This window comes from Thalassobaculum sp. (assembly GCF_040219215.1).
Lineage (GTDB): Bacteria > Pseudomonadota > Alphaproteobacteria > Thalassobaculales > Thalassobaculaceae > Thalassobaculum_A.
Genome location: NZ_JAVJSX010000025.1, coordinates 1 through 114019, shown reverse-complemented (window position 1 = coordinate 114019; position 114019 = coordinate 1). Strand labels below are relative to the sequence as shown.

104 protein-coding genes and 1 other RNA gene (1 of these 105 cut by a window edge) are annotated in these 114019 nt (G+C 64.7%); 67 read left to right on the top strand and 38 right to left on the bottom strand.

Annotated elements, in window-relative coordinates; translation table 11 throughout:
* A protein-coding gene (locus tag RIC54_RS18380) for an acyl-CoA dehydrogenase family protein (protein WP_350096296.1) crosses the window boundary here: on the bottom strand, positions 1–607 show its start. The gene continues 1118 nt to the left of window position 1, outside the view; only the first 607 of its 1725 coding nucleotides appear in the window; the start codon lies at positions 605–607; its stop codon lies beyond the left edge, outside the window.
* 244 nt (positions 608–851) lie between these two features.
* Between RIC54_RS18380 and RIC54_RS18375 the strand changes: the two genes are divergently transcribed.
* Complete coding sequence (locus RIC54_RS18375) at positions 852–2228, top strand: sensor histidine kinase (protein WP_350151295.1); 1377 nt, start codon at positions 852–854, stop codon at positions 2226–2228.
* Between the two features lie 102 nt (positions 2229–2330).
* Positions 2331–3332, top strand: coding sequence for an acrylyl-CoA reductase family protein (locus RIC54_RS18370; RefSeq protein WP_350096292.1), 1002 nt, complete (start codon positions 2331–2333; stop codon positions 3330–3332).
* 20 nt (positions 3333–3352) lie between these two features.
* Here the strand turns inward: RIC54_RS18370 and RIC54_RS18365 are convergent, their stop codons facing one another.
* A complete protein-coding gene (locus RIC54_RS18365; protein WP_350096290.1) occupies positions 3353–3868 on the bottom strand; it encodes an adenine phosphoribosyltransferase in 516 nt (171 codons plus the stop codon).
* 174 nt (positions 3869–4042) lie between these two features.
* Here RIC54_RS18365 and RIC54_RS18360 point away from each other — a divergent pair, with 174 nt between their 5' ends.
* The 10 genes from RIC54_RS18360 to RIC54_RS18315 all read left to right on the top strand — a co-directional run bounded on the left by RIC54_RS18360 (position 4043) and on the right by RIC54_RS18315 (position 15183).
* Positions 4043–5182, top strand: a complete 1140-nt coding sequence (locus RIC54_RS18360) for an MlaE family lipid ABC transporter permease subunit (protein ID WP_350096288.1) — start codon at positions 4043–4045, stop codon at positions 5180–5182.
* Between the two features lie 2 nt (positions 5183–5184).
* Entirely contained in the window at positions 5185–5997 is an 813-nt protein-coding gene (locus RIC54_RS18355; RefSeq protein WP_502989704.1) for an ABC transporter ATP-binding protein, read from the top strand.
* 2 nt (positions 5998–5999) lie between these two features.
* Positions 6000–7007, top strand: coding sequence for an MlaD family protein (locus RIC54_RS18350; protein ID WP_350096283.1), 1008 nt, complete (start codon positions 6000–6002; stop codon positions 7005–7007).
* Positions 7007–7645 (top strand): ABC-type transport auxiliary lipoprotein family protein, encoded by a 639-nt coding sequence (locus RIC54_RS18345; RefSeq protein WP_350096281.1) that lies wholly within the window; start codon positions 7007–7009, stop codon positions 7643–7645. Before RIC54_RS18350 ends, RIC54_RS18345 begins: the two co-directional genes overlap by 1 nt.
* A gap of 85 nt (positions 7646–7730) precedes the next feature.
* Entirely contained in the window at positions 7731–9056 is a 1326-nt protein-coding gene (locus RIC54_RS18340) for an aspartate aminotransferase family protein (RefSeq protein ID WP_350096279.1), read from the top strand.
* Positions 9057–9327: 271 nt separating this feature from the next.
* On the top strand, positions 9328–10311 hold the full coding sequence (locus RIC54_RS18335; protein ID WP_350151293.1) for a TAXI family TRAP transporter solute-binding subunit: 984 nt from the start codon (positions 9328–9330) through the stop codon (positions 10309–10311).
* Between the two features lie 93 nt (positions 10312–10404).
* Positions 10405–13035: a TRAP transporter permease gene (locus RIC54_RS18330; protein WP_350096275.1), complete on the top strand. Its 2631-nt coding sequence runs from the start codon at positions 10405–10407 to the stop codon at positions 13033–13035.
* Positions 13036–13061: 26 nt separating this feature from the next.
* On the top strand, positions 13062–13490 hold the full coding sequence (locus RIC54_RS18325) for a universal stress protein (RefSeq protein WP_350096273.1): 429 nt from the start codon (positions 13062–13064) through the stop codon (positions 13488–13490).
* Positions 13491–13580: 90 nt separating this feature from the next.
* Positions 13581–14750, top strand: a complete 1170-nt coding sequence (locus RIC54_RS18320; RefSeq protein WP_350096271.1) for a DUF2336 domain-containing protein — start codon at positions 13581–13583, stop codon at positions 14748–14750.
* Between the two features lie 136 nt (positions 14751–14886).
* Entirely contained in the window at positions 14887–15183 is a 297-nt protein-coding gene (locus RIC54_RS18315) for a hypothetical protein (RefSeq protein WP_350096269.1), read from the top strand.
* 6 nt (positions 15184–15189) lie between these two features.
* Here the strand turns inward: RIC54_RS18315 and RIC54_RS18310 are convergent, their stop codons facing one another.
* From RIC54_RS18310 to ssrA, 4 genes are all read right to left on the bottom strand, one after another.
* Positions 15190–15816, bottom strand: coding sequence for an alpha/beta family hydrolase (locus RIC54_RS18310; protein ID WP_350096267.1), 627 nt, complete (start codon positions 15814–15816; stop codon positions 15190–15192).
* A gap of 8 nt (positions 15817–15824) precedes the next feature.
* Positions 15825–17435: a fumarate hydratase gene (locus RIC54_RS18305; RefSeq protein ID WP_350096265.1), complete on the bottom strand. Its 1611-nt coding sequence runs from the start codon at positions 17433–17435 to the stop codon at positions 15825–15827.
* 50 nt (positions 17436–17485) lie between these two features.
* Positions 17486–17968 carry an SspB family protein gene (locus tag RIC54_RS18300; protein ID WP_350096263.1) on the bottom strand — a complete coding sequence of 161 codons (483 nt, stop codon included), beginning with the start codon at positions 17966–17968 and terminating at the stop codon, positions 17486–17488.
* Positions 17969–18055: 87 nt separating this feature from the next.
* Positions 18056–18414, bottom strand: a transfer-messenger RNA (tmRNA) gene (ssrA, locus tag RIC54_RS18295).
* Positions 18415–18470: 56 nt separating this feature from the next.
* Here ssrA and RIC54_RS18290 point away from each other — a divergent pair.
* Positions 18471–19265, top strand: coding sequence for a thymidylate synthase (locus RIC54_RS18290; RefSeq protein WP_350096261.1), 795 nt, complete (start codon positions 18471–18473; stop codon positions 19263–19265).
* Positions 19266–19280: 15 nt separating this feature from the next.
* On the top strand, positions 19281–20855 hold the full coding sequence (locus RIC54_RS18285; RefSeq protein WP_350096259.1) for a tetratricopeptide repeat protein: 1575 nt from the start codon (positions 19281–19283) through the stop codon (positions 20853–20855).
* 5 nt (positions 20856–20860) lie between these two features.
* Here RIC54_RS18285 and RIC54_RS18280 read toward each other — a convergent pair whose 3' ends face one another.
* Positions 20861–22387, bottom strand: coding sequence for a tetratricopeptide repeat protein (locus RIC54_RS18280; protein ID WP_350096257.1), 1527 nt, complete (start codon positions 22385–22387; stop codon positions 20861–20863).
* Between the two features lie 45 nt (positions 22388–22432).
* Between RIC54_RS18280 and RIC54_RS18275 the strand changes: the two genes are divergently transcribed.
* A complete protein-coding gene (locus tag RIC54_RS18275; RefSeq protein ID WP_350096255.1) occupies positions 22433–22957 on the top strand; it encodes a dihydrofolate reductase in 525 nt (174 codons plus the stop codon).
* 4 nt (positions 22958–22961) lie between these two features.
* Here RIC54_RS18275 and RIC54_RS18270 read toward each other — a convergent pair whose 3' ends face one another.
* Positions 22962–24107, bottom strand: coding sequence for an Mrp/NBP35 family ATP-binding protein (locus tag RIC54_RS18270; RefSeq protein WP_350096253.1), 1146 nt, complete (start codon positions 24105–24107; stop codon positions 22962–22964).
* A gap of 153 nt (positions 24108–24260) precedes the next feature.
* Here RIC54_RS18270 and hflK point away from each other — a divergent pair, with 153 nt between their 5' ends.
* The 4 genes from hflK to RIC54_RS18250 all read left to right on the top strand — a co-directional run bounded on the left by hflK (position 24261) and on the right by RIC54_RS18250 (position 28219).
* A complete protein-coding gene (gene hflK / locus RIC54_RS18265; protein WP_350096251.1) occupies positions 24261–25427 on the top strand; it encodes an FtsH protease activity modulator HflK in 1167 nt (388 codons plus the stop codon).
* Entirely contained in the window at positions 25424–26320 is an 897-nt protein-coding gene (gene hflC, locus RIC54_RS18260; protein ID WP_350096249.1) for a protease modulator HflC, read from the top strand. The genes hflK and hflC overlap by 4 nt, the downstream gene beginning before the upstream one ends.
* A 17-nt stretch (positions 26321–26337) precedes the next feature.
* Positions 26338–26523: a DUF2065 family protein gene (locus tag RIC54_RS18255; RefSeq protein WP_350096247.1), complete on the top strand. Its 186-nt coding sequence runs from the start codon at positions 26338–26340 to the stop codon at positions 26521–26523.
* 169 nt (positions 26524–26692) lie between these two features.
* Positions 26693–28219, top strand: coding sequence for a DegQ family serine endoprotease (locus RIC54_RS18250; protein ID WP_350096245.1), 1527 nt, complete (start codon positions 26693–26695; stop codon positions 28217–28219).
* Between the two features lie 117 nt (positions 28220–28336).
* Here RIC54_RS18250 and serB read toward each other — a convergent pair whose 3' ends face one another.
* The gene (gene serB / locus RIC54_RS18245) at positions 28337–29239 is read right to left on the bottom strand and encodes a phosphoserine phosphatase SerB (protein ID WP_350096243.1); all 903 of its coding nucleotides are present in this window, start codon (positions 29237–29239) and stop codon (positions 28337–28339) included.
* A gap of 31 nt (positions 29240–29270) precedes the next feature.
* On the opposite strand from serB, the gene miaA reads away from it, so the two are divergent.
* The 10 genes from miaA (at position 29271) to RIC54_RS18195 (ending at position 41489) form a co-directional block, all read left to right on the top strand.
* Complete coding sequence (gene miaA / locus RIC54_RS18240; protein WP_350096241.1) at positions 29271–30227, top strand: tRNA (adenosine(37)-N6)-dimethylallyltransferase MiaA; 957 nt, start codon at positions 29271–29273, stop codon at positions 30225–30227.
* 161 nt (positions 30228–30388) lie between these two features.
* Complete coding sequence (locus tag RIC54_RS18235) at positions 30389–32134, top strand: acetolactate synthase 3 large subunit (RefSeq protein WP_350096239.1); 1746 nt, start codon at positions 30389–30391, stop codon at positions 32132–32134.
* A gap of 118 nt (positions 32135–32252) precedes the next feature.
* Complete coding sequence (gene ilvN / locus RIC54_RS18230) at positions 32253–32813, top strand: acetolactate synthase small subunit (RefSeq protein WP_350151329.1); 561 nt, start codon at positions 32253–32255, stop codon at positions 32811–32813.
* Positions 32814–32925: 112 nt separating this feature from the next.
* Positions 32926–33945 carry a ketol-acid reductoisomerase gene (ilvC, locus tag RIC54_RS18225; protein ID WP_350096237.1) on the top strand — a complete coding sequence of 340 codons (1020 nt, stop codon included), beginning with the start codon at positions 32926–32928 and terminating at the stop codon, positions 33943–33945.
* Positions 33946–34296: 351 nt separating this feature from the next.
* Positions 34297–35340: a rod shape-determining protein gene (locus RIC54_RS18220; RefSeq protein WP_007670511.1), complete on the top strand. Its 1044-nt coding sequence runs from the start codon at positions 34297–34299 to the stop codon at positions 35338–35340.
* 47 nt (positions 35341–35387) lie between these two features.
* A complete protein-coding gene (gene mreC / locus RIC54_RS18215) occupies positions 35388–36314 on the top strand; it encodes a rod shape-determining protein MreC (RefSeq protein WP_350096234.1) in 927 nt (308 codons plus the stop codon).
* Positions 36311–36820: a rod shape-determining protein MreD gene (gene mreD / locus RIC54_RS18210; RefSeq protein WP_350096232.1), complete on the top strand. Its 510-nt coding sequence runs from the start codon at positions 36311–36313 to the stop codon at positions 36818–36820. Before mreC ends, mreD begins: the two co-directional genes overlap by 4 nt.
* A gap of 6 nt (positions 36821–36826) precedes the next feature.
* Entirely contained in the window at positions 36827–38827 is a 2001-nt protein-coding gene (gene mrdA, locus RIC54_RS18205) for a penicillin-binding protein 2 (RefSeq protein ID WP_350096230.1), read from the top strand.
* A gap of 4 nt (positions 38828–38831) precedes the next feature.
* Positions 38832–39989, top strand: a complete 1158-nt coding sequence (gene rodA / locus RIC54_RS18200; RefSeq protein ID WP_350096228.1) for a rod shape-determining protein RodA — start codon at positions 38832–38834, stop codon at positions 39987–39989.
* A 111-nt stretch (positions 39990–40100) separates the two neighbouring features.
* Complete coding sequence (locus tag RIC54_RS18195) at positions 40101–41489, top strand: sensor domain-containing diguanylate cyclase (protein WP_350096226.1); 1389 nt, start codon at positions 40101–40103, stop codon at positions 41487–41489.
* A 12-nt stretch (positions 41490–41501) separates the two neighbouring features.
* Here the strand turns inward: RIC54_RS18195 and RIC54_RS18190 are convergent, their stop codons facing one another.
* The gene (locus RIC54_RS18190) at positions 41502–42536 is read right to left on the bottom strand and encodes a DUF1131 family protein (protein WP_350096224.1); all 1035 of its coding nucleotides are present in this window, start codon (positions 42534–42536) and stop codon (positions 41502–41504) included.
* 211 nt (positions 42537–42747) lie between these two features.
* Between RIC54_RS18190 and RIC54_RS18185 the strand changes: the two genes are divergently transcribed.
* From RIC54_RS18185 to RIC54_RS18140, 10 genes are all read left to right on the top strand, one after another.
* Complete coding sequence (locus RIC54_RS18185) at positions 42748–44028, top strand: MFS transporter (RefSeq protein WP_350096222.1); 1281 nt, start codon at positions 42748–42750, stop codon at positions 44026–44028.
* Between the two features lie 42 nt (positions 44029–44070).
* The gene (locus RIC54_RS18180) at positions 44071–44595 is read left to right on the top strand and encodes a putative pterin-binding protein (RefSeq protein WP_350096220.1); all 525 of its coding nucleotides are present in this window, start codon (positions 44071–44073) and stop codon (positions 44593–44595) included.
* 56 nt (positions 44596–44651) lie between these two features.
* Positions 44652–47351, top strand: a complete 2700-nt coding sequence (locus tag RIC54_RS18175; RefSeq protein WP_350096218.1) for a PAS-domain containing protein — start codon at positions 44652–44654, stop codon at positions 47349–47351.
* A gap of 277 nt (positions 47352–47628) precedes the next feature.
* Positions 47629–48027: a response regulator gene (locus RIC54_RS18170; RefSeq protein ID WP_350096216.1), complete on the top strand. Its 399-nt coding sequence runs from the start codon at positions 47629–47631 to the stop codon at positions 48025–48027.
* Positions 48028–48113: 86 nt separating this feature from the next.
* Positions 48114–48773 carry a GTP cyclohydrolase I gene (gene folE, locus RIC54_RS18165; protein WP_350096214.1) on the top strand — a complete coding sequence of 220 codons (660 nt, stop codon included), beginning with the start codon at positions 48114–48116 and terminating at the stop codon, positions 48771–48773.
* Positions 48774–48781: 8 nt separating this feature from the next.
* The gene (locus RIC54_RS18160) at positions 48782–49396 is read left to right on the top strand and encodes a hypothetical protein (protein WP_350096212.1); all 615 of its coding nucleotides are present in this window, start codon (positions 48782–48784) and stop codon (positions 49394–49396) included.
* Positions 49397–49711: 315 nt separating this feature from the next.
* A complete protein-coding gene (locus tag RIC54_RS18155) occupies positions 49712–49924 on the top strand; it encodes a cold-shock protein (RefSeq protein WP_350097333.1) in 213 nt (70 codons plus the stop codon).
* A 218-nt stretch (positions 49925–50142) separates the two neighbouring features.
* Positions 50143–50283 (top strand): hypothetical protein, encoded by a 141-nt coding sequence (locus RIC54_RS18150; protein WP_350096210.1) that lies wholly within the window; start codon positions 50143–50145, stop codon positions 50281–50283.
* A 130-nt stretch (positions 50284–50413) separates the two neighbouring features.
* Positions 50414–51382, top strand: a complete 969-nt coding sequence (locus RIC54_RS18145) for an ABC transporter substrate-binding protein (RefSeq protein ID WP_350096208.1) — start codon at positions 50414–50416, stop codon at positions 51380–51382.
* Entirely contained in the window at positions 51366–53990 is a 2625-nt protein-coding gene (locus RIC54_RS18140) for a hybrid sensor histidine kinase/response regulator (RefSeq protein ID WP_350096206.1), read from the top strand. Before RIC54_RS18145 ends, RIC54_RS18140 begins: the two co-directional genes overlap by 17 nt.
* Positions 53991–54026: 36 nt before the next feature.
* On the opposite strand, the gene RIC54_RS18135 is transcribed toward RIC54_RS18140, so the two are convergent.
* On the bottom strand, positions 54027–55682 hold the full coding sequence (locus RIC54_RS18135) for a sensor histidine kinase (protein WP_350096204.1): 1656 nt from the start codon (positions 55680–55682) through the stop codon (positions 54027–54029).
* 146 nt (positions 55683–55828) lie between these two features.
* Positions 55829–56902: a helix-turn-helix domain-containing protein gene (locus RIC54_RS18130; protein ID WP_350096202.1), complete on the bottom strand. Its 1074-nt coding sequence runs from the start codon at positions 56900–56902 to the stop codon at positions 55829–55831.
* Between the two features lie 682 nt (positions 56903–57584).
* Between RIC54_RS18130 and goxA the strand changes: the two genes are divergently transcribed.
* From goxA to RIC54_RS18090, 8 genes are all read left to right on the top strand, one after another.
* Complete coding sequence (gene goxA, locus RIC54_RS18125; protein ID WP_350096200.1) at positions 57585–59618, top strand: CTQ-dependent glycine oxidase GoxA; 2034 nt, start codon at positions 57585–57587, stop codon at positions 59616–59618.
* Positions 59588–60775 carry a glycine oxidase maturase GoxB gene (gene goxB, locus RIC54_RS18120; protein ID WP_350096198.1) on the top strand — a complete coding sequence of 396 codons (1188 nt, stop codon included), beginning with the start codon at positions 59588–59590 and terminating at the stop codon, positions 60773–60775. The genes goxA and goxB overlap by 31 nt, the downstream gene beginning before the upstream one ends.
* Positions 60776–60806: 31 nt before the next feature.
* Positions 60807–61277, top strand: coding sequence for a RidA family protein (locus tag RIC54_RS18115; protein ID WP_350096196.1), 471 nt, complete (start codon positions 60807–60809; stop codon positions 61275–61277).
* A 164-nt stretch (positions 61278–61441) separates the two neighbouring features.
* Entirely contained in the window at positions 61442–62770 is a 1329-nt protein-coding gene (locus RIC54_RS18110; protein WP_350096194.1) for an NAD(P)/FAD-dependent oxidoreductase, read from the top strand.
* Complete coding sequence (locus RIC54_RS18105) at positions 62757–63611, top strand: DUF1365 domain-containing protein (protein ID WP_350096192.1); 855 nt, start codon at positions 62757–62759, stop codon at positions 63609–63611. The genes RIC54_RS18110 and RIC54_RS18105 overlap by 14 nt, the downstream gene beginning before the upstream one ends.
* A gap of 5 nt (positions 63612–63616) precedes the next feature.
* The gene (locus RIC54_RS18100; protein ID WP_350096190.1) at positions 63617–64876 is read left to right on the top strand and encodes a class I SAM-dependent methyltransferase; all 1260 of its coding nucleotides are present in this window, start codon (positions 63617–63619) and stop codon (positions 64874–64876) included.
* Positions 64877–64912: 36 nt separating this feature from the next.
* Positions 64913–66256 carry an MFS transporter gene (locus RIC54_RS18095; RefSeq protein WP_350096188.1) on the top strand — a complete coding sequence of 448 codons (1344 nt, stop codon included), beginning with the start codon at positions 64913–64915 and terminating at the stop codon, positions 66254–66256.
* A 3-nt stretch (positions 66257–66259) separates the two neighbouring features.
* Positions 66260–66817 (top strand): DUF3833 domain-containing protein, encoded by a 558-nt coding sequence (locus RIC54_RS18090; protein WP_350096186.1) that lies wholly within the window; start codon positions 66260–66262, stop codon positions 66815–66817.
* On the opposite strand, the gene RIC54_RS18085 is transcribed toward RIC54_RS18090, so the two are convergent.
* The 4 genes from RIC54_RS18085 to RIC54_RS18070 all read right to left on the bottom strand — a co-directional run bounded on the left by RIC54_RS18085 (position 66788) and on the right by RIC54_RS18070 (position 70394).
* Positions 66788–67225, bottom strand: coding sequence for a nuclear transport factor 2 family protein (locus RIC54_RS18085; protein WP_350096184.1), 438 nt, complete (start codon positions 67223–67225; stop codon positions 66788–66790). The two genes, RIC54_RS18090 and RIC54_RS18085, sit on opposite strands and share 30 nt — an antisense overlap.
* The gene (locus tag RIC54_RS18080; RefSeq protein WP_350096182.1) at positions 67222–67974 is read right to left on the bottom strand and encodes an SDR family NAD(P)-dependent oxidoreductase; all 753 of its coding nucleotides are present in this window, start codon (positions 67972–67974) and stop codon (positions 67222–67224) included. Before RIC54_RS18080 ends, RIC54_RS18085 begins: the two co-directional genes overlap by 4 nt.
* A gap of 6 nt (positions 67975–67980) precedes the next feature.
* Complete coding sequence (locus RIC54_RS18075; RefSeq protein WP_350096180.1) at positions 67981–68745, bottom strand: DUF6134 family protein; 765 nt, start codon at positions 68743–68745, stop codon at positions 67981–67983.
* Positions 68746–68834: 89 nt separating this feature from the next.
* Positions 68835–70394: a GMC family oxidoreductase gene (locus tag RIC54_RS18070; RefSeq protein ID WP_350151290.1), complete on the bottom strand. Its 1560-nt coding sequence runs from the start codon at positions 70392–70394 to the stop codon at positions 68835–68837.
* 184 nt (positions 70395–70578) lie between these two features.
* On the opposite strand from RIC54_RS18070, the gene RIC54_RS18065 reads away from it, so the two are divergent.
* Positions 70579–71223: a cysteine hydrolase family protein gene (locus RIC54_RS18065; RefSeq protein ID WP_350096176.1), complete on the top strand. Its 645-nt coding sequence runs from the start codon at positions 70579–70581 to the stop codon at positions 71221–71223.
* Between the two features lie 20 nt (positions 71224–71243).
* Here the strand turns inward: RIC54_RS18065 and RIC54_RS18060 are convergent, their stop codons facing one another.
* Entirely contained in the window at positions 71244–72257 is a 1014-nt protein-coding gene (locus RIC54_RS18060; protein WP_350096174.1) for an aldo/keto reductase, read from the bottom strand.
* Positions 72258–72998: 741 nt separating this feature from the next.
* On the opposite strand from RIC54_RS18060, the gene RIC54_RS18055 reads away from it, so the two are divergent.
* From RIC54_RS18055 to RIC54_RS18045, 3 genes are read left to right on the top strand one after another with little or no spacing between them, the layout of a single operon-like run.
* On the top strand, positions 72999–74945 hold the full coding sequence (locus tag RIC54_RS18055) for a PrkA family serine protein kinase (protein WP_350096172.1): 1947 nt from the start codon (positions 72999–73001) through the stop codon (positions 74943–74945).
* Between the two features lie 23 nt (positions 74946–74968).
* Positions 74969–76255, top strand: coding sequence for a YeaH/YhbH family protein (locus RIC54_RS18050; protein ID WP_350096170.1), 1287 nt, complete (start codon positions 74969–74971; stop codon positions 76253–76255).
* 34 nt (positions 76256–76289) lie between these two features.
* Positions 76290–77807: a SpoVR family protein gene (locus RIC54_RS18045; protein WP_350097331.1), complete on the top strand. Its 1518-nt coding sequence runs from the start codon at positions 76290–76292 to the stop codon at positions 77805–77807.
* Positions 77808–77810: 3 nt separating this feature from the next.
* Here the strand turns inward: RIC54_RS18045 and RIC54_RS18040 are convergent, their stop codons facing one another.
* The 3 genes from RIC54_RS18040 to RIC54_RS18030 are packed head-to-tail and all read right to left on the bottom strand — an operon-like array spanning position 77811 to position 80501.
* Complete coding sequence (locus tag RIC54_RS18040) at positions 77811–78554, bottom strand: ParA family protein (protein WP_350096168.1); 744 nt, start codon at positions 78552–78554, stop codon at positions 77811–77813.
* Positions 78551–80092, bottom strand: coding sequence for a CHAD domain-containing protein (locus RIC54_RS18035; RefSeq protein WP_350096166.1), 1542 nt, complete (start codon positions 80090–80092; stop codon positions 78551–78553). The genes RIC54_RS18040 and RIC54_RS18035 overlap by 4 nt, the downstream gene beginning before the upstream one ends.
* 49 nt (positions 80093–80141) lie before the next feature.
* A complete protein-coding gene (locus RIC54_RS18030; RefSeq protein WP_350096164.1) occupies positions 80142–80501 on the bottom strand; it encodes a hypothetical protein in 360 nt (119 codons plus the stop codon).
* 201 nt (positions 80502–80702) lie between these two features.
* On the opposite strand from RIC54_RS18030, the gene RIC54_RS18025 reads away from it, so the two are divergent.
* The gene (locus tag RIC54_RS18025; protein ID WP_350096162.1) at positions 80703–81656 is read left to right on the top strand and encodes a 3-hydroxyacyl-CoA dehydrogenase NAD-binding domain-containing protein; all 954 of its coding nucleotides are present in this window, start codon (positions 80703–80705) and stop codon (positions 81654–81656) included.
* The gene (locus RIC54_RS18020; RefSeq protein ID WP_350096160.1) at positions 81656–82912 is read left to right on the top strand and encodes an NAD(P)/FAD-dependent oxidoreductase; all 1257 of its coding nucleotides are present in this window, start codon (positions 81656–81658) and stop codon (positions 82910–82912) included. Before RIC54_RS18025 ends, RIC54_RS18020 begins: the two co-directional genes overlap by 1 nt.
* Positions 82913–82915: 3 nt before the next feature.
* On the opposite strand, the gene RIC54_RS18015 is transcribed toward RIC54_RS18020, so the two are convergent.
* The 3 genes from RIC54_RS18015 to RIC54_RS18005 form a co-directional block, all read right to left on the bottom strand.
* Positions 82916–83359 carry a carboxymuconolactone decarboxylase family protein gene (locus RIC54_RS18015; protein WP_350096158.1) on the bottom strand — a complete coding sequence of 148 codons (444 nt, stop codon included), beginning with the start codon at positions 83357–83359 and terminating at the stop codon, positions 82916–82918.
* A gap of 93 nt (positions 83360–83452) precedes the next feature.
* Positions 83453–84355 (bottom strand): RNA polymerase sigma factor SigJ, encoded by a 903-nt coding sequence (gene sigJ, locus RIC54_RS18010; RefSeq protein WP_350096156.1) that lies wholly within the window; start codon positions 84353–84355, stop codon positions 83453–83455.
* A 21-nt stretch (positions 84356–84376) separates the two neighbouring features.
* Positions 84377–85237 carry an N-formylglutamate amidohydrolase gene (locus tag RIC54_RS18005; protein WP_350096154.1) on the bottom strand — a complete coding sequence of 287 codons (861 nt, stop codon included), beginning with the start codon at positions 85235–85237 and terminating at the stop codon, positions 84377–84379.
* Between the two features lie 165 nt (positions 85238–85402).
* Here RIC54_RS18005 and RIC54_RS18000 point away from each other — a divergent pair, with 165 nt between their 5' ends.
* The gene (locus tag RIC54_RS18000) at positions 85403–86902 is read left to right on the top strand and encodes a M81 family metallopeptidase (protein ID WP_350096152.1); all 1500 of its coding nucleotides are present in this window, start codon (positions 85403–85405) and stop codon (positions 86900–86902) included.
* A 61-nt stretch (positions 86903–86963) separates the two neighbouring features.
* On the opposite strand, the gene RIC54_RS17995 is transcribed toward RIC54_RS18000, so the two are convergent.
* Both RIC54_RS17995 and RIC54_RS17990 read right to left on the bottom strand, forming a co-directional pair.
* Positions 86964–87467, bottom strand: coding sequence for a DinB family protein (locus tag RIC54_RS17995; protein ID WP_350096150.1), 504 nt, complete (start codon positions 87465–87467; stop codon positions 86964–86966).
* Complete coding sequence (locus tag RIC54_RS17990) at positions 87464–88570, bottom strand: M14 family metallopeptidase (protein WP_350096148.1); 1107 nt, start codon at positions 88568–88570, stop codon at positions 87464–87466. Before RIC54_RS17990 ends, RIC54_RS17995 begins: the two co-directional genes overlap by 4 nt.
* A 246-nt stretch (positions 88571–88816) precedes the next feature.
* Between RIC54_RS17990 and RIC54_RS17985 the strand changes: the two genes are divergently transcribed.
* The 3 genes from RIC54_RS17985 (at position 88817) to RIC54_RS17975 (ending at position 92281) form a co-directional block, all read left to right on the top strand.
* Positions 88817–90283: a sulfatase family protein gene (locus RIC54_RS17985; protein ID WP_350096146.1), complete on the top strand. Its 1467-nt coding sequence runs from the start codon at positions 88817–88819 to the stop codon at positions 90281–90283.
* A gap of 162 nt (positions 90284–90445) precedes the next feature.
* Positions 90446–90958, top strand: a complete 513-nt coding sequence (locus tag RIC54_RS17980) for a TRAP transporter small permease (RefSeq protein ID WP_350096144.1) — start codon at positions 90446–90448, stop codon at positions 90956–90958.
* 12 nt (positions 90959–90970) lie between these two features.
* The gene (locus RIC54_RS17975; protein ID WP_350096142.1) at positions 90971–92281 is read left to right on the top strand and encodes a TRAP transporter large permease; all 1311 of its coding nucleotides are present in this window, start codon (positions 90971–90973) and stop codon (positions 92279–92281) included.
* On the opposite strand, the gene RIC54_RS17970 is transcribed toward RIC54_RS17975, so the two are convergent.
* Positions 92278–92844, bottom strand: coding sequence for a class I SAM-dependent methyltransferase (locus RIC54_RS17970; protein ID WP_350096140.1), 567 nt, complete (start codon positions 92842–92844; stop codon positions 92278–92280). The two genes, RIC54_RS17975 and RIC54_RS17970, sit on opposite strands and share 4 nt — an antisense overlap.
* 121 nt (positions 92845–92965) lie before the next feature.
* Positions 92966–93739, bottom strand: coding sequence for a ferredoxin--NADP reductase (locus RIC54_RS17965; RefSeq protein ID WP_350151287.1), 774 nt, complete (start codon positions 93737–93739; stop codon positions 92966–92968).
* A 325-nt stretch (positions 93740–94064) separates the two neighbouring features.
* On the opposite strand from RIC54_RS17965, the gene RIC54_RS17960 reads away from it, so the two are divergent.
* Positions 94065–94841, top strand: coding sequence for a pyridoxine 5'-phosphate synthase (locus RIC54_RS17960; RefSeq protein WP_350096136.1), 777 nt, complete (start codon positions 94065–94067; stop codon positions 94839–94841).
* 2 nt (positions 94842–94843) lie between these two features.
* On the opposite strand, the gene RIC54_RS17955 is transcribed toward RIC54_RS17960, so the two are convergent.
* Both RIC54_RS17955 and RIC54_RS17950 read right to left on the bottom strand, forming a co-directional pair.
* Entirely contained in the window at positions 94844–95653 is an 810-nt protein-coding gene (locus RIC54_RS17955) for an enoyl-CoA hydratase-related protein (protein WP_350096134.1), read from the bottom strand.
* 2 nt (positions 95654–95655) lie between these two features.
* Positions 95656–96627: an alpha/beta hydrolase fold domain-containing protein gene (locus tag RIC54_RS17950; protein WP_350096132.1), complete on the bottom strand. Its 972-nt coding sequence runs from the start codon at positions 96625–96627 to the stop codon at positions 95656–95658.
* 223 nt (positions 96628–96850) lie between these two features.
* Here RIC54_RS17950 and RIC54_RS17945 point away from each other — a divergent pair, with 223 nt between their 5' ends.
* The gene (locus RIC54_RS17945) at positions 96851–97663 is read left to right on the top strand and encodes a hypothetical protein (protein WP_350096130.1); all 813 of its coding nucleotides are present in this window, start codon (positions 96851–96853) and stop codon (positions 97661–97663) included.
* A 412-nt stretch (positions 97664–98075) separates the two neighbouring features.
* Here RIC54_RS17945 and RIC54_RS17940 read toward each other — a convergent pair whose 3' ends face one another.
* The 3 genes from RIC54_RS17940 to RIC54_RS17930 form a co-directional block, all read right to left on the bottom strand.
* Complete coding sequence (locus RIC54_RS17940) at positions 98076–98492, bottom strand: hypothetical protein (protein WP_350096128.1); 417 nt, start codon at positions 98490–98492, stop codon at positions 98076–98078.
* 93 nt (positions 98493–98585) lie between these two features.
* A complete protein-coding gene (locus tag RIC54_RS17935; protein ID WP_350096126.1) occupies positions 98586–100145 on the bottom strand; it encodes an alkaline phosphatase family protein in 1560 nt (519 codons plus the stop codon).
* A 94-nt stretch (positions 100146–100239) separates the two neighbouring features.
* The gene (locus RIC54_RS17930) at positions 100240–101214 is read right to left on the bottom strand and encodes a TRAP transporter substrate-binding protein (protein WP_350096124.1); all 975 of its coding nucleotides are present in this window, start codon (positions 101212–101214) and stop codon (positions 100240–100242) included.
* Positions 101215–101380: 166 nt separating this feature from the next.
* Here RIC54_RS17930 and RIC54_RS17925 point away from each other — a divergent pair, with 166 nt between their 5' ends.
* The 5 genes from RIC54_RS17925 (at position 101381) to RIC54_RS17905 (ending at position 106792) form a co-directional block, all read left to right on the top strand.
* Positions 101381–102622, top strand: coding sequence for a M20 family metallo-hydrolase (locus RIC54_RS17925; RefSeq protein ID WP_350151285.1), 1242 nt, complete (start codon positions 101381–101383; stop codon positions 102620–102622).
* The gene (locus RIC54_RS17920) at positions 102619–103416 is read left to right on the top strand and encodes a 2-keto-4-pentenoate hydratase (RefSeq protein WP_350096120.1); all 798 of its coding nucleotides are present in this window, start codon (positions 102619–102621) and stop codon (positions 103414–103416) included. Before RIC54_RS17925 ends, RIC54_RS17920 begins: the two co-directional genes overlap by 4 nt.
* 91 nt (positions 103417–103507) lie before the next feature.
* Positions 103508–104104 (top strand): SIS domain-containing protein, encoded by a 597-nt coding sequence (locus RIC54_RS17915; protein WP_350096118.1) that lies wholly within the window; start codon positions 103508–103510, stop codon positions 104102–104104.
* Positions 104105–104183: 79 nt separating this feature from the next.
* Entirely contained in the window at positions 104184–105212 is a 1029-nt protein-coding gene (locus RIC54_RS17910; RefSeq protein ID WP_350151283.1) for a ligase-associated DNA damage response exonuclease, read from the top strand.
* On the top strand, positions 105209–106792 hold the full coding sequence (locus RIC54_RS17905; RefSeq protein WP_350096114.1) for a cisplatin damage response ATP-dependent DNA ligase: 1584 nt from the start codon (positions 105209–105211) through the stop codon (positions 106790–106792). The genes RIC54_RS17910 and RIC54_RS17905 overlap by 4 nt, the downstream gene beginning before the upstream one ends.
* A gap of 21 nt (positions 106793–106813) precedes the next feature.
* On the opposite strand, the gene RIC54_RS17900 is transcribed toward RIC54_RS17905, so the two are convergent.
* A complete protein-coding gene (locus tag RIC54_RS17900; protein WP_350096112.1) occupies positions 106814–108208 on the bottom strand; it encodes an MFS transporter in 1395 nt (464 codons plus the stop codon).
* Positions 108209–108319: 111 nt separating this feature from the next.
* Between RIC54_RS17900 and RIC54_RS17895 the strand changes: the two genes are divergently transcribed.
* The 3 genes from RIC54_RS17895 (at position 108320) to RIC54_RS17885 (ending at position 110240) form a co-directional block, all read left to right on the top strand.
* The gene (locus RIC54_RS17895; RefSeq protein WP_350096110.1) at positions 108320–108952 is read left to right on the top strand and encodes a helix-turn-helix transcriptional regulator; all 633 of its coding nucleotides are present in this window, start codon (positions 108320–108322) and stop codon (positions 108950–108952) included.
* 17 nt (positions 108953–108969) lie between these two features.
* The gene (locus tag RIC54_RS17890; RefSeq protein WP_350096108.1) at positions 108970–109944 is read left to right on the top strand and encodes an NADPH:quinone oxidoreductase family protein; all 975 of its coding nucleotides are present in this window, start codon (positions 108970–108972) and stop codon (positions 109942–109944) included.
* 137 nt (positions 109945–110081) lie between these two features.
* Positions 110082–110240: a DUF3309 family protein gene (locus tag RIC54_RS17885; RefSeq protein ID WP_350096106.1), complete on the top strand. Its 159-nt coding sequence runs from the start codon at positions 110082–110084 to the stop codon at positions 110238–110240.
* A 16-nt stretch (positions 110241–110256) separates the two neighbouring features.
* On the opposite strand, the gene RIC54_RS17880 is transcribed toward RIC54_RS17885, so the two are convergent.
* The 5 genes from RIC54_RS17880 to RIC54_RS17860 all read right to left on the bottom strand — a co-directional run.
* Positions 110257–110691 carry a GNAT family N-acetyltransferase gene (locus RIC54_RS17880; RefSeq protein WP_350096104.1) on the bottom strand — a complete coding sequence of 145 codons (435 nt, stop codon included), beginning with the start codon at positions 110689–110691 and terminating at the stop codon, positions 110257–110259.
* Positions 110692–110701: 10 nt separating this feature from the next.
* The gene (gene cysC / locus RIC54_RS17875) at positions 110702–112135 is read right to left on the bottom strand and encodes an adenylyl-sulfate kinase (RefSeq protein ID WP_350151281.1); all 1434 of its coding nucleotides are present in this window, start codon (positions 112133–112135) and stop codon (positions 110702–110704) included.
* A gap of 48 nt (positions 112136–112183) precedes the next feature.
* Entirely contained in the window at positions 112184–112609 is a 426-nt protein-coding gene (locus tag RIC54_RS17870; RefSeq protein ID WP_350151279.1) for a GTP-binding protein, read from the bottom strand.
* Between the two features lie 13 nt (positions 112610–112622).
* Positions 112623–113417 carry a sulfate adenylyltransferase subunit CysD gene (gene cysD, locus RIC54_RS17865; RefSeq protein ID WP_350151276.1) on the bottom strand — a complete coding sequence of 265 codons (795 nt, stop codon included), beginning with the start codon at positions 113415–113417 and terminating at the stop codon, positions 112623–112625.
* A 299-nt stretch (positions 113418–113716) separates the two neighbouring features.
* Positions 113717–114019, bottom strand: a 303-nt coding sequence (locus RIC54_RS17860; RefSeq protein WP_350151274.1) for an FAD-dependent oxidoreductase, incomplete at its 5' end; no start/stop codon positions are given.

Here is a 114019-nt window from a genome sequence, read left to right as displayed (position 1 = left end):
CGCCGACGTCGGAGCCGGCGGCCCGCTCCGTCATGAACATCGCCCCCTGGATTTGATGCTCCAGGTCGTCGGCGGTCAGGCCGGGCAGGTAACGCTCGACCAGTGACGGATCGGCGAAGCGGCGGATTGTGCGGGTCAACGCATCGGTCATGCTGATCGGGCACAGCAGACCGAACTCGGCCTGGGCGAACAGGTACTGGATGGCGTACTTCGCGGCGTGCGGTACCGGATGGTTGAGGCCGAGCGCCGGGCGGTGCGACATCGCCGCCATGGCGAGGTCGGCGTAGCCGATACGCTCCATCTCCGTGTAGGCCGGATGCTTCTCGATCCATTGCCGGTCGCGGCCCTGGCGGTCGCGTGGGTGCAGAACCGGTGGGTTCCGGTCGGCACTGTGAGCCAGCTTGTCCAGCCGCCCGCCTATCAGGTCTCCAAGACACTCAAAGGTTGGCCGCAGGGTCGCCAGGTCGGGCGCCGGAACGTACAGGGCCAGCAGTTGTTGGAGTGCCTCGTCGTCTCGGTACGCATTGATCCCGCGGGTATCGGGCTGCCAACCTTCAGGATTGACGGGCGACCGAAGGCCGACCGGGTCGGGTGCGGTTCTGGTCATGGAAAGACTCTCAAATCAATGGATTGGACTGCGGTGCAACCGGCGTAACCAGATCACCAAAGCAGCATGTTCCGCGAGACATCCATAATACAGCAATGATGGAATTACGTACAAATCACATGGAAATTATTGGAAATTAATTATATTTTTAGACGTCCAACATAAGAATGGAACCGTAGTCGATTGGGCAACCGCTAACAGGTTCGACTTTGAGCGGGTTCGCACGGCTCTACGGGGTTCTGAGATGATTAATCGGCCGGTGAGCCGCGTGTTGATCGAAGACAGACAGGCAGCCGAACTGTGCCGCAGACGAGTCACGAGCCTCACCAATATTGTGATCGCGATCGTTTCCTACGTCGCGGTGGTGTCAGCGCTGACGTTCTCGACGGGTGCGTCGTGGGTCCTGGCTGTCGTCGCAATCGTCATGATGCGGTGGATTTCGATCACCGTCCTGGTGCGGCGTGGAGTTTCGAGCAAACTGCAGTTGCAGGCTCACGCGGTGGGGGCCACGGCTAGCGGACTGGCTTGGGGCGCTTTGCCGGCGCTGCTGTGGGGCAGCGGTGGCTTCGTGGAGTTCGCCTTCGCCGGGTTCGTGATTGCAGGCACGACCGCCGGCGGACTGTCGTCGCTCAGCTGGTATCGACCGGCGTATCTCGGATACCTCCTTGGCGCCACGATCCCGTTGGCGGCCGTCTACCTGCTGCAGGGGTCGGTTCTGTTCGTCGCGATGGGAGGGCTGGTTCTGTTCTACGCGGCGGTCCTAACCGCGACGTCGGTTTCCTTTGGCCAGCAGTTGCAGGAGACGCTGCAGCTGCAGAGCACGCTGGAGGACGAGCGTGAAGAACTCAGCAGCGCCCGTGCCGATCTAAGGCTTGCGGCTCGCCATAAATGGCAGACGCTGGCCTATCTCAGCCATCACCTGCGCACCCCGATGAATGCCGTGATCGGCTTCTCGGACCTGATGGCCAGCGAAAGCCTGGGGAAACTCGGGCATCCGAAGTACCGCGACTACGCTGAGGGCATTCAGTTCAGCGGCGTCGAAGCGTTGCGGGCGATCAACGCGATACTTGACGTGGCGGAGATTGAAACCGGCACGATGACTTTGTCGTTTTCGGACGAGGATCTCTGCGCGTTGGTCGCCGAATGCGTTGCCGAACAATCGAGCAATGCGGCCAGTCGGAAGGTGGCACTGCGATGCACGCTTCCCGACGCGCCGGTATTTGTCAGGGGCGACCCGAAGCGGCTTCGCCAGATACTCGATGGCCTGATTTCGAACGCTATTCGTTTCACGCCCAAGACAGGATCCGTGACCGTCAATGTCTCCGCGGATGACAAGGGATGGTGGGCCCTTCGGGTCAGCGACACCGGGATCGGCATGTCCGAAGAGAAGATCAAGGAAGCGTTCATTCCGTTCGTCCGCCTGGACAACCCCTTAACCCAGGAATTCAACGGGATCGGTGTGAGTTTGACGATTGCCCGTCGGCTGACGACGCTGCATGGCGGTGAGTTTCGCCTGGACAGCGATATCGGGCGCGGAACGACCGCAGTCGTTCGGTTGCCGGCACGCGTTGGGCGATCGGCATCGAAACGCCGAGAGATCGAGATGGTGAGCCCGACCTGATCCTGTTCTGGTCATGTGCTCCGGCGGCTTTGCTCGGGTTCGGCGTTGCTCCCAAGGACAGGCGTTGCCATGCTGGACGCGATGCAGTCGAGGGGACGCACGATGACCGATACCTTCAGGGCCTATCTCCTTCGCGAAGATGCCAACCGCAAGGTGACAGGCGCCTTCGAGGATGTTCCGGTGGCAGACCTGCCGGACGGCGATGTCACGGTCCGGGTCGCCTACACCACCGTCAACTACAAGGACGGAATGGTGATGAACGGCATCGGCCGGTTGGTGCGGAACTACCCCCATGTGCCAGGCGTGGATTTCTCCGGCGTGGTCGAGGCGTCGTCCAATACGGCATTCGCGCCCGGTGATGAGGTGGTGCTGACGGGCTGGCGGGTCGGCGAGGTTCGATGGGGTGGTTGCGGGGCGCTGGCGCGGGTGCCGGGCGAATGGCTGGTCAAGTTGCCAAAGGGCCTCACACTGGCGCGCTCAATGGCGCTCGGTACCGCGGGCTTCACGGCCGGACTGGCGGTCGACACGCTTGAGGCAGCCGGGATGAGTCCCGAGCGCGGGGAGGTGCTGGTCACCGGTGCGTCCGGCGGCGTGGGCAGCGTGGCGGTAGCCCTGCTGGCGGCCAAGGGCTACACGGTGGTGGCGTCAACCGGCCGTTCGGAAACCCACGTGTATCTGAAGGAGCTTGGTGCCGCCTCGATCATCGACCGGGCAGAGCTTTCCGAGCAACCGAAGCGGCCGCTGGCCGGGGAACGCTTTCAGGCGGCGATCGATAATGTCGGTGGGTCCACGCTCGCCAACCTGCTGACCCAGGTGGCGTACAACGGCGTCGTCGCAGCCGTCGGGCTGACCGGCGGCAACGAGGTCACGACGACCGTGCTGCCGTTCCTGCTGCGCGGGGTCAGCCTGCTGGGCATCGACTCGGTGATGTGTCCCAGCGAGCGCCGCGAGCGCGTCTGGAAGGCGATTGCCAACACCCTGCCGATGGCAAAGCTGGACGCCATCAGCCACACACATGCTTTCGAGGACCTGCCGGACCTCGGTCGGGCGATCCTCAAGGGTACGGTTCAGGGTCGGGCGGTCGTGAAGGTCGGAGGCGGCTGACAGGCCCCGGCTCGATCCTGTCAGTCGTCGTACTGGATGATGGATTCGAACGGGATGTCCAACTTGTCGCGGCCTTTCAGGAACCTCAGTTCCATGATGCACGCGCCCCCGGTGACGTTGGCCCCGACCTTGCGCAGCAACTGGACCGAGGCGTTCAACGTGCCGCCGGTTGCCAGCAGATCGTCCAGGATCACGACCCGGGCACCAGCCGGGACGGCTGACTCCTGAATCTCCACGGTGTCGGTGCCGTATTCCAGATCGTAGGTGTAGGGCACCGTCGGACCGGGCAGCTTGCCCTTCTTGCGGATCATGATGAAGCCGAGGCCGAGTTCCAGGGCGAGCGGTGCCGCGGTCAGGAACCCACGGCTCTCAATGCCGGCCAGCATGTCGGGTTTGAACGGCCGGATAGCGTCGGCCAGACGCCGGACGGTCTCCTTCCACGCGGCGGGATGCGCCAGCAGGGTGGAGACGTCGTAGAACAGGATCCCCGGTTTCGGGAAATCCGGCACCGACCGGATGTGGTCCTTCAGGTTCATCAAACTCTCCCAGGCGTCCGCTCAGCCGTTCCATGTAGAACAATCCGTCCTCGGGTTCCACCGTCTCGCTTGGATTGCCGTTCTGGTAGAGCAGGGCCGCGACCGGTATCGTACCCGCCGGATCGCAGGGAGAAGTCGGTGGGTTCGGCGACGTTCGGGCACCTTGGAGCAAGCGTGAAGGACCCCACGGTCGTCGACGCTCTGACGATCGAAACTCGAGGCGGCACATTGGTGGTGAGCCTGCGAGGACCCTGGACCTTGCAGACCGTTCTCGCGGTAGACGGGCCGGCCCGCGCGCTGGCCGATCGCCCCGCTGAGGCGGTGACCGTGGATGCAACCTCCGTCAGCCGCCTCGACAGCGCCGGCGCCTGGGTGATCCAGCGCACGGTGGCACAGTTTCGCCGACGTGGTGTTCCAGTCGCGATGGTCGGTCTGGACGAAGGGCTGCAAGCGATCCTCGACAAGGCGGCCGAGTATGACCCATCGGCCGAGGTTGCACCGGCGCCGACTTCGTCGTGGCTCGACTTCCTGGAGCGGCTCGGCCGGCACACGCTCGAAGGCTTGCACACCGGCCGCAACTTGCTGGGATTGCTGGGTGTTGTGGTGGTCGCCGCTGGCCGTATCGTGGGGCGCCCGACAAGGCTGCGCGGCACGGCGGTCGTGGCGCAGATCGAGGCGACCGGTGTGACGGCCCTGCCTATCGTCGGCCTGCTGTGTTTTCTGGTCGGTGTGGTGCTGGCCTACATGGGAGCCCTGCAACTCACCCGTTTCGGTGCGGCGAACCTTACGGTCAACCTGGTCGGAATTTCGGTCCTGCGGGAGATCGGCATCCTGCTGACCGCGATCATCGTGGCCGGTCGATCGGGAAGCGCGTTTGCCGCTCAGATCGGCACCATGAAAGTGAATCAGGAGATCGACGCCCTGGAGACCATGGGCATGTCGGTGATCGACGTTCTGGTGCTTCCCCGGGTGATCGCCTTGATCATCGTGCTGCCGGCGCTGACGGTGTTCGCGGACGTTGCCGGCATCGCCGGCGGCGCGATGGTATGCCTGTTCCAGTTGGACATGTCGGTCGGTCAGTTCCTCGCCCAATTGTCGGCTGGCGTGACCATCTGGAGTTTCGTGACCGGACTGATCAAGGCCCCGGTGTTCGCCCTGGCGATTGCGCTGGTTGGGTGCCACAGCGGCCTGGGCGTGTCCGGCAGCGCCGAAAGCGTGGGGCGCCAGACCACACGAGCGGTGGTGGAGTCGATCTTCCTGGTGATCATCCTGAATGCGATCTTTGCGGTCGCCTTCGCCAAGATTGGGATATGAGCGTGCAGTCCCCCGGTGATCCTCCGAGCGAACCGGCGATCACGGTCCGTGGGTTGATCACCCGCTTCGGGTCGCAGGTTGTGCATGACGGACTGGACCTGACCGTGGAACGCGGGGAGATCCTGGGTGTCGTGGGGGGATCCGGGACCGGCAAGACGGTGTTGCTGCGGACCATCATTGGCTTGCAGCGACCGAACGAGGGCGAGGTCACGCTGCTGGGCGAACCGGTTTCCTGGGACGGATCGAGTACTGCGCGCCTGGCCGGACGCTTCGGAATGCTGTTCCAGGAGGGAGCGCTGTTCAGCGCCCTGACCGTCGGTCAGAACATCGAGGTTCCGATGCGCGAACGCGGCGACATGCCGAGCGTGCTGATGGACGAACTGGCTCGCCTGAAGGTGGGTCTGGTCGGCCTTCCAGCCGATGCATGCGGCAAGTTTCCATCGCAACTGTCCGGCGGCATGAAGAAGCGGGCCGGGTTGGCGCGGGCCCTGGCGCTCGACCCGGAGGTGGTGTTCCTGGACGAACCGACTGCTGGGCTCGATCCGATCGGCGCATCGGCCTTCGACGAACTGATCCTGGATCTCCGCCGGGCCCTTGGTTTGACGGTGGTGATGGTTACCCATGACCTGGACAGCCTGGCCCGTATCTGTGACCGCATTGCCGTACTGGTGAACGGCCGCGTCGTGGTCGGTACGATGGCGGAACTGGTTGGCAATCCGGATCCCTGGATTCAGGAGTACTTCCATGGACCGCGGGCGCGGGCGGCGTTCAAGGCGCCGGCAGCGGCCGGCCGGATTGGAGCTGAGGGAGGCTGACGATGGAGACGCGAGCGGGATACGCGGTGGTCGGCGCCTTCGTTCTGGCGTTGTTCCTGGGCGGCCTGGGCCTGGCGGTCTGGTTCGGCAACGTCCGTCTCGATCAGGATGTGCGCGACTACCTCATCGAGTTCGACGGTTCGGTGGGCGGCCTGTCCGTGGGCAGTCGGGTGCGCTATCACGGCGTCCCAGTCGGCTCGGTAGCTGATATCCGGATCGATCCGGACAACGTCGAGAAAGTGGCCGTGACGGTGGAACTCGATGCCGCCATCCCGATCAAGGCCAACATGTATGCGACGCTGGAATCCCAAGGACTTACCGGCCTCGGATTCATCCAGATCCAGGGCGGGACGCGCGACGCACCGAACCTCCAGGCACCTGAATCCGGAAAGCTTCCGCTGATTCCGTCGCGGGCGTCGCGGCTGGAGAAGGTGTTCCAGTCGGCACCCGAGATTGCTGGCCAGTTGGTGACCCTGATTGCCCGCTTGCAGGGCTTTCTCAGTGACGACAATCAGAAATCGGTCCGCGACATCCTGCACAATCTGGCGACGGTGTCGGCGGTCCTTGCCGAACGCACCGGCGAGATTGAAACGGCGGTCGTCGATGGGGCCGCTGCCGCCACGGAAGTGCGCGCGGCAATGGCTGACATGGCCCCTTTGATCAAGGAACTGCGCGGCAACTTCAAGACGATCACCGAGGAAGTCGCGATCACGTTGTCCGCGGCGCGCGGCACCGTTGCCGGCGTGGACGCCGAGATCGGAAAGCTGAGCGAGCGGCTGGCGTTCACCACCGAGAGGATCGGCGGAACCGCGGCGCAGCTCGAGGCGCTGGTCGGCGAAGCCCGGCCCGGGATGCGGGACTTCTCGAACTCCGGTCTGTACGAACTGACCCAGTTCCTGTTCGAGGCCCGCGAACTCGTCGGCAATCTGGATCGCGTGGTGCGTCAGCTCAATCGCGATCCGTCGCAGTTCCTGTTCGGCAAACGCGAAGGCCAGGTGGAGGCGCAGTGATGGCGAAGGTTCGGTTGGTCCGCGACGTTCTTGTGCGTGCGCTTGCTGCATCGCTGATGGTGGTGGTTGCCGGATGCTCCAACCTGTCGCTGGGTGGGCCGCCGCAACAGCTCTACACCCTCACGCCGAAGAGCACGTTTCCAGACAATCTGCCAACGGTCGACTGGCAGCTTGCCGTCGACCGCCCGTCATCGCCGGCGGGATTGGCAACGACGCGGATCGCCGTGATGCGCGGGGCGCATGCAATCGACTACTACGCCGGGGCCCAGTGGATCGACGATGCGCCGAACATGGTGCAGCGCCTATTGATCGAGACCTTTGAGAACTCGAAAGCCATCGTCGGCGTGGGGCGCGAGTCCGTGTCGCTGCGTTCGGACTTCGTGCTTCGGGTCGAGTTGCGGGAGTTTCAGGCGGAGTACGAGGCTGGAGTCGAGACACCCAAGATCAACGTTCGGATCAACGCCAAGCTGGTCCGCATGCCGCAACGCCGGATCATCGCGTCGACCACCGTGGAGCGGGTGATTGCGGCGCGGGACAACAAGATCCACTCCATCGTCGATACGTTCGACCAGGCCTTGGGCAAGGTGCTTCGCGACATCGTGGTGTGGACCGTCACCCGCCCGGAAACCGAGGGCTAGACGGCGCCCGCAGGCCCTTGACCGTATCGGGTGGCGGGCGTTGACTGCAGCGTACGGACAACCGGATGGCCGGCGGGAGAGTCGCATGACCCACGTATTTCATCGTCAGACCAAAGCCGTTCCGCCGACCGCCAAGCGGGGCGACGGTGTCTACGTGGTCGATGCCGCCGGCAAGCGCTATCTCGACGCGTCGGGCGGTGCCGCCGTGTCGTGCCTCGGCCACAGCGACGTGCGGGTGATCAATGCGGTCAAGGCGCAACTCGACGCAATTCCCTACGCCCATACCGGCTTCTTCACCAACCAGCCGATGGAGCAACTGGCTGACTTCCTGGCCGAAGCCGCCCCGGGCAACCTGGACATGGTGTACTTTGTGTCCGGCGGATCGGAAGGTGTCGAGGCGGCCCTGAAGATGGCGCGCCAGTACTACCTGGAGATCGGTCAGCCGCAGCGGCATCGGATCATTGCGCGCCGCCAGAGCTACCACGGCAACACCCTCGGCGCGCTGGCGATTGGCGGTAATGAGTGGCGGCGCGAACAGTTCCACCCGATGCTGATCGACGCCACCCATGTCGCGCCCTGTTACGAGTACCGGGACCGCCGTGATGACGAAACCGTCGAGGAATACGGGATTCGGGTCGCGGATGAGCTGGATGCGGCGATCCGGGCCGCCGGCCCGGAGACGGTGGCGGCGTTTGTCTGCGAGCCCGTGGTCGGCGCCACCGCCGGTGCGGTTCCGGCGGTGCCGGGTTACCTGAAGCGTGTGCGAGAGATCTGCGACCGCCACGGTGTGTTGCTGATCTTCGACGAAGTCATGTGCGGCATGGGCCGGACCGGCCATCTGTTCGCGTGTCAGGAGGACGGCGTCACCCCGGACCTGTTGGTGATAGCCAAGGGATTGGGAGCCGGCTACCAGCCTATCGGAGCCGTGCTGCTGGATGGCCGAATCTACGCGGCGATCCGGGACGGTTCAGGATTCTTCCAGCACGGTCACACCTACATGGGCCATCCGGCTGCGTGCGCCGCCGGCCTGGCCGTGCAGAAGGTGATCCAGGAAGACAACTTGCTGGAGAACGTCCGAACGCAGGGCGCCGCGCTGCGCCACGCGCTCGAAACCCGGTTCGGGAACAATCCCTATGTCGGGGACATCCGCGGGCGCGGGCTGTTCCTGGGACTGGAACTGGTGGCGGATCGTGGCTCGAAGGAACCTCTTGATCCCGCCCGCAAGGTCAACGCGGCGATCAAGCGGGAAGCCATGGCGCGTGGCTTGATGGTCTACCCCATGGGAGGGACCATTGATGGCCGTCGTGGCGACCATGTTCTGGTCGCGCCACCGTTCATCATCAATCAGGGCCACATTACTGAGATCGTTGAGAAACTGGGCGATTCGATCGATGCGGTGCTGCCCGCCTGACAGACCATTGTAAGAGTCGACCCTAGGCCCTGTATGATAGAAAACCTAGTAGACCAGAGCGATCTTTGGGCGAATCATCCGATCTTCGGAACTGGGCGTAAGTTGACGCAAGCAAGGCGGGATGAGCATAGTAGGTATGGGGATTCCTGGGACAGTGACCCCAGAATGACCGGAGGGCCTGACGGCCCCGGTCGGCAATCCGATGACAGGACCCACGGGATCGGGCCGCATCGGGAAAGAGTGAGAAACGGGAGACTTCGGAGGACTTCATATGAAGCAACTTTTTGCAACGACGTTTGCTGTCGCATTGGGTGCTGCCGCACTCGCCGTTGGTGGTTCCGATGGTGCGTCGGCCGCTGAACAGCGGTTCATCTCGATCGGCACGGGTGGCGTGACGGGCGTTTACTACCCGACCGGCGGCGCGATCTGCCGTTTGGTGAATAAGGACCGCAAGGAACACGGTCTGCGGTGCTCGGTCGAGTCTACCGGTGGTTCCACCTACAACGTGAACACCATCCGGTCGGGCGAGCTTGAGTTCGGCGTCGCGCAGTCCGACGTTCAGTACTACGCCTACACCGGCACCGGCGACTTCGCGAGCGCCGGACCGTTCAAGGAACTCCGCAGCGTGTTCTCCGTGCACGCGGAGCCGGTGACGGTCATCGCCCGCAAGGACGCGAAGATTGTCAATTTCGAGGACCTCAAGGGCAAGCGGGTGAACATCGGCAACGCCGGTTCGGGCACGCGCAGCACCTGGGAAGTCATCGAGAAGGCGATGGGCTGGCAGCGCAGCGACCTGAAGCTGGCCGCCGAGCTGAAGTCGGCGGAAACCGGCCAGGCACTCTGCGACAACAAGATCGACGCCTATTTCTGGCTGGTCGGCCATCCGGCGGCGCTGGTGCAGGAAACCGTCTCGACCTGTGAGGCGAACCTGGTCAACGTGACGGGCCCGGCGTTCGACAAGCTGGTTTCCGAGAACCCGTACTATCGTCACGCGACGATCCCGGGCGGCATGTATCCGGGCAGCCCGTACGACACCAACAGCTTCGGTGTCGGCGCGACGTTCGTCAGCTCGGCCAATGTCCCGGACGATGTGGCTTACGTGGTTGCCAAGGCGGTGATGAGCAACATTGACGACTTCAAGAAACTGCACCCCGCTTTCGCCAATCTGAAGGCGGAAGAGATGGTGAAGGCTGCGTTGTCGGCTCCGCTGCACCCGGGTGCGGCCAAGGCTTACAAGGAACTCGGCCTGATGTGATTGCCGCCGGCCGGAAGCGTCACAGCGACGCTTCCGGCCGGACACATCACTTGAATGGGACTGATTGACTCGAACGAGTGACCGGGGGGCACGATGAGTTCACAGAGCGACGCGACGCGGAACGAGATCGATCTTGAGGATCTCGTCGCATCCAGCGACACCGGCAGCCGGAATCCGGTCGGCCCGGTCGGCGTCTTCCTGGCGGGCTATGCCCTGGTGTGGTCTCTGTTCCAACTCTACATCGCGTCGGACATCCCGTTTTTCCTGACCGACGTTCTCGGCGTGAATCTGGTCTTCAACTCCGACGAAGCACGCTCGGTCCATCTGGCGTTCGCGCTGTCGCTCGCCGCGATGTCCTATCCGCTGTTCAAGCATTCGCCGCGTGACCGTATCCCCTGGTACGACTGGGTGCTTGCGCTGATCGGGATCGCGTCCTGCCTGTACATGATCGTCGAGAAGGAGAGCATCGCGTACCGTGCCGGGCTGCCGACCACGGGCGATCTGATCGCATCGACCTTCGGCCTGTCCGTCCTGATGATCTCCACCTACCGCGCGCTCGGTCTACCGTTGGTGATCGTCGCGTCGGTTTTCCTGATCTACGTATTCTTCGGCGACCAGCCATTCATCCCCGAGGTCATCCAGTGGAAGGGTGCTTCCTACGGGAAGGCCATGTGGCATTTCTGGATGCAAACCGAGGGCGTGTTCGGCGTGGCGCTCGGCGTTTCGGCGTCGATGGTGTTCCTGTTCGTGCTGTTCGGTTCGCTCCTCGATAAGGCCGGGGCCGGCAACTACTTCATCCAGGTTGCGTTCGCGCTGCTCGGCCACCTGCGCGGCGGACCGGCCAAGGCCGCGGTGGTATCCTCCGCCATGACCGGCTTGATCTCCGGCTCGTCGATCGCCAACACGGTGACAACCGGCACTTTCACCATCCCGTTGATGAAGCGCGTCGGCTTTCCCGCCGACAAGGCCGGTGCCGTCGAAGTCGCGTCCTCGGTGAACGGGCAGATCATGCCGCCGGTCATGGGGGCGGCGGCATTCCTGATGGTCGAGTATGTCGGCGTCACTTATCTGGACGTGGTGCGCCACGCTCTGCTGCCGGCATCGATCTCGTACATCGCCCTGCTGTACATCGTGCACCTCGAGGCCCTGAAGTCGGGCATGCAGGGCTTGCCGAAGCCGGGTCCGATCCGGACGGCCTTGCAGAAGCTGATCGGGGTTCTGACCGGGTTCCTGTTCATGGCGATCACCGCCGCGGTGATCTACTACGGGCTCGGCTGGACCAAGGAACTCTTCCCCAACACCACCTTCTCCGCGGTCGTGGTGCTCTTCGTTGCCGTCTACCTGGCATTGGTCTGGGTTGCCGCCCGTAACCCCGACCTCAAGGTTGACGATCCGAACTCGCCGATCGTCGAGTTGCCCGAGGCGGGACCGACCCTCCGGACCGGCCTGTACTATCTGCTGCCGATCGTGGTCCTCGTATGGTCGTTGATGATCGAGCGGCTGTCGCCGGGTCTGTCCGCCTATTGGGCGACGGTGGCGATGATCGCCATCCAGCTTACCCAAGATCCACTGAAGGCGTTCTTTCGGCGAACGGGCAACTATGGCGCCGCGTTTCGTCAAGGGTTCCACAGTGTGCTCGACGGGCTGATCGCGGGTGCTCGGAACATGATCGGGATCGCGGTGGCGACCGGCGCGGCCGGCATCATTGTCGGCACCATCTCGCTGACCGGCGCCCACCAGGTGATGGGTGAGTTCATCGAGTTCCTGTCTGGCGGCAACTTGATGGCGATGTTGGTGCTGGTGGCGATCTTCAGCCTGATTCTGGGTATGGGTCTGCCGACCACGGCGAACTACATCGTGGTGTCGTCACTGATGGCCGGTGTGGTGGTGGAGATCGGGGCCCAGAACGGCCTGATCGTGCCGTTGATCGCGGTCCACCTGTTCGTGTTCTACTTCGGGATCATGGCGGATGTGACGCCTCCGGTCGGCCTGGCATCGTTCGCGGCGGCCGCGATTTCCGGAGCTGATCCGATCAAGACCGGCATGACCGCATTCTACTTCTCGCTGCGCACCGTTGCGCTGCCGTTCCTGTTCATCTTCAACACCGACCTCCTGCTGATCAACGTGACCGTCTTGGAGGCGGTCTACGTGTTCATCGTTGCAACAGTCGCGATGATGCTCTTTGCGGCAGGGACCCAAGGCTACTTCTTTGCCCGCAACCGGTGGTGGGAGGCGGTTGCCCTGCTGCTGATTGCCTTCACCCTGTTCAGACCCGGGTTCTGGCTCGATATGGTCGAAGCACCCTTCCACAAGGAGGACCCGGCAAAGGTCGTCGAGTTCGCACAGATCGAACCGGACGAGGCCAGTATCCGACTCGTGGTCGAAGGGCCGTCGATCAAGTATGGCGACAAGGTGGAGACCATGACCTTCCTGTTGCCGCTTGGAGCGAAGGGGGCCAGCGGCGACGAACGGCTCAAGCAGGCGGACCTGCATGTCGTAATCGAGGACGGCGTCGCCAAGTTGGAGGAGCCGTTCCAACCGACCAGCGTTCCGGGCAGCAAGATGAGAGATTTTGACTTCTACGGCGACAACCCGGTTCGCATCACCGCTATCGAAGTCCCGGTCTCGCGGGTTGCAAAGGAGGTCTTCTATATTCCGGCATTCTTGCTGCTGGGACTGATCATCATGCTGCAGCGGCGACGGACGGACGTGCCCGCATTCTGAGGGTGAACTGGGACGGGGGAACGGTCATGTACGCAGACATCATGCTCGCGGTCGATCTGGTCGATGCCGGCACGCAGATGAAGGCCGTTCGCACCACGGTGTCGCTGGCACAGGCATACGGTGCGCGGGTCCATATCATTACAGTGGTGCCCGACTACGGCATGAGCATGGTCGGTGGGTTCTTTACCAAGGAACATGAGCGCAAGGCGATCGACGAGGCAAACAAGGCGCTGCATGCCTTCGCCGCCACGCATATCCCCAATGACATCAAGCTCCAGCACATCGTTGGACACGGAACGATCTACCGGGAAATCCTGCGGTATGCGAAGGAGACGAAGTGCGATTTGGTCGTGATGTCATCGCATCGCCCCGAGCTTGAAGACTATCTGCTCGGACCGAACGCCGCCCGGGTAATGCGGCATGCCCAATGTTCGGTTATGGTGGTTCGCGATTGATGACGGTGGCGGTTGGCAACGTTTCCTTAATCACCGGTCGTTAGCGTTGTCCGCACCCGGCGTGTGCCCGGGCCACAGGAGGTGTGAGTCATGAGCGGACCAAAGCCCTCGGATCCGAAGTCCGGCGGACTTCCGACAGCTGAACTGGCTGCCCGTCTGGCAAAGGGTGCCACTCCTGATGCCCGGGCAGAGGTGGCGGCAACGGTTGGCAAGGCCCTCGAAGCCGGGACCTTGGGTGCCGGCGAGATGCAACTCGCGACCGATATCGTGCGACGGCTCGCGATCGATGTTGAACGCCAGGTCCGCGAGAGTCTGGCGGCCGCCGTGCGCCGGACCTCGGACCTGCCGCACGACGTGGCAATAGCCTTGGCCCGGGATATCGCAAGCGTGGCCCGGCCGGTGCTGGAGGAGTCCAGCGTCCTGACCGACAGCGACCTGGTCGAACTGATCTCGGCCGATGATGAAGACAAGCAGCTTGCGGTCGCGACGCGACCGACCTTGTCGGAAGCAGTTGCTGATGCGCTGGTTGCCCACGGCACGGAGAACGTGGTCGTGGCCGTGGTGTCCAATCCCGGAGCGGTGCTCGCGGAGCCGACATTGGATCTGGCGCTCGACCGGTTCCCCGACAGCGAGCGGGTTCACGCACCCTTGGTCGCCCGTGACGCCTTGCCGGTCGCCGTCGCCGAGCGGCTGGTGGCGATGGTGTCCGATCGCCTTCAGGGCGAGTTGGTCCGGCGGCATTCGTTGCCGCTCGATCTGGCCACTGATCTCATCCTTGATGGCCGCGAGCGTGCCACTCTTGGCTTGGTCAACGACAGCTCACCCCCAGAACGGGTCGAGGATCTGGTTCGTTCGCTGGCCAACGGCGGCCGGTTGACGTCGTCGATCGTGGTTCGCGCCGCCTGCATTGGCGATGTGACGTTCGTGGAGACGGCCCTGGCCGTTCTGGCAAAGGTTCCGGTCGACAATGCCGGACGGCTGGTCCACGACAGTGGCCGGCGCGGGCTCGAAGCGTTGGCCGACAAGGCCGGAATCGGGCCTCGCGATCGCGTCGTGCTGCGCGCTGCGGTTGAAACAGTCGATGAGACCGAACTGGGCGATGGTCCGACCGATCGTCAACGTTTCGCCGAAACCGTGATTGAACGGGTGTTAACCCGGTTTGACACGGACGAGATGGGCGTCAGCGATGAAGACGTGATGTACTTGATAAAGAAACTGGAAGGGTACGTCGCGGCTCGCCCGGATGCGGCGTCGCTCTAACCAGTGTGTCGGCACTGCCTGACGCGGTCGTTTTTCCAGTCTATTCGTGGTTGTCCAAAGGGACTTCAAAAGCGCGAATCGATGCGTTAAGATTAACATGTCACGTTTTGCAACCGTCGAGCTGGGGAGTCTCGATGTGAGCATTCAATCGATCGATGGCTCTGCCTGGGAAGCATCTGCGTTTTCGATCGCGATGCGGCGGTTGCTTATTCTGGTGGCCGTCATCATGCTGCTCGCCGGTCCGGTTGCGCTCGGCGGTGCTCTGGGCTGGATGTTGACCAATGAGGACGGTCCGGTCCTTGGCGACGACGGCTGGCTGAGGTCGCGACCCGTGATCACGACCAGCAAGATCGGATTTCCCCTGGCTTCGTCGGCCGAGATCGAAGCGGCCGGGCTGAGCGTGGACGAGGCGCGCAAGATCCTTCGACGCTAAGCGTCTTCAGCGACATCGTGATTTCATGAAACGACCGATGGCATGCGTGGCCGTATTGAGCGCGTCGTCATGCGTCTGGCCCGATGCCTTGCGGGGCTTGAGGTCGTGATCGCCATCGTCGATCCAGGTGATCTCGACGGTGGACGACAGCGCATAGCCGGCAACATCCGACGGGTTCCCGAACGGGTCCCGCGTTCCCTGGACGATCAAGGTCGGGACCGTCAATCCACGCAGATGCTCGACCCGGGGCCGCTCGGGTTTGCCGGGCGGATGAAACGGATAGCCGAGGCAGACCAGGCCGTGGACACCGCCTTCCGCCGCCAGCAGTGATGCCATGCGGCCGCCCATCGACTTGCCGCCGATCACCAAGCGCTCTGGAGCACCCAAGCCGGCGACAACTTCCCGCCATGCGCCCAGCAGGACTGGCTGGCGGTCGGGCGGTCGACGCCGCCCGTCGGTCCGGCGGTTGGCCATGTAGGGGAACTCGAAACGCACGACCCGGTGCCCGAACATGACGATCCGTCGGGCGACGTCGGCCATGAAGGGACTATCCATGGGGGCACCGGCGCCGTGGGCCAGCACCAGCGTCATCGGTGCATCCGCCGGCCCGTCGATCAGCAGCCCAGGGACCATGCCTCTAGTCAGATGCCGGCGAAGAAATCATTGCCCTTGTCGTCGACCACGATGAACGCCGGGAACTTCTCGACCTCGATCCGCCAGACCGCTTCCATGCCGAGTTCCGGGAATTCCTGGACCTCGACCTTCTTGATGCAGTTCAGCGCCAGTTTTGCCGCCGCACCGCCGACCGAGCCGAGATAGAAGCCGCCATGCTGCTTGCAGGCTTCGCGAACCATCGGCGACCGATTGCCCTTGGCCAGGGTCACGAAACTGCCACCGGCGGCCATGAAGGGACCGACATAGCTGTCCATGCGTCCGGCCGTGGTCGGACCGAATGAGCCCGACGCGTAGCCCGCCGGGGTCTTGGCGGGGCCGGCGTAATAGATCGGGTGGTTCTTGACGTAGTCCGGAAGCGGCTTTCCGGCGTCGATAAGCTCCTGAAGCTTGGCGTGGGCGATGTCGCGCGCGACGATCATCGGGCCGGTCAGCGACACCCGGGTCTTGATCGGAAACTGCGACAAGGTCCGCCGAATCTCTTCCATCGGCTGGGTGAGGTCGATTTCCACCGCGTCGGCGGTCAGCGCGTTCTCGTCGATGTCCGGCAGGAACCGGGCCGGATCGCTCTCCAGCCGCTCCAGATAGACGCCGTCGCGGGTAATCTTCGCCGTCGCCTGACGGTCGGCCGAGCACGACACGCCAATGCCGATGGGGCAACTGGCGCCGTGGCGCGGCAGGCGGATGACCCGAACGTCATGACAGAAATACTTGCCGCCGAACTGGGCGCCGATGCCCATCTCCCGGGTCATCTGTAGGATCTTCTGCTCCCACTCCAGATCACGGTAGGCGTGCCCGGTTTCTGATCCGGCGGTCGGCAGGCCATCGAGATACCGGGTGGACGCCAGCTTGACGGTCTTCAGGTTGAATTCGGCCGAGGTGCCGCCGATCACGATCGACAGGTGGTAGGGCGGGCACGCTGCCGTGCCGAGGGTACGGATCTTCTCATCCAGGAACTTCGCGAGCGAGTCCGGGTTCAGAACCGCTTTCGTCTGCTGGTACAGGAACGTCTTGTTGGCTGACCCGCCGCCCTTCTGGATGAACAGGAACTTGTAGGCGTCGCCCTTGTCGGCATAGAGCTCGACCTGTGCCGGCAGGTTGGAGGCGGTGTTCTTCTCGGCGAACATATCGAGCGGCGCCAACTGGCTGTAGCGCAGGTTTGTGTTGACGTAGGTGTTGAAGATGCCGCGCGACAACGCCTCCTCATCGTCGAAACCGGTGAACATGTTCTGGCCCTTCTTGCCCATGACGATGGCGGTTCCTGTGTCCTGGCACATCGGCAGCACGCCGCCAGCCGCGATCGACGCGTTCTTCAGCAGGTCATAGGCGACGAAGCGGTCGTTGGCCGACGCGTCGGGATCGTCGAGGATGTTTCGCAGCTGCTGCAGGTGTCCCGGGCGAAGCAGGTGCGAGATATCGCGGAACGCCTGTTCGGCCAGCAAAGTCAACGCTTCGGGCTCAATCGACACGATGTCGCGGCCGCCAAGGGTCGAGACCGACACGTGGTCGCTGGTGAGCTTGCGGTACTCGGTCGTGTCCGGGCCGAGCGGGAACATCTCGGTGAAATCGAACGCCGGCATCGCGTGTCCTCTCTTGGTACTGGCCAGCGGCACGTCGGAGCCGCCCGGCGTCACTTCTTCTTGCGGAAATGGTCGAGCGAGACGACTTCGCCGCTGCCGCCGTCGGCGGGCGCATCGCCGCCGCCATCCGGAGGAGTCGGATCCGGGTCGCTGTCGCTGTCGCCCGAGCCGCTGGCGCTGCCGTCCTGAAACTGCAGGCCGAACTGGACGGACGGATCGGCAAACCCGGTCAGCGCTTCATACGGCACGACCAGACGCTCGCGGATGTCGTTGAAGCTCAACATGACCGAGAACCGCTGGTCCTCGACCTCCAGGTTCCAGTATTGGAACTGAAGGACAATGGTCATTTCGTCGGGGTAGCGCTCGATAAGATAGGAGGGGATCTCCACGCCGGGAGCGCGGGTCTTGAAGGTCAGATAGAAATGGTGGTTCCCGGGGAGGCCGTGATTGAGCGCGCGCCGCAACGCATCGCGCACCACGCCGCGCAGGGCATTCTCGACCATCAGGTCGTACCGAAAGAGATCTTCTGCCATCGGCTCTCATTGGTCAGGGCGTCCCGCCAATGAACACCACCGACCGACGGGCCTCAAGGCAAAACTTTGGAAACGGTCTGGAGAGGAAGTGCGGGCCTTCTGTTGCTAGGCGGCCCGCGAGCCCCACGTTACGACGCTAACCGCAACGGATTGAACAGGGTTCCTTACCGCTTAAGCAGCGGCGCGGAGCTCCCCAGCATAGTTGTCATTCGCAACTATCATATGGCCCGATAACGGTGGTGCCATGCCGAGCGAAAAGACGGCTTTTACCACGCGCGTCGATCCTATTTCGCCCCCGCGAACCCTGGCATCGCCAGGGAGATTTGGTGGAGGCGCCGGGTACTGCCCCCGGGTCCGCAACGCTTATTCTGTCGCCCGTTTATCGCCGTAGTCGACCGTCGCCGACGCCCATACATATAGGCGGTTCGCTGATGGAACGAAAGGGGGGACCGCTTGTTGGGGCGACTCGGTTATCATGGTCCGCTCGCCACGGAGGAACGGCATGCGTCAGTATCTTGATCTCATGGCTCATGTGTTGTCGGACGGTGCGTTGAAGGGTGACCGGACGGGAACCGGCACGCGTAGCGTTTTCGGACACCAGATGCGCTTTGACCTGTCCGAGGGCTTCCCGATGGTCACCACCAAGAAGCTCCATCTGAAGTCGATCGTGCATGAACTGCTTTGGTTTCTGGCCGGTGACACCAACGTGCGGTACCTGCAGGAGCGGGGTGTCCGCATCTGGAACGAATGGGCTCGGCCCGACGGCGATCTCGGCCCGGTCTATGGCAAGCAGTGGCGAAGCTGGGGGGCTCCCGACGGTTCCACCATTGACCAGATATCGGTCCTGCTGGAGCAACTTCGCAACAACCCCAACTCCCGCCGCCTGATCGTTTCAGCGTGGAATGTCGGCGAACTGGACGACATGGCGCTGGCTCCCTGCCATTGCCTGTTCCAGTTCTACGTCGCGGACGGCAAGCTGTCGTGCCAGCTCTACCAGCGCAGCGCCGACATTTTCCTCGGCGTACCTTTCAACATCGCCTCCTACGCGCTGCTCACCCATATGATCGCCCATGTGTCCGGGCTCGGGGTGGGGGATTTCGTTCATACGCTCGGGGACGCACACCTTTATCTGAACCATCTTGAGCAGGCACGGCAGCAACTTCAGCGCGAGCCATTGCCCTTGCCCCGGCTTTGGTTGAATCCTGATGTCAAAGATCTGTTCGGGTTCACGTTCGAGGATGTGCGGATTGATGGTTACGAGGCGCATCCGCATATTGCCGCACCGGTTGCAGTCTGACACGGCGGTCGATTGATGGTTCAACGGCAAGATCCGCTGGCAGAGGGTGATCGGTTGGCCCGTGAAGGCGACCGGGTCGCCGCTGTCGAGGCATACGATGCCGCGGTCGATGGCGCGCCCATCACCGCCCGTGCCCGTGCCGCCGACGTTCTGCTGGAACTGGGCCGGCTGGCCGATGCACTGAAGCGCGCCGAGGCCGCGTGGCGCATCGCGCCCGATGCGCCGGAGGCGCTTCTGCTGATGGGACGGGTGGCCTGGCGGGCGCGCGCCGTTCGCGAGGCGCTCGCGTGCCTGGACCGGATCCCGGAGAGTTCCCCGCTGTGGCCCGAAGCCCAGGCCGAGCGAGCCGAGGCGATGCTGGCCGGCCGGCGGGCCGACGAGGCCTACACCGATGTGCGTCGGGCTCTGAACCGTCGCACCGATTCACCGGCGTTGTGGTTTGCCATGGGGCAGATTCTTATGGCCTTGGAGCGACCCGAGGAAGCGGAGGATGCTTACCGGGAAACGGTTGAGCGGATGCCGTCGTCCGTTCGTGGTCTGGCTGGGTTGGCCGAAGTCTGCCTGCGCCTGGGCCGCCCGGAAGAGGCGGTCGAGGTTAGCGAACGGGCCGTCGAGGCATCGAACGGCAATCCGGTGGCGAGAACGGTGTTGGCTCACGCACTGCTGGCCGTCGGTCGGCACGAGGAAGCTTGGGCGGCATACGAGGCGCGCTTCGATGCCTACGCGCTGGATCACCGGGTCGGGGTGAAGCCTCGAAGCTTCGAGGGCCCGATGTGGGACGGCAGCGCACTCGCGGACTCGTCGGTTCTGGTCTGGGGTGAGGGAACACCCGCCGATGAGGTCTATTTCGCGGCTATGGTCCCATTGGTGACCGCCCAGGGGCCGACCCCGCTGTTGCTGGAGTGCGACCCACGGCTGGTCGAACTGTTCGGTCGCTCGTTTCCTGAAGCCCAGATCGTCGCGCGGGCCACCCCACCGGACCCCGAACTCGTTGGGCGCTTTCTGAACTGGCAAAGCCCGGTCGGTGGATTGCCGCATCGTCTCAAGTCCTATCGGGGCGACTACGCGTCCATTCCAAGAGGGTACCTCAAGGTTGACGCCTCCAAGCGGGAGCGCTGGCGGGCGCGGTGGGCCGAGAGTGACGCAACCCGGGTTATCGGGGTCAATTGGCGGCACCCCGACTCAGACGCTGATCGACGGTCAGTGCCGTTCTCTCCGCTCCTGGATGCGTTGTCGGCGCCCGGCCGGGTGGTGGTGGCGCTTCAACGCGGCATGAATGACGAGGAACGCGCCATCGCGACCGACCGGATCCGGATTGAGCCGGATCCGGATCCGAACGATGTCGACGAGATCGCGGCAAGGGTGGCGGCCTGCGACGTGGTCGTGACGATCGACTCGCTGGTCGGGCATCTGTCAGCAGGCGCCGGTATCGACACTCGTGTCCTTCTGGATGCCGGGGCCGATGCTCGATGGGGGGCGGGACGCGACCGGATTTCCTGGTATCCCAGCGCGCGTCTTTACTGGCAGGACTTGAAAGGCGACTGGACAAGAGCGCTCGGCCGGATGCGCAAGGCGGTCGACGGCGGATGATCCGGTCAGGCCTTGCCGATCAGTTCCCTCAGCACGGCGCCCGCCTGTGCCATTACGTCGGACCAGTCGTCCGGGGCGTCCGGTTCGATCTGGCGAATCGAGCCAAGCCACCCGTCGCGCCCGGCCACCTTTGGAACCCAGTTTCGTTGGCCCAGAATCTCAAGCGTCGGCGTTCCGACCGCGCCTGCGAGTGCTGCGACCGAACTTGAAACACCGACAACCATATCCAATGCGGCATCCAAAGCCGCGGTGCCGTCGAGGTCGTTGCGCTTGTCGAGCGCGTCGACGGGCTGGATGTCGATCCCAAATATTTCTTTGAATACCGCCCGATCGTCACCCGAATCCACATACTGAAGGTCGACAAACCGGATCTCCGGGATGCCCAGAACGGGGCCCCAGGCTTCCAGCGGCGGATAGAAGCGGCGGCGCGTCGCACCTTGATCGCCGCTGCCCCAGACGATGCCAACGGTTGGCCTTGCATCGCCGGACGACCGGAGCCAGTGCCGAAACCCGGTTGTCCGCTCCTCGTCGGGCTTGAGATACCCGGAGGGGGCGATCGATGTTTTCTTGGGGAGCCCGAGGCGCAGAGGCAGGCTGCCTGCTTCGATCCAGGCGACGGGCTGTTCGTCTAGGCCATCCAGCCACCGGTACCGGAAAATCGGCCTGACACCGCTGCGGCGGCGGTCGTACGGGACCACGGTTGCGGTCGGAAGGCCGCGCTTGAGCAACGGAACCAATCGAGCTTCGGCTTCCAGTACGATCGGAACTCCATCGCGCGCGAGCGCCCATGCAGAGGCGGCAAAGCGGATTTCGTCGCCAAGACCCTGCTCGGCCACCACCAGGAGCCGGCCGGAGGGGAGCAGGCCGCCGTCCCATCGCGGCAGTCCCAGCCCCTCGCGGATCGCGGCGGTGGGGTGGTCCGGAACCAATCGGGCCTCGTAGGCGGCCAGACCCTCATTGATCCGGCGTTCCGTGAGCAACGCGAACGCCCTGTTCAACCCGATCCGGGCGTCCGCGGGCGCCAGTTGGTGCGCGTGCTCGGCGGCGGCCAGCGATTCTCGATAGCGGCCAAGCCGGGCGAGCACTTCCGCGCGGTTGGCGTGGGCCTGCGGGAGGTCGGGATGCTCGACGATGATGTGGTCGAACAGCGCCAAAGCATCGATTGGGTTGTCATCGGCCAACAGGGCGGCACCGAGCGCCATCGATGCCGGTAGAAGCTGCGGCGACAGGTTGTGTATGCGGGCCAGGATTCGAGTGGCCGAGCCTGGGTTACCCTTGGCGACCAGCACGTTGGCAATGCCAACGGCGGCCTCTACCTCGTTTGGTTGGCGGTCGAGCACGGCGCGGTAGGCGCGTTCGGCTTCGTCGAGCAGGCCGGCGGATCGGGCGACTGCGCCAAGGGCGTAGAGCACCGAGATATCGTCGGGCGACGAGCGCGACAAGGCGTCGAGTTGTTCGATCGCGGCTTCGGCCTGCCCCTCGGCCGCCAGACGGCGAGCCCGGTCGATCTCCGGTCGGTGTTCAGCGCTCATCCCCAGACCTTGCCGCACCCGCCGAGCCGGTGCCAGTGTGTCGGCATGAGCACGAACACGACGCCCCTCCCGCCGATCGTTCTGGTCGCCGCCCTGGCCCGCAATCGCGTAATCGGCAGCGCCGGAGCAATGCCGTGGCACCTTCCTGCCGATATGCGGCGCTTCAAGGCCATTACACTCGGCAAGCCGATGATCATGGGCCGGAAGACCTTCGACTCGATCGGCCGGCCGTTGCCGGGGCGTCGGATCATCGTGGTGACCCGCGATCGGGGATGGGCGGCCGACGGTACCGAATCCGCGCCTTCGCTGGCGGCGGCGATTGAAATGGCCAGAAATGATGAACCTGACGAGATCGTGATCGGCGGCGGCGGCGAGATCTACGCGCAGGCGTTACCACTGGCCGACCGGCTGCGGTTGACCTGGGTTGCTTGCGAGCCGGCTGGCGATGCTTGGTTCCCGGCTTTCGATGCAGCTCAGTGGTCGGAGACCGCGCGCGAACACCATCCGGTGGATGATGGACGGCCGGCGTTCGATTTTGTCGACTACGATCGTATCCGCGCGAGCGGTTGAGCGGTCACTCGAACGAGATCTTGGGCGGCTGCCGCCGGGTGTCGCCGAGTCGCTTGGCCACGTCCCGCCAGACCGCGTCCGCGACTGCGGCAAACGCTAGGCTGTGCGGGCTTTCCGGCTCGGCAGCGACGATCGGCGTTCCGGAATCGCCGGCGACCCGGATCGACAGGTGCAACGGGATCTCGCCTAGGAACGGCACGCCCAGGCGCTCAGCTTCCTGGCGGGCGCCGCCGTGCCCGAAGATCTCGCTGCGCTCACCGCAATGCGGGCACAGGAAATAGCTCATGTTCTCGACGATCCCGAGCACAGGTACGTCGACCCGTCGGAACATGTTGAGGCCTTTGCGGGCGTCCAGAAGGGCAATGTCCTGCGGCGTCGACACGATTACCGACCCGGTGAGCGGCACTCGCTGCGCCATGGTCAGCTGGGCGTCGCCGGTGCCGGGAGGCATGTCGACCACCAGGATGTCGAGTTCGCCCCATTCAACGTCGCGAAGCATCTGTTCCAGCGCGCTCATCACCATCGGTCCGCGCCAGATCGTCGGGGTATCCTCAGCGACCATGAAGCCGATCGACATGCATTTGATCCCGTGGTTCACCAGCGGAATCAGTGTCTTGCCATCCTTGGACTGGGGCTTGCCGGTGATGGCCATCATGCGGGGCAGGGAAGGGCCGTAGACGTCGGCGTCGAGCAGTCCGACCCGGAGTCCCTGTGCCGACAACGCCAGCGCAAGGTTGGTCGCCACCGTCGACTTGCCGACCCCGCCCTTGCCGGACGCGACCGCGACGATCGAACGGATGCCTTCGACATTGACCTTGGACGGTCCGGCTCCCTGGCCGCCGTGGGCATGGCGATGGCCTTGAGGGGCCGGCGCGGGCGCACGGGTCTGCCCGGCACCCTGGCGGTGCGCGGTCAAGACGGCGGTCGCGGACGTCACCCCGTCGAGGGCCAGAACGGCGGCCTCGGCGGCCTTACGCAACCCTTCGAGTTGCGGGCCGCGCGCCGGATCGACTTCCAGCGCAAAGCCGATATTTCCATCCTTGATGACCACGCCGGAGACGGCAGCCAATGCGGGAAGCCGACCGGCACCACCAGGGTCGGCAACTTCGGCCAGTGCCTGACGGACAGCTTCCTCTGAAACGCTTGCCATTCTTGAAATCCCCACGATTCCGACGATATCCCCGTCCACGACGGGGCATGAACCCCGAACAGCGGGGACATAGAGCCTCGGGCTCGGCTTTGCAACGCACGGCGCGCATGCTAAGCCGCCCGGTGGGTTGGGTGAGGAAGAAAGGAATTCGCAATGCCGTGGAGCGATCAAGGCGGTGGCGGTCAGGGACCCTGGGGAGGCGGAGGGTCCGGTGGCGGCCGAGGCAACTCGCCTTGGGGACGTCCCGGCGGTGGACCGAATCCGAAGGATATCGAGGAGATGCTGCGGCGCAGCCAGCAGCGTTTCCGGGGCATGTTCCCAGGCGGATTCGGCGGCCCGAAGCTCGTCATTCTCGGAATTGCTGTACTGCTTGGTGTTTGGCTGTTCAGCGGCTTGTACCGTGTCCAGCCGAACCAGCAGGGTGTTCCGTTGGTGTTCGGCAAGTTCAGCGGCATTCCGACGGAACCGGGCTTGCATTGGAACTGGCCGTCGCCGCTCGGCGACGTCTACCTGCCGAACGTGACGCTGGAAAATCGTATCGAGATCGGGTTCCGCTCGACCGGCGACGGTGCCGCCCGAACCCTGTCGTCCAGCCGCGACGTGCCGGAAGAAAGCCAGATGATCACCGGCGACGAAAATCTGGTGGACATCGATTTCGTGGTGTTCTGGCGGATCTCCGATGCGGCGAAGTATCTCTTCACGCTGCGCGAACCCGATCAGACAGTGAAGGTCGCCGCGGAAGCGGTGATGCGCGACATCATCGGCGGGACGCGAATTCAGGATGCACTGACCGATCGCCGTGGCCCGATCGAAAGCGACGCCCAGATCCAGCTGCAGCGGCTGGTGGATGAATATGGCGCCGGCATCGAGATTCGGCAGGTCCAACTGCTGGAGGTCGACCCTCCGGGACAGGTGATCGACGCCTTCAACGAAGTCAGCCGCGCCAAGCAGGATCTTGAGCGGATGAAGAACGAGGCCGAGGCCTACCGCAACGACGTGGTGCCGCGGGCTCGTGGCGAAGGCGCCCAGATCGTCGAGCAGGCCGACGCCTACCGGCAGGAGGTCGTGAACCGGGCGCAGGGTGACAGCAACCGCTTCGACTCGGTGTACCAAGCCTATACGCAGTCGAAGGACATCACCACGCAGCGCATCTATCTGGAGACTCTGGAAGAAGTGCTGAAGAACGTGAACAAGGTGATCATCGACGACAACGCCGGCGGCAGCGGCGTGGTGCCATACCTGCCGCTCCCCGAGATCCAGAAGCGATTGAACAGGCCTGGCGCCGGTAACGGGCGTCCGCAGCAGGGGGGCACCCAATGAACCGTACGCTCGCCATTCTCGGTGTCATTGTCATCGTGCTCGGCTTCGTCGCCGTCAACGGGCTGTTCGTGGTCTCCCAGACCCAGCAGGTGCTGGTCGTGCGATTCGGTGAACCGCGCCGGCAGATCCAGGACCCGGGCCTGAACGTCAAGATCCCGTTCATCGAGGATGCGGTCTACTACGAACGCCGCGCCCTGGACGTCGACCCGCCGAAGCAGCAGGTCATCCTGTCGGACCAGAAGCGTCTCGACGTGGACAGCTATGCCCGATACCGGATCATCGACCCGCTGCAGTTCTTCCGGGCGGTCCGTACCGAGCGCGAAGCCCGTGCCCGGTTGTCGGCAATCATCAATTCGTCACTGCGCCGAGTGCTCGGCAACCAGACCCTGTTCAACGTGTTGTCCGACAAGCGGGTCGGGATCATGGCCGACATGAAGGCGGAGGTTAACGGATCCGCGGAACGGCTGGGCATCGAGATCATCGAGGTTCGGATCCGGCGGGCGGACTACCCTGACGCCACCCGCGAGAACATCTACAACCGGATGAAGTCGGAGCGGGAACGGGAAGCCAAGGAGTTCCGCGCCCAGGGTTTCGAGCAGGCCCAGAAGATCCGGGCCGATGCCGACAAGCAACGTGTCGTGATCGTCGCCGAGTCGCAGAAGCAGGCAGAGACCTTGCGCGGTAAGGGCGACGGCGAGGCGATCAAGATCTACGCTGACGCTTTCGGCAAGGATCCGGAGTTCTTCTCGTTCTACCGCTCGATGCAGGCCTATCGGACGGCGATCACCGACAGCGACACCACCACCATGGTGCTGTCACCGAACAGTGACTTCTTCCGGTACTTCAATTCGATGTCCGGTATATCGGCACAGGAGAAGGCTCCGGCGAACTGACCGGGAGGGCGCCGCCGATGCAGGATCTGTTGACGGCGCTTGCCCTGGTTCTGGTGATCGAAGGGGTTCTGTACTCGGCGATCCCGGCCGCGATGCGACGGGCGCTGGAAACGGCGATGGAACTGCCGGATTCGACCCTGCGCGGGGCCGGGTTGGTGGCGGCGGCAATCGGTGTCGTGGCGGTCTGGCTGATTCGTGGATAGCGGTCTGCCAAATCGCCGCCGCAATCTGAGGGCAATGACTAGGCTGTGATCAAAAGGGGTATCCGACGCATCGACGTTGACTGACGTTTGCGGATGCCCACCTGATGTTTGATCCGAGACATGGCGCGCGCAGGCGCGGCTGTAGCGAGTCGAAGAGAGGATGACGCAGATGACCGTTCTGGTGCGACATGCGGCTGAGGGGGAGGGCCACGGATCGATCCTGCGATCTGTGGTACGGCTGGGGATGGCGGCGGTGTTGGCCACGGCATTGGTCGTTCCGGTCGCTGCGCCGGCGGTTGCCAAGGCTCCACCGGAGAGTTTCGCCGACCTTGCCGAACGATTGCTCCCGGCGGTGGTCAACGTAGCGACCACCCAGACGGTGACCGATCGCGGCCCGGCGATGGACATGCCGCAGTTCCCGCCCGGCTCGCCGCTGGAGGATCTCTTCAAGGATTTCTTCGAACGGAACGGCGGCAACAATCGGCCGCAGCAGCCGCGTCGTGCCCAATCGCTCGGATCGGGCTTCATCGTCTCCCCCGACGGTATCGTGGTGACGAACAATCACGTCATCGCCGATGCTGATGAAATTACTGTTCGGCTGCACGATGATGCCGAGTTTCCGGCGAAGCTGCTGGGGACCGATCCGAAGACCGATGTGGCCGTTCTTAAGATCGATACCGGCGGTCGTGCTCTGCCGTTCGTGAAGTTCGGCGACTCCGATGGAATGCGAGTCGGCGATTGGGTGGTTGCCATCGGCAATCCGTTTGGCCTCGGCGGCACGGTGACCGCAGGGATCGTCTCGGCGCGGGGCCGTGATATCGGCCAGGGACCGTATGACGACTTCATTCAGACCGACGCCTCGATCAACCGGGGTAACTCCGGTGGGCCGTTGTTCAATCTCCAGGGCGATGTGATCGGAATCAACACGGCGATTTTCTCGCAGTCCGGCGGGTCGATCGGCATTGGATTCGCGATCTCCTCGAAACTGGCGACCAACGTGGTGACGCAGCTGCGCGAGTTCGGTCGAACCCGCCGTGGTTGGCTGGGTGTCCGTATCCAGCAGGTCACCGACGAAATTGCCGAATCGCTGGGCCTGGACAAGGCGCGCGGCGCGCTGGTCGCCGATGTAACGGCCGACGGCCCGGCCAAGGCGGCCGGCATTCAATCGGGCGACGTGATCCTCAGCTTTGCCGGGCAGGAAGTCTCCGAGATGCGTGAACTGCCGCGGATCGTTGCGGAGACCGAGGTCGGCAAGACGGTCAGCGTCAAGGTTTGGCGCAACGGCAAGCCGGTCGAGTTCTCGGCCAAACTCGGTGAGTTGGAGCAGGCCGAACAGGCCAGCTTGCAGAAAGGCAAGCCGGAGGAGTCTGCCAAGCCGAAAGGCGCCGAAGGACGTGTCGATTCGCTTGGTCTCGGTCTCGCCACGCTGACGCCGCAATTGCGTGCCCAGTATACGATTGGCGAGCAGATCAAGGGCGTCGTGGTCACTCAGGTCGATGAAGCCGGTATCGCAAGCGAGAAGGGTCTGCGACCGGGAGACGTCATCGTTGAAGTTGCACAGAATGAAGTCAGCGCGCCGGAAGACGTCGTCCGCGGCGTGAAAGCCGCGGCGGAAAGCGGTCGCAAGTCGGTTCTACTGCTGATCGACCGGCAGGGCGATTTGCGCTTCTTTGCGCTCCGCATCGATAAGGGCTGATCCCCCCGCCCCCCGTAGGCCCTTTTGCGGAGTGTGAGGCGGCGCCGGTCTTCGGACCGGCGCCGTTCCTCGTTGCGGCTCGGGGTTAGGCTGATCGTTTGAATGCGTTGAGGCCCTTCAGGCACCCTGCCTGATGTCTGACAGACGATAGCCCTGCAGGTAGAGCAGTCCGGTCAGATCGCCGTGATCGATCCGGAAGCCGGCCGCTTCACGAACCGTGGGCTTGGCCCGGAACGCCACACCCAGGCCGGCGGCCTGTAGCATGGCAAGGTCATTGGCGCCGTCGCCGATCGTGACCGCGCCAGCCGGCACGATGCCGGCCATGGCTGTCAATTCGTGAAGCGCGGCAAGCTTCGCCTCGCGGCCCAGGATCGGTGGGATCACACGGCCGGTCAGTGTGCCGTTCAGAACCTCAAGGTGGTTGGCGCGGTCCTCGTCGAAACCCAGCCGCATTCGGATCGCGGCGGTCATCGGCTTGAAGCCGCCCGATACCAGGGCGCAGTACGCTCCATGGGCTTTCATGGTGGCGACGAGGGCTCCGGCACCTGCGGTCACTTCGATCCCATCAAGCACATCGCCAATCGTCGATTCCGCCAAGCCAGCCAGCATGGCGACCCGTTCGGTCAGCGCCGCCTCGAAATCGAGCTCGCCCCGCATGGCCCGCGCCGTGATCTCGGAGATGACATCCTTGAGGCCGGCGTAGGCCGCCAACTCATCCAGCGATTCCGACGTAATGATCGTGGAGTCCATGTCGGCGATCAGCAGGCGCTTGCGGCGCCCGGCGCTCGGCTGGGCGTTGACGTCGATCGGCGAGCCCCCAAGGGCTTCGCGAACAAGCTCAACCGCGACCGCAACATTGGCGCCGTCGAACGGGAGGTCGATCGCGACATCGGGCGCCAGCCAGTCCGCATCGCCGACGGTCGCGCCACCTCGGATCAACGTTTGCGCGGCGGTTGCGGCGTGTTCCGCGGTCAGGCAGCGCGCGGCGGGGCCGGTCGTCAGGGTCAGGACATATTGCATGGTGCCGCCTTATGGCGTAGCCGCTGGCCTCATGTCCAGCAGACCCGACCCAAAGACGGTTCTCGTCATCGCCGGTCCGACCGCGTCGGGCAAGTCGGCGCTGGCGATGCACATGGCCGAGGCGATGGACGGCGTGGTGATCAACGCTGACTCCATGCAGGTCTACCGGGACCTGCGCATCCTGACCGACCGACCGGGCCCGGTCGAGGAGGGGCGGGTGCCCCATCGATTGTTCGGCGTGCTCGATGGCGCCGACCGCGGATCGGCTGCGTGGTGGCGCGACGCGGCGTTGGCCGAGATTAAGGCCGCAACGGAGGGCGGCCGACTGGCGATCGTGTGTGGAGGGACCGGACTGTATCTGCGGGCGCTTCTGGACGGACTTGCAGACATACCGCCGGTGCCTGATGCGGTTGTTCAAGCGGCAGCCGCCCGCTTTGCCGCGATCGGGGGCGATGCGTTCCGGTCGGAGCTTCACGCGCTCGACCCGCTGGCGGCCGATCGCCTGTTCCCCGGCGATGCTCGGCGGCTGCAGCGGGCGTGGGCGGTGGCCACCGGCACCGGCCGCGCGCTGTCGTCCTGGCAGGCCGATGCCGCTCGCCCGCCCGGGGAGATTACATTCCGGACGGTGCTGCTGTTCCCGCCACGCCCGGTCTCCGCCGACGCTGTCGAACAGCGGTTCCGGACCATGGTTGAAACCGGTGCGATCGAGGAGGTGGAGAACCTGCTGGCGCGTGCGCTCGATCCGGCGTTGCCGGTCATGAAGGCGTTGGGTGTACCGCAGATCGCGGCGTTCCTTGACGGCCGCGCTTCATTGGATGAAGCGGTTCGCACATCGGTAACCGCGACCCGGCAGTATGCCAAGCGCCAGCGCACGTGGTTTCGCCATCAGTTCCGTTCTGATTATCGGATCGATGCGAAATTTTCGGAAAGTGCATTCGAAAAAATCTTTCCGAAAATTCGCGAACTTGTGTTGACGCTCGAATGTTGACTGACTAGTTTCCGCCGGCCGGCGCGGGCCAACCCCCGCGCCGCGTCTGTCTTAACCTGATCCGGCCCGCCAATGACGGCACGCCCGATCGCAGCAGAAGGAGCGGAACGGTGGCTCATCCCCGTAGTTCATCCCCCCGTCGCCCCGCGGCGCCTACGACAATGTCGGGCGCAGCGATCATTCTCAAGGCGTTGCAGGATCAGGGTGTAGAGGTCGTATTCGGCTATCCCGGCGGGGCGGTATTGCCGATCTACGACGAACTCTTCAAGACCAACGCTGTACGCCACATTCTGGTTCGGCACGAGCAGGCGGCGGTTCATGCAGCCGAGGGCTATGCCCGGTCGACCGGGAAGGTCGGCGTGGTGCTGGTGACATCCGGTCCGGGCGCCACCAATGCGGTCACCGGCCTGACCGACGCGCTGATGGACTCGATCCCGATCGTCTGTCTGACCGGCCAGGTGCCGACCCATCTGATCGGCAACGACGCGTTCCAGGAAGCCGATACCACCGGCATCACCCGTCCCTGCACCAAGCACAACTATCTGGTTAAGGAGCCGGGGCAGCTCGCACGGGTCATGCACGAGGCGTTCTATGTCGCCGCGCACGGCCGCCCGGGTCCGGTGGTGGTGGACCTTCCGAAGGACATCCTGTTCGCCGACTGTCCCTACGTCGAAGCCGACGAAGTCGAACTCAAGAGCTATCGCCCCCAAGTCAAGGGCGACACCAGTGCGGTGGAGCGGGCGGTCGATCTGATCGCCAAGGCGAAGCGGCCGATCTTCTACGGCGGTGGCGGGTTGATCAATTCGGGACCGAAGGCGTCGAAGCTGTTCACCGAGTTCGTCCACAAGACCGGCTATCCGGCGACGTTGACGCTGATGGGACTGGGCGCAATCCCGGCCTCTGATCGGCATTTCCTGGGCATGCTCGGCATGCACGGCACCTACGAAGCCAACTGGGCGATGCACGATTGCGACGTGATGGTGTGCGTCGGCGCGCGGTTCGATGACCGGGTGACCGGCCGCATCTCCGGCTTCGCGCCGAACGCCAAGAAGATCCACATCGATATCGATGCCTCGTCGATCAACAAGAACGTTGCCGTCGACATCCCGATCATTGGTGATGCCGCGACCGTGCTGGAGCAGATGCTGGCGGTGTGGGCCGCCAAGGGCTGCAAGCCCGACGAGGGAGCCCGGGCGAAGTGGTGGAAGCAGATCGACGGCTGGCGTTCCCGCAAGTGCCTGGCCTATCGGCCGAACGACGATGTCATCCTGCCGCAGCACGCCATCCGGCGCCTGTTCGAGAAGACCCAGGGCATGGATTGCTACATCACGACCGAGGTCGGTCAGCACCAGATGTGGGCAGCCCAGTACTTCGGGTTCGATCAGCCGAACCGGTGGATGACCTCAGGTGGCCTTGGCACCATGGGCTACGGGTTGCCTGCGGCCATGGGCGTGCAGATCGCGCACCCGGACGCGCTGGTTGTCGACATCGCCGGCGAGGCCAGCATCCTGATGAACATCCAGGAGCTGTCGACCCTGCGGCAGTACAACCTGCCGGTTAAGGCGTTCATCATCAACAATCAGTGGATGGGAATGGTTCGCCAGTGGCAGGAACTGATCCACGGCGGCCGGTATTCGGAGAGCTACTCGGCTGCGCTGCCGGACTTCGTCAAGGTAGCCGAGGCGTTCGGCGGCGTGGGGCTGCGGGCGACCAAGCCGTCGGAACTGGACGATGTCATCGACGAGATGATTAAGATCAAGCAGCCGGTAATGGTCGATGTCGCGGTAAAGCAGGATGAGAATTGCTTCCCGATGATTCCGTCCGGGGCGGCGCATCACGAGATGATCCTCGGTCCGGAAGACCAGGCGGAACGGCGAACCTCCGAAGAGGGCATGGTACTCGTGTGATCTGGATAGGGTCGGCCCGCGTGGCCGACCGCCGTCCACCATCCTCGTTGTCAGTATTGTTGAGGGCGCGCCCGTTCTGGTGCTGCGCTCCGGGAGAGACAAGGTGAATCCAACCAACATGCCGGTCGAACGGCATACCATCGCCGTGCTTGTGGCCAACGAGCCTGGCGTCCTGGCCCGGGTGATCGGGCTGTTCTCCGGACGCGGCTACAATATCGAGAGCCTGACCGTATCGGAGGTCGACGAGGCGAACGCGCGCTCGCGGATCACCATCGTCACGTCCGGCACGCCGATGGTGATCGAGCAGATCAAGGCCCAGCTGTCCCGTCCGGTGCCGGTCTACGACGTGCATGACCTGACCATGGAGGGCGCGCATGTCAGCCGTGAGCTGGCGCTGGTCAAGATCCACAACACCGGCGAAGACCGGATCGAGGCGTTGCGGATTGCCGACACCTTCCGGGCCCGGGCGATCGACTCGACCCTTCAGAGCTTCGTCTTCGAGTTGACCGGCGACACCGGCAAGATCAACGCGTTCATCGATTTGATGGTGGCGCTCGGCGACGTCGAAGTGTCGCGTACCGGTGTGGTGGCGATCGCCCGCGGCACCGGCCTGGACATGCCGCTGGTGCGCCGCAACGTCACCAAACGCAAGCGCCGGCAGCCGGCGACCGGCGACTGACGCAAACGCCTTTGCACATCCGACTTATCGACCCGCGGGCGTTGACCCGCTAAACCGGCGGCCAACCGGCCGTTACAGAGATCCTAGAATACCAGACCGAGAGGAGAGAAACATGCGCGTGTATTATGACCGCGACGCGGACGTGAACCTGATCAAGACCAAGAAGGTCGTGATCGTCGGCTACGGCAGCCAGGGCCACGCCCACGCCAACAACCTGAAGGACAGCGGCGTCAAGGAGATCGCGGTCGCCCTGAAGAAGGGCTCGCGCTCGGCACCGAAGGCGGAGGCCGCCGGTCTCAAGGTCATGACCCCGGCCGAAGCAGCGGCGTGGGGCGACGTGATCATGATCCTGACCCCGGACGAGTTGCAGGGCGACATCTACGCCCAGGACATCGCGCCGAACATCCGGCCCGGTGCAGCGATCGCGTTCGCCCACGGCTTCAACATCCACTTCAACTTCATCGAAGCCCGCGACGACATCGACGTCTTCATGATCGCGCCAAAGGGTCCGGGCCACACCGTGCGCTCCGAGTATCTGCGCGGCGGCGGCGTGCCATGTCTGGTCGCGGTCGAGCAGAATCCGTCCAGCAATGCGCTGGAGATTGCGCTCAGCTATTCCTCGGCGATCGGTGGCGGTCGGGCCGGCACCATTGAGACGACCTTCAAGGAAGAGTGCGAAACGGACCTGTTCGGTGAGCAGGTCGTCCTGTGCGGCGGCCTGTGCGAACTGATCAAGGCCGGCTACGAGACCCTGGTCGAGGCAGGCTACGCGCCGGAGATGGCGTACTTCGAGTGCCTCCATGAGGTGAAGCTGATCGTCGACCTCATCTATGAGGGTGGCATCGCCAACATGAACTACTCGATCTCCAACACCGCCGAGTATGGCGAGTATGTTTCTGGTCCGCGGATCGTTACGCCGGAAGTGAAGGCGGAGATGAAGCGGGTGCTGGCGGACATCCAGTCGGGCACGTTCGCCCGCAACTGGATGCTGGAGAACCGGGTCAACCAGGCTTCGTTCAAGTCGATGCGCCGCCGCGCGTCGGAGCACTCGATCGAGCAGGTCGGTGAGAAGCTGCGGGCGATGATGCCGTGGATTGCCGCCAACAAGCTGGTCGACAAGGCGAAGAACTAAGACCGGCCGCTTTGCGGTCACTGCTGCTGCGGCGCCGTCGAAAGACGGCGCCGTTTGCATTTCGGGAGAGACCGGCATGCGCGGATCGGACTGCGCCAGTTGTCGCATCCCCGGCAAATCGGTTGACCGGACCCGCCGCTGAGACTATCCGCACCGCACGCACCGTCCGTTGGCGAACGCCCACGGGCCTTAAAAAGTGCGATAGAGGGTGAACCGCCTTTTGTAGATGCCCGCGAATCCTGGTATCTTCGTGTTCGCGGCGCGACGATATGCGCGGCGTCTGACGGTTCCTGGCATACGGACGCACGCGGGCGCGCACCCGGCTCTGAAGCTCTTGCGGGATCGAATTCGATGTTTTTTGCCAATCTGCTCGGAATGCTGTCGGCCGATATGGCCATCGACCTCGGGACCGCGAATACGCTGGTCTACGTCAAGGGACGCGGCATCGTCCTGAACGAACCGTCGGTGGTGGCCATAGCGACGGTACGGGGCAAGAAGCAGGTGCTCGCGGTCGGCGACGAAGCCAAGCAGATGCTCGGTCGCACGCCCGGGAATATACAGGCCATCCGGCCGCTGCGTGACGGGGTCATCGCGGACTTCGAAGTCGCCGAGGAGATGATCAAGCACTTCATCCGGAAGGTGCACAACCGGCGTTCGTTCGCCAGTCCGCAGGTCATCGTGTGCGTGCCTTCCGGTTCGACCGCTGTCGAGCGGCGTGCGATCCAGGAGAGTGCGGAAAGCGCGGGCGCGCGCCGGGTGTTCCTGATCGAGGAGCCGATGGCGGCGGCGATCGGCGCCAACCTGCCGGTAACCGAGCCCACCGGATCGATGGTGGTGGACATCGGCGGCGGCACCACCGAGGTGGCCGTGCTGTCGCTCGGCGGCATCGTCTACTCGCGCTCGGTCCGGGTTGGCGGCGACAAGATGGACGAGGCGATCATCGCCTACATCCGTCGCAACCATAACCTCCTGGTCGGCGAGGGCAGTTCCGAGCGGATCAAGAAGGAGATCGGCTCGGCCTACCCGCCGGAGGACGGCGTCGGCCGGACCATGCAGATCAAGGGCCGCGACCTGATGAACGGTGTGCCCAAGGAAATCATCATCGACCAGTCGCAGATTGCCGACAGCCTGGCCGAGCCGGTCAGTCAGATCGTCGAGGCGGTCAAGGTGGCGCTGGAGCAGACCCCCCCGGAACTCGCCGCCGATATCGTCGACAAGGGCATCGTGTTGACCGGCGGCGGCGCCCTTCTCGGCAACCTCGACTACGTGCTTCGCCACGCAACCGGCCTGCCGGTGATGATTGCCGACGATCCGTTGTCGTGCGTTGCGCTGGGTACCGGACGGTGCCTGGAAGAGATGAAGGTCCTGCGCAACGTGCTGATCGGGGCCTATTGATCCACAGGACGGCCGAGAAACGCCAACGGAGAGGTTGAGCAGCGAGAATGGCACGGCGTCCCGGCTCCTTCATCAGCGTCGCGCAGCCCGTGCGGTCGTTTTGGAGCCGTTTTGCGTTTGCGTTGCTGCTCGCCGGTTCGTTCACCCTCATGCTGCTCGGCAAAGCCGACGTGCTGCTGGTCGAGCGGTTCCGCACCGGGGTGGCAGACCTTGTCGCGCCGGTGCTGGAGGTCCTGTCTCGCCCTGCGGCGAGCGTCGCGGACACGGTCGCCGCGATGCGCCGTCTTCGCGACCTTCGGGTGGAAAACGAACGCCTGCGCGTCGACAACGGGCGGCTGGAGCGATGGCAGCATGTCGCCCGGCGCCTTGAAGCCGAGAACAAGGCTCTCCGGGCGCTGAACAACTTCGTCGCCGAGCCGGGAACCTCGTTCGTTACGGCCCGGGTGATCGCCGACGCCGGCGGGGCGTTCGTGCGCAGCGCCATGATCAGCGCCGGTGCCGACCATGGCGTGCGCCGCGGGCTCGCCGCGGTGACCGGCGAAGGGCTGGTCGGTGGAGTGGTCGACGTCGGCCAGCGGCACGCCCGTGTGTTGCTGATCACCGACCTGAACTCGCAGATACCGGTGATCGTTGAGCGGACACGCGATCCAGCCGTACTGGCCGGTGACAACACGCGACTGCCGCGGCTGGTCTATCTGCCGCAGAACGCCCAGGTACTGGCCGGTGATCGGATCGTCACCTCCGGGCATGGCGGCGTGTTTCCGCCAGGCTTGCCGATCGGAGTGGTGACCTCCATCGTCGAAAGCACGATCAAGATCACGCCCTACGTCGATTGGAACCGGCTGGAGTACGTCCGGCTGGTGGATTACGGGCTGGTTGGTGTGGTCAAGCCGGCTTCCGGGACGCCCCCGTTCTCGCTTATGGGACAGGATCGCGCAGGCCGGGGCTCGGCGCTGAGGCCTGATCCGCAATGAGGATGACGGCCACCCAGCGGGTCGACCTCTGGCTGCGGCATGCTACGCCCATCGCCTTGACCGTGCTGCTGGCCGTCCTCTCGGTCGTGCCGATCGGGGTGCCTGGCTATGCCACTGTCGTTCCGGCCTACACGGCGATGGCGGCCTTTTATTGGGCGGTGTTCCGACCGGACCTGCAGCCCCCGTTCGCGTTGTTTCTGGTGGGTGTGCTGCAGGACATCCTGGCGGCAACCCCGCTTGGCATGACCGCGTTGAGCCTCATGGTTGTCCATGGCCTGGCGCTTTCGCAGCGACGGGCGTTCCTGGGCAAACCGTTTGCGCTGGCTTGGCTTGGTTTTCTGGTCATCCATGGGCTGTCGGCATTCCTGATCTGGTTGCTGGCATCGATGCTGGTCCTTCAGCCGATCGGCCCCGAACCGGCGGTCTTCCAGTACTTGGTCACGGTCACACTGTTCCCGCTTGTGGCTTGGATCTTCGTTCGCATGCACCGCTACGTTGTGCGGTGACCGGCGATGCTGAAGGCGAGTGAGCAGGACAGCCAGAGGATCTTCACCCGTCGCGCGCTGATGCTGGCGACGGGAAAGCTCGGCCTGATCGGCGCCCTCGGCGCCCGCCTTTACTATCTCCAGATCGTCGAGGCCGACCGCTACGCGCTGCTGTCGCGGGACAACCAGTTCAATCTGGAACTCCTGCCGCCGATCCGTGGTCGGATCCTGGACGTGAACGGAGTCGCACTGGCCGACAATCAGGACAACTTCCGCATCGAGATCGTCCGCGAACAGACCGGCGATGTGGCGGCGACCCTGGCCGCGCTGGGATCGATCATCGAAGTGCCGGAATGGGATGTCCGGCGGGTTCTCAAGGACGTCAAGCGCAAGCGCGCCTTTGTTCCGGTAACCGTTCTAGAGAATCTCAGTCGTGATGAGATCGCCCGGGTGGCGGTCAATGCCCCCTATCTGCCGGGGGTTCGTATCGAAGTCGGACGGTCGCGGCGCTATCCGTTCGGCGATATCGCGGTTCATTGCACGGGCTATGTGGCTGCGGTCTCGGAGAACGAACTAACCGGCGATCCGGTTTTGGAACTGCCCGACTTCCGTATCGGTAAGAGCGGTATCGAGAAGGTTCACGACCTGGAAATGCGCGGGACGGCGGGGCAACGCCAGGTCGAAGTCAACGCGCTTGGACGGATCATTCGCAAGCTGCCGGGCGATGAGGGTGAACCGGGCCGTGACGTCAAGTTGAGCATCGATATCAATTTGCAGCGCTACGTGACGGAGCGCCTGTCCCGTGGAAACGCCGAGCGCATTCCTCTGGACGACCCTCGCGCACTGGCCGCTCTGGCTCAAGCGCCCGCGGGGACACCAGTGCGGGGTGACGACTCCAGCGACACGATCCTGGTCGACAAGGATGGGCGCCGGGTGGAGCCGGAGAGCGGCGCGGTGGTGGTGATGGACGTCCACTCGGGGGATTTGCGGGCGCTCGTGTCGGTTCCCGGATACGACCCCAGCCCGTTCAACCACGGGCTTTCCCCGAAGGACTGGGAGAACCTGCTGTCCAACCCGCGCTCGCCGCTGACCAACAAGGCGGTTGCCGGGCAGTACCCGCCGGGGTCGACATTCAAGATGCTGGTCGGTCTGGCCGCGCTTGAGAGTGACTTGGCGAGCGTCGATACCCGGTTCTTCTGCCCGGGCCACCTCGAGCTCGGCGATACCCGCTTTCACTGCTGGAAGAAGCACGGCCACGGCTCGGTGGACATGACCGGCGCCATCGAACAGAGCTGCGACGTGTACTTCTACGAACTCGCCAAGCGGATCGGTATCGATCGGATCGCAACGATGGCCCAGCGCCTTGGTCTCGGTCAGATGCTGGATGTGGATCTTCCCGGTGAACGGCGCGGGTTGATCCCCACCCGGGAATGGAAACTGGCGACCCGCGGCGAGCAGTGGCAGCGGGGGGAGACGTTGATCGCCGCGATCGGACAGGGATTCGTGCTCGCCACCCCGCTCCAACTGGTCACCATGACCGCGCGCATCGTGAACGGGGGCAGGGCGGTGGTCCCGAGGTTGGTGCAGGACTCCAGCGGACAGCGAAAGAGTTTTCCGTCGCTGGGCTTGAGCGCGCGTGATCTTGATGCAATGCGCGACGCGATGAACGCTGTCGTGAACGGCGACCGTGGGACGGCTCGCCGGGTCCGCTCGGGCAAGGACGACCCGGCAATCGGGGGAAAGACCGGCACCTCGCAGGTCAAGCGGATCACGATGGCGCAGCGGGCGGCGGGCATCACCAAGAACGAGGATTTGCCCTGGCGCGACCGCGATCACGCGTTGTTCGTCGGGTTCGGGCCGGTTGAGTCCCCGCGCTTTGCCGTGGCGGTGGTGGTCGAGCACGGCGGGGGCGGGTCTTCGAAAGCGGCGCCGATCGCGGCCGACATTCTGCTTGAGGCGCTGCGGGTGGAACCGGGACCGAGCGGGCCGCTGAGCGAGGCGGCTGACGGTTCGAAACGGCAGGGCTGACGACATGGCTGGAGGCTATCACTTCGAGGGACTGAACCCGCCAGAGATGACCCTGGGGCAGAAGCTGGCGGCCGTGAACTGGCTGCTCGTGCTTCTGATGGGCACGATCGCTTCGATCGGCTTCGCGATGCTGTACTCCGCTGCCAACGGCAGTTTCAGTCCATGGGCCATTCGTCAGGCAATACGCTTCGGCGTCGGGCTGATCGTCATGCTGTCGGTGGCGATGGTCGACGTACGGTTCTGGATGCGCAGCGCCTACCTGATCTATGCCGGCGTCCTGGCCCTGCTGGTGGGCGTCGAAGTGATGGGCGAGATCGGCATGGGCGCGCAGCGCTGGATCGATCTGGGTGTGTTTCAACTGCAGCCCTCAGAGCTCATGAAGATCGCGCTGGTGTTGGCGCTGGCCCGGTACTTTCACGGCTTGACCTGGGATGAGGTCGGCAACCCGGTCAACCTCATCCCGCCGTTGCTGATGATCGCGACGCCGGTCGTTCTGGTGCTGCGACAGCCCGACCTCGGGACCGCATTGATGATCATCATGGGCGCCGGTGCCATGTTCTTCCTGGCCGGAGTTCGGATCTGGAAGTTTCTGACCCTGATCGGCGTGGCGATAGCGACGGTCCCGGTCGCCTGGCAGCTCATGCGTGGCTATCAGCAACAGCGGATATTGACCTTCCTGAATCCGGAGAGCGATCCGCTCGGTTCCGGATACCACATCCTTCAGTCGAAGATCGCGCTGGGGTCGGGCGGGCTGTTCGGCAAGGGTTTTCTGGAAGGCAGCCAGAGCCATCTCAACTTCCTTCCGGAGAAGCAGACCGACTTCATCTTCACCATGTTGGCCGAAGAGTTTGGTCTGGTCGGCGGGCTCGGACTGATTGGCCTGTACGTGCTGGTCGTCGGCTACGGCATCGCGATTGCCATCCGCGCGCGCAGCCAGTTCGGTCGACTGGTGGCGCATGGGGTGACCACGACCCTCTTCCTCTACCTGTTCATCAACGTAGCCATGGTGATGGGACTGATCCCGGTGGTCGGCGTGCCATTGCCTATGATCAGCTACGGCGGCACTGCGATGCTCACCATCATGCTTGGCTTTGGGATGGTGATCGGCGTGTCGGTCCATCGCGACGTACGGATCGGGCGTGCCGGGGTCGAGGAAGACTGACGGATATGTGTTAACCGGATTCAAAGACTTGGCCTCTACACTGTGGGCAATGAACCGCGTTGCGCAGCCGGAAATTGCGGTGATCCCAGCCTTCTGACAGTCAGATGAGGCATGCAGTCCAACCTGAAATCGACGCTTCTCGACGCGCTGCTTGTGGCCAGTCTCGACGGGATTGTGATCCTGGAGCCCGAACTGGCGGACGACGGTGCTCTGGTGGATCTGGTCTTCACTGTCGTGAACGACCGGGCTCAGGAGGTTCTCGACCGCCGGGGACAGCGGGATCTGGTCGGACAGTGGGCGTTGCGGGATTTCTTTGACGGCGACGAGGCCGCGTTCTCGCGATACCGGGGGGTATGGGAGACCGGGGAGGCAGCACGGTTCGAGGTGGACCGTCGTGCCAGCGACCTGGCGACCGTGTTCCGGGTCTCGGCAGTGAAGGCGGACGACATGGTGATCGTCACCTTTGCCGACGTGACCGAACTGATCGAAGCCAGTGAAGCACTGGAACAGCAGCGCGTGGAACTGCTGTATCAGTATGAGGTCCTGGACGCGCAGGCGACTGATCTTGCGCGGATCGCCGAGGACACCGACGCGGCGCGCACAGAGGCGCGCAACGCCGAGCGGTTCGTTGCCGACCTCCTTGAAGCAATCCCGATCCCGGTGTTCTTCCGCAGCCGCGAGAACGGTCGGTACCAGATGGTCAATCAGCGTTATGCGGAGTTGCATGGCTGCAGCCGCGACGATGTCGTCGGGCGGGCGCCTGACGAGTTTCTGCCGCCCGCCATCCTGGCGTCGATCGAGAGTTGGGATCAGGCGCTGTACGCCGGGGAAGAGCCACGACAGGCCTACGAAGATGACATGAGCTTTGCCGGTGTCGGCGACCGTCGCATGATCCTGCACAAGGCGAAGATGTGGGACGCATCCAACCGGCTGATCGGTGTCACCGGGGTAATGGTCGATGTCACGGAGTCGCACAGGCTTCGTCAGGAACTCGAGAAACTGGCGACGACCGACCCGCTGACCGGCCTGAGCAACCGCAGAGCGTTTCTGATGCGAGCCCGGCAGGAGATTGAACGTGCCGTTCGGCACGGTCGTCCGATGTCAGTGGTGATGATCGATGTCGATCATTTCAAGGCGGTCAACGATCGCTACGGGCACGACATCGGCGATCTGGTTCTGCAGAGCGTGGCAGCGACCGTCCAGGGCGGGCTTCGAAACTCCGCCGATGTTGCGGCTCGGTTCGGCGGCGAGGAGTTCGTGCTCCTGCTGCCCGACACGCCGGTCTCAGGGGCCCAGCAGCTTGCCGAGCGGATCCGGGTGGCGTTCGAGCGGGCCGTGGTGGAGACCGAGCAAGGTGCCGTCCGTTTCACCGCCAGTTTCGGTGTGGAGGCCTTTCGCCCGGATGTGGATGCGGCAATTGACACGGTTCTGAAACGCGCAGACGACGCTCTTTACCGCGCCAAGGCTTCGGGTCGAAATCGCGTTCAGTTGGCCGCGTAAACCGCTTTCCGTCTAGAACATGTTGATGGATATGATGCCCGCGCGGTGCTCGGCGCAGCTGTCGGTGATGCAGACGGGAGCGATCCAGATCCGTCCACCCGCCAGGGCGGCGCCGTTGTCGTTGATGAGGATTGCTTGAATGGATTCCGCCCGCACCGCGCTGACAAAGCCTGTGGTCAGGCGACGCGGGTACTCGACTAGAAAGGTGGCAGCGTCGGGGATGGCGACTTGCTCCTGACGCTCGGCGACGAGGTGATGGAGGACGATCGGATATATCACGAGCTGCGATAGGCTGGCTGGGTCATCGACGGATCGCCGAACCTGTTCTGCCAGTCCAGGACCTTCGCCAGGGTCGAAGCCACCGACGTCGACCCAGCGAGGGTCCTCAAGCGGCACCGAACGCCAAACGATCGTCGCGATGCGCCAGCGCGCCAGTTCCTGTGCAGGTGGGAGGGTGTCGTCGGGTCCGGTCCATTGGCCTTCGAACACATACACCAAACGACCTTCAGGAGTCGCCTGGCAGAGGACCCGACCGGTGGCCTCCTCCGTGCCGGGCACGCAAACTGGAGGAGTGCTGCCTCCATACGCCTGCTCGAACCGGGTTCCGATGGCCGGTCCCAGCCGGTTTCGGACCGAGGGACTGTCTATGACTACCGAGTAGATTCGGCCGGTCCAGTCGGGAAACACCAGGGCCAACTGGGCCTGACCATCGGTCACCAAGAGAACGTCAACGGGATCGCCCTCGCTCCATCCGGTCATCGGGGTGACGCGGCAGCCTGGCAGGGCCTGCGCAATGGCGTCGGACTCAAACCGGGTGGTCGTCGTCAGCTCCCCCAACCCGGTCTCGCCGATCTCGAGGGTGCACGCGGCGGCGATGCCTGTGCTGAAGAGGGATGCAGCATAGGCAACAGGCGCAAGACCGAGGGTCCACAATCGATACCACTGCATCCGCATAATATAGCGTAAGCCCCCTTCCGGAATGAGGGTGAAATCTCGGCGATGCAGCCGGCAATCCGCGTGTGCGACGAAGGCCGGATCCGAGACCAATGCCGGTCGCCGCCACCCGAGCCGCTGGCACGACCGTTAAGGATCAGTCGCGAAGGTGGCGCGAACGCGGTACCTTTCGGCCTCAAGGTTCAGAATTTGTTAACTCAAATTTGTCTATTGTTCGTCGTTCGGCCAATCATGGGTGCGGCGATTGGGAACGGCTGGCCACCGAAGGCTCGTCGAGGAAACAGGATTGTCACGCGAGTGCGAAATGTCTGACATAGCCGACAACGAGAACGAGCGATCGCAACCAATGTGGCTCTCGCGGGTCAACATCATGCTGGTCGTGATGATTGCCCTGGCGGTTCTCAGCCAGTTTTTCAGATCATCCAACGGCGTGATCGCGCCGGAGATGATGGCCGAGATGCATGTGGATGCCAGTGCGATCGGACTGTCCTCCGGGGCGTTCTTCGTCATCTTTGCAGTGCTCCAGATTCCGATAGGCGTGCTGTTCGACCGCTACGGCGCCCGCCACGTGGTCTCCTCGATGCTGATCTTTGCGGTCATCGGGTCGTGTCTGTTCGCGGTGGCGCAGTCGATCGGAATGCTCGTTGCCGGGCGCTTCCTGATCGGACTGGGGTTTGCCGGCGGAATGGTCGGTTCGTTGGTCATCCTGTCACGCTGGCACAGCCCGTCCGACTTCATCAGGGCAATGACCATTCTTTTTGCGGCAGCAAACCTGGGCAGCCTGCTGGCAACTTCGCCGCTGGCAGCCGCAACGGACTGGATCGGCTGGCGTTCGACGTTCTTGGTCCTGTCGGCGTTCACCGCGATCATGGCCGTCATCTTCTTCGTGACCGTCCGGGACACCCGGCCGGGGGCTGAGGACAGCGCCGCCCGCCCACAGACGCTGGGAGATTCGATCCGCGGCCTGCGAGATGTCTTCCGGGTTCCGGGCCTCCTTCGAGTGGTGCCGCTGATCGCGCTGGGGTACGCATCGGTCATCACCATCATCGGTCTTTGGGGCGCGCCCTACCTGCACGAGGTTCATAATCTGGAGAGCCTCGAGGGGGGCCATCTTCTCTCGGTCCTGGCGATCGCATTCGTGATCGGGACGTTAGCCTACGGACCGATCCAGCGAAGGGTTTCCGGCTTTCGCCGGGTGGTCGTCGCCGGCAGCGCGGCAACGGGTGGACTGCTGATCGTCCTTGCCCTGTTCGCTGGCACCTCGCTCGTCATTACTGTGCCCTTGTTGGTCGTTATCTGCACCGTGGGTGCCTACAGCGTCGTGCTGATGGGCCACGGGGTGGCGCTTATTCCGTCGACGCTGGTCGGGCGAGGCACCACGACGCTGAACGGCGTGCTGATGGGGGGCACGGCAATCCTTCAGATCGTCAGCGGGCTGATCGTCGAAGCGGCTCAGACCTGGTTCGGGACGCCGGTTGCCGGGTATGCCGCGTTCTTTGCAATTCTCGGTCTGGCAACGCTGGCCGCGACGGTGTTCTACCTTCGCGCCCCTGAGCCAGTGCGTGGTGACCGTAGGCCCGATTGAACGGGTCGTTGACCGACGTACTATCATGAGAGGGAGATCGATATGTCCATGAAGCGCACGTTGTTGGGAATCGCGACCAGCATTGTCGCGGTACTCGCCCTGGTCACCACGACCGCCGCATGGGCTGAGTCGCTGCCGCAGCCCCAGGGCAAGCCGCTGCTGCAGGTATCGGGTCAGATCAAGTCCAAGAATGCCGGTGAAGGCGCGGTTTTCGACCTGGCCATGCTCGAAGGTCTTGGCCGCACCAAGCTCGTGACGTCGACCGCCTGGACCGAAGGCCGTCCGGAGTTCGAGGGCGTTCTGCTCAGCAAGCTGATGGAGCGGCTCGGCGCCTCTGGGGCGACGATGGTCGCGATTGCGCTGAACGACTACAAGGTTGAGATCCCGACCGCGGATTTCGCAAAGTATCCGGTCATCCTTGCTTACCGCATGGATGGCGAACTCCTCCGAATTCGGGACAAGGGACCGCTGTGGATCATCTATCCGCAGGATGATCATCCGGAGCTGAAGAACAAGCAAACCCAGGCCAAATGGGTTTGGCAGGTCAAGGAAGTTCAGTTCAAGTAACGTCCCGGCCGCGGTTTGATACAACAATGCCGATTCTGCTCAGGAGCCTTTCGACCATGATAAGTTTGCGTGAGCTGGCGTGGTTGATGCTGCGATACGGCGTCCTGGTCGTAGGGTTTTGTGCATTCCTTGTCGGTGTCTTCTTCATCTTTCAGGGCTTGATCCAGCAGCGCGAGCTCATCGAGAAAGAAAGCCGCATCAATATCTGGTTCTTGGCGCAGACCGAGATCGAGTTCCTTCGGTTCCAGGATTCGCTCAAGGACTACGAACTAGCGCCGAACCCTGAAACTGCGGAAGTCGCCCGTCAGCGGTTCGAGATCTTCTGGAGCCGGTTGCCTCCGCTGCTGGAAGGGACGCAGACAGCCGAGCTCCGGGCGATCGAAGGCGTCGTTCCGACCGCCAAAGAGATCATCCAGGTCCTGAAGACCGTCGAATCCGAGATGGAGGATCTCCAATCGGTGCCGTTGGATGCTTTGACGAAGGTCAAGCGACAACTCAATACCCTGGGGGGGCCGGTTCACGATCTTGTCCGCCGGGCGCTGCTGTATGAGTCCAATGAGGTCAGCCGCGGTCGGTCTCGCCACAACGAACTTTATCAGCAATTGCTGGGACTGTTCGGCCTGACCCTTGTCATGGGATTGGTCATCTTCTTCATGCTGTTCCGCCAGATCGTCAAGACGCACCGCGCGATCGGCGACAAGGAACGCGCCGCCACTCAGGCGATTACGGCCCGCAACGAGCTCGAGCTGGCAATCAACAGCATTTCGGAAGGATTCATCATCTACGATCAGGATGATCGTGTAGCACTCTTCAACAAGCGCTATGTCGATCTCCATCCGCAACAGGCCGATCTGCTGTGTGTCGGCATAAGCTTCGAAGAGCTGCTGCGGGCGGCTGTGCGCAACGGCGGTGTCACCGTCCGTGAAGGCGGGGTCGACGAATGGGTGGCTTCCATCCTTGAACAGCGGCGGGCTACGGCCGAGACGACCTTTGAGAGCCGCCTGTCCGACGGTCATTGGCTGCGGATCAGCGAGCGGCGAACCAGCGACGGCCGCCTGGTCGGCGTGCATACCGATATCACCGAGCTGAAGAAGCGCGAGAGCCTTGTCGCGCAGAAGTCGGAGCTGCTTCAGACGACACTTGATAATATGAAGCAAGGTATCGCCGTATTCGATGCGGCGGCGAACCTGGTCCTGTTCAACAATCAGTACTTGATGGTCAATCATTATCCGCAGGAGCTTGTGGATAATTCGATTGCCTACCGGGAGTTCGCGACATTCGCAGCACGCAGGGGTGACTTCGGTCCAGGCGAGCCGGAGGCGATCGTCAACTCCCAGGTTGCTGCGATCGAGGAACTGCTTCGCACCCGTTCGGGAAATCTCCGTCAACAGCGGCGGTTGCAGGACGGCCGGGTGGTGGAAACCGTCGTCACGGCCTTGCCGACGGGCGGTTTCGTCAAGACCTATGAAGATGTAACCGAGCGGATCACGTCGGAAGCTGAACGCGTCCGGTTGACCGAAATGTATCACGCGGCCCAGAAGACCCAGGCGCTCGGCACCCTCGCCGGGGGGATCGCCCATGACTTCAACAACATCATCGGCGGTATCATCGGGAACTGCTCGCTGATGATCGAAGACGTGCCGAAGCATGACCCGGCGCACGGTCGGCTTCAGCAGATCCTGGATTCAGGCACTCGGGCCCGCGATCTGGTTCGCCAGATCCTGACCTACAGCCGAAACGCCGAGTCCGAGCGCAAGCCGCTTGATCTCGGTGCGACTGTGACGGACAGCCTCTCCACCCTGAGGTCCCTGATGCCGGGCAACGTGACGTTGCGTGCCCACAATGTTGAGAACTGCTTCATCGAGGGCGACGCCACGCAGATCCACCAGGTCATGCTGAACGTCTGCGTCAACGCGGCCCAGTCGATTGGTGACCGGCGCGGCCGGGTCACGGTCTCGGTGCAGAGCATCGACGTGGTCGGGGCGAAGCCGTCGGAAGGCCGCCGGGACAGGTCCTGGGAAGGCCGGTCGGTGCACGGGCGCGCCGGGACCTTGGTCGACGGTCAGTACGTCAGGCTGACCGTTACCGATACCGGTTGCGGAATTCCCGAGGAGGTCATGCCGCGGATCTTCGAACCGTTCTACACGACCAAGGAGGTGGGTCAGGGAACCGGGCTGGGACTTGCGGCTGTCCATGGAATTGTGCGCAACCACGACGGGGTGGTCGTTATCGAGAGCCTCGCCGAGGTCGGCACCCGGTTCGATTTCTATTTTCCGCAGATTCTTGTCCCACTGACGGCCAGTGCCGGAGAAGCGCCCAAGGAACCGGCGGAGGAGGGGAGCGAGCGGGTGTTGCTGGTCGACGACGACCGGGTGTTGCTCTCCGTGACCCGTGAGATCCTTGAACGCCTGGGCTACATGGTCGAGGCTCACGTCGAGCCCGAGCAGGCCTTGGAATCATTCAACTCGGATCCGAATGCATGGGACTTGGTCATCACCGACCGCTCGATGCCGAAGATGACGGGCGAAGAGCTGGTCATCGCCATGAAGAAGATCCGAGACGACGTTCCAGTGTTGATGTTGAGCGGTTTCGTCTCGATAGAGGACATCGAGCGGTTGACGGCAGCCGGGATCGATTCCGTGATTGGCAAGCCGGTTCTGCCGGATGAACTTGCCGCCTCGGTCCGAACCGTGCTCGGCCGTGCATCGAGTGACACCCGAACGACGGCCGAGCCTGTGCCCGACTTGACCGCCTAGGTGGTGTTTGTTCCACAACAGGGCGCTGCTGGTCCGCGCTGCGATGCAGCGAACCTGGCACCCTTGAGCCGCGGGGTGCGACTGTTTACGCTTCGTCTACCGCGAACTTGGATGATTGAAGTTGGGTGAGGACAGGGAACCGGTTTTGGATGAGTGTCAGACTGGCATCTGGATGACCTATGATCCGCGGCGGCGTCCCCGGTTCAAGGATGTCGGAACTCAATATGCCAAGGGATTGGGACCTGAGCGACGCATCTCCGGATTGCAGGAGTAGGGTATGAAGATCTCTCTCGTCGACGACGACGACAACCTACGCGACGCACTCCTGGAAGTACTTCGAAGGGCCGGGCACGAGGTGCGGGCAGCTTCGAATGGCATCAAGGCGGCGCAGCTGTTGCGCGAGTGGCCCGCAGACCTTGTGGTCTGTGACATGTTGATGCCCGACTCGGAGGGGTTCGAGGTACTTCGGTCGGTCAGGCGCAATACGCCCGATATGAAGTTCATCATGATGTCCGGCGCCAGTGGGGAGCTGTCGCAGTTCCTCAACCAGGCACCTCTCCTTGGGGCTGATGCAATTCTGCAGAAGCCGTTCGCACCGAACGATCTGCTTGAGATGATTGATAGCCTTGCCGCGGGAACAACCGCGTCGCCCTCGTCCTCCAAGACCAATGGATGACCCAGGGTCGGCCATCGGTAATAACCAATTGTTAAACTTCGTCTGCGCTTACTAAGGTGGGGTGAAGTTGTCAGGCGAGGGGATGAATGAACGAGTCCGCGGTATCAGTCTTTCGGAACGGGCGCCTGTCGTCGCATCCGTTGGACGAAGAGGGCACGCCGGACGAGGTTCGTCCTGACGTGAGTTACGACGCACCTGAAGAGGGCGTTCGGGCATTGCTGCGCGCCGTCGGGGAGGATCCCGACCGTGATGGCCTTCGCGATACGCCCGGCCGGGTGGTTCGGGCGTTTGCCGAGTACTGCTCGGGCTATGCGTTGGATCCGGTAGCGTTGCTGCAACGGAAGTTCAGCGAGGTGTCCGGCTACCAGGGCCTGGTCATTCTGACGGACATCGACTTCGTGTCGCATTGCGAGCATCACCTGGCGCCGATCGTCGGAAAAGCCCATATCGCGTACCTGCCGTCGAATGCCGTGGTCGGCATCAGCAAGCTGGCGCGTGTCGTCGACGCCTATGCCCGCCGGTTGCAGATACAGGAGCGGATGACGGCCCAGATCGCACAGTGCATCGAGGAAGGACTGGCACCGCGCGCGGTAGGAGTGGTTGTCGATGCCGAGCACGGCTGCATGACCTTGCGCGGTGTCAACAAGCGCGCCCCACGCCTTCGCACGCAGGCGTTCGCCGGAGAACTCGCTGTGGATTCCCAGATGCAGCAGCGGTTTTTCGACGCGATCGCTGCCCAGCGGTAACCGCCGCAATGTCGGAGGCCGCCAATTCGTTGTGGCCGGGAGAACACGGAGACGACGCCGCGACTTTGATCGCGGCGTTGCGCATTGCGGGGATCGGGGTGGCGGTGCTGAACCGTTCCGGGCATGTCGTGACGGCTGACGAACGGTTCTGGGCGATGCAGGGGGTCGGCGCGGGCTCCACGGGTTCGTCGAAGATCGAGACCGGCCGGACACTCGGCGACATTCTCTCGTCATCTGCAAGCGGTTCGCCGGACTCAAACGGCCGTATCCTGTCCGATGCGTGGCTCGACCTGATCGACGCGATGCCGTCGGACGGCGAGGGCCATAAAGCGGTCAGCCTTGATGATGGCCGGATGTTGGAGCTCGCGGCGATGTCGGCGGCCGACGGATCGATCGTGCTGACGGTTGCCGTTCCAGGCGCGCGGCAGGCGGCTGAGGCCGAACGGCAGGTGCGAAGTCGCGTTGCGCACGATATGAACAATCTTGTCGGCGGGATGCTGGCCAATCTGCATCTCTGCCTCGCTGATTTGCCGAACGACCATCCGGTTCGGAAGCGCCTGGAGGTGGTCAACCAGTCGGCGTTGGAACTGCGATCGAAGGTCCAGAAAGTGGCGTCGTCGTAGGGACCTTCGACTGGTCCAACATCGGGGAATTCGGACCGCAGTTGGTGCCAGCGAGCCAAGTTTCTGATCAGAAGTATCCTGTTCTGCCGTTGATCGACGGGAGAAAAGGCCGCTCGGCGGCAGAAAAATGAAATGCAGGCTTGCAATTTCCTTTGATTAATATCACATCTTCCGGGTCGATGGACGGTCGGACGACTTGGTCTTGAGCCGAAGAGATTCTGCGTCAAGCTGAGAATGCGCTCGCCTGAAAAAATTGCGATTTCGACGGTTCGCGGTTTCGCGAGCAAGCAACTACAGTTTGTGAAAGGGGTTTCCATGGCTACGGGAACCGTTAAGTGGTTCAACGCTCAAAAGGGCTTTGGCTTCATTGAGCCGGATAGCGGCGGCAGCGATGCTTTCGTCCATATCAGCGCTGTTGAGCGTTCTGGCCTGAGCGATCTGCGCGAGGGACAGAAGGTTGACTATGAGCTCGTTTCCGACCGGAAGAGCGGCAAGATGTCGGCCGACAACCTCAAAGTTCTGGACTAATTAAGATATTGGCGGGCTCCGGAGTTCCCGGAGCCCGCCAGTTTCCTGCCTCGCCTCGCTACAGCCGACCCATACCGGGTCGGACCATGGTTCGTGATGTTGCGGCAGGACATCCTTCGGAACGCGCTCGCTGCGCCTTATGTCCCCGCACCTCACGCAGGTTGCGGGTTTTTTGTTTTCACCAATCGGCCGAAACGGTCGGTAAACGGGAGATGGCTATGGCCAAGGGACAGATGCGTGGAAACAAGGAAGTGCGCAAGCCGAAGACCAAGAAGCCGGCGGAATCCGCGACAACGTCATCGTTCACGATGAAGGGAACGACGACGCCTCCGGGCGGGTCGAAGAAGAAGGGCGGTTAGCCGGACGACAACGGCCGCTTCGTAGGTCGTACGGCCCGGCAGCAGCAGGCAGCATGTCCAAGGGATCATTCTTTGCGGAAAATTAACAAAACTTGGTGAATCATGCCGCGAGCAGTCCGGGGAAGCGCATATGCGGCACATCTTGGGTCTTGTCATCGTTGCGTGCGCAGTCGCGTGGGGAGCAAGAGCCTCCGCGTCTGAACTGACGGTCCAACTGGGGTGGGTCCATCACCCGTCGTTTGCCGGCTTCTACATCGCCGAGGACGAGGGGTACTACGCTGCCGAAGGGTTGAACGTAACGTTTGTGCCTGGCGGTCCGGGCGTTGATGCCGCGGGACCGGTCATATCCGGCGGATCCGATATCGGCATGGCGTGGAGCGATGCGGTCCTGCAGCATCGCGCGGCCGGAGCCCCGATCGTCGCACTGGCCGCCATCTACCGTCGGTCGCCGGTCACCTTCTTCTCGCTGCCTGAAGCGAATATCCGGCACCCGCGTGACTTCATCGGTCAGCGTGTCCGTGCGACGCCGGATCTGATCCCGGCTCTGAGCTTTCTGATGGGGCACTTTGGCATTGAGCCGTCGGCCTATCAGGTTCTCCCCCTGCCGTCTGACCCGGAACTCGTCCTGCAGGGCGCTGCCGACGTTTGGGGCGCGTACGTCACCGGTCTGCCGGCCCAGATCGAGGCGCGCGGCCTGACCCTCAACCACATCTATCCGCAGGACTACGGCTTCCGGGCCTATGCGCGGGTCATCTTCGCAACCGAGGAAACCGTTCGGACCCGTCGTGCAGATCTGGTGGGGTTCCTGCGGGCAAGCATGCGCGGATGGCTGAACGCCATTGCCAACCATGCGAACCTCGCCCCCTTCGTGCAACGGCGGACACAAGCGTTCTCGGACGACGAGATCCGCCGGATGTTCGCTGTGATCGTCCCGCTGGTCCATACCGGTCAGGATCAGATCGGCTGGATGACCAGGGACGACTGGCAGACGGCGGCGACGGTTCTCGAGCCGATGAATCCGGCACTCGCCGGCCTCGATGTCGATGCGCTGTTCGACCTCAGCCTGTTGCAGGAGGCCTATGGTGGGTGGCCTCGCTGACCGCCTGTCGCTTCGGGGTTCGATCATTGCCCTGATCATTGCGATCGGTGTGATAGGTCCTCTTGCTGCCGGCTGGGTGCATCACGCTCAACTGGTGTCGCGAGCCCGGGCGGCGGCGGAGCGGACGGTTGCGGCCATCAACGCGGAAAAGGCGTTCCAGGTATCCGCTTCAGTCAACGAAGCGGTGTCGTTCCTCGGCATTATCGAGCAGGACATCGAAGGACATCTCGGTTCGATACAGAAAAGAACCGGCGGTCGCCTGGACGAGGTGTTCGTGCTGGACGGCAGAACCGGTGAAGTGCTGGAGTCGACAGACCGCGCGCAGCTCAACAAGATCCGCAGCGAGGAGACATACTTCGCGGCCGGTCGGCAGGGCCTGTACATCAGCCCGCCGGTGTTCGACCTGTATCGCCGCAAATCGGTACTGACCATCGCGATGCCAGCGCGCCGCAACGGCCAGCTTCTTGTCCTGGGAGCCGTTCTCAGCCCCGTCGGGTTTGCCAAGGTCCTGCAGACCAAGTCCACGGCGTTCCAGAGCGAGGACAGCTACCTGATCAGCCGCGGCAATCTGCTGGTGTCACCGCCTCGGCTCGCAACTGACACCGGGCCCCTGATCGGTGGCGTGCACGAGACGTTCGTCAATCGCTGCATCGCCGGGCAAACCGGGGTGGAGGAAGGAAGCGACTATCGGGGAGCCGCGGTGATTGTCAGCTACCGGTGGATCGAGACACCGGCGGCGTGTCTGGTGACGCAGATTGACGTCGCGGAGTTCGACCAGACGCTGAGCGGGGTCGCAACGTCCACTGCGCTTGTCGCGCTTGTCGTTGTCGGCGGTTCGCTGGTTGCGGCGTTCCTGGTATTTGCGCCGCTGTTCCGGCGCATCTCCAACGCCGTGACGGTTTTTCATTCGCTTACCGACGGAGACACCACGGCACGGCTGGCGCCGAGCGTGTACCGGGAGTTCCAGACCGTCACGCAGGGGTTTGCGCTGATGGTCGAAGCACGCAACCGCGCCGAGCGCGAGCTTATTGCCGCCCGGCTGGATGCGGAAACGGCGAACCGGACCAAGTCGCGGTTCCTGGCGGCAGTCAGCCATGAACTGCGCACCCCGTTGACCGGGGTCCTGGGAATGCTCGACCTGGCGGAACGACGCCGGTCATTGACCGAGGTGCGTCATGACATCGAGGAGGCGCGGACCGCTGGGCGGCATCTCCTGTCCCTGATCAACCAGGTGCTGGATTTCTCGAAGATCGAGGCGAACAAGATCGAGCTGACGGCCAAGCCGTTTGATCCGGAAGCACTGATCCGGAACGCGGCCGGCCTGTTTGAAGCGACGGCGCGTGCCAAAGGGATTGCCATTGAGACGACACGCAACGGCACTCTCCCCGCAGCACTTGTCGGTGACTCCGAGCGCCTTGCCCAGGTCCTGATCAACCTGATTGGCAACGCCGTGAAGTTTACCTCGCAGGGCGGTGTGACGGTTCGGTATGGCGCCGAGCCGTCCGGCGACCGCCGCCATCGGCTGCGGGTCGAGGTGATCGATACCGGGCCGGGAATCTCATCCGAAGGACAGGCACTGCTGTTTCAGGAGTTCTCGCAGATCGATCGCGTGGACGCGTCGAGCGCGAACGGCACCGGACTCGGACTGGCGATCTCAGCGGGGCTGATGAGCCGGATGGGCGGGGAGATCGGGGTCTCATCGGACGGACCCGGTACCGGATCCACGTTCCACATCGACCTGGAACTGGACGAAGGTGAACGTCTGGAGCCGGTCGAGTCGAAGATTGGTCGTCGTCCAACCCGGCCGTTGGCGATCCTGCTGGCCGATGACGTGGCGCTGAACCGCGACATAATCGGCCAGTATCTGCAGGAAGAAGGCCACACCGTCGACACGGTCGGCGATGGTGTGGCGTGCCTGGAGCGGTTGCGATCGGGCACTGGCTACGACGTGGTCCTGATGGACGTGAACATGCCGGTGCTGGACGGTGTCGAGGCGACACGATGGATTCGCGCCGAAGCGACGGCATGGAGCGCCATCCCGATCATCGGTCTGACAGCGGACGCGTTCACCGAGCAGCGTGACGCCTACCGGATGGCCGGAATGACCGACTGCCTGCCCAAGCCAATCGAATGGGAGCAACTGCTGTCGACCCTCGCGTCCGTCGCAAACGGTGCAGACGTCGCCACGGTGGATGTCCAGCCGGAGACCGTGCCGGCAGCCTCTCCCGAAGTTCAGGAACTTGCGGCGATAGAACTGTTCAGCGTGAAGCAGCAGGACGACCTCATGGCGCGGCTTGGTCACGTCCGCACCGTCGAACTGACGCGTGACGTTCTGGCGACGGTCACGGATCAAGCCGACCAGATGGCCAGCGTGATCGATGACCCCCAACGCTTGCGAGCCATTGGCCATGCGGTTCGTGGCGTATCGGCAAATGTCGGCCTGACCCGCGTTGCCTTCGGTGCCGGCTTGATTGAAGCTGCGGCCCGGGATGGACAGGTCGATACCGATCTGATCGGCGCACTCCGGGACGCCGTTGCGGAGACGAGGCATCGCTACACGGCGGTTGCCGAGCAGGTCGCGACCCGGCATCGCGAGAAGATGCATTGACTTTGGTTGTACCGGACGCGGGTCGTCTCGGCGGCGTCAGGCCGACTTCGGCGGGGCAGCCGGCAGCGTGATGCGGACGGTGGTTCCCGAGCCGAGTTCGCTCGCAACCTCGATCTTCCCCTGCATCGCCGTCACCAGACCGTGGCAGATCGAAAGACCCAGGCCGGTTCCTCCGCTCTTCCTCGAATAGCTCGACTCGATCTGAACGAACGGTTCCCAGATCCGCGGCAACTGATCGGGCGGGATGCCGATACCGGTATCGGCTACCTCGATCTGAACAGTCTCATCGTCAGTCGCATGAACCGACACCGCGACCGTGGTGTTCGGCGGATTGTGCTTCTGGGCGTTCGACAGGACATTGATCAGAACCTGCTGGAGGGCCCTGGAATCTGCGAAGGCGGAGGCTTTCTGGGAGAGCGGGGGCAAACGTAATTCGACGCGACGTTCCTCGAAGTTCACCGCCAGATGCCGCACGATGCGATGAACCTCGTCGACAACGTCGAGCGGTGCTGGCTTCAGCTCGTAGTGCCCGTTTTCGATGCGCGACAGATCCAGGATGTCGTTGATGATCGAGAGCAGGAACTGGCCGCTTCGCTCGATATCCGCGATGTAGCCTCGGGCGCGCTTCCAGAGCGGGCTTCCCTCCTCGCTTTCGACCAGCAGCTGGCTGAAGCCGATGATCGCGTTCAACGGTGTGCGCAACTCGTGGCTCATGACCGCCATGAAGCTGGACTTGGCGGTGTTCGCGGCCTCGGCCTGCTGAGCGGCCAGGACGAGTCGGCGATAGAAGTCGTCACGATCCAGCGCGATCCGGTAGCGCATCCAGATCAGAACGCTGATCCCGACGAACAGCATGATCGCGAGGAACACCGTCAACGGCAGGAACGGTGACAGCGTCGGCCATCCGCTTCTTGGCGCAGCCAGCAGCTTCCACTCGCCGTTGACGATTTCGACGGTGAGTTCGATTGGAGCGTGCTGGCGAATGTCGGGGTCGCCCCAGAAAACCTGTGTGTCGGCCGGATCGCCGTTGCGGCCGGTGAGGGCCATCCGATAGTTCGCTTCGAACGCGGGGTAGCCGGCGCGGATCAGCAACTTCTCGAAGTCGACAACCGTGGAGGCGATGCCCCAAAGCGCCCGCTCGCCGGAGGGTCCCGGCCGCCGGCGGATCGGGAACCGCGCAATCAACCCAAGCCCGCCTTGCTTGAGTTCAAGCGGGCCGGCGACAACCGTCCTGTTGTTCTCGATTACCTTCTCAACCGCGACCCACTGATCGGGTGTCTTCCGGTAATCGAGACCGAGTGCCGCCTGATTTCCCTCCAGAGGGTACATGTGGGTGATCACGAGATCGCGGGCCAACGCGAGATTGCGGACGTGATCCGACGCATCCTGCAGCATGTCCTCGGCGATCAGTTCGAACTCATGCTGGGTGATACCGGGACTACTGCGAATGTAGCCGGCCATACCCCGGATCAGTTGCACATCGACGTTCAGGATCTGCTGGAGCTGAACCCGGAGGGTATTCAACTGGTCTGCTGCGGCATTTCGTGCGCTTTGCCGTGCTGCCAGACCGGACATGCTTTCGATCAGGAGGACGAGCAGCAAACACCCGAACGCGGCGATCACGAGCCAGCGCCCCGCGTCCTTGCGTCGTACGCTCGGGTCGGGCACAAGCCGGCCGCCGTTGTCGATCATTCGTTCATGTCTCGCCGCGCTGCGAAAGGTTACTGCTCTTTCGTAGCATAGCGTGCCGACGGTGCTCGCGAATACGTGTGGTAAGTGCGGATCATGCCGGCAGTACGAAACATCATGGAGGCGCGCCGCCGACTGGTTCTAGACAACTAGATGGCCAGGTGCCGCACCCAGTCCTCGTGCCGACGATCCACGCCTGTGTGCTCAACGCGGGCGGCGGCGCCGGTTGCACCCATGCGACGGACATCCTTCGGGGTGAGCCCGTAGCGCCTCCGAAAGGCACGAACGAACGCAGCGTCGTTGGTGTAGCCTGACGCCAAAGCAATGTCGTAAATCGAATGGTGACACGTGGTCGCGTCGGTTAATGCGAGGAGCGCCCGCCGCAGTCGCCGTTCGCGCACGTACTTTGCGATTCCTCCGAACGACTCGAACAGTTCGTAGAGCTTCGAGCGGGACACGCCAACCTCGATGCAGATCGCCTCGACCGACAGGTTGGGATTGATGATGTTCGCCTCGACAAACCGACGTGCCTTGGTGATCTGCGCGAACACGATCCCGGACGCCTGATGCGGACTGTCCGGCGAGATCGCGGCGTTCAGGCAGGCTGCCGCCAAGCCCACGGTCGCCGGGGCGATCTCAACCGCTTGGCGCGCCGTTATCCGGCTCGATAGCTTCTTGAGCGAAATCATGTGGTCGCGCAGCAATTGCACCATCGGCTCGTGCCCCGTGAGGACGCGCAGATGCTGGTCGCCAGCCGATTTCAGCTGATCCTCGAGCATGAGACGCGGAATGAACAGCGAGATGTTTGCAAAATTGTTGGTCTTCGACACCATCGGCTGCGCAAGGTCAAAGACGACCAAGCCATCCTTGGGAAAACTCATTGGCCCACTGTCGGTCTCCCACAACATGTCGCCTTTTTCGTAGAGCTGGATCATGTAGTGATCCATCCCGTCCTTGGCCATCAGCCGCGGAGACCGCTCCCAGCGCTGTTCCAGCGTTTGCGTACGCGCCAGCATGACCGAACCGAACATGTTCGCGTCGATTTCCGCTTGGAAACCATTGCTTCGTACGGTCTTGTTCGCTTCGACCTCGAAAACACACGCGATGCTCTCGCGCCACAGGTCGAAGCGTTCGTGCGTCGGCACGCCGTCTACCCGGAAAACGGCATGGGGAACCGGATCGTCGTCTGGCGTTGGGACTGCAGCACCGTGGTGTTTCGTCATCGCTCCCTACTGTCCCGCCGATCTTCTGAACGACGCTTGATCACCCGTTCATAGCCGCTACGGCAGCAGGTCTCGGCGGTGGTCGCCAAGTCTCACTTCTGGTGAACCTCAATGGTACCAGGATTTTCATCTGCTGGTATCGACTTCCCTAATGTTTGCAATCTCATAGAACCATTCGGCGCATTGGAGCCAAAGACGCTCCAGGTCTCCGACCTGAAACCTTTCAACACAAGGACAGCGTCTGAGTTTCTGGACGAACGGTACTGGTTTTCCAGACGTTCGGCAGGCAGGGTTCGACTTGTTCTTTCATAATGAACACTCGGAGGCCGGTGCGTCCGGTTGCGGACACGGGGAGGGGGAGATGGGATGGACCCTTGATGCCCGCGTTCACGGGTGCATCGAGCGGTGGCGTCGGCGGTGGTCGGCGACTGTCTCGGGCGACCGGAAGCGTGGCGCCGGGGTATCGGCGGTTGCCCCCGGGGAGAGGTTGACCTGCTGTGTTGGTTCTTGTCAGCGGGCTCTCGACGGAATCTCGTCATCGCCAAATTTGGACAGCGCGGCCACGCACGCCGCTGGTGGAGGAGGGGTCGGACACGCACTCGCGGCCGGTGTGGCTTCAGTGCGGCGCATCAGGTTCCGTTCGGCCAGCCTGCAGCAGTGAACGGAAGCTAGGAGGACCAGCATGGACGACAAGAGAGACATCCGCCGCCGCGACTTTCTCGCAGGTCTGGGCCTGGGTGCCGGATTGGCGGGATTGGGGTTCCCTCTGCCTGCAAAAGCGGCGATCGCTTCCTTCTCGTCGGCGATGCCGGCTCCGCCGGGCGCCAAGATCGCGCGGGTGGCCATCTATCCAGCGGTCGGAATCTGCCGGGTCGGCGGGAGTCCGAAGTGGTTCCTCGCTCCTGAACTGCCGGGGGTGCCGCCCAAGCCGGACGGCGGGTTCAAGGACGGAACCGACCGGATCAAGAAGCAAGCGCAACGCTTCCGGATCTATGCGTACGACGATCAGGATCGCGTTGTGGGAGAGGTGACCTCGAAAGAGGCGACGGTGTCCTGGCGCGTGCATGTCGCCAATACGAAGGCGGCTTGGTATGGCTTCAACAATCCTCTGGACAATGGAGCCGTGGCGCCAGGCCTGCCGGGACAGCAGCGCAACAGGTACTTCACGAACCCCGCCGACCGGGAGCGGATGCTGGTGATCGATCCAGGTCCGGTCGAGATCAGCGGCAGCAAGGTCAATTGGGACGGCGATCAAGGCAACTACGCCATGGTCGGCCGGTTCTGGGACAGCACGGACGTCGGGCTGGGCCAGTTGCGCACTGACGATAGCGGTCGTCTCATCGTCGTGCCATCAGACGGCAAATCGGGTTCGCCGCAGAACGCTCCCATCACCAGCTTCGCGGACAATGACGGCTGGTATGACGACTGGTGCGACGGTCCGGTCGATGCGACCGTCACCTTGGCGGATGGGCGGGTGTTGAAGGCGGACGGCGCCTGGGTTGCCTGCGTGGGTCCCAACTTCGCACCGGAAATTCCCCCGATAAGCACGCTGTACGACGTCATCGCGAGCATGCATTGGGAGCAGGGATGGCAGTCGATACCCGACGGCCCGATCTCCTTCCGGAAGCATGTCTATCCGACATTCAGGCGAACGGCGCTCATGGAGTGGGTATCGGCGGCCGCCCACCTGCAGGAGGCCTGGCTCGATACCGGGAGCTTCGCGAGCGAGGACTACATTGCCCGGCTCGCCGATCCGAGCGTGGAGAATGCCGCCCTTCGGCAGGCGGTGTTCGCCAAGTTCCGGAACCCCGACAACCTCGGTGACGAGGCCTACAAGGAAGAGCATCTGAAAATCCCGCTCATGACCGGAGACGGGATCAATCACGACGGCAGCGCGCTGCAATGGTTCCAGTTCCCCAAGCTGCAGTACGAGTTCCTGAAGCGCTGGGCGGCGGGCGACTTCGTGAACGATCTCGCCGACGCCGCGTTGGACGGTGTCGAGGCGCTCGAACAGTTGCCGGTGGCAATGCAGCCGGCAGCGCTGACCGAGGCGGCGCTTGAGCCGTGTTCGGGAGGTGCATTCCACCCGGGTGTCGAGCTTTCCTACTACCTGCGGCTACCGCCGCTCTACCGCCGGTCCGCCGATCCGACGGCAGAGCCTTTCCGGATTGCCCGTGGCGATCGTACGTCGCTGCTCCAGGATGTCGGTCGCATCCTGGACTACACGGCCGCGACCCAGCCGTCGGGCGACAACACCGTTCCGATCGGTCCGCAGATGCCGGGTGACCTGACGCGATGGATGGGGCTGCCATGGCAACCGGATGCCTTCAGCTGCCAGCATGTGGCGATGCAGGACGCATTCCCGATTCCGGTCTGGTGGCCCGCCCTTCTGCCGGTCGATGTGCTGCCCGAGGAGTTCTACAGGCAGCTGATGCGGGACGATCTCTCTGACGAGGCCCGCGTGAAGTTCTTCGAGAACCGGGTGTGGTGGGCTCGGGGCGTGCCCGGCATCGGGTATCACGCCAACGCGAGCTACTGGGACGGCATCACCAACATGATCACCATCTGGCAGGAAATGGGCTTCGTGGTGAAGCGGCCGGGGCCACCGGACGGTGCACGACCTCAAGGCATTCCCCGTGAGGTGTACGTCGAGGTCGACCGGGGCAACGTGGAGATCCGGACGAAATGGCAGCCGCGAATGGGGCAGTTGCCGTGACTGCAGCCAACCCGAGCCGGCTTTCGGCGAAGCCGGTCGTCGTGGCTGGCGCGGGAATCTCTGGTGCGGCGGCGTGCGTCACCCTGGCTCGCCAGGGCCTGAGCGTCGTATGGCTGGCACCGGAGCCGGCAACGCCGTGGAAGCCAGGCGAGAGTCTGGCGGCTGCGGCGGGTCCGCTGCTCGAGAGCTTCGGGGCGGCAGGCATTCTCGACAAGCCGGCCCATCGCCGGATGGAAACCAGTTTCTCGTGCTGGGGCTCCGATGCTCTGCTGGAGCGCAGTGCAATCGCGTCGCGCGGCGGCCTGGGCACTGCAATCGATCGAAGCGCGTTCGAAGCGGATCTCAGAGATCTGGCGGCTGAGGCAGGCTGCAGGATTGTCTGTGCCGAGCTTGCCGATTTCGCCAGATCGGAGAGCGGGTGGGTACTGCGAACCGGCGACGGGCAGGAACTCGATGCCGGGTTCCTGGTTGACGCGACCGGGCGTTCCGCGTTCGTCGGCCGCCGAATGACCACGATGCATCGGCGGGACCAACTGGTGGCCGCAGTCGCATTCCTGCAACAGGTCGAGACGGACGTGGACCCCACCCCGGCCACGGTGATCGAGGCGGTCCAGGATGGCTGGTGGTACGCAAGCCTCCTGGCCAATGGTTCCCTGGCGGTCAACTACTACACGGACCCCGATCTTCTGGCGCGCGGCCTGACCCGGGATGTCGAGGCTTGGAAACGGCTGATCGCTGAGAGCCGCTACATCTCGAGGTGGATCGCAACCGGCGGCTTCGGCGTAGCGCAAGCGCCGCAGCTGGCCAGTGCCGGATCGACCTGGCTGGAGCGGGCCGCCGGTCCGGGCTGGATTGCCGTCGGCGATGCGGCGGCAGCGTTCGACCCGCTGTCCGCACACGGCATGACCACGGCCCTTTGGACCGGGATCGAGGCTGCCAAAGCGATAAGGCGAGTGCGAGATGGAGAGACCGCGGCGCTCGACGCCTATTCCGCGCGCGTGGCGGCGGGTGTCGAGCGGTTCCTGGCGGATCAGATCGGAATCTATGGCCGAGAGGTCCGTTTCAGGAAGAACACATTCTGGAGCCGTCGCGTCGTGCGCAATCCGAACGCCAATGCTGCGGCGTCGAGCGTGGACGAAGACCGCTCGGTCGCCTGATCGAACGCAACCCCACGAAGGAAGCCGAACAATGAAAGTACCGAACGTGTACAGAGGGCTGACGCTATCCGTGCTGGCCCTCCTCGTATCGGCCGCGGGGATGCCGAATGTCGGGCACGCAGACGCGATAAAGGCCCATCCGGATCACAACCTGCCCGGCCTGCCTTACTCAGCCGTGGTGCGCGCGGGCAACACGATCTATGTCTCCGGTGTCCTCGGCCATGTTCCCGGCAAGGCAGAGCTGGTGCCTGGCGGCGTGGGCGCGGAGGCCCGTCAATCGCTCGCATACATCAAGGAGTATGTGGAGCTTGCGGGCGGCTCATTTGAGAACACGGTCAAGTGTATGGTTCTGCTCGCCAATATCGAGGATTTTCCGAAGATGAACGAGGCGTATCGGGAATTCTTTCCGAAGAATCCGCCAGCGCGATCGACGGTGATCGTTCCCGCCTTGCCGCTTGGCGCGGGTGTCGAGATCGAATGCAACGCCATTATCGTCGACTGACCCGGCGGGGTTCGCCTCACCGCCTCGGCAATACGCCGGAACACCCCAGTTGTCATCGACGATCGGGTACGCTTGCCTGAACCGCAGTGATCCTCCGCGTGTAATCTGATCCAATCGGTGTCGGGATGCGTAGAGATCGCTGCAACCCAGGGAGCGACGACCTTATGCGCATTGCCGTCATCGGATCCGGCGTGGCTGGCCTCAGTGCTGCATGGCTGATGCGCACGGTCCACGATGTAACGGTCTTCGAGCAGGACGCTCGACTGGGCGGCCACGCCAATACGGTCGCGCTCGACTATGACGGTGTCCCGGTTTCAGTCGACACCGGCTTCATCGTCTACAACGAGCGGAACTATCCCAACCTCGTGCATCTGTTTGAGCATCTCGGTGTCGCTACCGAAGCGAGCCAGATGACCTTCAGCGTCTCGGCCGATGACGGTCGCCTTGAGTACGAAGGTTCGCTTCGCGGCATGCTGGCCCAGCCCGGCAATCTGATGGACCGACGATACTGGCGCATGATGGCGGACATCATGCGGTTCTTCTCGGGTGCGGCGCGCTTGTTGAAGCAGCCGGGCGAGGGACCAACGCTTGGGGAGTGGTTGACCCGGGAACGGTATGGCGACGGCTTTATTCATGACCATCTGCTGCCGATGGGAGCGGCGATCTGGTCGTGCCCGGTGCAGACCATGCTGGCGTTTCCGGCGAAGTCGTTCATCCGATTCTTTGACAACCACCAGCTTCTCAATCTGGTCGACCGTCCGCAGTGGCGCACCGTCAGCGGTGGTTCCCGGCGGTACGTGGAACGATTGGCCTCGGCACTGTCCGGTCGGATTCGACTGACGGCGCCGGTGCGTCGGGTAACGCCGGGGCCGTCCGGGGTGACGGTCGAGACCGCCGACGGAAGCGCCGAGGTTTTCGATCAGGTTGTGTTCGGCACGCATGGCGATCAGGCGCTGCGGCTGATTGCCGATCCGACGGACGGTGAAAGCCGAATCCTGGGCGCGTTTCGCTATCAGGCGAACACCGCCGTATTGCATCGCGATCCGTCGTTGATGCCGCGCCGACGGGCAGCCTGGGCTGCGTGGAACTATCAGGCCGACCGGTCCGAGCGCAGTGATCGCCGGGTGGCATTGACGTACTGGATGAACCGGCTGCAGAACCTGGATCCGGCCCGCCCTGTGTTCGTGAGCATGAACCCCCTGCGGGAACCAGACCCGGGGCTGGTGTTTGCGCGATTCTCCTATGAGCACCCGGTATTCGATGCGGCGGCGGTGTCGGCCCAGGATGGCCTGCCGTCGATCCAGGGCAGGCGTGGTCTGTGGTTCTGCGGCAGCTACTGCGGCTGGGGTTTTCACGAAGATGGTCTGAAAGCGGCTATTGCCGTCGGACGGTCGTTGGGCGCGGAGCCGCCCTGGCCGTGCGGAGTGCCATCTGCGGATCGACGGTACTGCGTGGCTGGACCGGCCGGCGTGCTCGCCGATGCAGCGGACTGAAGCCGTGGCGTCGCCCGCCTCGGCCCCGGAGCGCCGGTCAGCGCTGTACCCGGGCAGCGTCATGCACACTCGGGTGGGAGTCGTTCGCCACCGGTTCCGATACCGTGTGGCATCCGTTCTCCTGGACCTCGACGAACTGACGGCGATCAATCGGGACCTGTGGCTGTTCTCGGTCGAGCGCGCCAATCTGTTCAGCTTCCGCTTCCGGGACCACGGCCCGCGCGACAGCTCGGATCTCCGCTCCTGGATCGAGGGTGAATTTGCCCGCGCCGGACGGTCGATCGATGGTGGGCGGGTTCTTCTTCTCTGCTTCCCGCGGGTGCTCGGTTACGTATTCAACCCGATTACCATCTACTGGGGCTATCGGGCGGATGGCGCGTTGGCCGGTGTGCTCTATGAGGTCAAGAACACCTTCGGGGACCAGCACTGCTATCTCGTGCCTGTGGACGACGGGCACCGTCCAGGCACGCCGTTGATCCAGACGGTAGACAAGCGGTTCCACGTCTCGCCGTTCCTGCCGATCGAAGGGAGCTATCGCTTCCGGCTCGATGAACCCGGCGAACGTCTGCGGGTCCTGATCCGGTTGATTGGCCCGGACGGTAACGACCGGCTGATCGCCACCCAATCAGGTGAGCGTCGGCCGTTGACCGATTTGCGTCTGCTGGCCAGCCTGTTCACCCATTCCTGGATCACGGTCAAAGTGATGGCGGCGATTCACTGGGAGGCGGTTCGCCTCTGGTGGAAGGGCGCGCTGTTCCACAGGCGGCCGGAACCGCCGGCAGATGCCGTTTCGCTCGGACGCAGCGTGCGCCCGGAGCCGACAAACCCCGGAGCGCTGTAAAGCCGATGACCGTGACAACCAACGAGGACTACGCGCGGGAACGTCATACGGAATCCGATATCCGGTTGGCTGTCCCGCATGCCATGCCCGGGCTGAACCGGTGGACCCGCGCAGCGTTTCGCATGCTGGCCGGGATTGCGGTCGGCCGCCTGACGGTGGTGTTGCCCGACGGCCGGTCGGCGGCCTTCGACAGCGGTACTCCCGGTCCGGACGCCACCGTTCGCCTGCGGGATCTGGGGGCGATCAAGCGGTTTATCCTGGGTGGCGATCTGGCGTTTGCTGAGGCGTACATGGACGGTGCGGTCGAGAGCCCGGATCCGGTGGCGGTGGTTGAGCTGTTCGTGCACAACAAGAACGCGCTGAACCAAGGCAACCCCCAGGGTCTGATCCGGGTGATGGCGCGTCGGATCGTGCACTGGCTGAACGGGAACACCCGCCGCGGCAGTCGCCGCAACATTGCCTACCACTACGATCTCGGGAACGCCTTCTACGCGCGATGGCTGGATCCCTCGATGACCTACTCGGCCGCGCGGTTCGAGGGCAGCCAGCACAGTCTGGAGGCGGCCCAGATCGCGAAATACCGCCGGATGGCCGAGAAGCTGCAGTTGCGGTCCGGGCAGCGGGTGCTGGAGATCGGTTGCGGCTGGGGTGGCTTTGCGGTCTATGCCGCGCAGGAGTTTGGCGTACAGGTGCACGGAATCACCCTGTCGAGCGAGCAGCATGCCTACGCCGTCGAGCGGGCACGCGAGGCCGGCGTGGACGATCGGGTCAGCTTCGAGATTCGCGACTACCGGGATCTTGAAGGCCGCTTCGACGCCATCGCGTCGATCGAGATGTTCGAAGCCGTGGGTCAATCGTTCTGGACGCGGTTCTTTGCCCAGTTGCACGACCGATTGGTCGATGGCGGTCGCGCGGCGTTGCAGGTGATCACCATCAGCGAGGCTGGGTTCGATGAATACCGGGCCAGCCCAGACTTTATCCAGCGCTACATCTTTCCCGGCGGCATGTTGCCGACCCGCCGCCACCTCCGAGAGCTTGGTCAGGCGCGGGGCATGCGCGTCGATGCGGAGGAGGCGTTCGGACTCGACTATGCCCGGACCTTGGCGGAATGGCGGGTCCGGTTCCTGGAAAAATGGCCGGAGATCGAGCCGCTGGGTTTCGACGCGCGGTTCCGCCGGATGTGGGACTACTACCTCGCCTATTGCGAGGGCGGGTTCCGCGGCGGCCACATCGACGTCTGCCAGATCGCCTACGTACGTCCGTAGCGTTTGACCGCGGTCCAGCTTCTGGAGGATGCCTCGATGTCGAGCCGGAGGACCCCGCTCGCGGTTCTGATGGCGTACGGGATGCCTGGTCTGCCGGCGGCAGCGCTCGGTGTGCCGCTCTACATCTTCCTGCCGACATTCTACACCGCCGGACTCGGCCTGCCTCTGGCGGCGGTCGGCACGGCACTGCTGGTCGCGCGTCTTTGGGACGTAGTGACGGACCCGCTGGTCGGGGCGCTGTCGGACCGCACCCACAGCCGGTTCGGTCGTCGCCGGCCCTGGTTGATTGCATCCCTGCCGCTGCTGATGGTGTCGGTATGGATGCTGTTCCGGCCGATCGAGGGTGCCGGCGTCGGCTACCTGACACTGTGGAGCCTCGCGCTCTATCTCGGCTGGACCATGCTGTCGCTGCCGCATGGGGCGTGGGGGGCCGAACTGTCGGACAACTACCACGAACGCTCCCGGATCACCGCCGCGCGCGAGATCGCGGTCGTGATGGGAACCCTGGTCGCTGCCGGGCTGCCGGCGGCGCTGCAGATCGACGGCGACAGCAGGCCAGGCGCGGTCCTGGCCGTCCTGGCGCCGATGCTTGTCGTCGGCCTGCCGGTGGCAGTTCTGATCGCGATCACTGTCGTACCGGACCGTCCAGTGCTGCGGGTGCAGCCGGTGCCGTGGCGACGGGCCGGTGCGTTGCTGGCGGCCAACCGGCCGTTCCGTCGGCTGATCGTGGCCTATCTAGTCAACGGCACGGCAAACGGCCTGCCGGCCACCCTGTTCCTGATGTTCGTCGCCCACGTGCTGGCGGAGCCGGAGATGCAGGGCCCGCTGCTGTTCGCGTACTTCTTCTGCGGCATTGTCGGGGTGCCGGGCTGGCTCGCCCTGGCCCGTCGGATCGGCAAGCACCGGACCTGGTGCTTTGCCATGGCAGTCAACTGCGCCGTGTTCGTCTGGGCGCCGTTGCTGGGCGCCGGCGACGTATGGCCGTTCCTGGTGATCTGCGTTCTGTCCGGGTTGTGCCTGGGGGCGGATCTGGTGCTGCCGAGCGCCATCCAGGCCGACGTGATCGATGTCGACACCGCAGCCGGCGGCGGGCGGCGCACAGGGGTGTATTTCGCGTTCTGGGGGATGGCGACCAAGCTGGCGCTTGCGCTGGCGGTCGGGGTCGCGTTCCCGCTTCTGGAACTGGCCGGGTTCACGGCCGACGGCCTGAACGAGCCCTCGGCCTTGCTGACGCTGGCGCTGCTCTACAGCGCCGTGCCGGTGGTCTTCAAGGTGTTCGCGATCGCCCTGATGTGGCGATTCCCGCTCGATGAGGCGGCGCAGAGCGATCTGAAGCGGCGCATCCAGCGTATTGAGGGGGAAACGGTAACCGAGAGCTGATCCATGCCCCACTGTCTTGCGTATGTCCTGGTATTGTTGCCGCTGCTGGGGGCGTGCCAGTCCATGAAGATCGAGGATTTCAAGGAGACCACGCCACGCCTGATCCTGGAGGACTACTTCGCCGGCCGCACCGTGGGGTGGGGCATCTTCGAAGACCGTTTCGGCAACCTGCGACGCGAGTTCAAGGTCGACATCGCCGGCACCTGGGACGGTAAGACCCTGACCATGGTGGAGGACTTCGTCTACTCCGATGGCGAAACCGACCAGCGTATTTGGCGGGTCGAGAAGGTGGACGATCACCGCTATCGTGGTCGGGCCGATGACGTCATAGGCGTCGCCGAAGGAACCGTAGAAGGCAAGGCGCTCACCTGGACCTACGAAGTGATGCTGGACATCGGCGGAACCGAGCGCAAGGTCCGGTTCACCGACTGGTTGTTCCTGCAGGACGACGAGGTGCTGATCAACCGCGCGTCGGTGACCAAGTTCGGCATCGAACTGGGTACCCTTACCCTGTTCTTCCGAAAGCCGACTTCAGACGCGCGCGGCAAACAGGCGGCGTAGCCAACCGATCAACACACCGGCGATCGGCAGGCGCGCATAGAGCTGGCCGGCTGCATCCCAATGGTCGACGTGCTCGCGAATCCGGCCGGTGGCGGCGTCGAACCGGATCTCGCTCATCCCATCGATGAGAACGGAACGACCGCGCGCGACGGCCGTGAACCGCCAACGGACGTAGCCGGCCCGGGGTGACAACACCCGGTCGATCACGGCAAAGCGCGGCTCCGACACGGCCGCGTACATATGCTGGTACAGCGCGATGAAGCGTTCGATCCCCGCAATGTCGTTGAACGGATCGACGAACCGTACGTCGTCCGTGCACAGCGCTCTGAATTCCTCGAGACGGTCCGGTGTCAGGGTTTCGAACAGCCGGCAGTATGCCTCGAACATGGTGCCGCGCGGGTCGCTCACATCCCGGTCCCCTTGTGCATCAGCCAGAAGTACAGCCGGTCCGGCAGGATGCCCAGGAACTTCAGGATCAACGCGAAGCGCCGCGGAAAGGTGATCTCGAAACTGGCTCCTTGGAGACCGCGGTACAGACGCTCCGCCGCGTCCTCGACCTCCATCAGGAACGGCATCGGGAACGGGTTGCGGTCGGTCAGCGGCGTGCGCACGAACCCGGGGCACACCACCTGCGTGGTGATTCCATGGTGATCCAGGTCGAACTTCAGCGCTTCGGCAAAGTTGATCAGCGCCGCCTTGGTGGCGCCATACCCGGCCGCACTCGGCAGGCCGCGGTAGCCGGCAACGCTGGCCACGATCGCGAGGCGTCCGCCGCCGCGATCGATCAGCGCCGGCAGAACCGCGTCGACACAGTGCACGACGCCCATCAGGTTGATGTCGACGAGGGAGCGGATACCGGAGACGTCAAACGCCTTGGCGACGGTCGGAATGTGCAGGCCGGCCGCCAGTACGACGGTGTCGATGGCGCCCAGGTCGTGTTCGATGGCCTTTGCCGTTGTCCGGCAGGCGGCGTGGTCGGTGACATCCAGCGGGTAGGGGCGGATCGATCCGGCTGTCGGCTCGGCCGCAAGCGCGTTCAAGGCGTCGACGCTTCGGGCACTGGCGGCCACGGTCCAGCCATCGGCCGCCATCCGTCGGGCCAATGCCTGGCCGATCCCACTGCTGGCGCCGGTGATCCAGACGATCCGCTGGGACATGGACTGTTATCCGATCTTGAGCGGGGCACGGCCGTCCCGCAGTGGTGTGGCGAACAGGGCGGCGTCGGCCGGATCAGGGGCCACACGGGTGTATTCGATGAAGCCGCCGCCGATGGTGAAGGTCATCTTCTGCCAGACCCGGTCGGCGTCGTACCAGAAGTCCAGGTCGATATCGCCGCGCATGGCATAGCGGGTGCACGGCGTCGGCCGCCCCAGCGCTTCGATGGTCTCGGAGCCCGCCTTGGTGATGGTGAAATCGAGGATCCGACCAAGCTGACTGTCCAGCATCCGGCTCTGCTCGACGAACCGCGGATGCCAATAGCTGGACGGCAGGATGTCCGCCGGTGCGACGATCCGACCTTGCGTGCCGTCCACCAGAAGTCCGTTCGAGCTTGCGCGGGCGGTTACCTGCTGCGCTTCGCCGTCGTCGTTGGTGACGGTGTCGAGTGCGAACAGGCGGCCATCCCGCCACCGCTCGCGCGAGCGGTGCTCGTAGCGGTACACGGTGATGAACGCGATATCGACCTTGAAGTCGATGTACACCTGGGTGATGTCATCGGTGCCGTCGCTGCCGAACCGCTCCATCACCACGCCGAGCGGCGAGCCTTCGCGGGTCACGGCGAACTTCAGGATCTCGGGATAGGCGCGGGCGAGTCCGGCTCGGGCAGCGGTAGCACGGTGCGGGTCGATTGCCACCGGCAAGCCGCTCAATGCAAATAGGCCGGCGCTGGTGATGCCTTCAAAGAACCGGCGTCGATCGATCTGCTGCATCGTGCTTCTGCCTCTATCCCGGAATGCCCTGGCCGTTCTGGCTGCGCCGCTCACTGCCTCCATGGATACGGGCCCGGTTGCTGGGCGGATCACTCCCGTCGTTTCAGCGCATCGGCCATCTTCTCGGCAATCATCACGGTCGTCAGGTGGGTGTTGGCGCGGACCACCTCCGGCATCACCGAGGCGTCGATCACCCGAAGGCCGGTGCAGCCGATGACCCGGCAGGCCGGATCGACGACCGAGCGCGGGTCGTCCTCCGGACCCATCCGGCAGGTACCGCTGGCGTGCTGGGCATCGGAGCATTCCGACATCATCCAGTCGTCGAGATCGACGCCGGTCAGTTCATCCTCGATCGAGCGTCCGCTGATCCCGTATTCGACGCGGGTGGCGATGCTGTGGACCCCATGCTGCCGACCGACGGCACACAGCCGCCGCACGCCGTCGCGCATCCGCACCAGGTCGCGCTCGTCCGACAGCATCCGTTCCTCGACGACCGGATCCAAATGTGGATCCGACGATGCGATGCGCACGGTTCCCTGGCTGAACGCCTGGTAGACCGAGACGGCAATGCGGCCGCGTGCTAGGTCGCCGTCGGCTTCGGAGCGCAGGTTGCCGGCGATCATGATCATGTCGTTCTCACCGGCATCGGCGAGGCCTGAGGAGTAGCGCAGGCAGCAGTTGGTGTGGCGGTGCATGCGCGTGCCGACCTGCGCTTCCGGCTTCAGGTGCAACAAGACACCGAGGATCGGGTGGTCCAGAAGATTGGCGCCGACCGGTCGGTCGACCACCACCGGAATGCCGAGACTGCGCAGATGGGATGCCGGGCCGATGCCGGAGCGATGCAGGATCGCCGGTGAATGGATCGCCCCTGCCGACAGGATGACTTCGCGGGTCGCCCGCACCGACCGGCGCTCGCCGTCGATCCAGACCGAGACCCCACTGATGTGCGGACGGTTGCCCTCAAGCGCGAGGGTGTCGACCAGGGCGTTGCCGACGATCGTAAGGTTGCCGCGGCCCCGTGCCGGCTCCAGGTAGCCGTCGTTGGTCGAGACCCGGTAGCCGTCGCGGCTGTTGATCGCATAGGGCGAGGCACCGGTGCTGTCCGGAGCGTTGTGGTCCTCGGACCATGGATAGCCGAGGCTTTCGGCCGATGCCTTGAGCGCGCGATCGACGTACCCCCAGTCCCCGACCGGCGCGCGGTATACCGGGATCGGACCGCCCTGTCCGTGATAGGGCGCCTGGCCAAAGTCGACGTCGTCCTCCAGTTTGCGGAAATAGGGCAGCACGTCATCCCAGCCCCACCCGATGCAGCCGAGACCGACCCAGCGTTCGAAGTCGTCCGGGATGCCGCGGATCGCGATCTGACCGTTGATGGTCGAACTGCCGCCGATCGCTCGGCCGCGCCACAGTAGTTTGGGCTCCTGCCGCTCGGTGCGCCGGGCCAGCAGTTTCGGCCATCGGTAGTCGTCGTCGCCGATCGCACGCAGCGGGTTCGGGATGCGGATGTGCTCGGGCGTGTCGGCCGTACGGAAGTCGCGTCCAGCCTCCAGAAGCAGGACTCGCGTAGCCGGGTCCTCGCTCAGTCGCGCCGCCAGAACCGCGCCCGCGGAACCGCCGCCGATGATGACGTAGTCGTAGTCCTGCTGCATGAGGTCGAGCCTTGGAAGTCGATCATACCGGCTGCAACAGGACGACAGCCGGCGAGGGCTGGCAAGCTCGATCGTCATCCCCAATGGGTCAGTTGGCCACTTCATGGAACTCGCCCCCGACCGCTTGCTCTTCCCTCGAAACCCGGATACCGGTCGACGATCCGCTGCGGTCTGGAGGTTCGTTGTGTCTAACCCAGGTGAGCGGTCGGCCAACGCCGCATTGCACCGGAATGTTCCGATCGAACCCCAGGCGACCGCTTTGCTGCTGGTCGATGTGCAGAACCTGGAGATCGCCGAGCCGGAACGGCGCGCGCACCCGGCATTTGTGGCCGATCTGGAGGCGCGGGTGGTGCCGAACATCGCGCGCCTGGTCGCCGCGTGTCGCGGCGCGGGCATAGAAGTGGTCTACACGGTGATCGAGAGCCTTACCTGCGACGGCCGCGACCGCAGCCTGGACCACAAGCTGTCGGGCATTTTCGTGGCGAAAGGGGCGTGGGAGGGCCAGGTGATCGACGCGGTAGCACCGGCCGCCGACGACATCGTCCTGCCGAAGACCTCGTCCGGCGTCTTCAACTCGACCAACATCGACTACCTGTTGCGGAACATGGGCGTCCGGCACCTGATCGTCGTCGGGTTGCTGACTGACCAGTGTGTCGACATGGCGATCCGTGACGCTGCCGATCGCGGCTACTACACGGTATGCGTCGCCGATTGCTGCAGCACCCACACCCGCGATCGCCACGACGCGGCCTTGCGGGCGTTCGGCGGATACTGCCGGACGGTCAATCTCGAGGCGATGCTGGCGGAGATCGCCTCGACAGCCCGTTGACCCCTCAGCCCGTTGCCCCCTCAGGCCGGTGCCGGTGCGTCCAGTCGCAGCAGGCCCTCGGCCTTGAGGTCGCTCCACAGTGCGGCCGGGATCGGGACGTCGAAGGCAGCGACGTTGCGGGCCACCTCGTCGGGGGTGACACCGCCCAGCACCACGGATGCGACGGCTGCGTGGCCTAGTGGAAACCGGGCGGAAGCGACCGCCAGTGGGATGCCATGGGCCCTGCACACCGCCTCGATGCGTCGCGCTCGCTCACGCACCTCCGGCAACGCCGGAACGTAGTTGTACATCGCGCCGTCAACCGGGCCGGTTGCCAGGATCCCGGTGTTGAAGACGCCGCCCATCAGCACCGCGATGCCCTTGTCAGCGGCGAGCGGCAGGAAATCGTCAAGCGCGCCTTGTTCCAGGAGCGTGTAGCGTCCGGCCAGCAGCATGGCGTCGAACTCGCCGGCGCGGGCGAACCGTGCGCACATCGCCGCCTCGTTGACGCCGATGCCGATCGCCCGCAGCACGCCGTCGGCGCGCAGCCGGTCGAGTGCCCGGTAGGCGCCGTTCATCGCTTCGGCAAAGCGTTCATCGACGGCTTCGGCGCCGTGGGTCCATCCGTCGACGTCGTGGATGAGCGCGATCTCGATCCGGTCGGTGCCGAGCCTCAGCATTGAGTGTTCGAGCGAGCGCAGCACCCCATCGTACGAATAGTCGTACTCCGACCGGAACGGCAAACCGCCGACGAAGCGCTTGCTGACCACGGGACCGCGGGCCGGGGACATCAGTCGCCCGACCTTGGTGGACAGCACGACCTTGTCGCGGTCGAGACGGCGCAGGGCGGTGGCGATGCGGGCCTCGGCCAGCCCATTTCCATAGTGAGGCGCCGTGTCGATCAGACTGATGCCGGCGCCGACCGCCGCCATGACGGTCGCCACGGCCGTCTCATCGTCGAGCCGTTGGTAAAGATCACCCAATGGTGCGCTGCCGAAGCCCAATCTGGAAATACGCAGGCCGGAGCGGGGGTGGGAGACTGTCGTGAAGGGCATGGTGTGCTGGTTCCCTGGCGGCGATCGCCGGTGCCGAGAGAGGGCGACGCTCGTTCGAATGGTACGGCCCGAGTCGGCGTTCCGTCGCCTCGAGCCGACGGGCAGGGTACGCCGATGTGGGGCTTGGAACCACCGGGCGTGACAGGTCGTTTCAGGTTTGCGGCCTGTCGGGAGTCGGACCAGCAATGTGACCGCCAACCCGCTGATTTTATGGAGGGACGCCAGAACGCAATTCCGTGAGCGGCTACTGACAAGACGGTGGATCGGCACTATCTGTAACAGGAATTGTCCCGGTCTCGGACGGCTCGCCTCTCGCGACACGATGGCGAATCTGTCATACTCGGGTCACGGAAATACCTTGTTCCAGTGCTAGCAGTGCTTAAGTAATTTTTAAGAACTAAGTTCCAAAATCTAAGAAACTAAACAGCGCCTGAGTTGTTATTGTAGTAGATAAAAGCACGACAAGTGTACTGGTCGTGAAGTGATGAGGTTCGCTTCACGCGCAACGGGGGGAACACCGACGTAAAGGGCGGGTTCCGAATGCCTGGACCAGAGACTGACAGCGACAGCGTGAACGGCCAAGGCACTGCGCCAGCCGGCGTCGCATCGATGACCATAAAGCAAATGCCGGCGTCTCGCCGATCGGACGCCAGAGCGGTTGCGCGGCGCCGGTACGGTTCAGTTCAGCTTCCTTGCCATGTCGCGGCCAACGGCCGCGTATCTGCCACCGTGGAGTGAGGCATGAGCGTCATGAAGGACGTGTTTTCCGAGTACACCGAGACCTATCAGACCCGCAAAGAGTCCGAGATGAGTCTGATGGAGTATCTGGACCTCTGCGGCAGTGACCCGATGGCGTTTGCATCCGCGGCGGAACGGATGGTCGCGGCGATCGGGGACCCGGAAGTCATCGACACGTCGAGGGACGCGCGGCTCGGGCGGATCTTCATGAACCGGACGATCAAGGTTTACCCGGCCTTCCATGACTTCTTCGGGATGGAAGACACCATCGAGCGATTGGTCGGCTACTTCCGGTATGCCGCACAGGGCCTGGAGGAGCGCAAACAGGTCCTCTACCTGCTCGGGCCGGTCGGTGGCGGCAAGTCGTCGTTGGCCGAACGCCTCAAGACCCTCATGGAGCAGCATCCGATCTATGTCTTGAAGGCCGGCGATCAGATCAGCCCGGTTTTTGAGAGCCCTCTCGGTCTGTTCGACCCACAGCGCATGGGCCAGAAACTGCAAGACCGGTTCGGTATTCCGCTTCGCAAGCTGAGCGGGCTGATATCGCCGTGGGCGGTCAAGCGGCTCGACGAGTTCGACGGCGACCTGACCAAGTTCACGGTGGCGAAGGTCTACCCGTCGAAGCTGCGGCAGATCGGCGTGGCCAAGACCGAGCCGGGGGACGACAACAATCAGGACATTTCGACCCTGGTCGGCAAGGTCGACATCCGCAAGCTGGAGTACTTCAGCCAGAACGACCCGGACGCCTACAGCTATTCGGGCGGCCTGAACCGGACGACCCAGGGCATGCTTGAGTTCGTCGAGATGTTCAAGGCGCCGATCAAGGTGCTGCATCCGCTGCTGACGGCGACCCAGGAAAGCAACTACGTCGGCACCGAGAACATCGGTGCGATGCCGTTCCAGGGCATCATCCTGGCCCATTCGAACGAGTCCGAGTGGCAGAGCTTCCGCAACAACCGCAACAACGAGGCGTTCCTCGATCGGGTATCGGTAATCAAGGTCCCGTATTGCCTGCGGGTTCAGGAAGAAGAGAAGATCTACGAGAAGCTGATCAACACCAGCGAGCTTGCGAACGCCGCCTGCGCGCCGGGCACCTTGGAGATGCTGGCGCGTTTCAGCGTGATGACGCGGCTGCGGGAACACGAGAACTCCGACCTGTACGCCAAGATGCGGGTCTACGACGGGGAAAGCCTGAAGGAGACCGACCCCAAGGCGAAATCGATCCTGGAGTACCGCGACGCCGCCGGTGTCGACGAGGGCATGGAGGGTTTGTCCACGCGGTTCGCCTTCAAGGTGCTGTCGAAGACCTTCAACTACGACCCGAAGGAGGTCGGCGCCGATCCGGTGCACCTGATGTACATGCTGGAACAGGCGGTCCGGCACGAACAGTTTCCGGAGGAAGCCGAGCGTCGCTACATCGAGATGATCAAGAGCGAACTTGGTCAGCGCTACGCCGAGTATATCGGTAACGAGATCCAGAAGGCCTATCTGGAATCGTACAACGACTACGGCCAGAACCTGTTCGACCGATACCTCGACTACGCCGATGCCTGGGTCGAGGACCACGACTTCAAGGACCCCGACACCGGCCAACTGATGGACCGCGAGTTGCTGAACCAGGAACTCAGCAAGATCGAGAAGCCGGCCGGCATCGCCAACCCCAAGGACTTCCGCAACGAGGTCGTCAAGTTCGCGTTGCGGGCTCGCGCCCAGAACGCCGGAAAGAACCCGTCCTGGACCTCCTACGAGAAGATCCGCGAGGTGATTGAGCGGCGGATGTTCAGCCAGGTCGAGGATCTGCTGCCGGTCATCAGCTTCGGCACCAAGAAGGAGTCGGAGACTGAGCGCAAGCACGCCGAGTTTGTCGAGCGGATGATCGCGCGCGGCTACACCGAGCGTCAGGTTCGGCGGCTGGTGGAGTGGTACATGCGCGTCAAGCAGGCCGGCTAGGCCGGGGAGGGGCAGTCCGAGCGATGCAGATCATCGACCGGCGCCGGAACTCCCAAGGCAAAAGCCTGGCGAACCGGCAGCGCTTCCTGAGACGGGCAAAACGCCAGGTAACGGAGGCAGTGCGACAGGCATCGGCCGAACGGCGGATCCGCGACGTCGCGGACGGCGAGCAGATCGTCATTCCGACCGATGGACTGAACGAACCGCGGTTCCGGCATGACCCCGACAGCGGCCGCCAGGATGGCGTGGTGCCGGGGAACAAGCAGTTCCAGGAGGGTGACCGCATCCCGCGGCCGTCGAAAGGCGGCGGTCAGGGCGCGGGTCGGGAAGGCAGTCCCGACGGTGAAGGCACGGACGCCTTCGGCTTCGTGCTGTCGCGCGAGGAGTTTCTCGACATCTTCCTGGAGGATCTGGAGCTTCCGGACCTGATGAAGAAGAGCGTCGGTCGCTCCGAGCAGACGACCTCGGAGCGGGCCGGATTCGCGGTGACCGGCGCGCCGACCAACATCAACCTGGTGCGCACCATGCGCAACAGCCTGTCGCGCCGCATCGCCCTGCGCCGGCCCAGCAACGATGAAGTTGCAGCGCTCCGCCAGGAACTCGCCGAGCTTGAGGTGTCTCGTCCTGACAGCGAGGATCTCGACGAACTGCGGGCTCGGCTGGTGCGGTTGGAGAGGCGGACCCGGGAAATACCCTACCTCGACCCCATGGACATCCGCTTCAACCGCTATGAGGCGGTTCCCAAGCCGATCACCCAGGCGGTCATGTTCTGCCTGATGGACGTGTCGGGTTCGATGTCGGAGGCGATGAAGGATCTGGCGAAGCGGTTCTTCATGCTGCTGTACCTGTTCGTCCAACGTCGATACCGGCATGTCGAGATCGTGTTCATCCGGCACACCCACCGCGCCGAGGAAGTGGACGAGGACACGTTCTTCCACAGCCGGGAGACCGGCGGCACGGTGGTGTCGACCGCCTTGATCGAGATGCGGCGGGTGATCGCCGAGCGCTATCCGGTGGCGGAGTGGAACATCTATGCGGCCCAGGCGTCCGATGGCGACAACCTGACGGCCGACGGGGCAGAGGTTGCCGCGGTACTGGCGCGCGACATCCTGCCGATCACCCAGTATTTCGCCTATGTCGAGGTTTCCGGCGGGGTCGGCGAACTGCTTCGGACCGACTCCAATCTGTGGCGGACCTACATCCCGTTCACGGAATCGCACCGGAATTTCGCATCGCGCCGGGTCGGCGACCGCAGCGACATCTATCCCGTGTTCCGAGACCTGTTCACCCCGGAGAAACAGAGTGCCTAAGGTCGCAAAGCCGATAGCGGGCACCCCGCTGTTCATGGAGGCCGACTGGTCCTATGACGCGGTGCGCCGGGCCTACGACGCGATCGAGGAGATCGCCCTGGGCGAACTCGGGCTGGATGTCTACCCGAACCAGATCGAGGTGATCACGGCCGAGCAGATGCTGGACGCCTACGCGTCGATCGGCATGCCGCTGATGTACAATCACTGGTCCTTCGGAAAGCAGTTCGCCTACAACGAACTGCTGTACCGCAAGGGCGCGCGCGGCCTCGCCTACGAGATCGTCATCAACTCAAATCCCTGCATCAGCTACATCATGGAGGACAACTCCATGGCGATGCAGACGCTGGTCATCGCGCACGCCGCCTTCGGGCACAATCACTTTTTCAAGAACAACAATCTGTTCCGGCAGTGGACCGACGCCGACGCCATCCTCGACTACATGCAGTTCGCCAAGTCGTACATCGCCAAGTGCGAGGAACGCCATGGGACGCGTGCGGTCGAGCGATTGCTGGATGCCGCTCACGCGCTGATGGATCACGGAGTGAATCGCTATCAGCGTAAGCGCCGGGTCAGTCCGAAATCGGCCAAGAAGCGGGCCAGCGACCGGCTGCGTCACGAGGAGGAGACCTACGACGACGTCTGGCAGCGCACCATGCCGGGCGACCCCCGCCAGGCGCCGGACGCCGAGGTCGATCCGGAGAATCCGCCGTTGCATGACGCGCTGCCGCTGCCGGAAGAGAACATCCTGTATTTTCTGGAGAAAATGGCACCGAAGCTGGCGCCGTGGCAACGCGAGGTGCTGCGGATCGTGCGCCAGATGGCGCAGTACTTCTACCCGCAGAAGCAGACCAAGGTGATGAACGAAGGGTGTGCTACCTACGTTCACTACCGGATCATGCACCGGCTGCATGAGAAGGGCCTTCTGTCCGACGGCGGGCTGATGGAGTTCCTGCACTCGCACACGTCGGTGATCTTCCAGCCCGATTTCGACGACAAGCGCTATTCCGGCATCAACCCGTATGCCCTGGGTTTCGCGATGATGACCGATATCCAGCGGATCTGCGAACGACCGACCGAGGAGGATTGCGAGTGGTTTCCAGAGATCGCGGGAAACGACGACGCGATGGGAACACTCAGGGCTGCATGGGCAAACTACCGCGACGAGAGCTTCGTGCTGCAATTCCTCAGTCCGAACGTCATACGCCAGATGAGGTTGTTCAAGTTGTCAGGCGGGCAGGATGATCCGGACTATCTGGTCGACGCGATCCACAACGAGCGCGGCTATCACAAGATCCGCAAGACGGTAGCCCGTCGCTACGATGTCGCGCTGCAGGACCCGAACATCCAGGTGGTCGAGGCCGATCTGGAGGGCGATCGGACGCTGACGCTGCGGCACGAGGTGGTCGACGGGAACCTGCTGGAGAAGAACGACGCGGGCGCCGTCCTGCAGCATGTGGCTGATCTGTGGGGCTATCCCGTGTCGCTGGTCGAGTTCGATGGGGCCAGCGACCGCGTCCTGTGCGAGCACGGTCCGGCCGAGCCGCGCGGATGACGGTCAGCCGAGGCGGCTGACAATCTCCGCCCATAGGGCCTCGTACGCTGCCGCGACGGCGGTCCGTGGCGCGAACACACCGAGCGGCGCGCGCTCGGTACCCATGCGTTCAACAACGCTGGCATAGGGGATGTGCGTGGTCAGCGCCTCGACGTGATCGTCGGGGAACCGATCGACGATATCGCGGTGCATGGTCTTGCGCCGGTCGACCATCGAGAAGAACGGCAGGAGCATCAGGTTGGCCAGCTTCTCCTCGGCCCGGAACATCTGGAGCTGCTCATAGGTGCGCAGTGACAGCGTGGTCGGAATCAGCGGCACGATCAGCGCGTCGGCGGCGTGGAACACCGCTTCGGAGACCAGCGACACGCTGGGCGGACAGTCGAGCAGGATGAAATCGTACTCGCCCGCAAGCGGTTTCAGGAGCTTGGCGAGCCGTTTTTTGGACTTCTTCTCGGCGTCCAGCAGCAGGTCGAGGTTCCGGAAGGAAAAGTCGGCCGGCACGAGATCGATGCCGTCGTGGTCGGTGCCCTTGATCAGGTCGTCAAGATCGCGCTTGCCCGATACCAGGCCCTTGCCGCCGCCTTTCACCTTCGGCTTGATCCGGAAATAGAAGGTCGCGGCCCCTTGCGGGTCGAGGTCGATGACCAGCACCCGAGCGCCGGTCCGGGCCGCGGCGAAAGCGAGATTGACGGCCGATGCGGTCTTTCCGACACCACCCTTTATGTTGTAGCTCGCCAGTACCTTCATTCGGGGGCTCCGATGCCGGATCGGGTGAGGGCGGTCAGCCGTTTGCCGAAGCGCGGCTTTGCGACCGGAGCGAACACCTCGGCGAAACGGGCCCGTGCCTCGGCCCGATGGATTTCGAGGTCCTCGGCCTGCGCACCGATCGCCATCAACGTCGCCGGGCCGGCGGTCCCGGAATCGCCCATGACCTGACCGAACCTGCGCAACGCAGCGGCCTGAACCTCCATGTCCTGGACATCGCCGAGCACCTGCTGGAGTTGCCGCAGCGTCCGCAACAGCGCGCGGACACGCCGGGCCGGATAGACATCGCGCACGATCTCGATGACGTAGCGCAGCTTCTTCATGGTCTTGCGCAGCGCATGCAGTGCTTCGGCCGGCGTCTCGGGGGTGATGCCGGTGCCTTCCTGCAGTGCGCGACGGTAAAGCTTCAGGATCCGCCGACCAGCCAGGACGCCGACCGGCCGTCGCAGGATCTCGAAACGCGTCCAGGTGGCCTCGCTGCCGGACAGGGCGCGGCGCCACCGGGCCAGGGCCGAGGCCAACCGGCGCGTGGCCAGGGTCCGGGTCAGGGCAGCATGGGCCTTCGCGCGTTCATCCATCAGGAATCGGCCGAACGGTTCAAGCGCTGCAGCGTCGCCGGCCGAAGCCTGCCGTCGGTGGGCGCGCCAGGCCAGGATGTGCACGTCGAGGTCGCGGGTCGGACCGGTGACGCGCCCCAGCCAGGCGAAGGTCTCGCGGGCATGGTCGAGGCGAGCGTCGGGTTCCGGCGTGCGCAGCAGCGACAGGATCGACCGGGTGCGCCGGATGGCCACCCGCAACTCGTGCAGTTCCTCGCAGTCGATGTCGGCGATCACGCCGACGCGGCGACGCTCGATAACGTCGAGCAAGGCGAGCAAGACGACACGCAGGGCCGGACCCGCCGCTTCGCGGGCATCGGTCACCGACGGCTCGTCGCTTTCGTCGGACTGTGCGTGCAGGGCTTCGGCCAGCGCGGTCAGCGCGTCGGGGCCCGACGGCGACCATCCGAAGCGCGTTGCGATCCGCTTGGCGATCTTCTCACTGTCGCGGCGATAGCCTTTCAGCGGCTCGACCCGGACGCCGCTGCGCTGCTCGCCAGCGCCTTCGGTGACAGCCGTTTGGGCAACCAATCGGCACCGGACCTTGCCGTCACGGTCCCGCAGCGCGGCCCCGTCTTCCGTCACGGTGATCCATGGGCCCGGTATCAGGCTGCGGATCCAGATCACCGGTTCCAGCGTGCGGCGCAACGGCCCCTCGGGTAGTTCATCGGCGAGGCGCGGCGGCGGGTGGGGGATCTGGGCCTGTGCCCGCACCTTTCCAGTCCCGTTGACGAGCCGCCAAGTATCGGCCGGCGCATCGGCGATCGGCTCGACTTCCAGCCGCCAGCCACGGGCGGCGAGGCGCCGGTCGATCGTGTCAAGCAGGCGCAGCCGCCGGTTCGCCGGCTCGAAGGCGTCCGCGTCGAGCGTTCCACGCACGGCGTCGGCAATGGCGGTGAGGGGGGTGATGACAGTTGGTTCCAAGGCGCTTGATCACGTCCCGATGGCGTCGGTTGGGGGTCCCGATCGTGCGTCAGGTCTGAGCCATCCGCTCCGGCCAAACAGCGGACCATACCCGACGGGCCCGATCCAGCAGCCCCGAGGGCGACCAGATACCCGGAATCCGGCGCTCGATCCACCGCAGTCGCTGCTCGCACCTCCGGGCAAGCCGTGGATTGAACGGTCTGGCCTCCAACTCGCAGCGAAGCAGCGCTTGCATCTCCAGCAAGGCGGCGGCGCTGGCCCCGCGTCGCTCAGGCCGGCACAGCGCGCGCTCAACGGCGTGGAGCCGGCGCTCGAGTTCCAGAATCGGCACCAAGCTGCGGCGCGCGGCGACGTTGTCTATCACCAGCAGCAGGGGAGGGGTGGCGGTGTTCGTGGCGGGGTTGCCCATGGGTGCACATTCTCCAGACCATGAATGAAATCTAGGCGCACCGTGTGCGCATATCAAGATGAAATGACGCACTGTGTGCGCATGGATCTAAGCCTTCACCAACGTTGCTCACTTCCAGCAATGCGTTTGCCCGAACGGCATTCCCTTGACGCGCCGGCGGTGCTGATATGGCCGGCAACGGATAGACGCGGGGGAAGACGCATGACGGCCTACAAGACCTATGACGCGGTGAAGCGCATCGCGGTCCTGGGGTGCGGGACCATCGGTGCGGGCTGGGCTGCCTATTTTCTGGCACGCGGCTACGACGTGGCCGCCTGGGACCCTGCGGCGGGCTGGCAGGATCGGTTGAGGGCGTTCATCGACAACGCGCGGCCACAACTCCAGGCGGTCGGCACCGCGACCGGCCGTGAGGGGAAACTGGAGACGCTCGATACACCGGAGGCGGCGGTCTCCGGCGCGGACTTCGTGCAGGAGAACGCGACCGAGCGGGCAGGCATCAAAGCCGATCTGTACCGTCGGATCGACGGTGCCCTCGGTGGCGATGCCATCCTGGCGACATCCACGTCGGGATTGATCCTGTCCGATCTGGTCGAGGGAGTTGCCTCGGCGCCGCGCTTCGTGGTCGGACATCCGTTCAACCCGCCGCACCTGATCCCGTTGGTCGAGATCGTTTCCAGCAAGGTCACCGACCCGGCGGCGGCGGAGTGGGCCTACGGCTTCTACGCCCATATCGGCAAGCATCCGATCGTGGTGAAGAAGGAGGTTCCGGGGCATCTGGCCAACCGACTGCAGGCGGCGCTGTGGCGCGAGGCGTTCAACGCCGTCATCGACGACCTGGCCAGTGTCGAGGACATCAACGCCGCGATCTCCCAGGGACCCGGTCTGCGCTACGCACTGATGGGACCGCACATGATCTTCAACCTGACCGGCGGCAAGGGTGGCATCCGCGCCTCGCTGGAGCAGTTCGGGCCGGCGATGGAGTCCTGGTGGACGACGATGCAGGCAACGCCCAGCTTCGATGACAACCTGAAGTCCAAGCTGATCGCCGGAATCGAGGAGGAGATGGGAAACCGCACGATCGAGGACCTGGAGAACGAGCGTGATACCCGACTGATCCTGCTTCTGAAGATGCTTCGCGAGACGAAAGGCGCCTGATGGACTCCCCCGTTCAACCCAAGAAGATCGTCGTCGTCGGTGCCGGAATCGTCGGCGTGGCAACCGGCCTGCACCTCCAGCGCGAGGGCCACTCGGTCACGCTGATTGACCCGACCCCGCCCGGCCGCGGCACGTCGTTCGGCAACGCCGGTTCGATTGCCGTCGGCAGCGTGTACCCGACCGGCTCTCCCGGGAACTGGAAGCAGGTCCCGAAGATGCTGACCGACCCGATGTCGCCGCTGAAGATCAAGTTGTCCTACCTGCCGAAGGCGGCGCCCTGGTTCCTGCGGTTCCTGGAGGCCAGCCGGACCAGCCGGGTGGAGGAGATCTCCAAGCACCTGTGGGCGCTGTCGAAGGATGCGATGAACTCGCACCGACGCCTGATCGAGGTTGCCAAGGCGCATGACATCGTGCGGCCGGTCGGCTGGCTCAAGGTCTATTCGAGCCAGCAGAGCCTCGATAGGACCAAGCACGAGCGCGAGGTCATGGCGCGGCGTGGCGTGACGTTTGACGTGCTGAACGCCGACGAACTGCGCCAGCTTGAGCCAGGGTTGTCGCCGAAGTTCACCCACGGCTATCACCAGCCGGAGAACGGGTTCGTCAGCCAGCCGGTGAAGCTGACCGAGGCATACTTCGCAAAGTTCCAGGAACTGGGCGGACGCTGGGTGGCGGAGAAGGTCCGGCGTTTCGCGGTCGGGCCGAACGGCGTGGAGAAGGTCGTCACCGACCTCGGCATGCACGCCTGCGACGCGGTCGCGATCTGCGCCGGCGCGCGCAGCCACGAGATCGTCGCCATGCTGGGCCGCCGGTTCCCGCTGGACACCGAGCGCGGCTACCATCTGAACCTGGATGTGCAGGAAGGGCCGGAGCTGCGGCGCCCGACGGTGATCGGCGACCATGGTTTCGTGCTGGCACCGATGCAGGACGGCCTGCGGCTGACCAGCGGCGCCGAGTTCGCGGGGGTCGACGCCCCGCCGGACTTCCGGCGGATCTACCGGATGCTGGAACTGGCCAAGGAGGCGCTGCCGGGCCTGAAAGCCGACGTGACGCGGGAATGGCTCGGCTTCCGGCCGTCGACCCCGGACAGCGTGCCGGTCATCGGCCGTTCGCCGGACCACTCCAACGTCTATTTCGGCTTCGGACACGGTCACATCGGGCTGACCCTGGCGGCACGGACCGGCGAGTTGATCACCGACCTCGTCGCCGGCCGCACGCCGGACATCGACATGGCGCCGTACCGGGCGGAGCGCTATTGAACGTCAGTCGACCGGATGCACGGACCGGAAACCGACGCACAGCCGGTTCCAGACGTTGATCAGACCGATTGCGACCGACAGCTTGACCATCTCGTCCGGCGAGAACTGGGCGCGAAGCAGGTCGTAGTCCTCGTCCGGGGCGCGGGTCTCGGCGATGCGGGTCAGAGCCTCCGTCCAGGCCAGCGCGGCACGCTCACGGTCGGTGAACAGCGGTGATTCTCGCCAAGCGACCAGCAGATGCAGGCGCTGATCGCTCTCGCCGGCCTTTCGGGCGTCCTTGACGTGCATGTCGATGCAATAGGCGCAGCCGTTGATCTGTGACGCGCGGGTCTTCACGAGTTCGATCAGCGAGTGTTCGATTCCGCATCGGCTGACATAGGCGCCGAGGTTGACGACGGCCTTGTAGGCGTCCTGGTCGACTTCGTGCAGGTTCAAGCGGGGATGCATGGTGTCGTCCTGCCGTCAGGTGGGAATACAGAGGCAGCGCATTTGCGCGGCTCGATCCCATGACGTGGCGACGCTTCGACCTGTGACAGCCGATCAGAGATTTTTTGACTCGGACGAGTTCGTGGCGGAGATGCCGACAAGCTTGTCGGGGTTCATCATCTGGTAGAGCGCAACGATCCGGCCGTCGACTACGTCGATTGACGTGGTGGCGTACGTCTCCGCGCCGACCCATGTAACCAGCGCGGACGCCCCGTTGATCGTGAGTATCCGTTGGGACGGTGTGTCGACGAATTTGCCTGCAACGCTCACGAACAGCCGGGCGATCTTGGATGCTCCGCGGATCGGTTTCAGTGCTGCCCAGTCCTTGCCGCCGCCATCCGAGATCAACGTCGCATCCGGGGAAAGCAAATCGAGAACCCTCTGCTCGTCCCTGGCTGTAACGGCCTCCATGAAGCGGGCCAGGAGGGCTTGGCGTTCAGCGTCGGATGATGCGACGCGCGGTTTGCCAGCCCGGACGCGTTCCCGGGCGCGGTGGACCATCTGCCGACAGGCGGCTTCCGACAGGTTCAGGGTGACCGCGATCTCCGGATAGCCGATCTCGAACACGTCGCGCAGCAGGAACGCGGCGCGCTCGTCCGGTGACAGCCGCTCAAGGAGCAGCAGGAAGGCGACCGAGAGGTCGTCGGCTTGGTCCTGCCGGGCGTCCGGGCGGGTCACGGATGGCGGAGGGTCGTCCAGCCAAGGTTCCGGCAGCCAGGGACCGACATACGCGTCACGTTCCGCCTTGACGGCGCGGAGCCGGTCAATGCAGAGGCGTGAGACGACCGTCGTCAGCCATGCCAATGGCTCACGGATGACCGTTTCGTCGGTCCCGTGCCACCGCAGATAGGCATCCTGCAGGACTTCGTCGGCGTCCGCGACCGATCCAAGCATTCTATAGGCAAGGCCGCGCAGCCGAGGCCGGTGGCGTTCGAACTCGCCGACCGAACCCGTCATGTCGATCCTCCATCGATCAGTTCATCCTGCAGCGTCGCGCGCGAAGCTCTCCAGGGCGGCGATCATCCGGGTGACCGCAGCCTGGGTGGCGCCGAACCGCTCTGAGCGGGTCAGGGTGGTCTCGTCCATGTAGACGCCGCGGTTCACTTCGATCTGCAGGGCTTCGCGGCCCGCGGCCGGATGGGCGTAGCGTCGGATCAGTTCGACGCCCTTGAACTTGTCGTTGAGCGAGACCGAGTAGCCGGAGGCCCGCAGCGTCTCGACCACGACCTCCGTGAACGCTGGCGAGGCGGTCGTGCCGTCGCGGGTGCCGACGATGAAGTCGGCGCGCCGCTCGCCCTGGTCGCCCCAGCGCGGGTCGCCGAACTCAGGCATGGAATGGCAATCGACGTGGAACACCTTGCCAAACCGCGCATGGGTTTCGTCGAGCGCAGACTTGAGGGCCGAGTGGTACGGCCGCCAGTACGTCTCGATGCGGTTGCGCACCTCGGCGATGGACAGCGTGCGGTCGTAGATCGGGGTCTGCCCGTCGATCACCTTCCAGACCAGCGACGCGCCACGCGCGGTCTTTTCCGTCAGGTCGACCGGATCAGGCCAGCCGGACTCGATCATCGACAGGTCCAGGTCACGCTCGCTGCGATTGGGATCGATATAGGCGCGCCGGAACAATGCTTCGATCAGGATGGCGCCGTGGTCCGGGGCGGCACCAAACAGTTCCTCCACGAACCAGTCGGCCACCCTTTCGCAGTGCTCGAGCGGTATCGCCGGCCGGAAGTCTGCCGGGAACAGCAGGCCGGTGTGCGGACTGTCGAATACCAGCGGCGAGGGCGGTCCCTTGGGGTCGGTCCGGCGCAGTACGCTAGGCACTTCGAGGCGAGCCATACGATATCACTCCTGCGGGGTGGACCGCGCTGGTTCTATCGTCCCGCGCGGCACCCGGCAACCGGGGCTGGGGCGAGCTGTCAGGTCGATCGACCCCTCAGAACCGTTGACGAGCGTCGGGTTCGGCCGTCTGAATGTGGGGCATCCCACAAGTGAGAGTGTGTCATGGCTCCGCGCGTCCTGATCGGCCAGTTCATGCATGAAACCAACACCTTCAGCAGCCAGCCCACCGGCTACGACGCGTTTGAGCGGGTGTTGCTGCACGAAGGTCCGGCCATGGTTACGGCGCTGCGAGGGACCAACAGCGAAACCGCCGGGTTCCTGGCTGTTGCCGACGCGCAGGGATGGGAAGTCGTTCCGTCGCTCGCCGCGATCGCCACACCTGCAGGGCCGGTGACAAGGGATGCGTGGGACCGGTTGGGCCTCGCGATCGCCCGGACTGCCGCGGAGAAGGGACCGTTCGACGGGGTGCTGCTGGCCCTGCACGGCGCCATGGTCACCGAACTCGATGACGATGCCGAGGGGGCGTTGCTGGAGGCCGTCCGGGCCGCGGTCGGTCCGGACGTGCCCATCGGCATGACCCTCGACCTGCACGCCAATGTCTCGGACCGGATGGCGGCGCTGTCCAATGTGATATGCCCTTACCGAACCTACCCGCATATCGACATGGCCGAGGTTGGCGAACGCTGTGCGACGCTGATCGGCGACGCGATGGCTGGCCGAACCAGACCGCGAACCGTGATTGCCCGTCGTGCGTTGGCAGAGGGCTTCGACCAGGGCCGCACCGATGCCGGGCCGATGCTGGAGGCACTGGCCCGGGCGCAGGCGGCCGAAGCCAAACCGGGCATTCTGACGACGTCGGTCTGCGCCGGGTTCTCCAGCTCCGACATCGCCTTCATGGGGCCAAGCGTGGCGGTGAGCTACGACGCGGGCGTCGACGGTGCGGAAGCGGCGGCACGCGGTATCGCTGAAGAGCTCATGGACTTCTGCTGGGCGACCCGCGAGTACGAAGGCAACATCTACCTGACGCCGGACCAGGCAGCGGCAGAGGCGAAGGCGCACGAGACAGGTGCGGTCCGTCCGCTGGTGGTCGCCGACTATGCGGACAATCCCGGCGGCGGTGCCTATGGCGACGCCACCGAATTGCTGCGGGCGATGCTCGACGCCAGACTGGATAACGCCTGTTTCGGGGCGATGGTCGATGGGGAGGCGGCGGCGGCGCTGCACGCGGCGGGCAAGGGCGCGACGGTCACATTGGCGGTCGGCGGCAAGGTCGACCCCCGGTTTGGCGGCCACCCGCTGACCCTGACCGGCGTGGTCGAGCGGTTGACCGACGGCAAGTTCGTGTGCGACGGCCCGATGTGGCGCGGCATTGCCAAGTCGTTCGGCAAGACCGGGGTGCTGCGGGTCGGTGGCGTTCGAATCCTGATCGTCACCAACGGCATGCAGATCACCGACGTCCAGCAGTTCCGGCATGCCGGCATCGACCCGACGGCGATGGCAACCATCGGCCTGAAGTCGATGCAGCACTTCCGCGCGGCCTACCAACCGCTCGCCGATAAGGTCCTGGTGTGTGATACGGGCGCGCTGTGCTCGCCGGACGTCCGCAAGCGTCCGTTCAAGAGGCTGCGCCGCCCGATCTGGCCGCTCGACCCGGTGGCGTGAGGCGCGGCAGATCTAGCCGTACCAGGCGGTGTCGTGACGAAGAGAGCGGTGCGTGCCCGCGTCACATCGGCCGCAGCACCCGGTGCAGGTCGAGCGACGGTGGTGGCACGTCGGTCTGGCTCAGCAGGCCGTGGACCTGGCCGCGATGGTGGGTCTGGTGGTTGAAGAAATGCGGCAACAGGATCGCGGCCGGGTCGTCGCTCGCGACTCCCGCGTTGTTCACGTAGCGAATCGACGAGGCCAGGAACGCATCGTCGACCCGCTGGTCCATGAACGCCTCGATGCGGGCATCCATTGCCTCACGGGCTGTCCGAAGGTCCGCGAAAGCCTCGTGCAACACCGCGTCGAGGTTCGTCGACGGATGCGTGCCGCCCTCAAAGCGGGTCATCCAGATCCTGTCGCCGAGCAGCAGGTGGTTCAGCGTGCCGTGGATCGAGCCGAAGAACGCGGCCCTGGGCCGTCGGTACTCGGCGTCCGACAGACCGGCGACCGCGTCGTACAGGAGGCGGTTGGCGCGGGTGTTGTACCGCGCCATCTGCCGCCAGTGATCGGTCGAGGCACTCATCCGAAGCGCTCCAGCCCCTCCAGGGTCTGGCGGATCACCTGACGGGAGCGGAACAGAACCATCTCCTTCCAGGCATCGGTCGCCGGATAGTAGTGCCACTTGATCGCCTGCTTGATTGCCTGGGCGTTGTCGGAACTCCAGTCGAAACTGCCCTGGTTGTGCAGCCAGTGATCGGCGCGCAACGCGCGGCGGCTGCGCTCCTGGTTGTAGGTGCCGTATTCCAGGGCGACGTAGGTATAGCGGTCGCCCATCAGCGGCTGCCAGAACCTGCCCTGCGTCCCATTCAACGGAATCGAGAAGGACGCGCCCTCGGCCGGCAGGCCCGTGGAGTCCTCGTACATCGACAGGACCCGGTCGAGCGCGACGCTGCCGCGCTTGTGACCGCAGATCGGCTCGCCATAGCCGAACGGCCCGAGGCCGGTGTGGACATCGATCACCGAGACGGTGCGGCGATCCGCCAGACCATAGGCCGCCGCTACTTCCGCCAGGGTCTGTCGGGCGCGGGTGGGAGCGAACCCGCCGAAGAACATGGAGTGGGCGTGCTTGTACTGACCAGCCTTGCGGGCGGCCTGGAACGCGGCCTCGCCATGCTGTCCACGCCACGCGGCGATCGTGGCTTCGGTCGCGGCTAACGTCGCATCGTCAAGCGATGCCGGCACGAAGCTGTCGACCAGTTCGTCGTGCCCCGGGTTCTCCGGCAGCGGCTGGCTGAAGTCGACGAAGTTGCGGTTGAGGTCGCAGCCCTCCTCGGTGACCCGCCGCCACCAGGCGAAGCCATGGCAGTTCAGGGCGTGGACCAGCAATACCGCGGTATCGGCCGGCAACCGCGCCGCGCTGCCACTGGTCAGCCAGTCAACCTGGACGCCGGACCCGCAGAAACCTTCGACGCCGTGGGTGGCGCTGATCACCACCATCACTCGTTGGGCGCTCTGCGGTCCGACCCAGGCAACATCGGTGGTCAACGCCTCGCCACGCGGGCCGAGGTTGGGGTTTTCCCAGGTGGTGAGGCTGGCCCCGGCGGCAGTCGCAGCGTCGAGGAACAGGCGTCGGGCATCGTCGTATTCGTCGGCGAAGCTCGATCGGAGCGAGGTCAGGACATCCATGCATCTGGCGGTATCACCGGGTGCGAAGGGCGGCAAGCGGCTGCGGCGGAACGGGTCTGTTGGCAATGCCATCAGGACCGGCGCCCGAACCTGCGCCGGCCGAGGCGGACCCTGTCCGTGAAACGGAAAATTAACCAGTATCCGCGCAGGATACCGGTGGCGGGATGATCAGCCTTGATACCGGCGTTTTGCCGGAACGCTCACAGCCGCGCGGTTTGCCTGCCGGCGATTTTGAAAGGAACGTTGATGAGAGCGTTGAGGTTTGGAGCAGGCCTGGTTGGCCTGCTCGCGGTCTGTGCCGCATGGGCGTCCATACCGCTACGGCCGGCGATCGCCGACCCGGCCGCGCCACGCCCGAATGTGATCCTGATCCTGTCCGACGACGAGGATGTCGCGATCCACAGATACATGCCGAAGACAAAGGCACTGATCGAGGATCAGGGGGTCAGCTTCGACAATTATTTCGTGACGTACTCGCTGTGCTGCCCATCACGGGCCACCACCCTGCGTGGCCAGTATTCCCACAACCACCGGATCCAGGGGAACATCCTGCCGAGCGGCGGGGGGCACAAGTTCCGGACCCTGGGCCATGACCAGTCAACGATTGCGACCTGGCTGCACGATGCCGGCTATTACACCGGCCTCATCGGCAAGTACATGAACCAATACGAGCCGAACGAGCAGACCTATGTCCCGCCGGGCTGGGACGAGTGGTACGCGGCCGGCCACGACTACTACAACTACGTGCTCAACGAGAACGGCCGGCATGTCTCCTATGGCAGCAAGCCGGATGATTACCTGACGGACGTGATCGCCCGCCACACCGTCTCGGCGATCCGTCGGGCCGCCGGTACCGGCAAGCCGTTCTTCTTTTTCGTGACGCCCTATGCCCCGCACGGCCCGGCGACCGCCGCGCCGCGCCACGCCGACCTGTTTGCCGACACGCCTTATCCGCGACCGGTCTCGTTCGACGAGGCCGACGTCAGCGACAAGCCGGCCCATATTCGGGACCTGCCGCCGCTCAGCGCCGAGCAGATCGCCTGGATCGAGGACATGTACCGACGGCGCCTTCGCTCGCTGCAGGCGATGGACGATATGGTCGAATCCATCGTGAATACGCTTGAGGCGGTCGGGCAGCTCGAGAACACCTACATCATCTATACCAGCGACAACGGCTGGCACATGGGAGAACACCGCCAGCAGTACGGCAAGACCACAGCCTACGAGGAGGATATCCGGGTTCCGTTCGTCATGCGCGGGCCGGGCGTGTCCAAGGGCGGACGTGTGACCCAGATGGTTCTCAACAACGACCTGGCGCCGAGCGTCGCGGCGATGGCCGGTGTCATGCCGCCGAGCTTTGCGGACGGGCGCTCGTTCCTTCCCCTGCTGCAGGATCCGACACAGCCCTGGCGTCGGAGCTTCGGGATCGAGCGGCGGCAGACCGAGACCGATGGGCTGGTCGGTGCGGCGACCTTCCATGCCGTGCGCACCGAGGAGTGGACCTACGTTGAATACGCGACCGGCGAGTGCGAGTTGTACGATCTGACGGCGGATCCCCACCAACTCGCCAATATGGCGGCCACGGCGGACCCGGCGTTCCTCAAGGAACTCGCCCAGCGGGCTGCCGAATTGGCGAACTGCGCGGGCGCGAACTGCCGGGAAATCGAGGACGCGCCGGTTGGGGCGACGTTGAAGGTGGCCGTCAGCAAGTAGCGCGCATACAGACCGTCCCCGGCGGCGTCATATCGTTGCCGGGGACGGGATTCCCGGGTCGGCACTGCATGTGCGGCCATTGACCCCGCCTCTTTCGTGCCTGCGAAAACCCCGTCATGCTGGCGTCGCCGGAGAGTCGGCGCAACGCGCTGCGGGGGAACAATGATTCGACGTTGTCTGGACGGGCTCTATCTCGGGGCCGGGATGCTGGCCGCATTGTTCATGGTGTCGATCGGCGTGCTGATCGTCACCTCCGTGATCGCGCGGCTGTTCGGTTCCTACGTGCCGGGCCTGAACCAGTATGCCGGCTATGCGATGGCGGCATCGTCGTTCCTGGCGCTCGCCTATACGTTCAGGGCTGGAGGGCACATCCGGGTGGCCCTGGTGCTGTCGCGGCTGGAAGGCCGCACACGCTGGCTGGCAGAGCTGTGGTGCCTCGGGGTGGGTGCCTTCCTGGCCGGCTATGTGGCCCGCTTCTCGATCAAGATGGTGCAGGTCTCGCACATGCTCGGCGACGTCAGCGAAGGCGTCGACGCCACGCCGCTGTGGATCCCGCAACTCGGCATGGCGATCGGTTCGACCATCTTCACCATCGCGCTGCTCGACCGGCTGGTCGCCGTGGCGCGCGGTGCGCCGATCGAGAAGATCGGCGGCGAACCCGCCGCAGTCGAATAGGGAGGGCGAGCCATGGAAGACGCACTGCTTACCGGCATATTCCTGGTCACCCTGTTCTTCCTGCTCGGCTCTGGCCTGTGGGTCGGGCTGTCGCTGGTCGGCGTTGCGCTGATCGGAATGGAGTTGTTCACCTCTCGTCCGGTCGGCGACGCTATGGCGACGACGATCTGGTCGGCGACCTCCTCCTGGACGCTGACGGCACTGCCACTGTTCATCTGGATGGGCGACATCTTGTTCCGCACGCGGCTGTCGGAGGACCTGTTCCGGGGACTGGCACCCTGGATGACGGCGCTGCCGGGCCGGCTGCTGCACACCAACATCGTAGGCTGCGCGGTGTTCGCCGCTGTCTCAGGATCATCGGCTGCGACCCTGGCCACGGTCGGCAAGATGTCGATCCCTGAGCTGCGCCGCCGCAAGTACCCGGAGACGATGATTATCGGCACGCTGGCCGGGGCCGGCACGCTCGGCCTGCTGATCCCGCCATCGATCATCATGATCGTCTACGGCGTGACTGTGAACGAGAGCATCGCGCAGCTGTTCATGGCGGGAATACTGCCGGGCATCATGCTGGCTGGGCTGTTCATGGGCTACATCGGAATCCGCGCTTTGCTGCAGCCCGACTTGATGCCCGACAAGGGCGACCCGATGAACTTCATCGGCAAGATCAAGCGCTCTGTTTACCTGCTGCCGGTCGTCGGCCTGATCCTGGCGGTGCTGGGATCGATCTATTTCGGAATCGCGACGGCGACCGAAGCCGCCGTGCTTGGAGTGATCGGCGCGCTGCTGCTGTCGCTCGTGCAGGGATCGCTCAACTGGGATAACTTCGTCGAGAGCCTTCTGGGCGCGACACGCACGTCCTGTATGATCGCGCTGATCCTGGCGGGGGCGCACTTTCTCACCCTCGCGATGGGCTTCACCGGGCTGCCGCGGCATCTGGCGGAGTTCATCGGTTCGCTGCAGTTATCGCCGCTGATGCTGATTGTCGCGTTGACCGTGTTCTACATTGTCCTGGGCTGCTTCCTCGATGGCATCTCGTCGGTGGTCCTGACCATGGCGGTGGTCGAGCCGATGATCCGGCAGGCCGGCATCGACATCGTATGGTTCGGAATCTTCCTGGTGATCGTGGTGGAGATGGCGCAGATCACCCCGCCGGTCGGGTTCAACCTGTTCGTGCTGCAGGGCATGACCGACCACGACATGGGCTACATCGCCCGCGCGGCGATCCCGATGTTCCTGGTGATGGTGGTGGCGGTCGGGCTGATCGTAGCGTTCCCGGAGCTCGTGCTGTTCCTGCCGGAAACCATGCGACAGGGGCCTGGTTAGCGACCAGGGTCGCCGACGATGTAGCGGTAGACCGGCGCCGGGCCGGACTCCGCTTCGACGGCCACGGTGTCGGGCCGCCAGTGGTTGACCGCAAAACTATAGGCGACGACGACCGTGCCTGGGCGCAGTTCGTCGTCCAGCTTTGGGGCCAGCTTCTGCATGACCCTGGGCATCAGGTAGCAGAGGATCGCTCCGGCGTCGTACAGCCGTTCGTTCAACAGATCGGCGCGCCGGTAGGTCAGGTTCGGCTGCCGCCATATGGCGAGACGCGCGCGCGCGAACAACCAGGGAATCGGTGACAACTCGATGCCGACCACCGGGTTGCGCGGGTAGCGCTTGGCGATGGCCAGCGACAGACCTCCCCAGCCGGAACCCAGGTCGTAGATCACCCCATCGATCTGCGGCGGCAGCAGGCGCAGCATGACGGCACGGGTGCCGGGACTGGTCGGCATCGGCGGCACGCCGGTGCGGATGGTGTAGGCGAGGATGGTGATCCCAAGGACCAGCAGCGCGACCAGCACGATTGCCTCGGCGCCGGTGATCGCCTCGTCCGCTCCGCTCACGATCTACCGCCCGCGCCGGTCAACTGCTCCATCCTGCCCTCCGGTGTCGATCCGATCGACGGCAATACTGCCACAGATCAAGCAGAGGTGCGGGTTGGTCCGAGGCCGGATGTGAGGGCGGTCAGCGTTCGACGAACGCCCGTTCGATGACGTATGAGCCGGGATGGTTGTTGCTGCCTTCGACGAAGCCGAGATCCTCCAGGATCACCTTCAGGTCCTTCAGCATCGCGGGGCTGCCGCACAGCATCGCGCGGTCGTGTTCCGGGTCCAGCATCGGTAGACCCAGGTCGTCGGTCAGCTTGTTCGACAGCATCAGGTCGGTAATCCGGCCGCGGTGGCGGAACGGCTCCCGGGTGACCGTCGGGTAGTAGCGCAGCTTCTCGCGAACGTAGTCGCCGAGCAGTTCATCCTTGGGGAACTCGCTGGAGATCCACTCGCCATAGGCCAGTTCGGCGACCTTCCGGCATCCGTGGACCAGCACGACGTTTTCGTAACGCTCGTAGCTCTCCGGATCCTTGATCAGACTGAGGAACGGCGCGAGACCGGTGCCGGTCCCGATCAGGTACAGATTCCGGCCGGGCAGCAGGTTGTCCTGCACCAGCGTTCCGTTCGGCTTGCGGCCGACCAGGATACGGTCACCTTGCTTGAGGTGCTGCAGGCGGGATGTCAGCGGGCCGTCCTGCACCTTGATGCTCAGAAACTCCAGCCGATCCTCGTGATTGGCGCTCGCCATTGAATAGGCGCGCAGCAGCGGCTTGCCCTCGACCTCCAGGCCGATCATCGTGAACTGGCCGTTGGCGAACCGGAATCCGGGATCCCGCGTGGTGGTGAAGCTGAACAGGGTGTCGGTCCAGTGATGGACGCTGAGAACGGTTTCGGTGTTCAGATTGCTCATCGTGCAGGCATCCCATTCCGCAGTGATCGTTCGCGGCCAGTCGAACACTATAATTGTTCGTATACGTATGACGTTCAAGAGGCGTTTCAACGTCGCCTCCAGCCTCTAAATACGAACTCGGTGCATCGATGCCAAGCGATTTGTTCGTAATAACGTATGTTGTGCGGAATTACGAACAAATCGCTGTGAGAGCGCTCTCAGGTTCGTTGGCCCGAATAGCGTGCGATCCATTGGCTCCACGATGCGGGTGAATTCGGGTTTGAATACGGGGCCATGATCGATGATCGTATTCGATGACTAGGCCTTCACGACGGGACACAAGGGCATGACCGCACTCAGCGTCAATCTCAACAAGGTGGCTACCCTGCGGAACACCCGGCACCACGATGCGCCGAGTGTGATGAAGGCCGCTCGGATTGTGCTGGAAGCCGGCGCCGCAGGGGTGACGGTGCACCCGCGGCCGGACGCCCGGCATATCCGGGAACGCGATGTGTTCGACCTGGCGGAATTGTTGAGGGCCCCCGAATGGGCGGGCCGGGAGTTCAACGTCGAGGGGTATCCCGACGACCGGTTCCTGGAGCTCATCGAGCGGGTCCGGCCCGACCAGGTGACGCTGGTTCCCGATGCGCCCGAGCAGTCGACGTCGGACCATGGCTGGGACCTGCCGGCTGACGCGGCGGTCCTGACCCCGATCGTCGCGCGTGTGCAGAAGCTTGGTTGCCGGGTGTCGCTGTTCGCCGATCCGGACGTCTCGGTGATCGAGGGTGCGAAAGCGGTCGGCGCCGACCGGGTCGAACTCTACACCGGGACTTATCACGATGCGTTCGGTGGCCCGCAGCAGGACGAGGTGCTGGCGGTGTTTGTGGTCGCGGCGCAGCGGGCGCGCGACCTTGGTCTCGGCCTAAATGCCGGGCACGACCTGACCCTGGACAACCTGCCGACACTGTCGCGCGCAATCCCGTGGATCGACGAGGTGTCGATTGGCCACCACCTGATCGGCGATGCGCTTTGGATGGGCATCGCAGCGTCGGTGAAGGCCTATCAAAAGTGTCTCGAGGCCGGGCAGTCGCAGAGCGCTCCCTTGAAAGCGGCGACCCGATAGGGTCAGGCCGGACCCGGATACCAACTCGGCGGCCGCTTCTCCAAGAAACTGGCCAGGCCCTCGACCGCTTCGGCGGTCTGACGCTTGGCCGAATGCTCGACGACGAGTTCTTCAAAGTGCGCGTCGGTCATCATCAAACCGGCTTCGATGAGCGTTCGGCGCTTCGTCTCAGCGGTCGCTTCCGGAGCGGACATCAACAGCGCGTCGATGACCGGGGCGGCGGCAGCGTCCAGTCCGCCCTCCGGGCAAACCGTATGAACCAGGCCCATCTCCTTCGCTTCGGCTGCACCGAACCGTTCGCAGGTCAGCGCGAACCGCCGGACGTTGCGCACGCCGATGGCGGCGTTCAGGTGCGGGACGATGATCCCGGCCATCACCCCCCAGCGGGCCTCGGTGATCGAGAAGATGGCATCCTGGCTGGCGATCACCACGTCAGCGGCGGCGGCGATCCCGGTGCCGCCGCCGAAGCAGCCACCGTGGATCAGGGCCACGGTCGGCTTCGGAAACTCGGTTAGCCCGCGAATGGCCGACGCAGTGCGCCGCGAGACCACGATGTTCTCCTCGGGCGAGAGTGCACCGATCTCCTTCAGCCACCCGAGGTCGGCGCCCGCCTGGAAATGCTTGCCGTTACCGCGGATCACCACGACCCGGACGGCGTCATCGGCGCCGAGCCGGCCGAACGCGTCCAGCAGGCCGCCGATGACATCGCTGTTGTAGGCGTTGTTGCGCTCCGGCCGATTCAACGTGACCGTGGCAACGCCCCGTGCGTCGATCGCGCAGAGGACCGTTCCGTTCCCGTATGCCTGGCTCATCCTCACAGCCCCCGCAGCGTGGTTGACAGTTTGCCGGCGAGATCGTCGATCATGGTCTGGGCCTTCGGAACCATTCGGGTCAGGGTCATGAAGCCGTGGGTGACGCCCTCGTAGACGGTGAGCGTGGAGGGTACGCCGGCGGCACGGAGCTTGGCATCCAACTGGATAGAGTCGTCGCGCAGAACGTCGAGGCCGGCGGCCGCCACGAAGGTCGGTGGCAGGCGGGACAGGTCGCCTTTGATCGGCACCGCGCGGGGATCGTCATAGTCCTCGGGACCTCGGAGGTAGTGCTCGAAGAACGCCTGCATCTCGGCCCTCGACAGTCCCCACTCACCGCCGCCGAAGCGCCGGTAGGACTCGGTCTCGAAGTCGCATCCGGTGACGGGGTAGATCAGGCCAAGCGCGCCGACAGGCGAGGCGCCGCGATCCTGCAGGTGCAACTCGGTGCCCAGAGCAATGTTCGCCCCCGCGCTGTCTCCCGCAAGCGCCACACGGCGCGGATCGATCCCGAGGTCGTTCGGGCTTGCTGCGATGTGCTCGACCACCTCGACGACCTCCGTAATGGCGCTGGGGAACTTGCGTTCGGGCGCCAGCGAGTAGTCGACCGCCGCCACAACGCAGTTCGCGGCAATCGCCAAGGCGTGCATGCCTCGGGCATGGGTTTCCAGCGATCCCACCACCCATCCGCCGCCGTGCAGATAGACGATCACCGGCAGCGGCGCGTCGGTCGACGGGTAGAGCAGCCGCACCGGGATCGGCCGGGTCAAGCCGGGGACGGTGATGTCCACGATCCGGGCGAGTTCCGGCCGCTCCTGGTTCCACCAGGCGCGGTCCAGTTCCATGCGGCGGCGCGCCTGTTCGGGAGTCAGTTGCGATCGGTCGGCCGGCAGATCGTGCTCGCGCGCAATTTCGGCCATACGCGCGAAGGCCAGCTGCATGTCAGGGTCGACCCAGGTCTCGCTGTCGGTAGTCATCGGGGATCCTTTGGACATCGGTGCACGGCGTCCGGCATGGTCCGTCGTTTCACGGCCGCTCGACAAGCCTTGTAGCAAGCCTTCAGGCGCAGCGCTTTCGTTCGCACTCGGCACGGTTGCCGATGAAGATCTCACGAGAATTCAACGACATGCGCGCATGACGAGTGGTCTGCCATTCGCTTCGCTATGATTCCGGGCCTCTCCATCAGCAGGGGCCCAAGCAATGGCAAATCTCACTCAACTTCAGGCTTCCGACCGCGGGAACAACCTCCCGGACTATGGAAGACTGGTACAAGGGATACTACGCGCGTACATCACCTCAGTCGCGGAGCTGCTCGATCGCGACGGTTTCGAGTTGCGGATCGAGGGTCAGCTCAGGTCCTGGCGCGCCGTCATGGAGCAGGCATCCGGTACGGACGGGATCAATCCGACCTTCGATCCGGACAAGAGCGGCGAGCCGCCGGACGCCTACTGGCTGCATATCGTCGAGCGCAGCGGACGAACCGCCGCGGTTATGGCCGGGCGCTACATTGAGACCGACGACTATCACGACTATGTCCGGCGCGGCCTCCTGTGGTCTCCGCCCGAAGCTCCGCGACCGGTTGAAACGGTGCTGAGTGGCCCGGGACCGGCTGGTGTACTCAGCCATTGCGGCGGCCTGTGGGTCGACCCGGCGCATCGCGGCATCGGCCTGTCGTGGCTGATCCCGCGCCTGAACCACGCGGTCGCCGCGCACCGCTGGGGCGTCGACGGGATCGTCGGGGTGGTGTTCGACCGACTGCTGGCCAAGGGCGTGCCAACAGCCAACTACGGGGTGCCGGATGTGCGCCTGTGCGTGGACGGCTGGTTCTGGCCCACCGGGCGCCAGGAACGCATGTTCCAGACCTTCACGCCGGCCGACTTCCTAATCAAACGAACTTGGGACGATCTTGAGAAGATTCGGGCGGGTGGCGACAAGAAGATGCGTGATTTCGCCCCGATTGCCCGCAAGCGGAATGATGAACCGGCGGTACACAATCTGACGGTCGTGCCGTAGCACCTCGACCTGGGACAGCGTGGCTGCGCCATTCTTCTTGGCATAGGCGTAGTCACGCTCGGCCAGGACCCGCATCATCGGCCACTCGGCGTCGCGCAGCGTCCGCCCGGAATATTCCTTGCCGTCGTGAATGGCGATCCGGTTGCCGTACTGCAGAAAGCGGTACTGCGACGGATCTTCCGACGAGCAGTCGATCAGGTGGGTGGTGCCGAGCAGCCCGAGGTTGATCAGCGCGTTGGCATCGACATCGGTGACCGTCGGTGCCTTCCGCCGGGCGGTCAATTGCAGTTCGCGCGACAGGTGGACGAAGGAGTTGTCGACGCCGACGATGAAGTCCTGCGCCGATCCGAACCGAGCCAGGACATGCCCTTCGGCATCCGTGCTGCGGATCTTGGAGATCCCCCACATGGCTCTACCAGCCTGCAACGCGCAGCAGGTGCAGCCGGTCACTGCGGGTGTCGACCGGCAGGACGATGAACTGAAGCCCAGCGTCATTGCCGTCCGTTGTCGAGAAGTTCAACGCCATCGGGCTTTCGATCTCACCCAGCGTTCCATAAATTTTCTTTGCGATCTCAATATGGTAGTGGGTATTGCCGAACGCGCTCACCAGTGCTGACTCGTTGATCAGGTCGCCGGTTGCCTCGGAGAAGATGAACGACTTGGAATCGCAGACGACCGGGTTGCTCAGGATCTGCACCGACCCGGCCTTCGACTGCTCCAGCCATTCCAGGGTGGCGTTCTTCAGCGGCAGATCCAGTTCCAGGAACGAGACATGCCGGATGAGGAACCCCGGTGCGGGAGAGATGCAGGCTGCACGTGAGATCGCCATTGGAGGGCCCGGTTGTTGCACGCCTGAACGATACACGATCCGATCGTAAAAAATCGTTAAGTGCCTGCCATGGCTGTGACCCGAGCGGTGAGGTTACCACCGTCCACGATCTGGAGCGACATGCGTCGGGCCGCCGGGGGCTATCAGGTTCCAGCCGGACAGAGTCCGATCGGCGTGCGCCATGCGCCACGACAGCATCCGGCCGGCGTAGTCTGCGCGGACCGACGCGTAGTCGGGGTCCTCGGATCGATCCTCCAGCTCCGCGGGATCGCGACTCAGGTCGAACAGCAGCGGCGGCAGGCCCGTGAAGTGCACGTACTTGAACGCCTTGTCGCGCAGGACGGCCAATTGGGCGGTGTCCACCGGCAGACCGAGCTTGTCCTGGACCTCCGGCTTGCCGATCTCGCGGAAGTCGTACTCCCAGTGCACGGCATCGCGCCATTGCTTTGGTGAGCCGCCCTCAAGGAATGGCGCCAGCGAGCGGCCGTCCATCGCCGGCGGCGCTTCGGCGCCAACCAACTCCAGAATGGTTGGCGTGACGTCCACCGCCTCTGTGAACGCCTCGACGACGCGGCCTGCCGCCGGTGTGCCGCCCGCCGGCTTGATGATCAGCGGAATGTGGTAGGCGGCGTCGAAATAGCCGAGCTTGCCCAGCAGCCGATGATCGCCCAGCATCTCGCCATGATCGCTGGTCACGATGATCAGCGTCCGGTCGTAGCGGCCGGTCTCCTTCAGGAATGCGATGGTCCGCCCGACCTGAGCGTCCACCTCGGCGATCATGCCGTAGTAGGTCGCGCGCATGGTGGCGATCGCGTCGTCCGTCATCTCGGCGGCCAGTCCGGGGGCTTCGTAGACGAAGCTGGCCAGCGGGATGCGGTTCAGCTCGTACGCCAGATAGGGGTGCTGTGCCGCCTCGGTGGCCCGGTCGGTGGCGCGAACCGGAAGCGGGGTGTCCCTTGGGTCGACCATAGTGTTGTACGGCTCCGGCACCACGAACGGCGGGTGCGGGCGAAGCTGGCTGACGTGCAGGAAGCTGGGTTCCGCCACCGGACTGAGCGACGACAGGTGCTCGATCATCCGACCGGTCAGGAACGCTGTCTCGGTGTCGTTGGCACCGAAGGCCGGCGGCTCGCGGTGCGGACCGGCAGGCGGTTCGCCGGAACCGCGCGGCCGGAACACATCGCGCTCCCTGGTCCCGAGATCGACGCCGCGCTGCTTCAGCCATTGCCGCCACAGCGGGCTGGGCTCCGCCATGTCGGTGTGGACCGCGAAACCGGGCGCGATGCCTTCGTAGGTGCGCAGACGCGGGTCGTTCGGGGCCAGGCCGCGCGGATCGACCGACTGGTCGGTGTAGCCGAACAGCAGCGGGTCGTATCCCGCGGCGCGCGCGACCGTTGCCACGGTGGCGTGGCGGGCGTCGAGCGGCGTGCCGTTGCGGCACACCCGGTGGTTCATCTGGTACAACCCGGTCAGCAGGCTGGCCCGCGCCGGCGAGCAAGGCGCGCAGGTGGCGTAGTGGTTGCGGAACAGCACACCGTCGCCGGCCAGCGCGTCCAGGTGCGGCGTGCGCACGCAGGGATGGCCGATGGACGACAGGCTGTCGCCGCGGAACTGGTCGAGCGTGATCAGCAGAATGTCGGGTCGGGCGGACATGGGGGGAGCCGGGTCGTGGAAACAAGGGCGGGGCGAAAGCGCCGGGCCGGCCCGGAGGCCGGCCCGTAAAAGCGCAGTCCAGATGTCGGAAACGTCACATCTTCTTGTAGCGGGCCACCACGGCTTTGCCCGCATCGCCGGCCTTGGCGAGCCACTCCTCGGTCATGGTCTCGCCGATCCGCTTGAAATCGGCGGCCAGCGGCGCGCTCGGCGGCTCGACGGTCATGCCGTTGGCCTTGAGCTGCTCCTTGTACCAGTTGGCCAGTTCCTCGGACTTCGCCCAGCCGGCCTTCTCGGCATCGGCCGCCGCCTTCATCACGACGTCCTGGGTCGCTTTGTCGAGACCATCCCAGGCCGCCTTGTTCACGATGATCATGTTCTTCGGCAGCCAGGCGTTGGTGTCGTACCAGTACTTGGTGAACTCCCACAGCTTGCTGTCGTAGCCGGTGGACCCGGACGAGATCATCGACTCGGCAACGCCGGTGGAGAACGCCTGGCTGATCTCCGCCGCCTCGATCTTTGTCGGGATGGCGCCCATCAGTTCGGCCAGTCGTGCCGTCGCCTGATTGTAGGCGCGGAACTTCACGCCCTTCATGTCGGCGGCCGAGTTGACCGGCTTCTTGGTGTAGAGGCCCTGCGGCGGCCACGACACGGCATACAGCAGCTTCACGCCCTTGGACTCGAGCAGCGCATTGAGCTCGGGCTTGCTGGCTTCGTACAGCTTGAAGGCTTCGGCGTAGGAGGTCGCCAGGAACGGCAGGCCGTCGAGCTCGAACAGGGGATCTTCGTTGCCCAGCGCCGAAATCAGGCGCTCGCCAATCGGCGCCTGTCCGGTGCGGATGGCACGGAAGATCTCCCCGCCCTTGAACAGCGAACCGCCGGGATGGGTGATGATCTCGAGCTTGCCGTTGGTACCGGCCTTGACGGCCGCGGCGAACGCCGCCGCGGTCTCGGAGTGGAAGTTGGTGGCGGGATAGGCCAGCGGCATGTCCCATTGCTCGGCCATCGACGCGGTCGCCCAGCCGAGAGCCAGGACGCCGGCTGCCGCCGTCGTGATGATGCGCTTCATGAAGCTCCCCTTTTATCGTGGGCCGTTGGTCCGTGTCAGCCCGGCCGGGCGGTAGCATGCCCACGGTTTCGCGAGATTTCAAACGCGATGAGTGTGGTCCGAGGGAGGGTGACGGCGGCGGTTCGGCGCACTAGGCTCGCGTGAAATCCGACACTGGAGAACCGACATGCCGAACATCAACGCCGACCGTATGATGGCTGATCTCAAGGAGCTGCGCTCGATCGGCGCAGTCGAGACCAGCGTGGTCCGCCCCGCGCTCAGCGAGAAGGACATGGAGGCGCGGCGCTGGCTGAAGCGGAAGTTCGAGGATGCCGGCCTCGCCACCACGATCGATGGAGTCGGCAACGTGCTCGGCCGGTCGTCGAAGCCTGGCCCGGCGCTGCTGATCGGCTCGCACTCCGACACCCAGCCGCGCGGCGGCTGGCTCGACGGTGCACTGGGCGTGATCTACGGGCTGGAGATCGCGCGTGCCATGGCCGAGGATCCGGCAACCGCGGACCTCGCGGTCGACGTGGTGTCCTGGCAGGACGAGGAGGGCACCTACATGTCCTGCCTTGGCAGCCGGTCGTGGTGCGGAACCCTTGATCCTGAGGTCGAGAAGGCGGCGCGCAACGGGTCGGCCGGGATGTCGCTGACCGAGGCGATCGCCGAGGCCGGGCTGACCGACGTACCGCGCGCCACCATCGAGAAGGATCGCTACCTCGGCTATCTGGAGGCCCACATCGAGCAGGGGGCGTATCTGGAAGAGGGCGAACTGCACATCGGGGTCGTCACCGGGATTGTCGCGATCCGCGCCATGCGGTTCCGGTTCCACGGCGAGCAGAACCACGCCGGCACCACCACGATGCGCCGCCGCAAGGACGCCGCGACCGCGCTGTTCGAAGTAGCGCACCGCGTGAACCAGGAATTTCCCAAGGTCGCGGGCGACCGCACCGTGTGGACCATGGGACGGGTGTCGGTCCAGCCGGGGGCGCCGTCGATCGTGCCGGGTTACGCCGAACTCGACCTGCAGTTCCGCGACCTGGACGAGGGCATCCTGGACCGCTTCGAGGAGATCGCCTCGAAGATCGCCAAGGAGGTTGAGGCCGGCGGCAAGAAGGTCCGCATCGAGGTCGAGCGCACCCGCACCCCGGTCAGGCCGTCCTGGATGGACGAGGGTTTCCAGAAGCACATCGCCGGAGCCGCCGAGGCGACGGTGCCGGGCAAGTGGCAGAGCATGCCGAGTGCAGCCGGCCACGACCCGATGGTCATCAGCGAGAAACTGCCTTGCGCGATGCTGTTCATCCCATCGATCGGTGGCATCAGCCATGACTTCGCCGAGAACAGCCACGAGAAGGACATCGTGCTTGGCTGCCGGGTGCTGGCCGACGCTGCCGCCTCGATCCTGCAGGAGCGGAGGAACGCGTGACCCCGCAACAGATCGGCGAGGCGGCGACCTTCCTGGCTCGGGCCCGGCTGACCGGGCCACCGACGCCGAGCCTGCCCGACAATGTGCGACCGCCGGGCACCATCGCAGAGGGCTATGCGGTTCAGAACGCGCTGCACGCGGTGCTGGAGGCGGCCGGGTTCGGCCCACGGGTCGGCCACAAGATCGGCTGCACCACGTCGGTGATGCAGGCCTATCTCGGCATCGATCATCCCTGCGCCGGAGAGGTGTTCGAGACCACGGTGTTCGAGCGGGCGGTCGAGTTGCCGCTGTCGCGGTACCACCGGATCGGTGTCGAGTGCGAGATCGCCGCCCGGATTGGGCGGGATCTGCCGGCCCGGCCGGGCGGTCACTCGCAGGACAGCGTGGCTGAGGCGGTCGACAGCCTGATGGCCGGGATCGAGCTTGTCGACGACCGGTATGTCGACTACGGCGCCTTGCCGCCGCCGGTGCTGATCGCCGACGATTTTTTCAACGCCGGGGTCGTGCTCGGGACGGCGGTTCCGGATTGGCGGTCGCTCGACCTGCCGGCGGTCGAGGGGGTGATGACGATCAATGGCAAGGAGGTCGGCCGCGGTCGTGGCGCCGATATCCTTGGGCATCCGCTGGTGGCGCTCGCCTGGCTGGCCGACCACCGGGCGGCACTCGGCATGCCGCTGCGGGCGGGCGAGTTCGTGATGCTGGGCAGCGTGGTGAAGACCGTGTGGGTCGAGGCGCCGGCCAAAGTCGGAATCCGGTTCGCGGGTCTGGGCGAGGCGTCCGTTACCTTCGTGTGACGGCGGAGAGGAGCGCTGGAACAGGTCTCGCCCCTTGCCTCGCCGGTGCGATCCGCCTAAAGCCAACCGGCAACCCGCCGGAGCCTGTATCATGGACACCGCCGCCCGTATCCGGGCCATTCTGGATGCCGAAGCCGAGGCGATCCGCTCGATCAAGGTCGATGCCACTTTCGAGCGTGCGCTCGACGCCATGGCGAATTGTCCCGGCAAGATCATCACTCTGGGAATGGGCAAGGCCGGGTTCGTCGCCCGCCGGTTCGCAGCCACCCTGGCGTCGACCGCCACCCCGGCGTTCTACATTCACCCCAGCGAGGCGGCACACGGCGATCTCGGCCACATTGAGGACGGCGACTGCATGATTGCGTTCTCGACCTCCGGGAAGACCCGCGAAGTGCTGGAGTGTATCGAGCTGTCCCGGCACCTCAACCAGCACGGTACGGTGATCGGCATCACCTCGCACCCCGACTCGGGCTTGCGCGACCTCGCCGACGTGGTGCTGGACATGGGGGTGATCGAGGAGCCGTGCCCGCTCGGGCTGACGCCCTCGGCCAGCATTGCCGCCATGAGCGCGATCGCCGACGCCCTGACCCTGACGCTGATGGTGCGCAAGGGGGTTACCCGCGACCAGTACGGCGTGCGTCATCACGGCGGTTACCTCGGACGCAAGGCCCGGCTGGACAACGTCTGAGCGCTACCCTGCGTGACCCTGCGGTGCGCGTCGCGCCCGTCGAGTTGACGTCCCGACGCTGCCGCCTAACCTTCCGAGCATGGCATCCCCCCATCCCGAAACCTGGGTCGAAGTCCGGCCGCAGGGCCTGTACGTCGCACCGGGCGACTTCTACATCGACCCGCTGCGCGCGGTCGATCGGGCGGTGATCTCCCACGGTCATTCCGACCACGCCCGCGCCGGCCATCGTGCGGTTATGGCAACCGTGGAGACGCTGGCGATCATGGCGCACCGGCTCGGCGTCCAGCCGGAGCAGGACAGGCGCGCCCTGGCCTATGGCGAGGTGATCCGGGTCGGTGAGACCGAGGTCTCTCTGCATCCGGCCGGCCATGTGCTCGGCAGTGCCCAGGTGCTGGTCGAGTACCGTGGTGCGCGCATCGTGGTGTCGGGCGACTACAAGCGTCGGGCCGACCCGACCTGCGCGGCGTTCGTGCCGGTGAAGTGCGACGTGTTCGTCACCGAGGCGACTTTCGGCCTGCCGGTGTTCCGCCACCCCGACGACCGGGCCGAGATCGCCAAGCTGCTGGACAGCGTGCGGCTGTTCCCCGAGCGGTGCCACGTGGTCGGGGTCTATTCCCTCGGCAAGGCACAGCGGGTGATCGGCCTGCTGCGCGAAGCCGGCTGGCACCGGCCGATCTTCGTGCACGGCGCCCTGCAGCCGATGTGCGCACTGTACGAGGCGCATGGCGTGCCGCTCGGCGATCTGCGTCCCGCCACCGCCGGCGCCAAAGGCGTGCCGAAGGACGAGTTCATGGGCGAGATCGTACTGGCGCCGCCGTCGGCGATCATCGACCGCTGGGCACGTCGGCTGCCCGACCCGGTGGTCTGCATGGCATCGGGCTGGATGCGGGTGCGCCAGCGCGCGAGGCAGGGCGGGGTCGAACTGCCGCTGATCATCTCCGACCACGCCGACTGGGACGAGCTGCTGAAGACCTTCGACGATGTCGGCGCACCGGAGATCTGGATCATCCACGGCCGCGAGGAGGCTCTGATGCATGCCGCGTCGGCGCGGGGCTATCGCGCACGCGCGCTGGCTCTGGTCGGCTACGAGGACGAGGGCGGCTCGTGACGCCGTTCGCCAACCTTCTGGACCGGCTGATCTACACTCCGGCGCGCAACACCAAGCTGGCGTTGATCGTCGACTACTTCCGCCATGCACCGGATCCGGACCGCGGCTGGGCGCTGGCCGCGCTGACCGGCGGGCTGTCGTTCCCCGGCGCGAAGGCTGGCGCGATCCGGGATCTGGCGATGCGCCGGGTCGATCCGGTGCTGTTCCAGTGGTCCTACGACTATGTCGGCGACCTTGCCGAGACCACCGCGCTGATCTGGCCGGAGCGGCGCACCAATCGGGCCTGGCCGACCTTGGGCGAGGTGGTTCACGGGCTGCAGGGCACCGCTCGGGCCGACGCGCCCGACGTGATCGAGCAATGGCTGGACCCGCTGGACGCCACCGGGCGCTGGGCGCTGCTGAAGCTGATCACCGGTGGGCTGCGGGTCGGGGTCTCGGCCCGGCTCGCCAAGGTGGCGCTCGCCGAGTACGGCAAGGTGGACGCAACCGAGATCGAGGAGGTGTGGCACGGCCTGACACCGCCATACGCCGAACTGTTCGCCTGGCTCGACGGCGCGGCGCCGCGGCCGGATCTGGAGGACAAGCCGGTGTTCCGGCCGCCGATGCTCGCGCACCCGTTGGAAGACGACGAGGTGGCGGGCCTGGATTTCGACGCCTACTTGGCCGAGTGGAAGTGGGACGGCATACGGGTCCAGTTGGTCGCGCGTGCCGGGCAGAAGCGACTGTATTCGCGCACCGGCGACGACATCGGTGCCGGGTTTCCCGACGTGCTCGACGCGATCTCCTTCGAGGGCGTGCTGGACGGCGAGCTGCTGGTCGGGGCCGACGGCAATGTGCGGCCGTTCAACGAGCTGCAGCAGCGCCTGAACCGCAAGACCGTGACCGGGGCGATGCTGCGCAAGCACCCGGCGTTCGTGCGGCTGTACGATATCCTGTTCGATGGGCGCGAGGATTTGCGGGCGTTGCCGACCACGCAACGCCGGGCCCGGCTGGAGGCGTTCGTCGAGCGCCACGCGCCGCAGCGCATGGACCTGTCGGAGGTCGTGGCCTTTTCAAGCTCCGACGAGTTGGAACGGATGCGGGCCGGCGCCCGCGGCACCTCGACCGAAGGCCTGATGCTGAAGCGCCGGGATGCGCCCTACGTCGCCGGCCGGCCGAAAGGGCTCTGGTACAAATGGAAGCGCGGTCCGCTGACGGTCGATGCGGTGCTGATGTACGCCCAGCGCGGCCACGGCAAGCGCAGCTCGTTCTACTCCGACTACACCTTCGGCGCGTGGCGCGAGAATCCGGAGACCGGGTCGGCCGAACTGGTTCCAGTCGGCAAGGCATACTTCGGCTTCACCGACGACGAACTGAAGCTGCTCGACAAGTGGGTGCGCGACCACACGATCAACCGGTTCGGCCCGGTCCGCGAGGTCGAGCACGCGCTGGTGTTTGAGGTGGCGTTCGACAGCGTCAACCGGTCGCCCCGGCACAAGTCGGGTGTCGCCATGCGCTTCCCGCGGATCGCCCGCATCCGCTGGGACAAGCCGGCCGCCGACGCCGACCGACTGGAATCACTGGAAAAGCTGATCGAGTGACGAGCCGTGAAGGGCGTCGGCTTACGCCCGCCCGTACGCGCTGCGCAGCGCCCCGGCCAGGGCCAGGGCGATTGCCGGCAGCAGGGACAGGAACACCAGATGGGCGGCCTCGGCGATCACCGGCGGCGGCGGGGTGCCGACCAGGCCGGCGCGGTCCGCGACGATGCCGGCCGCCGCCGAGCCGAAGGCGACGCCGAGCGCCTGGGTGGTCGGGATGACGCTGGTTACCCGGTCCCGGTCGGCTTCGCCGGCGGCATCGAAGATCCGCTTGGCGACGTGGCTCCAGGCCAGCCCGATGCCGGTACCGAGCAGCATGAAGGCAGCGATGGCCGCCCACAGCGGTCCAGCCGGTACATACAGCGCGGCACCGAGGCAGCCGACGCCGGTGATCGCCGGGCCGACGGCGATCGACAGGCTGGCCCGGGCGCCCACGGCTCCGGCCACCGCAAGCGACGCGATGGTCCAGCACATCGACTGTGCAGTGACGACGTAGCCGGTCGCGAGCGGCGGCACGGCGTGCAGCGCGTGCAGGAAGTAGGGGGCGTAGATCGCGGTCGAGGCCGATCCGAACGAGATGAAGAACACGAACATCACGCTCCCGCCGAGCACGGTACCGGGCCGGAACATGGCGTGCGGGAACAGCGGCTCAGCCGACCGGCGCTCCCAGACGATGGCGGCCAGCAGCAGTGCGCCGGCCAGAGCGACCAGGGCGACGGTCCGGTCGGGACCGGCGCCACCGGTTCCGCCGATCGCCAGGGCGGCGCCGCCGATCAGCGCGAGGCGCAGGATCGGTGTCAATCCGCCTGACGGCGGTTTCTGCCCGCCCGTGGGCACCGACCTCAGGACGGCGATGTACAGGAGAAGACACAGCGGCAGCATCACGATGAATCCGAGACGCCATTCGTCGAGCTCGGCGAAGATCCCGCCGATCAGCGGGCCGGTGAGGGCGGCGATGCCCCACACGCCGGAGATCGCGGCAAACACCCGAGCCCAACTGGACGCCGGAAACAGGTCGCGCACCAGGCCGTGTGAGGCAGCCAGCAGCAGGCCGGCGCCAAGGCCCTGGATCGCCCGCATCACCAGGATGGTGGCCATGTCCGGGGCGAGGCCGACCCCGGCCGACCCGATTGCGAAGCCGAGAATGGCGAACCCGAGCGCGCGCCGGGGACCCAGCCGTGCCCGGATCATGCCGCCGGCGGCAGAACTGACGATCGAGGCCACCACGTACAGGGTTGTCGCCCAGTGCAGCCACTCGAGTTCGCCGAGATCGGCGACCACCGATGGCGCCAGCGTGGCGAAGATGAAGAAGTTCACGGCGTGCAGGGTGATGCCGAGGCACAGGGTGGTCATCGCCAGCAGGTACTCGGGTCCGAACAGTTCGCTCCAGCTCAACACCCGGCTGTCCGCGTCGTTCATTCCAGCGCCCCTCCCGGAGGATCGATCGTCCCATTTTGTCGCATGGTGATTGTGATGGGGTAGTTGAACAAGGGAATTCTTGGTATAACTGAGGTCTGTCAGGGAGGGACAATGGCCGACACGACCAGCGACCGGATTCTGTTTCGTCTCAAGACCCGTGGACCGCAGACCATCGCCGATCTGGGGGCTGCGTTCGGCATCACCTCCGAGGCGGTTCGCCAGTTACTGGTGAAGTCCGAAGCCGACAACCTGGTCAGCTATGAGGACCGGCGCGAGGGGCGAGGCCGACCGAAGCGGCTGTGGCGCCTGACCGAGACCGGGCACGCCCGGTTTCCCGATCGGCACGCCGACCTGACGGTCGGCTTGCTGGATGCCGTGCGGGCCGAGTTCGGCACCGAAGGGCTGGACCGGCTGATCGCCCGGCGGGAGTCCGAGCAGCGCGAGGTGTACCGGGCCGCCGCTGCCCGCGCCCGCACGCTGGAGGGCAAGGTCAAGGCACTGGCCGAGATGCGCGACCGCGAAGGCTACATGGCCGAGTGGCGGCGCGACGACGACGGCACCCTGGTGCTGATCGAGAACCACTGCCCGATTTGCGCGGCGGCGGCCAAGTGCCAGAACCTGTGCCGCTCCGAGCTGGCGATTTTCCGCGACGTGCTGGGCGAGGCGGCCGAGGTCGAGCGGACCGATCACGTTCTGGCCGGTGCCCGGCGTTGCGCCTATCGTGTGACCCCGACACGCACCTGACGACCAAGGGGATTTCCATGCGGGCGATGCTGTGCAAGGCCTTCGGGCCAATCGACGATCTTGCGCTGGAGGATGTGGCGAGCGCCAAGCTGGCAGCCGGCGAGGTGCGCATCAAGGTCGCGGCCTGCGGCGTCAACTTCCCCGACGTGTTGATCGTGGAGGGCAAGTACCAGTTCAAGCCCGACCGGCCATTCGCGCCGGGCGGCGAGGTTTCGGGCACGATCGTCGAGGTCGGCGCCGACGTTACCGGATTCAAGGTCGGCGATGCGGTGATGGCCACCACCCTGTGGGGTGGCTTCGCCGAAGAGGTGGTGACCACCCCGGATCGTCTGCTGCGCCGTCCGCCGACCATGGACGAGATCACGGCGGGCGGGTTCGCCCTGACCTATGGCACCTCGTACCACGCGCTGGTCCAGCGGGCCGCCATCCAGCCGGGCGAGACCCTGCTGGTGCTGGGTGCCGCCGGCGGTGTCGGCGTGGCGGCCATCCAGATCGCCAAGGCCTTGGGTGCGCGGGTGATTGCGGCGGCCGGCAGTGCCGACAAGCTGGACTTCGCGCGCGAGCAGGGCGCCGACGAGCTTGTGAACTACGCCGAGGACGGCTACCGCGACCGCCTCAAGGAGTTGACCGGAGGGCGCGGAGTCGACGTGGTCTACGATCCGGTCGGCGGCGACCTGATGGACCCGTCGCTGCGGTCCATGGCGTGGAACGGCCGCTACCTGGTGGTCGGCTTCGCCAGCGGCGAGATCCCCAGGATCCCGGCCAACCTGACCCTCTTGAAGGGCTGCGCCGTGGTCGGGGTATTCTGGGGCCAGTTCCGCCGCAACGAACCGGAACGCGAGGCGGAGAATTTCCGGCGCCTGTTCGAACTGCACGCCGAGGGCCGCATCAGGCCGGTGATCAGCCAGACCTTTCCGTTGGCCCAGGCGCGCGATGCGCTGGCGGTCCTGTCGGATCGCAAGGTCAAGGGCAAGATCGTCCTGACCGTGTGACGGTTCAGCCGGCTGAGAAAACCGCATGATGGCGGGAACTTGCACCAGCGGAACGAAGTTGCTCTTCCACTGACGTTCGCGGGACCCGCCAATCAACTGTCCAAGGGCCCGGCGATCTTGCATCGAAAGGGCGCGTCATGACCGTTGGTACCGTTCTTCTGATCGTGCTGATCCTGGTGCTGCTGGGCGCCATCCCGGCCTGGCCGTACAGCCGCGGCTGGGGCTACGGTCCCGGCGGGATCGTCGGAGTGCTGCTGATCGTCGTGATCGTGCTGCTCTTGATGGGACGCATCTGACGCGGGGTCGGCCGGTCTACAGCGCCTTGCGGTAGAAACGCCGGACTCCGCCCTTCGGGAAGTCATCAAGCTCGCCGAACTTGGCCCAACCCAGACGCGGGTAGTAGTCGGGGCCCTGGTGGTCGTAGGTGTCGAGCCATGCGGCATGGCAACCGCGATCGCGAGCCAAGGATTCGGCTGCTCCCAGCAGCGCGCGTCCGACGCCCTGGCTGCGGGCTTCCGGTGCGACTGCCAGCAACTGTACGTGCAGCCAGCCTAGATTGGTCGATCCGATCAAGCCGCCCAGGGTGTTGCCGGCTCGGGTCGCCGTCAGCGCGAACGGCTTGGAGTCGAACACGACACTGGCCGCCACCGCGTGCTGATCGAGCCAATCCAGCACTTGCGACTTGGTGTCGGCAAACGCTGGATCGGCATCGTCAGCAACGGTGGAGACCAGGATGGCCTCGGTCATTCACGCACCATCAGTCGCGACCGTTCAGTCCAAAGTTGGCTTCCACATAGCCCAGCAACTGCTCGATCGACTCGTTGAGCGACAGGGCGCCGGTATCCACCTCCAACTCCGGGGCGGATGGTGCCTCGTATGGTGCCGAGATTCCAGTGAAGTCCGAGATCTCACCCTTGCGGGCCTTCTTGTACAGGCCCTTGGGATCACGCCCTTCACACACCGAGAGGTCGGCCTTGACGTGCACCTCGTGGAACAGCTCCGGCGCGACCGAACGGGCACGGTCCCGGTCCTCGCGGTAGGGCGAGATGAACGCGGTGATCACCAGAATACCGGCACGGGCGAACAGCGCAGCCACTTCGCCGACTCGTCGGATGTTTTCTGCCCGGTCCTCCGGTGCAAACCCGAGATCGGCGGACAGGCCGAAGCGGATATTGTCGCCGTCGAGCACATAGGCCTGCCAGCCCTTGCGGAACAGCGCCTGTTCAAGCTCGACCGCCAGGGTCGACTTGCCGGCACCGGACAGACCGGTCAGCCACAGCACGCCGCTCTTGTGGCCATTGGCCTGCCAGCGGGCGTCCGAGGTGACGCGGTGCTCCACCGCGGTGATGTTCTGCGAGGTCGGCTCGTTGCGGGCGCGTTGGTCGGGGAAGCCCTCCATCGAGACCAGACCGCCGCCGGCCATGTCGTAGCCGTCGATCAGCACGAACCGGCCCAGCCGCGGATTGTCGACGAACGAGTCCAGCGCCAGTTTGGCGCGGGCCCGCAGGATGATCTCACCGACCTCGTTGCGCTCGATGCGGTCGGCCGGACGCTGCGACAGGTCGGCGACGTCGATGACCTGCTCGATCGCCTGGACCTCGACGGTGTGTTCCATGGTCGCGAGTTTCATCTTGTAGCGCCGGCCGACCTCCAGGGGCGAGCGGCCGAGCCAGAAGATGCGGGCGCGGAATACGTTGGTCTCGACCGGCGGCTCGCTGCGGTGCGAGGCCACGTGGCCGCGCTCCAGGAACAGCTGGTCGTCCAGAGTGATGCCGATCGACTGGCCGGCCGAGGCCGACATGACCGGCCCATCAACGGACCAGGCCTCGATTGACTTGACCCGGGCGGTCGCGTTCGTCGGGCTGAACAGCAACTCGTCGCCGACGCTGAGCCGGCCGCTCTCGATCCGCCCGGCGATGATCCGGCGCTCGTCGAACTTGTAGACGTCCTGCACCGGGAACCGCAGCGGCAGCTCCACCGGCAGCGGCTTGGCCTGCAACTCGTCAAGGGCGGCGATCAGGGTCGGGCCCTCGAACCACGGCATGTTGTCGGACTTGTTGGCCAATCCGTCGCCATGGCGCGCCGACACCGGCAGGATGTGCGCCGGGGTGATTCCCATGCTGCCGAGGTACTTGCGCACCTCGTCGGCGACCTCGCGGAACCTGCTCTCCGCGTGGTCGACCAGATCCATCTTGTTCACGGCGACGACGACACGGTCGAGGCCGAGCAGGTGCAGGAGCTAGCCGTGCCGGCGGGTCTGATCCTGAACGCCGTCCTTGCCGTCGACCACCAGAATGGCGGCGTCGGCGGACGCGGCCCCCGAGACCATGTTCTTCAGGAATTCCTTGTGTCCGGGCGCGTCGATGATGACGTAGGGCCGGCGAGGGGTCTTGAAGAAGATCTGGGTGGTGTCGATGGTGATGCCCTGGTCGCGCTCGGCCTGCAGGGCGTCCAGCACGAAGGCCCACTCCATCGGCATGCCGCGGCGCTCCGACATGGCGCGGACCGCTTCCATCTTGCCGTCGGGCAGCGAGCCGGTGTCGTGCAGAAGCCGGCCGATCAGGGTCGACTTGCCGTGGTCGACATAGCCGACGATGACCAGCTTCATCGGCGACAGTTCGTCGTCACGACGCGGGGTGGTGGAGGGAGAGACTGCGATGCTCATGATGCGTCCTCCCTCACATGTAGCCGGCGGAACGCAGACGCTCGAAGGCGTCCTCGCTCTCGTGATCCATCGCGCGGCCGCTGCGCTCGGCCACCCGGGTGGTGCGCAGCTCGGCGATGATCTTCTCGACGGTGTCGGCGTCGCTATCGATCGGGTTGGTGATGTCCATGTCGCCGAGCGAGCGGTAACGCTTGCCGTTCTTGGCGAAGTACAGCGGCACCAGCGGGATGCCCTCGCGCTGGATGTACAGCCAGATGTCGAGCTCGGTCCAATGCAGCAGCGGGTGGATCCGCAGATGCGTGCCGGGTGCGAAATCGGTCTTGAACTGGTCCCAGAACTCCGGCGGCTGGTCGCGGAAGTCCCATTCGGCATTCTCGCCGCGCGGACTGAACACCCGCTCCTTGGCGCGGGTCGCCTCCTCGTCCCGACGGATGCCGGCAATGACCGCCTGCAGGTCGAGTTCGGCGATCAGCCGCTTCAGCGCCTCGGTCTTGCGCGCGGCCGACCGGGCTGCCGGCGGCAGCGTCGGGTCGATCTCCTCGATCGGCGGGCAGTCGCGCCGAATGAAGTTCAGCTTCCATTCGACCGAGTAGCGGTCCTGGAACGCATACATCTCCGGGAACTTCTTGCCGGTGGCGCAGAACAGGGCCGTAAACGGCACATGCCCCAGGAAGGCCTTGCGGGCCAGCCAGAGCATGACGTTGGAATCCTTGCCCAATGACCACAGCATGCCGAGGCGTTCGAACTTGTTGAACGCTTCGCGCAGGATGTAGACGCTCTGCGCCTCCAAGGCGTCGAGATGGTTCATCGCGGCGTCCATGCCCGAGTGGTTGCGGTGCGCCGGTAGATAAGCGCGCCCGGACCTGCTGTCAAAGCGCGGATGCGCCGTGATTTCAACCGTGTCGCCGGCCATTGCCTGCCTCAACTCTGTTATTGCCCTGAACGTGACTGCTTCATGCCCGAACCGTGTGGCGGTTTGGACATTGGTTGGTGCAACGAATTTTTCAGGGTGGCGTTCCCGCTGTGACGAAATGATCACAGCGGAAACAGGAGTGCCGCGGCGACAGGCGATGAGGCGACCTGGAGTTCGCGCTATGGGGTGTTGCGTCAGCCAGGCAACTGGCGGTCGAGCCCGATCCGATCGGGCGCTACATGTGCGGCAGTCAGGCCAAGGGCCGTCATGTCGGCCGGCACCGGTTGCCCGAGAGCCAGGGCTGCCGACAGGCGGCCCATGCCGGCCGAGGTCTGGATGCCGTAGCCGCCCTGGCCGGCCAGCCAGAAGAAGCCCTCCGACGCCGGATCGAAGCCGACCACCGGCGTCTTGTCGGCGACGAAGCTGCGCAGGCCGGCCCAGCGCGAGGCCAGGCGACGGATGTCGAAGGTGGTGTCGGTCATGATGCGGTCGACGGC

Bases quoted from the DNA above. Each gene is read 5' to 3' on its own strand.
- RIC54_RS18160 (WP_350096212.1), top strand. From the start codon at position 48,782: ATGTCGGAGGCCGCCAATTCGTTGTGGCCGGGAGAACACGGAGACGAC.
- RIC54_RS17965 (WP_350151287.1), bottom strand. From the start codon at position 93,739: ATGAGCAATCTGAACACCGAAACCGTTCTCAGCGTCCATCACTGGACC.
- RIC54_RS17990 (WP_350096148.1), bottom strand. From the start codon at position 88,570: ATGGATGTCCTGACCTCGCTCCGATCGAGCTTCGCCGACGAATACGAC.
- RIC54_RS18310 (WP_350096267.1), bottom strand. From the start codon at position 15,816: ATGGTCCCTGGGCTGCTGATCGACGGGCCGGCGGATGCACCGATGACG.
- RIC54_RS18135 (WP_350096204.1), bottom strand. From the start codon at position 55,682: ATGATCGACAACGGCGGCCGGCTTGTGCCCGACCCGAGCGTACGACGC.
- mreD (WP_350096232.1), top strand. From the start codon at position 36,311: ATGAGGATGACGGCCACCCAGCGGGTCGACCTCTGGCTGCGGCATGCT.
- RIC54_RS18145 (WP_350096208.1), top strand. From the start codon at position 50,414: ATGCGGCACATCTTGGGTCTTGTCATCGTTGCGTGCGCAGTCGCGTGG.
- RIC54_RS18155 (WP_350097333.1), top strand. From the start codon at position 49,712: ATGGCTACGGGAACCGTTAAGTGGTTCAACGCTCAAAAGGGCTTTGGC.
- RIC54_RS17980 (WP_350096144.1), top strand. From the start codon at position 90,446: ATGATTCGACGTTGTCTGGACGGGCTCTATCTCGGGGCCGGGATGCTG.
- rodA (WP_350096228.1), top strand. From the start codon at position 38,832: ATGGCTGGAGGCTATCACTTCGAGGGACTGAACCCGCCAGAGATGACC.
- RIC54_RS18290 (WP_350096261.1), top strand. From the start codon at position 18,471: ATGCGTCAGTATCTTGATCTCATGGCTCATGTGTTGTCGGACGGTGCG.
- RIC54_RS18365 (WP_350096290.1), bottom strand. From the start codon at position 3,868: ATGAACCTGAAGGACCACATCCGGTCGGTGCCGGATTTCCCGAAACCG.
- RIC54_RS18285 (WP_350096259.1), top strand. From the start codon at position 19,281: ATGGTTCAACGGCAAGATCCGCTGGCAGAGGGTGATCGGTTGGCCCGT.
- RIC54_RS18195 (WP_350096226.1), top strand. From the start codon at position 40,101: ATGCAGTCCAACCTGAAATCGACGCTTCTCGACGCGCTGCTTGTGGCC.
- hflC (WP_350096249.1), top strand. From the start codon at position 25,424: ATGAACCGTACGCTCGCCATTCTCGGTGTCATTGTCATCGTGCTCGGC.
- RIC54_RS17975 (WP_350096142.1), top strand. From the start codon at position 90,971: ATGGAAGACGCACTGCTTACCGGCATATTCCTGGTCACCCTGTTCTTC.
- RIC54_RS18130 (WP_350096202.1), bottom strand. From the start codon at position 56,902: ATGACGAAACACCACGGTGCTGCAGTCCCAACGCCAGACGACGATCCG.
- RIC54_RS18040 (WP_350096168.1), bottom strand. From the start codon at position 78,554: ATGAAGGTACTGGCGAGCTACAACATAAAGGGTGGTGTCGGAAAGACC.
- RIC54_RS18325 (WP_350096273.1), top strand. From the start codon at position 13,062: ATGTACGCAGACATCATGCTCGCGGTCGATCTGGTCGATGCCGGCACG.
- RIC54_RS18335 (WP_350151293.1), top strand. From the start codon at position 9,328: ATGAAGCAACTTTTTGCAACGACGTTTGCTGTCGCATTGGGTGCTGCC.
- RIC54_RS18150 (WP_350096210.1), top strand. From the start codon at position 50,143: ATGGCCAAGGGACAGATGCGTGGAAACAAGGAAGTGCGCAAGCCGAAG.
- RIC54_RS17915 (WP_350096118.1), top strand. From the start codon at position 103,508: ATGGACACCGCCGCCCGTATCCGGGCCATTCTGGATGCCGAAGCCGAG.
- RIC54_RS18305 (WP_350096265.1), bottom strand. From the start codon at position 17,435: ATGCCGGCGTTCGATTTCACCGAGATGTTCCCGCTCGGCCCGGACACG.
- RIC54_RS17945 (WP_350096130.1), top strand. From the start codon at position 96,851: ATGGCAAATCTCACTCAACTTCAGGCTTCCGACCGCGGGAACAACCTC.
- RIC54_RS17890 (WP_350096108.1), top strand. From the start codon at position 108,970: ATGCGGGCGATGCTGTGCAAGGCCTTCGGGCCAATCGACGATCTTGCG.
- RIC54_RS17910 (WP_350151283.1), top strand. From the start codon at position 104,184: ATGGCATCCCCCCATCCCGAAACCTGGGTCGAAGTCCGGCCGCAGGGC.
- ilvN (WP_350151329.1), top strand. From the start codon at position 32,253: ATGCCGGTCGAACGGCATACCATCGCCGTGCTTGTGGCCAACGAGCCT.
- RIC54_RS17955 (WP_350096134.1), bottom strand. From the start codon at position 95,653: ATGAGCCAGGCATACGGGAACGGAACGGTCCTCTGCGCGATCGACGCA.
- cysC (WP_350151281.1), bottom strand. From the start codon at position 112,135: ATGGATCTGGTCGACCACGCGGAGAGCAGGTTCCGCGAGGTCGCCGAC.
- RIC54_RS18280 (WP_350096257.1), bottom strand. From the start codon at position 22,387: ATGAGCGCTGAACACCGACCGGAGATCGACCGGGCTCGCCGTCTGGCG.
- RIC54_RS17985 (WP_350096146.1), top strand. From the start codon at position 88,817: ATGAGAGCGTTGAGGTTTGGAGCAGGCCTGGTTGGCCTGCTCGCGGTC.
- RIC54_RS18370 (WP_350096292.1), top strand. From the start codon at position 2,331: ATGACCGATACCTTCAGGGCCTATCTCCTTCGCGAAGATGCCAACCGC.
- RIC54_RS17930 (WP_350096124.1), bottom strand. From the start codon at position 101,214: ATGAAGCGCATCATCACGACGGCGGCAGCCGGCGTCCTGGCTCTCGGC.
- RIC54_RS18020 (WP_350096160.1), top strand. From the start codon at position 81,656: ATGGACTCCCCCGTTCAACCCAAGAAGATCGTCGTCGTCGGTGCCGGA.
- RIC54_RS18070 (WP_350151290.1), bottom strand. From the start codon at position 70,394: ATGCAGCAGGACTACGACTACGTCATCATCGGCGGCGGTTCCGCGGGC.
- RIC54_RS18075 (WP_350096180.1), bottom strand. From the start codon at position 68,745: ATGCAGCAGATCGATCGACGCCGGTTCTTTGAAGGCATCACCAGCGCC.
- goxB (WP_350096198.1), top strand. From the start codon at position 59,588: ATGGCAGCCGCGAATGGGGCAGTTGCCGTGACTGCAGCCAACCCGAGC.
- RIC54_RS18105 (WP_350096192.1), top strand. From the start codon at position 62,757: ATGCAGCGGACTGAAGCCGTGGCGTCGCCCGCCTCGGCCCCGGAGCGC.
- hflK (WP_350096251.1), top strand. From the start codon at position 24,261: ATGCCGTGGAGCGATCAAGGCGGTGGCGGTCAGGGACCCTGGGGAGGC.
- RIC54_RS18375 (WP_350151295.1), top strand. From the start codon at position 852: ATGATTAATCGGCCGGTGAGCCGCGTGTTGATCGAAGACAGACAGGCA.
- RIC54_RS18185 (WP_350096222.1), top strand. From the start codon at position 42,748: ATGTCTGACATAGCCGACAACGAGAACGAGCGATCGCAACCAATGTGG.
- RIC54_RS18055 (WP_350096172.1), top strand. From the start codon at position 72,999: ATGAGCGTCATGAAGGACGTGTTTTCCGAGTACACCGAGACCTATCAG.
- RIC54_RS17995 (WP_350096150.1), bottom strand. From the start codon at position 87,467: ATGAGTGCCTCGACCGATCACTGGCGGCAGATGGCGCGGTACAACACC.
- RIC54_RS18000 (WP_350096152.1), top strand. From the start codon at position 85,403: ATGGCTCCGCGCGTCCTGATCGGCCAGTTCATGCATGAAACCAACACC.
- RIC54_RS18345 (WP_350096281.1), top strand. From the start codon at position 7,007: ATGGCGAAGGTTCGGTTGGTCCGCGACGTTCTTGTGCGTGCGCTTGCT.
- RIC54_RS17960 (WP_350096136.1), top strand. From the start codon at position 94,065: ATGACCGCACTCAGCGTCAATCTCAACAAGGTGGCTACCCTGCGGAAC.
- RIC54_RS18110 (WP_350096194.1), top strand. From the start codon at position 61,442: ATGCGCATTGCCGTCATCGGATCCGGCGTGGCTGGCCTCAGTGCTGCA.
- RIC54_RS18030 (WP_350096164.1), bottom strand. From the start codon at position 80,501: ATGGGCAACCCCGCCACGAACACCGCCACCCCTCCCCTGCTGCTGGTG.
- RIC54_RS18320 (WP_350096271.1), top strand. From the start codon at position 13,581: ATGAGCGGACCAAAGCCCTCGGATCCGAAGTCCGGCGGACTTCCGACA.
- RIC54_RS18090 (WP_350096186.1), top strand. From the start codon at position 66,260: ATGCCCCACTGTCTTGCGTATGTCCTGGTATTGTTGCCGCTGCTGGGG.
- RIC54_RS17900 (WP_350096112.1), bottom strand. From the start codon at position 108,208: ATGAACGACGCGGACAGCCGGGTGTTGAGCTGGAGCGAACTGTTCGGA.
- RIC54_RS18180 (WP_350096220.1), top strand. From the start codon at position 44,071: ATGTCCATGAAGCGCACGTTGTTGGGAATCGCGACCAGCATTGTCGCG.
- RIC54_RS17885 (WP_350096106.1), top strand. From the start codon at position 110,082: ATGACCGTTGGTACCGTTCTTCTGATCGTGCTGATCCTGGTGCTGCTG.
- sigJ (WP_350096156.1), bottom strand. From the start codon at position 84,355: ATGACGGGTTCGGTCGGCGAGTTCGAACGCCACCGGCCTCGGCTGCGC.
- goxA (WP_350096200.1), top strand. From the start codon at position 57,585: ATGGACGACAAGAGAGACATCCGCCGCCGCGACTTTCTCGCAGGTCTG.
- RIC54_RS18170 (WP_350096216.1), top strand. From the start codon at position 47,629: ATGAAGATCTCTCTCGTCGACGACGACGACAACCTACGCGACGCACTC.
- RIC54_RS17940 (WP_350096128.1), bottom strand. From the start codon at position 98,492: ATGGCGATCTCACGTGCAGCCTGCATCTCTCCCGCACCGGGGTTCCTC.
- miaA (WP_350096241.1), top strand. From the start codon at position 29,271: ATGTCCAGCAGACCCGACCCAAAGACGGTTCTCGTCATCGCCGGTCCG.
- serB (WP_350096243.1), bottom strand. From the start codon at position 29,239: ATGCAATATGTCCTGACCCTGACGACCGGCCCCGCCGCGCGCTGCCTG.
- RIC54_RS18045 (WP_350097331.1), top strand. From the start codon at position 76,290: ATGGAGGCCGACTGGTCCTATGACGCGGTGCGCCGGGCCTACGACGCG.
- RIC54_RS18275 (WP_350096255.1), top strand. From the start codon at position 22,433: ATGAGCACGAACACGACGCCCCTCCCGCCGATCGTTCTGGTCGCCGCC.
- RIC54_RS18270 (WP_350096253.1), bottom strand. From the start codon at position 24,107: ATGGCAAGCGTTTCAGAGGAAGCTGTCCGTCAGGCACTGGCCGAAGTT.
- RIC54_RS18060 (WP_350096174.1), bottom strand. From the start codon at position 72,257: ATGCCCTTCACGACAGTCTCCCACCCCCGCTCCGGCCTGCGTATTTCC.
- RIC54_RS18250 (WP_350096245.1), top strand. From the start codon at position 26,693: ATGACCGTTCTGGTGCGACATGCGGCTGAGGGGGAGGGCCACGGATCG.
- RIC54_RS17880 (WP_350096104.1), bottom strand. From the start codon at position 110,691: ATGACCGAGGCCATCCTGGTCTCCACCGTTGCTGACGATGCCGATCCA.
- RIC54_RS18175 (WP_350096218.1), top strand. From the start codon at position 44,652: ATGATAAGTTTGCGTGAGCTGGCGTGGTTGATGCTGCGATACGGCGTC.
- RIC54_RS18300 (WP_350096263.1), bottom strand. From the start codon at position 17,968: ATGGCAGAAGATCTCTTTCGGTACGACCTGATGGTCGAGAATGCCCTG.
- RIC54_RS18080 (WP_350096182.1), bottom strand. From the start codon at position 67,974: ATGTCCCAGCGGATCGTCTGGATCACCGGCGCCAGCAGTGGGATCGGC.
- RIC54_RS18330 (WP_350096275.1), top strand. From the start codon at position 10,405: ATGAGTTCACAGAGCGACGCGACGCGGAACGAGATCGATCTTGAGGAT.
- RIC54_RS18095 (WP_350096188.1), top strand. From the start codon at position 64,913: ATGTCGAGCCGGAGGACCCCGCTCGCGGTTCTGATGGCGTACGGGATG.
- RIC54_RS17870 (WP_350151279.1), bottom strand. From the start codon at position 112,609: ATGAGCATCGCAGTCTCTCCCTCCACCACCCCGCGTCGTGACGACGAA.
- cysD (WP_350151276.1), bottom strand. From the start codon at position 113,417: ATGAACCATCTCGACGCCTTGGAGGCGCAGAGCGTCTACATCCTGCGC.
- RIC54_RS18005 (WP_350096154.1), bottom strand. From the start codon at position 85,237: ATGGCTCGCCTCGAAGTGCCTAGCGTACTGCGCCGGACCGACCCCAAG.
- RIC54_RS18015 (WP_350096158.1), bottom strand. From the start codon at position 83,359: ATGCATCCCCGCTTGAACCTGCACGAAGTCGACCAGGACGCCTACAAG.
- RIC54_RS17935 (WP_350096126.1), bottom strand. From the start codon at position 100,145: ATGTCCGCCCGACCCGACATTCTGCTGATCACGCTCGACCAGTTCCGC.
- mreC (WP_350096234.1), top strand. From the start codon at position 35,388: ATGGCACGGCGTCCCGGCTCCTTCATCAGCGTCGCGCAGCCCGTGCGG.
- RIC54_RS18255 (WP_350096247.1), top strand. From the start codon at position 26,338: ATGCAGGATCTGTTGACGGCGCTTGCCCTGGTTCTGGTGATCGAAGGG.
- RIC54_RS18235 (WP_350096239.1), top strand. From the start codon at position 30,389: ATGTCGGGCGCAGCGATCATTCTCAAGGCGTTGCAGGATCAGGGTGTA.
- RIC54_RS17925 (WP_350151285.1), top strand. From the start codon at position 101,381: ATGCCGAACATCAACGCCGACCGTATGATGGCTGATCTCAAGGAGCTG.
- ilvC (WP_350096237.1), top strand. From the start codon at position 32,926: ATGCGCGTGTATTATGACCGCGACGCGGACGTGAACCTGATCAAGACC.
- RIC54_RS18115 (WP_350096196.1), top strand. From the start codon at position 60,807: ATGAAAGTACCGAACGTGTACAGAGGGCTGACGCTATCCGTGCTGGCC.
- RIC54_RS18340 (WP_350096279.1), top strand. From the start codon at position 7,731: ATGACCCACGTATTTCATCGTCAGACCAAAGCCGTTCCGCCGACCGCC.
- mrdA (WP_350096230.1), top strand. From the start codon at position 36,827: ATGCTGAAGGCGAGTGAGCAGGACAGCCAGAGGATCTTCACCCGTCGC.
- RIC54_RS17950 (WP_350096132.1), bottom strand. From the start codon at position 96,627: ATGACTACCGACAGCGAGACCTGGGTCGACCCTGACATGCAGCTGGCC.
- RIC54_RS18350 (WP_350096283.1), top strand. From the start codon at position 6,000: ATGGAGACGCGAGCGGGATACGCGGTGGTCGGCGCCTTCGTTCTGGCG.
- folE (WP_350096214.1), top strand. From the start codon at position 48,114: ATGAACGAGTCCGCGGTATCAGTCTTTCGGAACGGGCGCCTGTCGTCG.
- RIC54_RS18220 (WP_007670511.1), top strand. From the start codon at position 34,297: ATGTTTTTTGCCAATCTGCTCGGAATGCTGTCGGCCGATATGGCCATC.
- RIC54_RS18100 (WP_350096190.1), top strand. From the start codon at position 63,617: ATGACCGTGACAACCAACGAGGACTACGCGCGGGAACGTCATACGGAA.
- RIC54_RS18050 (WP_350096170.1), top strand. From the start codon at position 74,969: ATGCAGATCATCGACCGGCGCCGGAACTCCCAAGGCAAAAGCCTGGCG.
- RIC54_RS17895 (WP_350096110.1), top strand. From the start codon at position 108,320: ATGGCCGACACGACCAGCGACCGGATTCTGTTTCGTCTCAAGACCCGT.
- RIC54_RS18025 (WP_350096162.1), top strand. From the start codon at position 80,703: ATGACGGCCTACAAGACCTATGACGCGGTGAAGCGCATCGCGGTCCTG.